This is a genomic window from Flaviflexus equikiangi (genome assembly GCF_014069875.1).
Taxonomy (GTDB): Bacteria; Actinomycetota; Actinomycetes; order Actinomycetales; family Actinomycetaceae; genus Flaviflexus; species Flaviflexus equikiangi.
The window spans coordinates 2,120,673-2,236,015 of sequence record NZ_CP059676.1; the positions used below are offsets into that span (position 1 = coordinate 2,120,673).

Annotated in this window: 94 protein-coding genes, 1 tRNA gene and 1 riboswitch (1 of these 96 only partly in view); of the genes, 45 read left to right on the forward strand and 50 right to left on the reverse strand. The window is 63.8% G+C overall.

The features are described 5' to 3' along the window. Positions 1-333 precede the first annotated feature (333 nt). A complete protein-coding gene (locus H2O75_RS10945) occupies positions 334-483 on the forward strand; it encodes a hypothetical protein (protein ID WP_259365249.1) in 150 nt (49 codons plus the stop codon). Between the two features lie 95 nt (positions 484-578). Here the strand turns inward: H2O75_RS10945 and clpB are convergent, their stop codons facing one another. Both clpB and H2O75_RS09765 read right to left on the reverse strand, forming a co-directional pair. Beyond that, positions 579-3,188: an ATP-dependent chaperone ClpB gene (gene clpB, locus H2O75_RS09760; protein WP_182171448.1), complete on the reverse strand. Its 2,610-nt coding sequence runs from the start codon at positions 3,186-3,188 to the stop codon at positions 579-581. A 208-nt stretch (positions 3,189-3,396) separates the two neighbouring features. Beyond that, complete coding sequence (locus H2O75_RS09765; protein ID WP_182171451.1) at positions 3,397-4,836, reverse strand: amidase; 1,440 nt, start codon at positions 4,834-4,836, stop codon at positions 3,397-3,399. 160 nt (positions 4,837-4,996) lie between these two features. Here H2O75_RS09765 and moaA point away from each other — a divergent pair, with 160 nt between their 5' ends. The 7 genes from moaA to H2O75_RS09800 all read left to right on the forward strand — a co-directional run bounded on the left by moaA (position 4,997) and on the right by H2O75_RS09800 (position 16,476). Continuing rightward, complete coding sequence (gene moaA, locus H2O75_RS09770; RefSeq protein ID WP_182171454.1) at positions 4,997-6,085, forward strand: GTP 3',8-cyclase MoaA; 1,089 nt, start codon at positions 4,997-4,999, stop codon at positions 6,083-6,085. Then, complete coding sequence (locus H2O75_RS09775) at positions 6,086-6,331, forward strand: MoaD/ThiS family protein (protein ID WP_182171457.1); 246 nt, start codon at positions 6,086-6,088, stop codon at positions 6,329-6,331. A 365-nt stretch (positions 6,332-6,696) separates the two neighbouring features. Beyond that, positions 6,697-9,114, forward strand: a complete 2,418-nt coding sequence (locus H2O75_RS09780; protein ID WP_182171460.1) for a DMSO/selenate family reductase complex A subunit — start codon at positions 6,697-6,699, stop codon at positions 9,112-9,114. Between the two features lie 298 nt (positions 9,115-9,412). Further along, on the forward strand, positions 9,413-11,866 hold the full coding sequence (locus H2O75_RS09785; RefSeq protein ID WP_182171463.1) for a DMSO/selenate family reductase complex A subunit: 2,454 nt from the start codon (positions 9,413-9,415) through the stop codon (positions 11,864-11,866). A gap of 381 nt (positions 11,867-12,247) precedes the next feature. Beyond that, a complete protein-coding gene (locus H2O75_RS09790; protein ID WP_182171466.1) occupies positions 12,248-14,812 on the forward strand; it encodes a DMSO/selenate family reductase complex A subunit in 2,565 nt (854 codons plus the stop codon). 15 nt (positions 14,813-14,827) lie between these two features. Continuing rightward, positions 14,828-15,466, forward strand: a complete 639-nt coding sequence (locus H2O75_RS09795; RefSeq protein WP_182171469.1) for a DMSO/selenate family reductase complex B subunit — start codon at positions 14,828-14,830, stop codon at positions 15,464-15,466. Further along, complete coding sequence (locus H2O75_RS09800) at positions 15,466-16,476, forward strand: dimethyl sulfoxide reductase anchor subunit family protein (protein ID WP_182171472.1); 1,011 nt, start codon at positions 15,466-15,468, stop codon at positions 16,474-16,476. The genes H2O75_RS09795 and H2O75_RS09800 overlap by 1 nt, the downstream gene beginning before the upstream one ends. A 56-nt stretch (positions 16,477-16,532) precedes the next feature. Here the strand turns inward: H2O75_RS09800 and H2O75_RS09805 are convergent, their stop codons facing one another. After that, complete coding sequence (locus H2O75_RS09805; RefSeq protein WP_182171475.1) at positions 16,533-16,802, reverse strand: DUF6457 domain-containing protein; 270 nt, start codon at positions 16,800-16,802, stop codon at positions 16,533-16,535. 81 nt (positions 16,803-16,883) lie between these two features. Here H2O75_RS09805 and H2O75_RS09810 point away from each other — a divergent pair, with 81 nt between their 5' ends. Beyond that, positions 16,884-17,519 (forward strand): TorD/DmsD family molecular chaperone, encoded by a 636-nt coding sequence (locus H2O75_RS09810; RefSeq protein ID WP_182171478.1) that lies wholly within the window; start codon positions 16,884-16,886, stop codon positions 17,517-17,519. Beyond that, positions 17,516-18,388, forward strand: coding sequence for a 4Fe-4S dicluster domain-containing protein (locus H2O75_RS09815; RefSeq protein ID WP_182171481.1), 873 nt, complete (start codon positions 17,516-17,518; stop codon positions 18,386-18,388). The genes H2O75_RS09810 and H2O75_RS09815 overlap by 4 nt, the downstream gene beginning before the upstream one ends. Before the next feature lie 69 nt (positions 18,389-18,457). Here H2O75_RS09815 and H2O75_RS09820 read toward each other — a convergent pair whose 3' ends face one another. Then, positions 18,458-19,507, reverse strand: a complete 1,050-nt coding sequence (locus H2O75_RS09820; protein WP_204736356.1) for a molybdenum cofactor biosynthesis protein MoaE — start codon at positions 19,505-19,507, stop codon at positions 18,458-18,460. A gap of 85 nt (positions 19,508-19,592) precedes the next feature. On the opposite strand from H2O75_RS09820, the gene H2O75_RS09825 reads away from it, so the two are divergent. Genes H2O75_RS09825 through mobA form a run of 4 tightly spaced genes read left to right on the forward strand, consistent with a single transcriptional unit; the run spans position 19,593 to position 22,982 of the window. Then, on the forward strand, positions 19,593-20,744 hold the full coding sequence (locus tag H2O75_RS09825; RefSeq protein ID WP_182171485.1) for a ThiF family adenylyltransferase: 1,152 nt from the start codon (positions 19,593-19,595) through the stop codon (positions 20,742-20,744). Then, positions 20,741-21,958 carry a molybdopterin molybdotransferase MoeA gene (locus tag H2O75_RS09830; protein WP_259365250.1) on the forward strand — a complete coding sequence of 406 codons (1,218 nt, stop codon included), beginning with the start codon at positions 20,741-20,743 and terminating at the stop codon, positions 21,956-21,958. Before H2O75_RS09825 ends, H2O75_RS09830 begins: the two co-directional genes overlap by 4 nt. Beyond that, positions 21,955-22,422: a cyclic pyranopterin monophosphate synthase MoaC gene (gene moaC, locus H2O75_RS09835; protein ID WP_182171491.1), complete on the forward strand. Its 468-nt coding sequence runs from the start codon at positions 21,955-21,957 to the stop codon at positions 22,420-22,422. The genes H2O75_RS09830 and moaC overlap by 4 nt, the downstream gene beginning before the upstream one ends. Continuing rightward, a complete protein-coding gene (mobA, locus tag H2O75_RS09840) occupies positions 22,419-22,982 on the forward strand; it encodes a molybdenum cofactor guanylyltransferase (protein WP_182171494.1) in 564 nt (187 codons plus the stop codon). The genes moaC and mobA overlap by 4 nt, the downstream gene beginning before the upstream one ends. Before the next feature lie 50 nt (positions 22,983-23,032). Here mobA and H2O75_RS09845 read toward each other — a convergent pair whose 3' ends face one another. The 4 genes from H2O75_RS09845 to H2O75_RS09860 are packed head-to-tail and all read right to left on the reverse strand — an operon-like array spanning position 23,033 to position 25,633. Then, the gene (locus tag H2O75_RS09845) at positions 23,033-23,728 is read right to left on the reverse strand and encodes an ATP-binding cassette domain-containing protein (protein ID WP_182171497.1); all 696 of its coding nucleotides are present in this window, start codon (positions 23,726-23,728) and stop codon (positions 23,033-23,035) included. Next, positions 23,725-24,513, reverse strand: coding sequence for an ABC transporter permease (locus H2O75_RS09850; RefSeq protein WP_182171500.1), 789 nt, complete (start codon positions 24,511-24,513; stop codon positions 23,725-23,727). Before H2O75_RS09850 ends, H2O75_RS09845 begins: the two co-directional genes overlap by 4 nt. Then, a complete protein-coding gene (gene modA / locus H2O75_RS09855) occupies positions 24,513-25,241 on the reverse strand; it encodes a molybdate ABC transporter substrate-binding protein (RefSeq protein WP_182171503.1) in 729 nt (242 codons plus the stop codon). The genes H2O75_RS09850 and modA overlap by 1 nt, the downstream gene beginning before the upstream one ends. Further along, positions 25,238-25,633 (reverse strand): helix-turn-helix domain-containing protein, encoded by a 396-nt coding sequence (locus tag H2O75_RS09860; RefSeq protein WP_182171506.1) that lies wholly within the window; start codon positions 25,631-25,633, stop codon positions 25,238-25,240. Before H2O75_RS09860 ends, modA begins: the two co-directional genes overlap by 4 nt. Positions 25,634-25,804: 171 nt before the next feature. Here H2O75_RS09860 and H2O75_RS09865 point away from each other — a divergent pair, with 171 nt between their 5' ends. Next, positions 25,805-25,978 carry an Rv0909 family putative TA system antitoxin gene (locus H2O75_RS09865; protein ID WP_182171509.1) on the forward strand — a complete coding sequence of 58 codons (174 nt, stop codon included), beginning with the start codon at positions 25,805-25,807 and terminating at the stop codon, positions 25,976-25,978. A gap of 76 nt (positions 25,979-26,054) precedes the next feature. Then, the gene (locus tag H2O75_RS09870) at positions 26,055-28,076 is read left to right on the forward strand and encodes a prolyl oligopeptidase family serine peptidase (protein ID WP_182171512.1); all 2,022 of its coding nucleotides are present in this window, start codon (positions 26,055-26,057) and stop codon (positions 28,074-28,076) included. A gap of 37 nt (positions 28,077-28,113) precedes the next feature. Here H2O75_RS09870 and H2O75_RS09875 read toward each other — a convergent pair whose 3' ends face one another. Next, positions 28,114-28,278 (reverse strand): hypothetical protein, encoded by a 165-nt coding sequence (locus H2O75_RS09875; RefSeq protein ID WP_182171515.1) that lies wholly within the window; start codon positions 28,276-28,278, stop codon positions 28,114-28,116. 290 nt (positions 28,279-28,568) lie between these two features. Between H2O75_RS09875 and H2O75_RS09880 the strand changes: the two genes are divergently transcribed. Beyond that, a complete protein-coding gene (locus tag H2O75_RS09880) occupies positions 28,569-29,600 on the forward strand; it encodes an NAD(P)-dependent alcohol dehydrogenase (RefSeq protein WP_182171518.1) in 1,032 nt (343 codons plus the stop codon). Between the two features lie 100 nt (positions 29,601-29,700). On the opposite strand, the gene gluQRS is transcribed toward H2O75_RS09880, so the two are convergent. The 13 genes from gluQRS to dnaK all read right to left on the reverse strand — a co-directional run bounded on the left by gluQRS (position 29,701) and on the right by dnaK (position 45,833). Next, the gene (gluQRS, locus tag H2O75_RS09885; RefSeq protein ID WP_374971573.1) at positions 29,701-30,627 is read right to left on the reverse strand and encodes a tRNA glutamyl-Q(34) synthetase GluQRS; all 927 of its coding nucleotides are present in this window, start codon (positions 30,625-30,627) and stop codon (positions 29,701-29,703) included. A 275-nt stretch (positions 30,628-30,902) separates the two neighbouring features. Next, the gene (locus H2O75_RS09890; RefSeq protein WP_182171524.1) at positions 30,903-35,198 is read right to left on the reverse strand and encodes a phosphodiester glycosidase family protein; all 4,296 of its coding nucleotides are present in this window, start codon (positions 35,196-35,198) and stop codon (positions 30,903-30,905) included. A 276-nt stretch (positions 35,199-35,474) separates the two neighbouring features. Then, positions 35,475-36,020 carry a YagU family protein gene (locus H2O75_RS09895; RefSeq protein ID WP_220462730.1) on the reverse strand — a complete coding sequence of 182 codons (546 nt, stop codon included), beginning with the start codon at positions 36,018-36,020 and terminating at the stop codon, positions 35,475-35,477. 252 nt (positions 36,021-36,272) lie between these two features. Beyond that, a complete protein-coding gene (locus H2O75_RS09900) occupies positions 36,273-36,839 on the reverse strand; it encodes a hypothetical protein (RefSeq protein ID WP_182171527.1) in 567 nt (188 codons plus the stop codon). 174 nt (positions 36,840-37,013) lie between these two features. After that, complete coding sequence (gene istB / locus H2O75_RS09905) at positions 37,014-37,718, reverse strand: IS21-like element helper ATPase IstB (RefSeq protein WP_182169460.1); 705 nt, start codon at positions 37,716-37,718, stop codon at positions 37,014-37,016. An 84-nt stretch (positions 37,719-37,802) separates the two neighbouring features. Next, positions 37,803-39,113 (reverse strand): IS21 family transposase, encoded by a 1,311-nt coding sequence (gene istA, locus H2O75_RS09910; protein WP_220462701.1) that lies wholly within the window; start codon positions 39,111-39,113, stop codon positions 37,803-37,805. Between the two features lie 154 nt (positions 39,114-39,267). Further along, complete coding sequence (locus tag H2O75_RS09915; protein WP_182171530.1) at positions 39,268-39,966, reverse strand: ABC transporter ATP-binding protein; 699 nt, start codon at positions 39,964-39,966, stop codon at positions 39,268-39,270. Next, positions 39,963-40,916 (reverse strand): hypothetical protein, encoded by a 954-nt coding sequence (locus tag H2O75_RS09920; protein ID WP_182171533.1) that lies wholly within the window; start codon positions 40,914-40,916, stop codon positions 39,963-39,965. The genes H2O75_RS09915 and H2O75_RS09920 overlap by 4 nt, the downstream gene beginning before the upstream one ends. 363 nt (positions 40,917-41,279) lie before the next feature. Then, the gene (locus H2O75_RS09925; protein ID WP_182171536.1) at positions 41,280-41,588 is read right to left on the reverse strand and encodes a hypothetical protein; all 309 of its coding nucleotides are present in this window, start codon (positions 41,586-41,588) and stop codon (positions 41,280-41,282) included. A gap of 305 nt (positions 41,589-41,893) precedes the next feature. Continuing rightward, a complete protein-coding gene (locus H2O75_RS09930; protein ID WP_182171539.1) occupies positions 41,894-42,343 on the reverse strand; it encodes a heat shock protein transcriptional repressor HspR in 450 nt (149 codons plus the stop codon). Further along, positions 42,340-43,326, reverse strand: a complete 987-nt coding sequence (locus tag H2O75_RS09935) for a DnaJ C-terminal domain-containing protein (protein ID WP_182171542.1) — start codon at positions 43,324-43,326, stop codon at positions 42,340-42,342. Before H2O75_RS09935 ends, H2O75_RS09930 begins: the two co-directional genes overlap by 4 nt. A 57-nt stretch (positions 43,327-43,383) precedes the next feature. Continuing rightward, positions 43,384-43,983, reverse strand: coding sequence for a nucleotide exchange factor GrpE (locus H2O75_RS09940; protein WP_259365251.1), 600 nt, complete (start codon positions 43,981-43,983; stop codon positions 43,384-43,386). Next, the gene (gene dnaK, locus H2O75_RS09945) at positions 43,980-45,833 is read right to left on the reverse strand and encodes a molecular chaperone DnaK (protein WP_182171545.1); all 1,854 of its coding nucleotides are present in this window, start codon (positions 45,831-45,833) and stop codon (positions 43,980-43,982) included. Before dnaK ends, H2O75_RS09940 begins: the two co-directional genes overlap by 4 nt. A gap of 346 nt (positions 45,834-46,179) precedes the next feature. Between dnaK and H2O75_RS09950 the strand changes: the two genes are divergently transcribed. Further along, complete coding sequence (locus H2O75_RS09950) at positions 46,180-46,803, forward strand: SRPBCC domain-containing protein (protein ID WP_182171548.1); 624 nt, start codon at positions 46,180-46,182, stop codon at positions 46,801-46,803. Positions 46,804-46,837: 34 nt separating this feature from the next. Here the strand turns inward: H2O75_RS09950 and H2O75_RS09955 are convergent, their stop codons facing one another. Further along, complete coding sequence (locus tag H2O75_RS09955; RefSeq protein ID WP_182171551.1) at positions 46,838-47,746, reverse strand: LysR family transcriptional regulator; 909 nt, start codon at positions 47,744-47,746, stop codon at positions 46,838-46,840. A 57-nt stretch (positions 47,747-47,803) separates the two neighbouring features. Between H2O75_RS09955 and H2O75_RS09960 the strand changes: the two genes are divergently transcribed. Both H2O75_RS09960 and H2O75_RS09965 read left to right on the forward strand, forming a co-directional pair. Then, positions 47,804-49,033 (forward strand): MFS transporter, encoded by a 1,230-nt coding sequence (locus H2O75_RS09960; RefSeq protein ID WP_220462731.1) that lies wholly within the window; start codon positions 47,804-47,806, stop codon positions 49,031-49,033. A 155-nt stretch (positions 49,034-49,188) separates the two neighbouring features. Further along, positions 49,189-49,905, forward strand: coding sequence for a MarR family winged helix-turn-helix transcriptional regulator (locus H2O75_RS09965; protein ID WP_182171554.1), 717 nt, complete (start codon positions 49,189-49,191; stop codon positions 49,903-49,905). 47 nt (positions 49,906-49,952) lie between these two features. Here the strand turns inward: H2O75_RS09965 and H2O75_RS09970 are convergent, their stop codons facing one another. Continuing rightward, positions 49,953-50,363, reverse strand: coding sequence for a hypothetical protein (locus H2O75_RS09970; protein WP_182171557.1), 411 nt, complete (start codon positions 50,361-50,363; stop codon positions 49,953-49,955). Between the two features lie 319 nt (positions 50,364-50,682). Between H2O75_RS09970 and H2O75_RS09975 the strand changes: the two genes are divergently transcribed. Continuing rightward, entirely contained in the window at positions 50,683-52,176 is a 1,494-nt protein-coding gene (locus tag H2O75_RS09975; RefSeq protein WP_182171560.1) for a LasA N-terminal domain-containing protein, read from the forward strand. Here the strand turns inward: H2O75_RS09975 and H2O75_RS09980 are convergent, their stop codons facing one another. The 8 genes from H2O75_RS09980 to H2O75_RS10015 form a co-directional block, all read right to left on the reverse strand. Then, the gene (locus tag H2O75_RS09980) at positions 52,177-52,542 is read right to left on the reverse strand and encodes an Rv1352/Rv1906c domain-containing protein (RefSeq protein ID WP_182171563.1); all 366 of its coding nucleotides are present in this window, start codon (positions 52,540-52,542) and stop codon (positions 52,177-52,179) included. It abuts the gene before it with no gap. A gap of 9 nt (positions 52,543-52,551) precedes the next feature. Continuing rightward, on the reverse strand, positions 52,552-52,914 hold the full coding sequence (locus H2O75_RS09985) for a hypothetical protein (protein ID WP_182171566.1): 363 nt from the start codon (positions 52,912-52,914) through the stop codon (positions 52,552-52,554). Positions 52,915-53,024: 110 nt separating this feature from the next. Further along, entirely contained in the window at positions 53,025-53,243 is a 219-nt protein-coding gene (locus H2O75_RS09990; protein WP_182171569.1) for a type 2 periplasmic-binding domain-containing protein, read from the reverse strand. 370 nt (positions 53,244-53,613) lie between these two features. Then, positions 53,614-54,375, reverse strand: a complete 762-nt coding sequence (gene narI, locus H2O75_RS09995) for a respiratory nitrate reductase subunit gamma (protein WP_182171572.1) — start codon at positions 54,373-54,375, stop codon at positions 53,614-53,616. Next, positions 54,362-55,063, reverse strand: a complete 702-nt coding sequence (narJ, locus tag H2O75_RS10000) for a nitrate reductase molybdenum cofactor assembly chaperone (protein ID WP_182171574.1) — start codon at positions 55,061-55,063, stop codon at positions 54,362-54,364. Before narJ ends, narI begins: the two co-directional genes overlap by 14 nt. Further along, positions 55,063-56,718 carry a nitrate reductase subunit beta gene (gene narH / locus H2O75_RS10005; protein ID WP_182171576.1) on the reverse strand — a complete coding sequence of 552 codons (1,656 nt, stop codon included), beginning with the start codon at positions 56,716-56,718 and terminating at the stop codon, positions 55,063-55,065. Before narH ends, narJ begins: the two co-directional genes overlap by 1 nt. Beyond that, positions 56,718-60,440 carry a nitrate reductase subunit alpha gene (locus tag H2O75_RS10010; protein ID WP_182171578.1) on the reverse strand — a complete coding sequence of 1,241 codons (3,723 nt, stop codon included), beginning with the start codon at positions 60,438-60,440 and terminating at the stop codon, positions 56,718-56,720. Before H2O75_RS10010 ends, narH begins: the two co-directional genes overlap by 1 nt. Before the next feature lie 13 nt (positions 60,441-60,453). Beyond that, positions 60,454-61,788 (reverse strand): nitrate/nitrite transporter, encoded by a 1,335-nt coding sequence (locus H2O75_RS10015; RefSeq protein ID WP_204736358.1) that lies wholly within the window; start codon positions 61,786-61,788, stop codon positions 60,454-60,456. Between the two features lie 215 nt (positions 61,789-62,003). Between H2O75_RS10015 and H2O75_RS10020 the strand changes: the two genes are divergently transcribed. The 8 genes from H2O75_RS10020 to H2O75_RS10055 all read left to right on the forward strand — a co-directional run bounded on the left by H2O75_RS10020 (position 62,004) and on the right by H2O75_RS10055 (position 79,867). Next, positions 62,004-62,573: a TetR/AcrR family transcriptional regulator gene (locus H2O75_RS10020; RefSeq protein WP_182171580.1), complete on the forward strand. Its 570-nt coding sequence runs from the start codon at positions 62,004-62,006 to the stop codon at positions 62,571-62,573. 98 nt (positions 62,574-62,671) lie between these two features. Next, on the forward strand, positions 62,672-63,889 hold the full coding sequence (locus tag H2O75_RS10025) for an MFS transporter (RefSeq protein ID WP_182171582.1): 1,218 nt from the start codon (positions 62,672-62,674) through the stop codon (positions 63,887-63,889). Between the two features lie 226 nt (positions 63,890-64,115). Continuing rightward, on the forward strand, positions 64,116-64,835 hold the full coding sequence (locus H2O75_RS10030; protein ID WP_182171584.1) for a biotin--[acetyl-CoA-carboxylase] ligase: 720 nt from the start codon (positions 64,116-64,118) through the stop codon (positions 64,833-64,835). 11 nt (positions 64,836-64,846) lie between these two features. Next, positions 64,847-66,616, forward strand: coding sequence for an acetyl/propionyl/methylcrotonyl-CoA carboxylase subunit alpha (locus tag H2O75_RS10035; protein WP_182171586.1), 1,770 nt, complete (start codon positions 64,847-64,849; stop codon positions 66,614-66,616). Positions 66,617-66,651: 35 nt separating this feature from the next. Continuing rightward, positions 66,652-68,217 (forward strand): acyl-CoA carboxylase subunit beta, encoded by a 1,566-nt coding sequence (locus tag H2O75_RS10040; protein ID WP_182175197.1) that lies wholly within the window; start codon positions 66,652-66,654, stop codon positions 68,215-68,217. 12 nt (positions 68,218-68,229) lie between these two features. Next, positions 68,230-77,232, forward strand: coding sequence for a type I polyketide synthase (locus H2O75_RS10045; RefSeq protein ID WP_182171588.1), 9,003 nt, complete (start codon positions 68,230-68,232; stop codon positions 77,230-77,232). Next, positions 77,229-77,708: a holo-ACP synthase AcpS gene (acpS, locus tag H2O75_RS10050; RefSeq protein ID WP_204736359.1), complete on the forward strand. Its 480-nt coding sequence runs from the start codon at positions 77,229-77,231 to the stop codon at positions 77,706-77,708. Before H2O75_RS10045 ends, acpS begins: the two co-directional genes overlap by 4 nt. Before the next feature lie 464 nt (positions 77,709-78,172). After that, entirely contained in the window at positions 78,173-79,867 is a 1,695-nt protein-coding gene (locus tag H2O75_RS10055; protein ID WP_182171590.1) for a dihydroxyacetone kinase family protein, read from the forward strand. A gap of 109 nt (positions 79,868-79,976) precedes the next feature. On the opposite strand, the gene H2O75_RS10060 is transcribed toward H2O75_RS10055, so the two are convergent. Continuing rightward, positions 79,977-80,609 (reverse strand): NUDIX hydrolase, encoded by a 633-nt coding sequence (locus H2O75_RS10060; RefSeq protein ID WP_182171592.1) that lies wholly within the window; start codon positions 80,607-80,609, stop codon positions 79,977-79,979. 91 nt (positions 80,610-80,700) lie between these two features. On the opposite strand from H2O75_RS10060, the gene H2O75_RS10065 reads away from it, so the two are divergent. The 3 genes from H2O75_RS10065 to H2O75_RS10075 are packed head-to-tail and all read left to right on the forward strand — an operon-like array spanning position 80,701 to position 83,142. Then, the gene (locus H2O75_RS10065; RefSeq protein ID WP_182171594.1) at positions 80,701-81,660 is read left to right on the forward strand and encodes an L-lactate dehydrogenase; all 960 of its coding nucleotides are present in this window, start codon (positions 80,701-80,703) and stop codon (positions 81,658-81,660) included. A gap of 6 nt (positions 81,661-81,666) precedes the next feature. Continuing rightward, positions 81,667-82,173 (forward strand): hypothetical protein, encoded by a 507-nt coding sequence (locus H2O75_RS10070; RefSeq protein ID WP_182171596.1) that lies wholly within the window; start codon positions 81,667-81,669, stop codon positions 82,171-82,173. Positions 82,174-82,191: 18 nt separating this feature from the next. After that, positions 82,192-83,142, forward strand: a complete 951-nt coding sequence (locus tag H2O75_RS10075; protein ID WP_182171598.1) for an ROK family glucokinase — start codon at positions 82,192-82,194, stop codon at positions 83,140-83,142. Between the two features lie 75 nt (positions 83,143-83,217). Here the strand turns inward: H2O75_RS10075 and H2O75_RS10080 are convergent, their stop codons facing one another. Both H2O75_RS10080 and H2O75_RS10085 read right to left on the reverse strand, forming a co-directional pair. Beyond that, positions 83,218-84,687: an alanine/glycine:cation symporter family protein gene (locus H2O75_RS10080; protein ID WP_220462732.1), complete on the reverse strand. Its 1,470-nt coding sequence runs from the start codon at positions 84,685-84,687 to the stop codon at positions 83,218-83,220. Between the two features lie 139 nt (positions 84,688-84,826). Next, a complete protein-coding gene (locus H2O75_RS10085) occupies positions 84,827-86,017 on the reverse strand; it encodes an MFS transporter (protein WP_220462733.1) in 1,191 nt (396 codons plus the stop codon). A 55-nt stretch (positions 86,018-86,072) separates the two neighbouring features. Here H2O75_RS10085 and H2O75_RS10090 point away from each other — a divergent pair, with 55 nt between their 5' ends. From H2O75_RS10090 to H2O75_RS10105, 4 genes are all read left to right on the forward strand, one after another. Then, complete coding sequence (locus H2O75_RS10090) at positions 86,073-87,239, forward strand: alanine racemase (RefSeq protein WP_182171600.1); 1,167 nt, start codon at positions 86,073-86,075, stop codon at positions 87,237-87,239. Further along, positions 87,236-88,546, forward strand: coding sequence for a D-arabinono-1,4-lactone oxidase (locus H2O75_RS10095; RefSeq protein WP_182171602.1), 1,311 nt, complete (start codon positions 87,236-87,238; stop codon positions 88,544-88,546). The genes H2O75_RS10090 and H2O75_RS10095 overlap by 4 nt, the downstream gene beginning before the upstream one ends. A 39-nt stretch (positions 88,547-88,585) precedes the next feature. After that, positions 88,586-89,080 (forward strand): general stress protein, encoded by a 495-nt coding sequence (locus tag H2O75_RS10100; protein ID WP_182171604.1) that lies wholly within the window; start codon positions 88,586-88,588, stop codon positions 89,078-89,080. Positions 89,081-89,168: 88 nt separating this feature from the next. Then, positions 89,169-90,500, forward strand: a complete 1,332-nt coding sequence (locus H2O75_RS10105; protein ID WP_182171606.1) for a DUF4921 family protein — start codon at positions 89,169-89,171, stop codon at positions 90,498-90,500. 79 nt (positions 90,501-90,579) lie between these two features. Here the strand turns inward: H2O75_RS10105 and H2O75_RS10110 are convergent, their stop codons facing one another. Beyond that, entirely contained in the window at positions 90,580-91,242 is a 663-nt protein-coding gene (locus tag H2O75_RS10110) for a hypothetical protein (RefSeq protein ID WP_182171609.1), read from the reverse strand. An 83-nt stretch (positions 91,243-91,325) separates the two neighbouring features. Here H2O75_RS10110 and H2O75_RS10115 point away from each other — a divergent pair, with 83 nt between their 5' ends. Continuing rightward, the gene (locus H2O75_RS10115) at positions 91,326-92,108 is read left to right on the forward strand and encodes a glycerophosphodiester phosphodiesterase family protein (RefSeq protein WP_182171612.1); all 783 of its coding nucleotides are present in this window, start codon (positions 91,326-91,328) and stop codon (positions 92,106-92,108) included. Here H2O75_RS10115 and H2O75_RS10120 read toward each other — a convergent pair. The 10 genes from H2O75_RS10120 to H2O75_RS10165 form a co-directional block, all read right to left on the reverse strand. After that, positions 92,092-92,916, reverse strand: a complete 825-nt coding sequence (locus H2O75_RS10120) for an ABC transporter ATP-binding protein (RefSeq protein WP_182171615.1) — start codon at positions 92,914-92,916, stop codon at positions 92,092-92,094. The two genes, H2O75_RS10115 and H2O75_RS10120, sit on opposite strands and share 17 nt — an antisense overlap. Continuing rightward, positions 92,913-94,535 (reverse strand): ABC transporter permease, encoded by a 1,623-nt coding sequence (locus tag H2O75_RS10125; protein WP_182171618.1) that lies wholly within the window; start codon positions 94,533-94,535, stop codon positions 92,913-92,915. Before H2O75_RS10125 ends, H2O75_RS10120 begins: the two co-directional genes overlap by 4 nt. Beyond that, positions 94,532-95,506, reverse strand: coding sequence for a thiamine ABC transporter substrate-binding protein (locus H2O75_RS10130; RefSeq protein WP_182171621.1), 975 nt, complete (start codon positions 95,504-95,506; stop codon positions 94,532-94,534). The genes H2O75_RS10125 and H2O75_RS10130 overlap by 4 nt, the downstream gene beginning before the upstream one ends. 50 nt (positions 95,507-95,556) lie before the next feature. Continuing rightward, a riboswitch (TPP riboswitch) is annotated at positions 95,557-95,660 on the reverse strand. A 21-nt stretch (positions 95,661-95,681) separates the two neighbouring features. After that, a complete protein-coding gene (locus H2O75_RS10135; RefSeq protein WP_182171624.1) occupies positions 95,682-95,936 on the reverse strand; it encodes a DUF4235 domain-containing protein in 255 nt (84 codons plus the stop codon). 23 nt (positions 95,937-95,959) lie between these two features. Continuing rightward, on the reverse strand, positions 95,960-96,346 hold the full coding sequence (mnhG, locus tag H2O75_RS10140; protein ID WP_182171627.1) for a monovalent cation/H(+) antiporter subunit G: 387 nt from the start codon (positions 96,344-96,346) through the stop codon (positions 95,960-95,962). After that, complete coding sequence (locus H2O75_RS10145) at positions 96,336-96,725, reverse strand: MrpF/PhaF family protein (RefSeq protein ID WP_182171630.1); 390 nt, start codon at positions 96,723-96,725, stop codon at positions 96,336-96,338. Before H2O75_RS10145 ends, mnhG begins: the two co-directional genes overlap by 11 nt. Beyond that, positions 96,722-97,357 (reverse strand): Na+/H+ antiporter subunit E, encoded by a 636-nt coding sequence (locus tag H2O75_RS10150; protein ID WP_259365252.1) that lies wholly within the window; start codon positions 97,355-97,357, stop codon positions 96,722-96,724. Before H2O75_RS10150 ends, H2O75_RS10145 begins: the two co-directional genes overlap by 4 nt. Then, entirely contained in the window at positions 97,354-98,940 is a 1,587-nt protein-coding gene (locus H2O75_RS10155; RefSeq protein WP_182171633.1) for a Na+/H+ antiporter subunit D, read from the reverse strand. The genes H2O75_RS10150 and H2O75_RS10155 overlap by 4 nt, the downstream gene beginning before the upstream one ends. Continuing rightward, positions 98,937-99,419, reverse strand: coding sequence for a Na(+)/H(+) antiporter subunit C (locus tag H2O75_RS10160; RefSeq protein ID WP_240161868.1), 483 nt, complete (start codon positions 99,417-99,419; stop codon positions 98,937-98,939). The genes H2O75_RS10155 and H2O75_RS10160 overlap by 4 nt, the downstream gene beginning before the upstream one ends. After that, entirely contained in the window at positions 99,416-102,430 is a 3,015-nt protein-coding gene (locus H2O75_RS10165) for a Na+/H+ antiporter subunit A (protein WP_182171636.1), read from the reverse strand. The genes H2O75_RS10160 and H2O75_RS10165 overlap by 4 nt, the downstream gene beginning before the upstream one ends. Positions 102,431-102,567: 137 nt before the next feature. Between H2O75_RS10165 and H2O75_RS10170 the strand changes: the two genes are divergently transcribed. Further along, positions 102,568-104,763: a (Fe-S)-binding protein gene (locus H2O75_RS10170; protein WP_259365253.1), complete on the forward strand. Its 2,196-nt coding sequence runs from the start codon at positions 102,568-102,570 to the stop codon at positions 104,761-104,763. A gap of 15 nt (positions 104,764-104,778) precedes the next feature. On the opposite strand, the gene H2O75_RS10175 is transcribed toward H2O75_RS10170, so the two are convergent. After that, positions 104,779-105,798: a hypothetical protein gene (locus H2O75_RS10175; protein ID WP_182175295.1), complete on the reverse strand. Its 1,020-nt coding sequence runs from the start codon at positions 105,796-105,798 to the stop codon at positions 104,779-104,781. Positions 105,799-105,937: 139 nt separating this feature from the next. Continuing rightward, positions 105,938-107,008, reverse strand: coding sequence for a flagellar basal body-associated FliL family protein (locus H2O75_RS10180; RefSeq protein ID WP_182171639.1), 1,071 nt, complete (start codon positions 107,006-107,008; stop codon positions 105,938-105,940). 198 nt (positions 107,009-107,206) lie between these two features. Here H2O75_RS10180 and H2O75_RS10185 point away from each other — a divergent pair, with 198 nt between their 5' ends. From H2O75_RS10185 to H2O75_RS10205, 5 genes are all read left to right on the forward strand, one after another. Further along, entirely contained in the window at positions 107,207-108,199 is a 993-nt protein-coding gene (locus H2O75_RS10185; protein ID WP_220462734.1) for an AEC family transporter, read from the forward strand. A 10-nt stretch (positions 108,200-108,209) separates the two neighbouring features. Next, positions 108,210-108,719: a GNAT family N-acetyltransferase gene (locus tag H2O75_RS10190; protein ID WP_182171645.1), complete on the forward strand. Its 510-nt coding sequence runs from the start codon at positions 108,210-108,212 to the stop codon at positions 108,717-108,719. A 205-nt stretch (positions 108,720-108,924) separates the two neighbouring features. After that, the gene (locus H2O75_RS10195) at positions 108,925-110,286 is read left to right on the forward strand and encodes an ABC transporter substrate-binding protein (protein WP_220462735.1); all 1,362 of its coding nucleotides are present in this window, start codon (positions 108,925-108,927) and stop codon (positions 110,284-110,286) included. 59 nt (positions 110,287-110,345) lie between these two features. Next, positions 110,346-111,698 (forward strand): carbohydrate ABC transporter permease, encoded by a 1,353-nt coding sequence (locus tag H2O75_RS10200; protein WP_182171648.1) that lies wholly within the window; start codon positions 110,346-110,348, stop codon positions 111,696-111,698. Beyond that, positions 111,695-112,621 carry a carbohydrate ABC transporter permease gene (locus H2O75_RS10205; protein WP_220462736.1) on the forward strand — a complete coding sequence of 309 codons (927 nt, stop codon included), beginning with the start codon at positions 111,695-111,697 and terminating at the stop codon, positions 112,619-112,621. Before H2O75_RS10200 ends, H2O75_RS10205 begins: the two co-directional genes overlap by 4 nt. 53 nt (positions 112,622-112,674) lie before the next feature. On the opposite strand, the gene H2O75_RS10210 is transcribed toward H2O75_RS10205, so the two are convergent. Both H2O75_RS10210 and dcd read right to left on the reverse strand, forming a co-directional pair. Continuing rightward, positions 112,675-113,745 (reverse strand): DUF2804 domain-containing protein, encoded by a 1,071-nt coding sequence (locus H2O75_RS10210; RefSeq protein WP_182171651.1) that lies wholly within the window; start codon positions 113,743-113,745, stop codon positions 112,675-112,677. A gap of 19 nt (positions 113,746-113,764) precedes the next feature. Beyond that, complete coding sequence (gene dcd / locus H2O75_RS10215) at positions 113,765-114,340, reverse strand: dCTP deaminase (RefSeq protein ID WP_182171654.1); 576 nt, start codon at positions 114,338-114,340, stop codon at positions 113,765-113,767. Positions 114,341-114,471: 131 nt separating this feature from the next. Here dcd and H2O75_RS10220 point away from each other — a divergent pair. Both H2O75_RS10220 and H2O75_RS10225 read left to right on the forward strand, forming a co-directional pair. Further along, a tRNA-Gly gene (locus H2O75_RS10220) sits at positions 114,472-114,545 on the forward strand. 66 nt (positions 114,546-114,611) lie between these two features. Then, on the forward strand, positions 114,612-115,343 hold the 5' portion of the coding sequence (locus H2O75_RS10225) for an aldo/keto reductase (protein WP_182171657.1). Its footprint extends 195 nt past the window's final position; only the first 732 of its 927 coding nucleotides appear in the window; it begins with the start codon at positions 114,612-114,614; its stop codon lies off the right edge, out of view.

Sequence of the window (115,343 nt, forward strand, 5' to 3'; positions counted from 1 at the left end):
AACGCCTTGGAGTATCGAAACTCCTACAAGATGCATGACGATCCATATTCATCGATAGACTGTCATCATCCCTGTAGCGGATACTATCGCCCATCTAAGCAATTTACACACTGAATGTCAGCAAATGGGCAATGATGGTCGAATATTATATGCAGTAACGTCCCCATCTAGGGCTAAGGTCCTTTGGTTGCGAAGGGCGCGTGTCAGCCGAAGGTTGCTTCGCCACCAATGGCCATGCGCCGAATCGGAGGTCGAGAAAGACGTCGCTGGCGTTCTCTTCCGATCTACTTCAGGCCATAGCGTCCAGCAAGCGATGGTCCCTGCTGCGCCAGAGTGCCGTTCGCCGAGAGTTCCATCCACGAACTCAACTCGCTGCTCGGCCTCGCATTCGCTTCAGTCGATCCGCAACGCCTGTGGGTCAACCCGGATTGTGGGCTGAAGACTCGCGGCTATCGACGATCGCCTCGATCCGCAATCTCGTGACCGCCGCGAAAACCCTTCGAGAGTCGATCTCCGCGCGGTAGGCATCCTGGATAGCAGTACCGCCCCCGCGCGGGGGGCGATACTGGGGATCTCCCTTAGTGGGTCTCGACTGTCAGCGTCATGCCGCGGCTGCCGACCTCGGTCGGCGCATCAACCGTGACGGTGTCTCCATCGGTGACGGCCCCGGCAAGGATGAGCTTGGCAAGCTCGTCTCCGATCTCGCGCTGGATCAGCCTGCGGAGCGGACGCGCCCCGTAGGCCGGGTCGTACCCTTCGACAGCCAGGTAGTCTCGCGCCGCTGGGGTGACGTTGAGCGAGATCCTCCTGCTCTCCAGGCGCTGGGCGAGGTGGCCGACCTGGAGTTCGACGATGGCGGCGATGTCTCTCATGCCGAGTGGGTCGAAGTGGACGATGTCGTCGAGCCGGTTGAGGAACTCGGGTTTGAAGGCGGCCTGGACTGTCCGGTCGACATTCGCCTTCTTCTCCTCGTCGCTCAGGAGGGGATCCGCGAGGAACTGGGATCCGAGGTTCGAGGTGAGAATGAGGATGACGTTGCGGAAGTCCACTGTCCTCCCCTGGCCGTCCGTCAGTCGCCCGTCGTCGAGGACCTGGAGAAGAATATCGAACACTTCGGGGTGCGCTTTCTCCACCTCGTCGAGAAGGACAACAGCGTAGGGCCGGCGCCGGACGGCCTCCGTGAGCTGACCGCCCTCTTCGTAGCCCACGTACCCGGGAGGGGCACCGACAAGACGGGCAACGGAATGCTTCTCCGAATACTCGGACATGTCGATGCGGACCATGGCCCGCTCATCATCGAAGAGGAAGTCCGCCAGCGACTTGGCGAGCTCCGTCTTGCCCACACCGGTGGGGCCGAGGAAGAGGAAGGAGCCGGTGGGCCGATTTGGATCTGCCACTCCTGCTCGGGTGCGCCGGACAGCATCGGACACGGAGGCCACCGCCGACTTCTGGCCGATCAGACGCTGGCCGATCACATCCTCCATGTGCAGCAGCTTCTCCGTCTCGGTTGCCAGGAGCCTGCCGACAGGAATCCCCGTCCAGGCCGCGACAACCTGGGCGATCTCATCGGCATCCACCTGCTCCGCGATCATCGGATCAACGCCGTCGAACGGGCTGTCTTCCGCTTCCCCCTCGGCGATCTTCCGCTCCACCTCAGGGATCTCCCCGTTCTGGATGCGCCCAGCATCCTCATACCGTCCGTCGCGGATGGCACGCTCCAGCTCGGTCCGCAGCTCGTCGAGCTTCACCTTGAGGTCGCCGACACGGTTGCGTCCCGCCTTCTCGTTCTCCCACCTGGCGTTGAGAGCGGCAAGCTCCTCCGACTTGTCGGCGAGTTCGCCGCGAATCTTCTCGAGGCGTTCCGCGCCAGCATCGTCGTTGTCGTCCCCGAGAGTATCCACAAGGTAGGACTCCTCCATGGTCAGCCTGTCCACCTGCCGCTGGAGAGTGTCGATCTCCTCCGGCGATGAGTCCAGCTCCATGCGCAGGCGCGAGGCCGCCTCGTCGACAAGGTCGATGGCCTTGTCCGGCAGCTGCCTGCCGGAAATGTAGCGGTCTGAGAGTTCAGCCGCCGCGACGAGCGCACCATCGGAGATGGTGACCTTGTGGTGCGCTTCGTATTTGGGTGCAATGCCGCGCAGGATCGCGACCGTATCCTCGACGGAGGGCTCTCCGACGAAGATCTGCTGGAAGCGCCGTTCGAGGGCAGGATCCTTTTCGATGTTCTCCCGATATTCGTCGAGAGTCGTTGCGCCGACGAGCCGGAGTTCGCCGCGGGCGAGCATGGGCTTGAGCATGTTCCCCGCATCCATCGCACCGTCCGAGCCTCGTCCGGCACCGACAACGGTGTGGAGCTCGTCGATGAAGGTGACGATCTCTCCGTCGGATTCCTTGATCTCGTGGAGGACGGCCTTGAGGCGCTCCTCGAACTCGCCCCGATATTTCGCTCCTGCCACCATCGCCGAGATGTCGAGCGAGATGAGGCGCTTGCCGCGGAGGGACTCGGGAACGTCCCCGTCGACGATGCGCTGGGCGAGACCCTCCACGACGGCGGTCTTGCCGACGCCAGGTTCACCGATGAGAACGGGGTTGTTCTTCGTCCGACGTGACAGCACCTGGACGACGCGACGGATCTCGGCATCGCGGCCGATCACCGGGTCGAGCTTGCCATCGCGGGCGATCTGGGTCAGATCTTGACCGTACTTCTCGAGGGCTTCGAAGGTTCCCTCTGGGTCTGGGTTATCGACCTTGCGGTTCCCGCGGACCTGTCCGAGAACTCCCTGCAGCTGGTCGCGGGATGCTCCCGCCGAGCGCAGAATATCGCCGGCGCTGGATTGGGATGCGGAGAGGCCCATGAGCAGGTGCTCGGTTGAGACGTAGGCGTCTCCCATCGCCGTCGCTTCCTTCCCCGCATCCGACAGCACGAGGCTGAGCGGACGTGACGGGGACGGCTGAGCCACGGACGCCCCCTGGGCGCCCGGCAGGGCCGTCAGTGCGGCCTGGGCGCGCCCGCTGAGGGCGGCCCGGTCGACGCCGATGGCGTTGAGCATGGCCACGGCGACGCCATCGCCCTGGCCGAGCAGTGCGGCGAGCAGATGGATGGGTTCGAGCTGGGGATTCCCCGCCCGCACCGCCATCTCCAGCGCCGCAGAAATAGCTTCCTGTGACTTCGTTGTGAACTTATCCATGACACTCCTCAATGTCGTTCTGATCTACACAATAGAACGCAAATAAACTTGAGTCTAGTCCACTCAAGAAATGAGTGTGTCACAGATCTCGACTGACAGCCCGTAGCTCCCCCTGAACCGGCCTGATCCCCGGACCCTGGACCCTGGGCCGCAATGATTCAGGGCCGATCGGGACAGCGTCCGCACCAGACAGGACCGGGCCGCCGCTCTAGCCCGCGCTCGCCATAGGCTCCCGGATGCTTGGCCACGGGTCCGCCTTCTCGACATCGGATGCGAGCGAGAGCAGCAGCGCGTCGCCGCCGGGCTTGACCGCTCCGAGCATTGCCCCGAACGGAAGCTCGACACCATCGACGACGGCACGGTGGACGGGGAGGCTGATCGAGGCGTTTCCGGTCAGATTCCATGTACTGGCCCACGGGGTGAAACGCTTCTGCGCCTCGAAGTCCTCTCCACCATCCGGGAGCTTGAGCTCTCCGGGGAAGGCAGGGGGCCCGGAGAGAGTGGGGCTGAGGATGACGTCAACGTCCGCCCATCCGAGCGCCGCCTTCCGCGTGAGAGCCTGCACGGCGTTGACGGCGGATCCGAGATCCGTCGCAGACAATCTCTTCCCCTGCTCTCGCAGCCACCTGGTGAGTTCCGTGACGTTCCCTTCATCCTCAGCCGTCAGCGGGATCGCGGCGGCAGCCGACGTCCACAGCGGCATGAAAGCCTCCCAATCGCGGGGAGTGAAGGGCCGGTGAACCGTACGTACCGAATGTCCGAGAGACTCGAGCGTTCCCGCGAGGCGCAGGGCGGCCTCTTCGGCCTCTGGATGAAGGTCGACATCGCCCACGTTGAGCGGATCGAGCAGCAGGCCGACCTTCAGCAGCCCCGTGCTCTGCCTGCTTGCCGCGAGATAGCTTCCTGCCCGCTCGAGGACAGCATCCCGGGGCGGATGGTAGGTCTCCCCGGGCCAGGGATGTGCGAGAACATCGAGGAGCGCAGCCGAATCCTCGACGGTGCGGGTGATCACCCCGTGGGTTGTCAGCCCGGAACCGCTCACCCCGCGGGGCCCGGGAGAGACGACGCCCCGCGATGCTTTGAAGCCCACCGTGCCACAGCAGGCGGAGGGGATGCGGAGGGAACCCCCACCATCTGAGCCGTGTGCGGCGGGAACGATACCGGCGGCGACGGCGGCCGCCGCTCCGCCGGAGGAGCCCCCAGCCGTTCGTCGAACATCCCACGGCGTGCGGGCGGGCGGGCCGATCTCCGGTTCCGTATAGGCCGGGAAGCTGAACTCAGGGGCTGTCGTCTTTCCCACCATGACGCTGCCGGCTTCGGCCAGGAGCGTCACCACGCCCTCGTCCTCCTCGGCAACGTTGCCGACGAGGATCGCGGCGCCCTGTTCCCAGGGCTCGCCGGCCACGGCTGTTGCGTCCTTGATCGGGAGCGGCACACCATCGAACGGGAGTGGGGCACCCTCCTCGACGCGCTGGTCGGCCGCCCTTGCCTCCCTATCCGCACGATCGGCTGTGACGTGGGCGAACGCTCCCACCTCGGGGCAGGCATCGATCCGGCTGCGGGTGTGGGCGAGGACCTCTGCCGCACTGACCTCCCCGGAGGCGATCGCGCGGGCAAGGTCGAGTGCGCTCAGTTCGTGAATGATCATGCCACCATCTTTCCATGCAGGGTAGGTCACACGACCATCTCTCCCGATCGAGACTGAAGTCCCAGCAAAACGTCGCCGCCATATTGTGGCGTGTCGCGACTGACACCCTTTTCCACCAGCAAATCTGGAGAAAATAGACATACTGCAATATGTTGGAGGAATGAATGGAAGCGTCGCCCTTGGAATCCCGTCCGTGCGCTCGGACGAGCCGGATGTATCGGGTCGGCCGAACACACCCCTGCTCGGTGACCGCTATGGTCGGGTTGGGCGGGACCTGAGGGTCTCGCTGACCGATAAGTGCAATCTGCGGTGCCAGTACTGCATGCCCGAGGAAGGTATTGACCCGCTTCCGAACGATCGCCTTCTCACGGACGATGAGATCGTCCGCCTCATCGCCATCGCTCTCGACAAGCTCGGTATCGAGGAGATCCGCTTCACCGGCGGTGAGCCGCTGCTCCGCAAGGGTCTGGAGAGCATTGTCGGGCAGGCCGCCGCGATGACGAACCATCTCGGGCTCAAGCCGGAGCTGTCGCTGACCACGAATGCTCTCGGGCTTTCGAGGAGGGCCGCCCGCCTCAAGGAAGCCGGCCTTGATCGTGTCAATATCTCGATCGACTCTGTAGACCGCGACATCTATGCGAAACTCACGCGGCGAGACCGCCTTCATGACGCGGTCGAGGGGGCACGTGTCGCCCAGGAGGTTGGGCTCACCCCCGTCAAGGTCAACGCCGTCCTCATGCCAGGGGTGAATGACGATCAGGCTTCCCCTCTCCTCGCGTTCTGCCTCGATCACGGCTATCAGCTACGTTTCATCGAATACATGCCGCTCGGACCGCGCGGGTCCTGGAAGCGCGGCGACATGATCACGGCTGGCGACATTCTCGAGATGCTGGAGAAGGATTTCACCCTGACCCCGCTGGGAGACACCGTGCGCGGCACGTCCCCCGCCGAGCTGTGGCGGGCCGAAAGCCCCCACCACCCCGCGGGCAATGTGGGCATCATTGCCTCTGTCACGAGACCGTTCTGCGGGAACTGCGACAGGACGCGCCTCACGGCAGACGGTAAGATTCGCAACTGCCTTTTCGGTGATTCAGAGGTCGACCTCATGGGCCTCATGAGATCCGGGGCGAGCGATGATGAGATCGCGGACCGCTGGCGCGGCGCGATGTGGATCAAGAAGGCCGGACACGGCATCGACGACGAGGGCTTCCTGCAACCGGACCGCCCCATGAGTGCAATAGGTGGATAGATGGTCGAGATACGTTACTTCGCTTCCGTTGCTGAGGCTGCGGGAACACCCAGAGAGAAGGTTGCCCTCCCGGAGGGCATGACCGCGGGTGAGCTCCGCTCACACCTGGCGCAGTCGAGGCCCGGGGAGTTCTCTCGCCTCGTCGGCATCTCAGCTCTCCTCGTCAACGGCGTCAGTGCCGATGACGTGTCGGTCCTGCCCTCGGCCGCCACAGTCGACGTCCTCCCGCCGTTCGCAGGCGGATGATCCGTTAACAGCGAAGGGGGACGATCTGTGATCGTCCCCCTTTGCTGTTTCCGCCACCGCAGCCGGCGTGCCGGGATTCCTGGGGCCGCGTTGAGCTTTTGTGGATATCGGCTGGTCGGAAGCATCGTCGTTGCGCCCGCACCTCTGCTCCTCCCCATTTCGGCAAGTCTCACCTGCTCTAAAGACGTCCAGGTTCACCGTACTCGTCGAGGGCCAGGGGGGCGCCCTGCGCTGACCTGGAGGATCGCCGTCAGCGGCTGGATCCGGGTCAGTCCGACGGCTCTCCCACCCGGGACGTTCTTCCCACCCTGAGCTTCTTGCCTCTCGGATCCTTGATGGGAGTCACACGTCAAAGGAGCCACATCATGTCCCCCGTCACCGACCACAGGGTCTCCCGCCGAACATTCGTCACATGGTCCGGCGTTGCCGGCGGTTCAGCCGCCCTCGTCGCCACCGCCGCCCACCTGGGCATGCCCTCTCGGGCAACGGCCTCTCCCGCGGGCAGGGAGGTGGATAAGACTGTCTGGAACTCGTGTCTCGTCAACTGCGGTTCGCGCTGCGTCCTGCGCTTCGAGGTCAAGGACGGCACGATTGTCCGGGAGCTTCCCGACAGCTCCGGAACGAACGAGATCGTCGATCCCCAGCTGCGTCCCTGCGTCCGCGGGCGTTCCCTGCGCCGCCGCGTCTACGATCCCAACCGCATCAAGAAGCCGATGCGGCGCAAGCCCGGCACCCTGCGGGGCGCGGGCGAGTGGGAGGAGATCTCATGGGATGAGGCGATGGAGACGATCGCCAGCGAATACAAGCGCATCGTCAGCACCTATGGCCAGGAATCGATCTACAACCAGTACGCCTCGGGCGTGACCGGGGGCAACATCATCCTCGGCTCCTGGTCTCGGCTGCTCTCGCAGATGGGAGGGTACGTCGGCTGGTACGGCTCCTACTCCACCTCCCAGATCACCCGCTCCATGCCCTTCATGTACGGCAAGCGTTTCGAATCGAACTCGATCGCGGATTCGAAGCACTCCAAGCTCGTCATCTACTGGGGCAACAACCCTGTCGAGACTCGCATGTCAGGCGGAAACAACATGTGGAGCGCCCAGAAGACGCGGGCCGATCACGGGGTGCGCACGATCGTCATCGACCCCCGCTACTCCGATACTGCGGTCACGATCGCCGACGAGTGGATTCCGATCGCTCCCGGGACGGATGCTGCCCTCGTCGCCGCACTCGCGTACGTCATGATCACGGAGGATCTCCACGATCAGCAGTTCCTCGACACGTACTGCGTCGGTTTCGACGAAGACCATATGCCAGACGGTGCTCCCGCCCATGCCTCCTACCGTTCCTACGTCGAAGGCCTCGGCCCCGACGGGACCGTCAAGACACCGGAGTGGGCCTCGGAGATCACCGGGATCCCCGCCGACCGTATTCGTTCGCTGGCACGTGAGATTGCCGAAGCGAAGCCCTGCTCGATCCTCCAGGGCTGGGGCATCCAGCGTCAGGCGAACGGCGAATACAGCTGCCGCGCGATCATGATCCTGCCCCTCTTGACCGGCAATGTCGGCATCAACGGCGGCGGCAACGGCTCCCGAGAGGGCACGATCCCCTTCCCGCTGGCCAGGTTCGGGGGAGAGAACCCGATCCTCACGAAGATCCCGTCGTTCAAGTGGAGCGAGGCGATCGATCACGGCACGGAGCTGACGGCCACCAAGGACGGCATCCAGGGACGCGATGCTCTGGAGACCAACTTCAAGATGATGTTCAACATCGCCGGCAATATCACGATGAACCAGCATTCGGATCTCAATGCGACGCGGGAGATCCTGCTCGACGAGACCAAGTGCGAACTGATCGTCACGGTCGATACGCACATGTGCGCGTCTGCTCAGTACTCCGACATCGTGCTGCCCTCGACGACGAACGCGGAAGAAGTCGACTTCATCGGATCGGAGTATGCGGGCGATACGGCGTACGCGATCTATGTCGATCAGGCCATCGCCCCGCTGCACGACACGAAGTCGCACTACGACATGTGCACTCTCCTCGCGGAGAAGATGGGGATGAAGGACGAGTTCACGGAGGGGCGCACGCAGGAGGAATGGCGTTCCCATCTGATCGAGGAGACTCGTGCGGCCGTTCCCGATCTGTGGTCGGAAGAGGAGTTCAGGGAGAAGGGCGTGTTCCGGATCAACAACCCGGAGGGCACGTTCGTCGCCAACCGCGACTTCCGCGAAGATCCCGCAGCGAACCCGCTGGAGACCCCGTCGGGGCTTATCGAGATCTACTCCCAGCAGCTGGCTGAGATGGCGGAGGAATGGGAATTCCCCAACCCGCTGCCGGGCGATGTTCTCATCCCGCTTCCTGAGTACGTTCCCACGTGGGAGGGCGTGGAAGAGGCGCGCACGAACGAGACGTATCCCCTCCAGTGCATCGGGCACCACTTCAAGGGCCGCACCCACTCCTCCTATGCGACGATCGACTGGACCGTCGAGGCGCATCCGCAGCGGATCTGGATCAGCACGGAGGACGCCGCCGCCCGCGGCATCGCCAACGGAGACCTCATCGAGGTGTTCAACGATCGCGGCCGCATCTCCTCCCCCGCGCTCGTCACCCCTCGTATCGTTCCCGGTGTCATCTCCGTTCCCCAAGGCGCATGGTACGACCTCAAGGACGGTATCGATCAGGGTGGCTGCATCAATACGCTGACGAAGATCCACGCCTCTCCCCTCTCGAAGGGCAACCCGCAGCACACCAACCTCGTCCAGGTGGTCAAGGCATAGCGGCCGGCTGACCCGACTCGGCCACGAGCACACATAACGGACATACCGGGGCATAGCGCCCCGGTATTCCATTTACCCAAGGGTGGACTGACCATATTCCTGGGAGTTCGCCGAAAACTGCCCTCGGGACGCCGCTACGGACGGGCACGATGACTTTGTCTCGACTAAACCGTGGAAATCCGCCGTTTCAACGCCCCATTACTCCCCGTTGGCACGATTTGTCGTGGGACCTTTAGCCCGGTAGCAGGTTGTGTATTTGTCAGATTCTTGGGTGAAGCCACACAAAGAAGGAGCCACGATGACTTCCCCTGTTATTGACCGCGAGGTCTCTCGCCGTTCGTTCATGAAATGGTCGAGCATTGCCGGCGGTTCAGCCGCCCTGGTCGCCACGGCCGCCCACCTGGGCATGCCGGGCACGATGTCCGCGGCCGCCGCGGATGGCATGGAAGGGGTTGACGGCACTTTCTGGAACGCTTGCCTGGCGAACTGTCAGTCCCGATGCCCGCTGCGCCTCCAGGTCAAGGACGGCACCGTCGTGCGCGTCCTCCCGGACAACACGGGCTCGGATGAGCTGGGCGATCTTCAGATCCGCGCCTGTGTGCGCGGACTCAACCAGCGCGAGCGCATCTACTCCCCCGACCGGATCAAGAAGCCGATGAAGCGCACGGGCAAGCGCGGCGAGGGCAAGTGGGAGGAGATTTCCTGGGAGGAAGCCTTCGACACGATCGCCTCCAACATGAAGAGGGTGAAGGACACCTACGGCAACGAGGCGATCTGGTACCACTACGGTTCCGGCTCGACGGGCGGCAACATCACGAAGCGCGGCACGTGGCCGCGCCTGCTCAACAGCTATGGCGGCTACCTCGGCTACTACGGCGACTACTCGACCGCCCAGATCACGGCAGCGTTCCCGTACCAGTACGGCGGCTGGATGGCATCGAACTCCCTCGAGGACGCACAGAACTCCAAGCTTCAGGTCATGTTCGGCAACAACCCGCTCGAGACCCGCATGTCAGGCGGCGGCGAGCTCGGTGTCGTCCAGAAGATTCGCCGCGAGCACGGCGTGCGCACCATCATCGTTGACCCGCGCTACTCGGAAACGGCCGTTGACGTCGGGGACGAGTGGGTTCCCATCCGCCCCGGCACGGACGCCGCCCTCGTGGCCGGCCTCATCTACGTCATGGTGGAAGAGAACCTCCAGGATCAGGACTTCCTCGACAAGTACTGCGTCGGCTTCGACGAGAAGACCCTCCCCGAGGGCGCCCCGAAGAACTCCTCCTACCGCGCCTACCTTGAGGGCAAGGGCGAGGACGGCATCGAGAAGACCCCCGAGTGGGCCGCCGATATCACCGGTTACCCCGCGGCGAAGATTCGCAGGCTTGCCCGTGAGATCGCCACGGCCAAGCCGTGTGCAGTCACCCAGGGCTGGGGCGTGCAGCGCCACGCCAACGGCGAGAACAATGCTCGTGCGATCTTCACACTCGCCGCGGCGATTGGCCAGATCGGCATCCCGGGCGGCGGCAACGGCGCCCGGGAGGGCAACTTCTCGATCCCCGTCAAGGCATTCCCCCTCTTCGACGGGGAGGCCCCGCCTGTCGCGACCCAGATCTCCTGCTTCAACTGGATCGACGCCATCGACCATGGGCCGGAGATGACGGACGTGCGCGATGGTGTGCGCGGCAAGGAGAAGCTTGATGTCGGCATCAAGCTCATGGTCGTCAACGCCTCGAACACTCTTATCAACCAGCACAACGATGTTCACGTCACGCAGGAGACCCTGGCGGATGACACGAAGTGCGAGTTCATCGTCGTCATCGACCATCAGTGGACTCCGAGCTGCGACTGGGGCGATATCGTCCTCCCCTCAACCACGAACTTCGAGGAGAACGACCTCATTCCCGGGGCGTCCTGCTCCGATACTGGCTGGTCGATCTGGGGAGCCAAGGCCATCGAACCCCTCTATGACACGAAGACCGGGTACGACATGTGCACGGAGATTGCGAAGCGTCTCGGCATCGAAGAGGAGTTCACGCAGGGCCGGACCCAGGAGGAATGGCGCACGTGGCTCTTCGAAGAGACCAAGGCCGGGTTCCCGGACTTCCCCTCGGAGAAGGAGCTTGAGGAGATGGGAGTCTTCCGCTTCCGCAACCCGAACGGCCACTTCATCGGCATGAAGGACTTCCGTGAGGATCCCGAGGCGAACCCGCTCATGACACCGTCCGGGAAGATCGAGATCTACTCGGCACCGCTGGCGGAGATGGCGGAGACGTGGGTGTTCGAGGGCATCACCGAGGGCGACAAGCTGACAGCGCTCCCCGAGCACATCGATACGTGGGAGGGCGCTCTCGAGGCCCGCACGAACAAGGACTACCCGCTCCAGTGCATCGCCCACCACTACAAGGGCCGCACGCACTCGTCGTATGCGAACCTCGCGAAGAACCTCGAGGCACACCCGCAGATGGTGTGGATCAACCCTGACGATGCGGAGGAGCGCGATATCCGCAACGGCGACATCGTCGACGTGTTCTCCTCGCGCGGCAGGATCCGCACCGAGGCCCGCGTCACCCCGCGTATCGCACCCGGCGTCGTCTCGATTCCCCAGGGCGCCTGGTACACCCCGGACAAGGACGGCGTCGACGTCGGCGGCAACGTCAACACGGTCATGAAGTACCACCCCTCGCCGCTCGCGAAGGGCAACCCGGGGCACACCTCGCTCGTCCAGGTCGAGCTCTACGAGCGCTACACGAAGTAGAGGAAGAACCCTGACAGGGGCGGACGCGGCACACGCCGCCTCCGCCCCTTCGGCGTCCCGGCCGACATCCGCACGAGGTGCTCTGGCGCGATCGCCAATGAGAAAAACCATTTAAGCAAGGAAAAGTGGGCTTAATTCGTTGCTTCTTCTTCCGTGAGCGAGAGGCCACAATGCTGGCGATAGTTTCTTTGGCAACTTTCTTTTCCGTGCATTTGCGCAGGTAAACGCCTTATCTCAACATCGAGAGAGTTTTCGGCTGGGCCGAAACTTTCTAGATTCTGCGGCGCAGACGAAAGTCCCATGCGCACCAATTTCTTGCGGTAAAACTTCAATTAAACACGTTAAAAATATCCACCAACCCTTGGGAAGAGAAGGTTGACAATGACAATTATGGAGAACGAGGTGAAGCGCGGATTATCGCGCCGCTCCTTCATGAAGTGGTCCGGTGTCGCCGGCGGCTCTGCCGCACTCGTCGCCACCGCCGCTCATCTCGGCATGCCGGGCACCGCACCGGCCGCCGCTGCAGACGGCATGGAGGGCGTCGACAAGACGGTCTGGTCCGCCTGCACAGTGAACTGCGGTTCGCGATGCCCGCTGCGCCTTCAGGTGAAGGACGGCACTGTTGTCCGCGTCCTGGCCGATAACACGGGCACTGACGAGCTCGGCAGCCAGCAGGTTCGCGCCTGCGTCCGCGGCCGCTCGCAGCGCCACCGCATCTACTCCCCCGACCGTCTCAAGAAGCCCATGAAGCGCAAGGAAGGCACCAAGCGCGGCGAAGAGCAGTGGGAAGAGATCTCGTGGGATCAGGCTCTCAACGAGATCGCCGACAAGATGATCGACATCAAGAACCGCTACGGCAACGAAGCGTTCTACATCCAGTACGGAACCGGCGTTCTCGGCTCCATCATGGCCTGCTCCTGGCCGCCGGACGCCACGCCTCTCGCCCGCCTTCTCAACACCTTCGGCGGCTACCTCGACCACTACTCGGACTACTCGACGACCGAGATCACCCAGGCCTACCCGTACCACTACGGCTCGTGGGTCAACGGCAACTCCTTCGATGACGTGAAGAACTCCAAGCTTCAGGTCATGTTCGGCAACAACCCGCTCGAGACCCGCATGTCAGGCGGTGGGCAGCTGTTCGTCACCCAGGACATCAAGAAGCGCTACGGCGTCAAGACGATCGTCATCGATCCCCGCTACTCGGAGACCGCAGCGATTCTCGCCGACGAGTGGATCGCCCTCCGTCCCGGCACGGACGCCGCTCTTATCGCCGGCATGATTCACGTCATGATCCAGGAAGACCTCCAGGATCAGGACTTCCTCGACAAGTACTGCGTCGGCTTCGACGAGAAGACCCTCCCCGAGGGCGCCCCGAAGAACTCCTCCTACCGCGCCTACCTTGAGGGCAAGGGCGAGGACGGCATCGAGAAGACGGCCGAATGGGCCGCCGATATCACCGGTGTCTCGGCAAAGAAGATCCGTCAGCTCGCTCGTGAGATCGCCACGGCCAAGCCCGCCGCGATCACCCAGGGCTGGGGCCCGCAGCGCCACGCCAACGGCGAGAACAGCGCACGCTCGATCTTCATGCTCGCGGCAGTGACCGGCAACGTCGGCATCCCCGGCGGCGGCACCGGCGCCCGCGAGGGCGCACAGGGCCTGCCCCTGTCGAACTCCTTCAACACGGAGATCATCAACCCGACAGAGAAGATCATCTCCGTGTTCTCCTGGCTCGACGCCATCGAGCACGGCCCGGAGATGAACACGTTCAACTCGGGCGTGTACGAGAAGGTCGCCCCGGGCGTCCGGGACCACAAGGTTCCCGTCGACGACAACGGCGTTCCCACGAACGTCAGCCTCGAGGTTCCGATCAAGGCTGTCTTCCAGTACGGCTCGAACTCACTCGTCAACCAGACAGGTGACAACAACAAGTCCGTCGAGATCCTCCAGGACGAGTCGAAGGCCGAACTCATCGTCACATGCGATATTGCCTACACCGTCTCGGCACGCTACTCGGACTACATCCTGCCCGGCACGTCGACCGCAGAAGAGTCGGATATCCACCCCGGCTCCAACGGCGGCCCCATGGCATACGGCATCATCTCCTCGCAGGCCATCGATCCGCTCTACGAGTGCAAGTCGATCTTCGACATCTGCACCGAGCTCGCTGATCGTCTCGGCACGAAGGACGAGTTCACCGGCGGGAAGACCCGTGAAGAGTGGCTCGAGCAGATGATTTCGGAGAGCCGCGAGGCCGAGCCGGCACTGCCCTCCTACGAGGAGTGGAAGGAGATGGGCATCTACCGCATCGATAAGGGCCCGGCGGTTGCGCTGGCAGACTTCCGCGAGGATCCCGAAGCGAACCCCCTCCCCACCCCGTCGGGCAAGATCGAGATCTACTCCGACCGCTTGGCTGCGATGGCCGAGAAGTGGGAGTTCGGTGTGTTCCGCCCCGAGCTGGCCGGCGACAAGCTGACCGCTCTGCCGGAATTCGTCGAGACCTGGGAAGGTGCACTCGAAGCTCGCGCTTCCGAGGAGTACCCGCTCCAGGTGATCGGGCACCACTTCAAGGCACGCACCCACTCCAGCTACGGCAACGTGGACTGGCTGAAGGAAGCCCACATCCAGACCGTGTGGATCAACCCGGTCGACGCTGCCGCCCGCGGCATCAAGAACGATGACGAGGTCTTCGTCTACAACGATCGCGGCACCGTCAAGCTCCCCGCGAGGGTGACGGAACGCATCGTTCCGGGCACGCTCTCCATCCCCCAGGGTGCATGGTTCGATCCGAAGCCCGCTTCCGAGGTCAAGCCCCCGAAGGAAGCAAACCAGGACATGCCGGTCGACATCGCCGGTTCGGTCAACACACTCACGTCGCACCACCCGTCGCCGCTGGCAAAGGGTAACGCCGTCCACACCACTATTGCCAACGTCGTCAAGGCTTGAAAGAGGTAAAGAATCATGGCCACCGCTGAGATAACAGCAGGAGCAAACTACGGCTTCTTCTTCGACCAGACTCTGTGCACAGGCTGCAAGGCCTGCCAGATCGCCTGTAAGGATAAGCACGACCTTCCGGTCGGCATCAACTGGCGCCGCGTCGTCGAATACTCGGGCGGGTCCTGGCAGCAGTCAGGGAACACCTTCACCCCGAACATTTTCACGTACTACACGTCGATCGCCTGCAACCACTGCGAAGATGCGATCTGCATGGAGGTCTGCCCCACGACGGCGATGAGCCGCCGGGAAGACGGCACCGTCTACGTCGATTCCGACAAGTGCGTCGGCTGCCGCTACTGCGAGTGGGCATGCTCCTACTCCGCACCGCAGTTCAATGCAGACACGGGCCAGATGACCAAGTGCGACCTCTGCTACGACTACCGGTCGACCGGTCAGGATCCGGCCTGTGTGGCGGCATGCCCGTCGCGCGCACTCGACTGGGGTCCGATCGATGAACTCCGCGAAGAATACGGCACGACGAACAACATTGCTCCGCTGCCCGACCCGTCGCTCACCCAGCCGCGCCTTGTGATCAACCCGCACCGCGATGCCCAGACGTGGGACTCCAGCACCGGCGCCATTGCGAACCCGAAGGAAATCTAATGAATCTCCATGAACTGCCAATGATCATCTTCACGGTCCTGGCGCAACTCAGCGTCGGCGCTTTCGTCGCCCTCGGCGTCATCAACTTGTTCGGTATTCCCCGGTTCGGTCGTGACACGATCGAACGCGTCACGGATCCCGCGATCTACGCGATCGGTCCGACACTCGTGTTCGGCCTCATCGCCTCCATGTTCCACATGAATGACGTGACGAACGTTCTCAACGTGGTTCGCAACTGGGATACATCCTGGCTGTCCCGCGAGATCATCTTCGGTGTCGGCTTCGCCGGACTCGGCTTCCTCTTCGCCATCATGCAGTGGTTCAAGATCGGCACCCACGCGGTCCGCCAGATCATCGCAGGCGCCGCGGCAGTCGTCGGCCTTGCCCTCGTCTACTCGATGTCGATGATCTACGCGACACTCGTGACGGTTCCCGCATGGAACACGTGGGCTGTCCCGTTCCAGTTCTTCGCCACAACCTTCCTGCTGGGCGCCCTGGCTGTCGGTGCCGCGATCCTCATCCACATGTCGCTCCGCTTCAAGGCGACGGATGCTCCGGTTGATACCCCGGCTCCGTCCGGCGGCTCTGTCGGCCTTCTTGAGAAGACCCGCACCCAGGCCGCGACAATGGCACGGACGCCCCTCAAGGCAACCTCGAAGGATGCTCAGGCTGGCGTGACGATCGTCCGCTGGGTCTCGGTCGCATCGGTCGTCATCGGTGTCGCCATCTTCATCGGCTACATCTTCCACGTCCTCAACCTCGCCAACGGCGTGGCTGAAGCGCAGCTTGCCGCTCAGGAATACGAGTCCGGGTTCTTCCTCGTCCGCCTCGCCCTCCTCGGCATCGCCGCCATCCTCCTCTCCGTGTTCACGTTCAAGACCGCGAACCAGGAGTTCAAGAGCCCCAACACGATGATGATCCTCATGGTCTCGGCTCTCGCACTCGCAACGGTCTCCGAGTTCATGGGCCGCTCCATCCACTACGACACGCTCTTCCGCGTGGGCATGTAGTCCTGTCACGATGAAGGGCGGCACCGATCGGTGCCGCCCTTCATGCTTGCTCAGCCTCAGCCCTGCTGATACTCCGCGACGAGTGTCTTGATCTGGGCGACGAGATCGGTTGCCCGACCATCGCCGCGCCCCGCGGCGAGGCCGATGAGGAACGCGGTGAGCGGCGCTCCCGGACGGGACGGGCCGTGCGCGATCTGGCCGATAAGGCCAAGGAGCGGGCTCTCCACCTCGGCCATGACCTCCGGTGCGATGTTGAGCTCTTCCGCAACGGCTCCGAGCCAGTTCCGCATCGCCTCCATCTTCTCCGGATTATCAGTATTTGCCATTATTCCTACCTTTCATGGGCGTCATGCCCTCATTCTTCCACGACGCTAGACTTAACGCAGAACCCCCTTCTAAGGAGAAACGTGAACCCTTCACTACCATCGCCCGAATCGCTCGACCGTCTCGCTGCAGCGTTCGCGACGCTCGGTCGACTCCACCTGCAGTCCCCCGATCAGGAGACCCTCGATCAGCTCAACGAGCTCCTCGACGAGTGGCCGCTCGAGGCGACGGGTGACACCCAGTTCGGCCTCGACCAGATTCGGGCCTCGTTCGAGAAGGGCGAGACCGTTGCGGAGATCCGCCGCGACCACAACCTTCTGTACGGCGTGACGGCCGGCGCGAAGGTTCCCCCCTACGAGTCCGTGCACCGCAACCAGGACCGCCTCGTCTTCGACACGGAAACACTCGAGGTCCGTGCCGAGTACCGGAAGCTCGGCCTGCAGGCGCCCAAGCTCAACCAGGAGCCCGATGATCACATCGGCCTCGAGTTCAACTTCATCGCCCAGTCCTGCCTGCGGAGCCTCGATGCTCTCGACCAGGGATCGACGACAGACGCGTCCCGCTACTACGGCATCGGTGCCGTCTTCATGACGCAGCACATCATGGAGTGGGCGCCGCAGATGCTCGAGACGGCCGCCGAGGCCGCTGATACGAGCTTCTACTCCGGCATCATGTATCTCTCGCTCGGGGCGATCACCGCCTACTCCGAGGCCCAATGACCACACTCCGCCTCCTTCACTCCTGGCTCCGAGCCAACGAGCCCGGCCCGATCGCTCTCATCGATCAGGGTGTGGAACCGCTCGTGGCGGAGAAGACGATCCCAGCGATCATGCTTGCCGGGCCCCTGGCGGAGGTGCCCACCCACGAGATCCTCGAATCGCTCGAACTCGGTGCCACGATCATCTACCTCCACGGGGATCCCGGCCCCCTGACGGGGCTGATGGCAACGCTCGCGGCCGCGAGTATCGACCGCGTGCGCCTCGGGGTGTGCGCGGTGAAGCCCCGCGAATCGTTCGGCTCGGACGATGTGCCGCACTCGCGCCGCGATCTCTTCGGCCTCGGCCGATCAGAGAAGCCGCTGCCGGACGAGGGAATGCTTGCCCCCGATCGGGAACGGCTGGCACTCAAGCAGCTGCTGACCGCGGAGGGTGTGGACAGTGCCGCCCTTGCGGACATTCCCGGGCCTGGACTGCTCCTGCATGTGAGCGGATGTACCGCGTGCGGGGTGTGCGTGAAGACCTGCCCGACTGACGCTCTTGAGCTCAGCCACCTCGAGACGGGACCGGATCGCCGGATCACGACGCTGGCGATGGACGACGGGAAGTGCGTGGGCTGTGGGGACTGCATCGAGCTGTGTCCCGCGGATGCTTTCTCCAACGATGGCACCCTGTCGTGGCAGACGAGGCTCGGGGGCCGATCCCGCCGTCCGCTCGAAACGGTGCCCACCGTTCGCTGCGAACGGTGCAAGACGTTCTTCCCGCTCCGTCAGGGCGGAACGCTCTGCACGACGTGCGCGGCAACCCGCGACAACCCGTTCGGCGTGCGATGGCCCGAGGGCGTACCCAAGCCCCCCGGGGCACGCTTCTAGACTGATCCCCACCCTCAGGGTGGGGATCAGTTCGTTCAGAATCCGGATAGGTGCTTCAAGGGACTGTGGTTAGGCGGAGCCTGTCCACTCGTGGGTGCCGTCTGGGAACTGCTGCTTCTTCCACACGGGAAGCTGGAGCTTCACCTGTTCGACAACCTCGTTGAGAGCGGCAAAGGCCTCCACTCGGTGGGCGGCCGAGACGGCCGCACCCAGGGCCAGATCGCCCACGTCGAGGTGCCCGGAGCGATGGACGACGGCGATCGCGAGACAGCCGGAGGCTTCCGCTACCTGGTGGGCGACACGGGCGACAACCTTGTCAGCATCCGGGTGCGCCTCGTAGTCGATGGAGTTGACCGACCTGCCGGCGTCGTGGTTGCGGACGATCCCCGTGAATGTCAGGACCGCTCCAGCCTCGGGACGCTCGACGAGTGCGACGAGACGATCCATGTCGATCGGCTGATCCGTGACGGTCGCATAGACGACGTCAGCATCGTGATCGGGATGCTCTGCGGCATGCTGCGCTTCCCACGTCGCACGAGCATGCGCTGTGGGGGTCACCTTCGCTCCATGATGGTGCGCGGCGGGCACCTCCAGGGCCGATACGTGGCCGCCGTGATCGTGGGAGACGTGCGGAACCGGGTGATCGCCTCCCTCGAGCTGATCGACGATGTGGTCGAGAAGGGGGCCGATGACATTGATCGTGTCGGTGACACCGCCGCGCGATCCGGGCGCGTTGACGACGAACGCGTCGACACCATCGACGGTGACGATGCCGGCAAGGGCACGGGACAGCGGGGCCGCGGGGGCGTTCTTCGCGGCCTGCCTGATGAGGGACTCGATCCCGTCGAGGCGTTTCGACATGAGGGGGAGTGTTCCCTCCGGCGTCTCGTCGCGGGGCGAGATCCCGGTCCCGCCGGTGGTCACGATGACGCGGGCTCCGGCCCGGACCGATTCCTCGATCGCGGTGCGGACGGAATCCGCGCCGTCGGGGATGATCCGAGTGTCGGTCACGTCGACGGACCACCCGCCGAGGAGGGCGGTGGCCAGGGGGCCGGACAGGTCTTCTCTATCACCGCTGGAGCATCGGTCCGAGACGGTGAGGACATGGGCGCTAATCACCCGCTCATCCTACCCTCCCGCGGAAAGATACAATACGACGGTAGTCCCACAAATCGGACACGACGGGACGAGTAGAATCACCTTTATGCTTCCTCTCGTCGAACCCGGCCCCGTGCTGACCCCGGAACAGACCGTCCGATACTCCCGCCACCTCATGCTCCCCGAGATCGGGGACATCGGGCAGCGCAGGCTGAAGAATGCGAAGGTTCTCGCCATCGGTGCGGGCGGACTCGGTTCACCCTCCCTCCTTTATCTCGCGGCGGCGGGCGTGGGAACGCTCGGCGTCATCGACGATGATCGCGTTGATCGCTCCAATCTGCACAGGCAGGTCCTCCATACGGACGCTGGCGTCGGCACCCCCAAGGCCCAGTCCGCGGCCGATGCTCTGACTGCGCTCAACCCTGACGTCCAGGTGATCCAACACCAGTGCCGTCTCACCGACGAGAACATTGACGAGATCTTCTCCGAGTATGACGTTGTCATGGATGGGACAGACAACTTCCAGACGCGCTACCTGGTCGAAGCGGCCTGCACGCGTCTCGGCATGCCCGAAGTGTGGGGGTCGATCCTCCAGTTCAACGGTCAGGTCTCTGTCTTCTGGACGGGTGAACGAGCCGTCGCGGCAGGCGCACCCGGCCCCGACGGGGTGAGCCTGCGGGACCTGTTCCCCTCCCCGCCCCCGCCCGGGGATGTGCCCTCCTGCGGCGACGTCGGGGTCCTTGGCGCCCTGCCCGGCCAGATCGGCACGATCATGGCAACGGAGGCAGTCAAGCTGATCTGCGGGATCGGCACGCCCCTGATCGGCCGCGTCATGGTGGTCGACACGCTCAAGGCGGAGATCTATACGGTTCCGTTCTCCCCGCGCCCGCTGCCTCGGCCCGAGCCGATCTCCGCCCAGGATCTCCTCCCCTACTGCTCGGCCCCCAAGGTGCCCGAGGTCGACATCGTCGAGTTCAGGAAGCTCCGAGAGGACGGCGTCCGCATCCTCGACGTTCGCGAGAACGAGGAGCGCGAGGCGGCCTACCTGCCCGGCACGGAGCACATCGTGCTGTCCGAGCTTCTCGCACATCCCGAGCTCGCCGCGGGCGAGCAGCCCGTCTACGTGCACTGCAAGGCAGGTGCCCGCAGCGCCCGCGCCGTCGAGGCCCTCGCGCGTGTCGGGATCAGGGGCATTAATGTTAGTGGTGGCCTGGACGCATGGCAGGCCGCTGGTTTTCAGGTGGAAGGCGCACAGTGATTAGTTTCGACGAGTACCGGGAGCATGTTCTGTCCCTCGGTTCGCCCGTGTCGACGGAGACTCTCCCGTTGCACGCCGCAGACGGCATGGTGACGGCGGAGCCGATCTTTGCCCGCTTCGCTGTCCCGCCCTTCGACAACTCGGCCATGGACGGGTTCGCGGTGCGCGCGGATGACGTGGCCGACCTTCCCGTGACGCTGCGGGTGAGCGCCGATATCCCGGCCGGTCGGACCGATGTCCCCGAGCTGGAGCCTGGCACCGCGATGAGGATCATGACGGGCGCCCCCCTGCCCTCAGGCGCAGATACCGTCATCCAGGTTGAAAAGACGGAGAATGCTGGCCAGAACATGGCCTCGGAAGCTCCCGAGGAGGTCACCTTCCTCGAGACCGCATCCACAGGTGCGAACGTGCGCATGGCAGGGGAAGACATCGCTGCGGGCGAGCTGGCCCTCGAGGCCGGGGTTCGGCTGGGTCCCACCCAGCTCTCCGCCCTCGCATCGATCGGGCACGGCTATGTCTGCGTCCACCGGAAGCCCGTCATCGGGATCCTGTCGACGGGCTCGGAGCTGCGCAGGCCCGGGGAGAGCCTCTTGCCGGGACAGATCCCCGACTCGAACTCCACGCTTGTCCGCCTCATGGTGCGTGCCGCGGGCGGGAAAGACGTTGTTCTCTCCACGTCCTCGGACGATCCCGCCCACCTCGCAGCCACCCTCGAGAAGCACGGCGCCTACCTTGACGGCCTCATCACGACCGGCGGCGTCTCCGCGGGAGCCTTCGACGTCGTCAAAGAGCACCTTCGCAGCCGCGGCGTCGACTTCGTGTCAGTGGCCCAGCAGCCCGGCAAACCACAGGGCTCCGGCCTTGTCGCTCTCGCAGGCCGCCAGATCCCCATCGTCTGCCTTCCCGGCAACCCCGTCTCCGTGTTCGTCTCCATGAAAGTCTATGGGGAGGCCATGATCGCCACCCTGGCGGGCATGCGCGACACGACGATTCCCTGGCAGACATGGCAGACGGGCACATCCTGGAGAACCCCGGAGGGCAGGGCTCAGTTCATGCCCGTCGTGGCCGAGAACGGTTTCGTGGTACCTGCCGCGTCGGGCGGGTCCGGATCCCACCTCGTGTACTCCCTCATGAAGACTCGCGGACTCGCATACGTTCCCGCGGATGTTGACGAGATCGCCGAAGGCGACGCTGTGAAAGTGTGGTGGCTGTGAAATTTACTCACCTGACGTCGAGCGGTGACGCTCACATGGTCGATGTGTCCGGAAAGACGCCGTCTGTGCGGGAGGCAACCGCGGTCGGCACCGTCACCTGCTCCCCCGATGTCATCGCAGCCCTCCGGGACGGCACCGTGCCCAAGGGGGATGTTCTCGCCGTCGCACGGATCGCCGGGATTGCGGGCGCCAAGCGGGTACCGGACCTGCTGCCCCTCGCACACCCGATCGCACTCCATGCGGCAACGGTCGACCTCTCCATCGAGGACCATGGCGTCGACATCTCGGTCACGGTCCGCACGGCCGATATCACCGGGGTTGAGATGGAGGCACTGACGGGCGTCACCATCGCGGCTCTCGCCATCGTCGACATGATCAAGGGCGTGGACCGGTCGGCTGAGATCACCAGCTGCCGCATCATCGCCAAATCGGGGGGCCGATCAGGCACGTGGACTCGCCCATGATCGGCGCGATCGTCCTCGCTGGCGGCAGGGCAACCCGCCTCGGCGGTGCCTCCAAGGGAGACGTCACGGTCGGGGCCGACACGATGCTCACGCATGTCACGAATGCCTGCCAGGAGGTGGGCGTCCCCAGAGACAACATCGTTGTCGTCGGGCATGCTCAAACAGACCTGAAGAGAACGGTTGAGGATCCCCCGCACTCCGGGCCTGCCGCGGGGATCGGTGCCGGCTTGGCTCACGTGACCGGCGATCGCCTCTTCATCCTCTCCTGCGACATTCCTTTCATCGCCAGCGGATTACCGGTTCTCATCGATTCGTTCGAGGGTGATGGCGTGTGCTTCGGCGGGGTACGCACCCAATACTTAGCAGGTCTCTATTCCACATCTGCGGTACGCGCAAGAGTGGCCGAACTGCAGAATGAGGGTGGGCTCGTGAACCTGCCCGTCCGCGCTGTTCTCGGCGCCCTCACGGTGACAGTTCTCGGGCCCAACCCGGCAGCGAACGACGTCGACACGTGGGATGAGGTGGAGTGCGCGAGGGAGGCCGCCGCACCATCCGATTAGCCTGCTGCCCCTAGACTCACGCGAACGCTTGTCACTGACGGGCGGATTCGTCAGTAGCCGAGGAAGTAGCGGCGCAGGAGCGAATTCTCGTCGCCCATGCGCTCATCAACCGAACCATAGTCACCGACCCGGCCGTCTGCGAGCACGGCCACATCGTCCGCGAAGGCACGAATGTCGCCGATGTCGTGCGTGACGACGACTCCCGTACGCCCCTCCAGGGCCTGCCTGATGAGAACACGGAGCTCGACCGCTGCCCCCACGTCCATGGCGGCCAGCGGCTCATCGAGCAGGAGGATCGAGGGCTCTACGGCGATGGCGCGGGCGAGAGCAACCCTCTGCTGCTGACCACCCGAGAGCTGATGCGGCAACCGGTCGCACAGGTGCCCGATACTGACTCCGTCGAGGCCCACCCGGGCACGCTCCCGCGCTTCGCTCTTCGCCATGCCAGCCGCCCGCAGTCCGAAAGCCACATTGTCGAGTGCCGACATGTGAGGGAAGAGCGTCGGATCCTGGGAGAGCAGGGTGATGGGGCGGCGGTGCGGGGGCACCCACTGGGGCCCCGCCACCGTCACACCGTCAAGGACAAGGGTGCCGCCCGGATCAGGGACGAGAAGTCCCGCGAGCAGCCCGATAAGGGAGGACTTTCCTGACCCGTTGCGGCCGATGATGGCCAGGGTCCGGCCCTGGCCGTGATCAAGATCGAAGGTCAGGCCTCGCTGGGCCACGGAGGCATGGAGGGAGATCATCGTGCCACCTTCCGCCCGCGGGCTGTCACGGAGACGACGAGGACGGCGAGGACGAGGAGCACGAGGGCGAGCGCCAGGGCCGTGTCCGGGTCGACTTCGCGCTGCAGATAGATCGCGAGAGGAATCGTTCTCGTCGTCCCTTCGAGGGATCCCGCGAACGTCAAGGTTGCCCCGAACTCGCCGAGACAGCGGGCCGCCGCCAGAGCTGTCCCGGACACGAGTGCCGGCATCATCATCGGAAACGTGACGTGGAACAGCACGTAGCTGGGAGAGGCACCGAGAGTGGCGGCGATCTGCGCGTGGGAGGACCTGTTCGAGCGGAGGGAGGCTTCGAGAGAGGTGACAAGGAACGGCATGGCAACGAAAACCTGGGCCATCACCACCGCGGTAGCAGTGAAGGCGATATCGATGCCGAGAAGAGAGAGCTGCTCGCCGAGAAGCTTGCGCTTTCCGAACGTGGACAGCAGGGCGAGACCCGCAACCACCGGGGGCAGCACCATGGGGATTGTCACGGCCACACGCAGAACCTCTCCCCACCTGCTCGTCGTCCGGGACATGAGGAGTGCAAGGGGGACGCCGAGCACCACGCAGATGATCGTGGAGACAGCGACCGTGCGCAGGGAAACACCCAAAGCAGCCAGCGCCACGTCGGAGCTGAGGATCCTCGGCACATCTGCCCAGGGCATGTCGATCAGCATCCCGGCGATCGGGAGGCAGAGGGCCAGAACGGCGAGAACCGCCCCGATCATGATCCATCGGGGCGGTGCACCAGCAGTCTTCCACATCACGGTGTCGTGAACCCGCTATCGATCATCCGCTGCCTGCCGGCACCCGTTGTGAAGGCGTCGATCCACGCCTGCTCAGCATCATCCGCCGAGTCCGAGTCGATGACGAGCAGGGGATACGTGTTGGGGACTTCGCCTGCGCCGGGAATATCGATGATCTCGACAGCATCGCCCGCGCTGTTCGCGTCCGTGCGATAGACGAGGCCAGCATCGCCCTGTCCCGACACGATCTTGCCGAGTACGTCGGTCACGGACTGCTCCTCGGACACCGGGGTCAGCGTGAGGCCGTTGAGCTCGGCGAGCTGCGACGACACATCGCCGCACGGCACCTGCGGAGCGCACACGACGAGATCGGACGCATTCATCGACTCGTCGAAACCGGTCACACCCGCAGGGTTGCCCGCGGGGACGACGAGAACGAGCTCGTTCGCGGCGATGACATCGAGCTGCGTGCCGCGTCCTGCGTCGATGATCTGATCTGCCGTCTTCTGGTTCGCGGTCACGAGGATATCGGCAGCGGCGCCCGCCTCGATCTGGGCGACAAGATCGGCGGACCCTGAACAGACAGTCGTCACGCCCGACATCTCTCCCGCCACGGTTTCGGCGAGATCGCACATGGAGGCGGCGACCATGACGGTGGTGTCACGCTCCCCCTCGGTGCTGTCTCCCGCACTGGAGCATGCTGTGAGCGTGAGCCCCGCCAGGAGGAGGATGCTGAGTTTTTTCATGAGAGGGTCTCCGACTTGATCGATACGTTGGTTGCTTTGATCAGGGCGGTTGCCGGGGAGCCGACCTCGATGTTCATCTCCCGCACCGCCTCGGCGGAGATGAGGGAGACAACCCGGTAGATCCCGCATTGGAGATCAACCTGCGCCATCACCCCGTCCATCTGGATTCGTGTCACGATCCCGGCAAGCTCGTTCCGTGTCGACACCTCGTGGTCACCAGCCGCCTTGCCCTCTGCAAGAGCAAGAGCGAGAGCAGCGACAGAGGTGCCGGCAATGCGAATCCGATTTCCGTCTTTCCGCGCTTGGAGGGAGCCATCGTCGACCCAGCGACGCACCGTATCGTCCGAGACGCCGAGAAGACGCGCCACATCTTTCACCCGATATTCTGACATAGCCGCTAGCTTACACGGCATATGCGGTCACTCTGGAACCAAAGTCCCGCATATGCGCCTATAAAGATGTGGTTTGCGAAAGGACTGTTTCACTGGCAGTGGGCGCGTCTGCGGAGTACATTGTCATCAATGCTGATCACTCGGTCGGCAGCCCCGACGGAAGGAGGCCTAGTGAGTATTTTTGACAAGGCAAAGGAAGCGTTGAACTCTGAGAAGGCCGAGCAGGTCTCTGATCAGGCCCTGGATCGCGCTGAGGCTCTCGCTAAGTCGAAGGCTGGCGCCGAGCATCACGACAAGATTTCAGGAGTCCGGGATTCGATCGACAAGCAGGTCGGTACCGAGTAACCGTTGACTTTGCCCACTGTGCCCGGCCTCATGGCCGGGCACAGTGCATAGGGGAAGATTCCCTTAGACTGGCGTCATGATGGATCCGCGGATATGGCTGGAAGATTCGACTGAAACGACCTTCGAGTGGGTGATGGCGAGGACTGATCGGACGCTCGAATCCTATGGTGGGAGCGGCTTCGACACCGCGAAGTCGGAACTGTTCGACATCCTCTCCGCGAAAGACAAGCTCGATCTGGGCACCCTCCGCGGCGGCTATATCTACAACTTCCACACGGATGGCAACAACCCCCGAGGGCTGTGGCGCCGCACGACCCTCGAGGACTACCTGTCCGAGCCCGTCTGGGACGTCCTCCTCGACATTGATGCGCTGGGGGCGGCCGAGGGAGAGTCATGGGTGTTCGGCGGCGCGAACCTTCGCCGGCCCAACTTCGACAGGGCACTCATCACCCTCAAACCCGGCGGCTCTGATGCGAATGTGGTGCGGGAGTTCGACCTCGAGACACGCTCTTTCCTCGACGACGGATACTCGGCACCCGCCTCGAAGGGTTCCATGTCGTGGACCGAGAACGATTCCGTCCTCGTGGCACGCGACTTCGGGGCCGGTTCCCTCACCGACTCGGGATATCCGCGATCGGTTCGACTATGGAAACGCGGCACGAGCATCGCCGACGCTCCCACTATTCTCGAAGGCGAGCGGGAAGATATCGTCGTCTCCGCATCGCACGACTTCACCCCCGGCTACGAGAGGACCTTTGCCGCACGGGCGACAGACTTCCGCAACACGATCCTCTACGAAGTGGATGAGGAGACTCTCGAGCTGACCGAGATCCTCCTGCCGCACAGCGCGGGCGTCGGCATGGTGAAAGACTGGGCGATCCTCGAGCTGCGATACGACTGGCACCTCGACGGCACAACCTTCGCGGCCGGCTCGCTCCTTGCCCTGCCCTATGCGGATGCTCTCACGGGCCCGGTGGCCGACCGTGTCGTGACGATCTTCGCTCCCACTCCGCACGCTTCCCTGGCGGGCTTGACCGAGCTCCAATCGGGGATCGTCTTCACCACGCTCGACAACGTTCGCAGCCGCGTCTACTTCGCCGCCATCGACACCTGGGAGGTGACAGAGCTCCATCCCGACCTGGGCGAGTTCGATTCGATCGGCGTGAGCGCTGTCGACCGCGAGCGCGGCGACGACGTGTGGGTGACGACGACGGGGTTCCTCACTTCCACGACACTGCTCTATGGTTCCGCGTCGAAGGACGGACTCGATATTGCGCAGGTGCGTTCGACACCGGAACGTTTCGACGCGAGCGGAATGGTCGTACGTCAGCGGTGGGCAGTATCTGCTGACGGAACACGGGTTCCCTACTTCCTTGTCGGCGCGCGGGAGGCGATTGACGGCGGGGCGCCTGCCCGCTGCCTCCTGGACGGATATGGGGGTTTCGAGATCTCCCGCACGCCCGGCTACGCGGGCACCTACGGCAAGGGCTGGCTTGAGAAGGGGGGCGTGTATGCCGTTGCGAACATTCGCGGCGGCGGGGAGTTCGGCCCGTCATGGCATCAGGCCGCTCTCAAGGAGGGGCGTCATCGCGCCTATGCCGATTTCGCGGCCGTTGCGGCTGATCTCGTGGCGACTGGGGTGACGACGGTGGACCGCCTGGCCGCGATCGGCGGTTCGAACGGCGGCCTGCTCATGGGCAACATGTATACGACGTATCCGGAGCTGTTCGGTGCGATTGTGTGCCGGGTTCCGCTGCTCGACATGAAGAGGTTCTCGCATCTCCTTGCGGGGGCGTCCTGGATGGATGAGTACGGCAATCCGGATACTGACGATTGGGAGTTCCTCCAGGCCTATTCCCCGTATCACAACGTATCGGCGGGCGGATCGTATCCCCCGATCCTTGTCATGACGTCGACGAAGGATGATCGCGTCCATCCCGGTCACGCCAGAAAGTTCGTTGCCCTGCTCGAGGAGTGCGGGCACGACGTGGAGTATTACGAGAACATCGAAGGCGGCCATGCCGGTGCTGCGGATGCTGAACAGAGCGCTCTCAGCCTCGCGTTGATCTTCCAGTTCCTCGAACGCCGGCTGGCATGAGAACGGACCGGCTCATGCCGGTCCGGGGGTGATGGTCTCAGATGAGGAAGGCTGAGAAGCCGACGAGTCCGACGATGAGAAGAACTGCGACGAGAGCCTGCCATTTGGGGCGGGGGCGGGGCGTGTAATCGGCTCCGGGGACGTAGCCACCGAAGTCGTAGCCACCGGAATTCCGGCGATCATGACCTTTGGACGAGGACATCGACCACTCCTTTGCGAGAGTCCGAGACGTAGTGGAACCAACACTAGCCTGTTGCGAATCGGCACGATACTGCCAAAGTGACACAAACATCTGACAAATCCTCCAGGACGTTCCGACAGAGGAGTGAGATCTTGCGCACACATGCGCGCGGTTTTCCGAGCGCGTGCCCACACGCCTCTGCACACCACAGCACTCCACCGAGGCGTCACTGCAGGTCAGACCCCTTGTGTCGTGGATCATACGGACGTAGTCTCAACGGACACATACTCCTCCAATGACGAAGGATTGTTATGAAAGCAGTACGAATCCACAAATACCATGAGATGCCTCACCTTGATGACGTTCCGGAACCGGTGATCACCGGTCCGTGGGATGTCATCGTCAAGGTCGGGGCGGCTGGCCTGTGCCGCACCGACCTGCACATTATCGAAGGGCAGTGGGATCCGATCCAGAACCCTACCCTGCCCTATATCCTCGGCCACGAAAACGCTGGCTGGGTCCACGCTGTCGGTTCCGCCGTCTCGAACGTCGAGGTCGGCGACACGGTCATCATGCACCCGCTCGTCACGTGCGGGCTCTGCCCCGAATGTCGGCGTGGCAACGACTCCCACTGTTCACACTCATCTTTCCCCGGGCTCAACGCCGAGGGCGGGATGGCGGAGTATATGCTGACGAATGCTCGTGCGGTTGTGAAGCTTGACCCGAAGCTCCAGCCTCGCGACATTGCGGCACTGGCCGATGCTGGCCTCACCGCATACCACGCTGTTCGGAAGACTATTCCGGCGCTGCATCCCGGCACTCACGCGGTCGTCATGGGAGCGGGAGGCCTCGGCCACATCGGCATCCAGTCCCTCCTGGCACTCACCCCCGCCCAGATCACTGTCATCGACAAGTCTGAGGCGGCCCTGGAACTGGCCAGCAGTCTCGGCGCTCATCACACCGTCCTCGCAACGGATGATACGGAAGCGATCATCAAGCAGGTGCATGAGATCACCGGTGGAGGCGCACACGTCGTCCTCGACTTCATCGCGGAGATGGGAATGGAGCTTCTCGGCCCGAACCTTATCCGCAACCAGGGAGACTATTACGTCATCGGCTACGGCGGAATGGTCAAGATCGAGACCCTCTCGATCATCTCCCGGGAGATCAATGTGATCGGCAACCTCGTGGGAACCTACGACGATCTCGTCCAGCTCATGACATTGACGGCAGAGGGCAAGATCTCGCTCCACACGTCAGTGTACGAGCTCGGCGCATATGCGGATGCGATCAACGACCTCGACAACGGTCGACTGGTCGGTCGCGGAATCCTCGTTCCCTAGACCAGCGCTGTCGGCACCGGGGGCTCTGCGGGCCGTCCGGTGCCCACAGCCCTTTCCACCCACCGGCAATTCCTCCACATGCGGTCAACGGGCGAGACTCTCACTCTTCAGACCTGGACTTCCGCGCCAGCGGATCAAAGATCCAGGGCTCACGGCCGATCAGGTCGAGCGAGAACTGCTCAAGGAACTCTGCACTGGTGCCGCTGTGGATACCGAGGGATTGTGAGATGAGGGAGAAGACTTCCCCCGTGCTCCAACCTTCCCGGTGAAGTTCGTCAAGGGTGACCGCACCATCCCTTTTCGCGAGTCTTTTCCCTGCCGAGTTGAGGACGAGCGGCACGTGAATATACTCCGGGGTCTCGTATCCGAGAAGCTGCTGCAGGTAGACCTGTCGCGGGGTCGAATCGAGCAGATCATCGCCGCGAACGATCTGGGACACGCCCTGATGGTGATCATCGACAACGGCCACCAGATTGTAGGCGTACGCCCCATCCCCCCGTTGGACGACGAAATCATCGACGTAACCGGTGAATTCGCCGCACAACCTGTCAGTCACCGTGAGCGTTGCGACGTCTGTCTTGAGCCTCAGGGCGGGGCCGCGCCGCATGGTGGAGAGCTTGTCCCTGCCGTGCCGGCGTTCTGTTTCGCTGAGGTGCCGGCATGTTCCCGGGTAGGATCCGGGCGGGGCGTGCGGCGCCCGCGGAGCATCTTTCATGTCTGCCCGCGTGCAGTAGCACTCGTAGAGCAGGTCACGCTCGCGCAGCCTCGAGACGACCTCCCCATAGGCATCAACCCGATCGCTCTGGAACAGGACATGACCGTCCCAGTCGATGCCGATCTCGGAAAGGTCCCTCAGCTGCGTCTCGACATGCTCGAGTCGGCATCTCTCATCAAGATCCTCCATCCTCATGACAAACCCCAGGCCTGCCTTCCTCGCACAGGCCCACGCGATCAGTCCGGTCCGGAGGTTGCCGAGATGGAGGTCGCCTGATGGTGACGGCGCATAGCGCCCTCTTCCGCGTTCCACCGATGTCATCGTTGCCTCCCATGGCAAGCGTAGCGAAATCACCCCCTCCGCATCATCGAGGCCCGCCCGCCACATGCCAGCGTGCGGCACTCCTCGTGCGATACGTGTGGAGGCCAGAGAGTCTCTTCCCCCAGCACGTCCCAGCCTGAATCACCGCACTGAGACGCAGACGCAAGGCCCATAGGTGCGGGACTCGAGGAGTCCCGCACCCGTTCAGCACATTCTAGTCGGCCCGCCTCGGGCCGCTCCTATCTGATATCGAGAGGAGCAGCGGCTTAGCGGCTGACGTGCTGGTTCATGACAGGAGTATCGACCCCATCACCGTCCCAGTCACCGACAAAGACCGCACCATCAGCGAAGTCGATAGCCTCGTCCGCGGGCCCTCCGGACAGAACATTCTTGAGGAAGATGGTCTCGCCTCGGCGAAGCGCAATCGTGTCGTTTCCATCCCCGTCGAAGTCCCCGGGAAGCGCCTCATCAGCATTCCTGCCGTAGGCGAAGGACGTCTCCGCGTTGCCGCCCTGAAGAGCATTCGATACGAAGAACACGCGCCCGCGGCGGACGAGTATCGTGTCCGACGAGTTGCCGTCCCAGTCACCGACCAGAACCTCATCGCTCTCGCGTCCGTAATGGAAAGTGATCTCAGCATCGCCTCCGACGAGCTCGTTCATGAGGAGGAACGTGTCGCCGCGGCGCACCCCGAGGGTATCGCTACCGTTACCGTCCCAGTCACCGACCAGAACCTCATCGCCCTCTCGACCGTAGCGGAAAGATGCGTCCGCTACACCGCCGACTAGCTCGTTGTCGAGGTAGAAGACCTTGCCGCGGCGAACGCCGATGGAGTCCTGACCATCCCCGTCCCAGTCTCCGACAATGACCTCATCGCCCTCTCGGCCGAACGCAATCGTCAAGCCGATATCTGTCGAATCCCAGGCATTCGGGAAGCGGAACAGATTTCCTGTTGTCGGGGCCGGAAGAGCAAATGACCATTCGGACCGCGCACCCTCGGAGAGGATGTAGCCCTCGGCGGCACGCGCGGTTACGGTCGTGTCCTTCTTGATCTCGATATTGCCGGTCACGACCTTATCCGCGATGAGGTAGTCGACGCCGTCGACCTCGGGGATCGAGATGACGTTGCCGGTGAAGCCTGGCTTTTCGGGGGTGACCGGCACGAGATCAGGGGCGATCGTGAAGTCTGCCGTGACGGACTCGGTGTTGACCGTGAGCGTCAGCGATCCTTCCCCTCCCGAGAGCGGGGTGAGGGTATTGGACTCGGGATCGAAGGCGGCAATGCTACCCTCGGCAGCCGACTCGACGTCACCGATATGGATGCTGTCGGATGACCAGGCGTAGCTCATGGGCCATGCCACCGGCATGGTGCGCACGCCGTCGTCCTGAGACATGGTCGGCGTCAGAGTGATCGCCTCACCGTTCGCCTCGAGAACGGTCGGGAACTCGCCGAGCGAGAGACCGTCGTCATCGACGCGGGTGTTGACCTCGAAGGAGATCCACTCACGAGGACTCGAGGAGGCGGCGGGATCGATGCCGATCATCGACCAACCCGTGAACGAACCGGAGCTTCCACCGGTCGGGCCTTTCCCTGCATTGCCGTTGATGAAGTACGGGATGCCATCGAGGGTCATGGCGTGGAAGATGCCGACACCTGCCGCGACATTCGCGATAGGTTTTCCGGTCTGAGACCTGAAGTCTTCGAGCCAGTCGCGGAGCATCTCAGCATCGAGGCGGTTCGACATCTGGCTCGCTTTCGTGGGAAGCGGGTCGTCGACCGGGTGGTGCTGGAACAGGACGACGCCGGTGATGTCATCGTTCGTCGCGGCGTCGTCGAGTGCGCGGCGAAGCATGGTCAGCTGCTCGAAATCGTGGCTGAGGCTGCCAGGGGCAGAGTTCACCCACACGAGGCGTGTCCCCTCAACATCAAGGTATCCGTTGGTGGCACCGAACGCGTCAACGAAGTTTCTGATGTCTCCGCCCATGATCTCGTGATTGCCCGGCACGTACACATAGGGGAAGTCCCCGAGCTCCTCATCGATGATGCGCTGTGCGAGCTCGAAGTCTTCCGGGGCCCCCTCGTCGACGAAATCGCCGTTGATGATGACAAGATCGGGGTCTTCGGCAAGGATCTCGCGGAACGACTCGCGTGCTCCTTGGACAGCCCCAGAATCGGGTTGGCGTGCCACGAACTGAGCGTCGGACACGACGGCAATCCGCAGGGGTGAATCGTCCGTGCCGCCTGCACGGACGATGACGGGGTCGGTCACGTCCTCGACGACCGGCAGGTCGACGCGGGTCGGGACGAGTGCCTGGATATCTGACACGACAACCGAGTCTGTGTATTGAGCCGCGGGGCGCGTCTCCATGAGCCGGAACATTTGGAAGGTGAGCGGATAGTCCACACCGGAGGGGACTGCGAAGGTGACGCGGCGCCAGCCCTCGAACGGTTCTGCCGAACCATCAAGCTGGGTGACTGTGCCATCGGCCTGGCGGACTTGGATGCGGGGCCATGCCCCGTGCGCGTTCCCATCCATCCACGCCGTGAGAGCTGTCGGCTGTCCCGGGATTTCGATGCCATCGCCGGGGGCAATCGCATAGGCGCCGCGCGTTCCCGTTGACTGGGTGAAGTCGAAGGAGATCGCGGCTCCGCCACGATCGTCCTGGCCGTCCGCCGGTGTGACCGTTACTCCCGGTGCACGAGCCTGACCTGCCGTCCACTGGTCAGCATCTTCGAAGTTAGCGACCGGCAGCGTATCCACGCCGACGCTCACGGCAGCCTCTGCAGAGATTCCATTGACATCGACGGTGAGAGGAGCGGACGCATTGTCGGCGTTCGCACTCACCGCGAAGGTACCGGTCGAGCCGGGTTCGATGGTGAACGCACCGCCCTCATTGCCCGCAATCGTGACGTCGCCGGCATCGATAGGAGCCCTGTAGCCGTCTTTGTCATAGCCGTAGACGGTGAAGGATGCGACGTCGTCAGAGCTGGAGAGCTGAACAACGGAGGGGCTGACTTCGATACGGGAGAGCTCCCCGAGGACCTCGATGTTGAGCGATCCGCTCGCATCGCCGTGCGATGCCACGACCGTGTCGGTCCCGGTTGCGATGCCAGTCAGGGTGGCCGTGTGATCACCATGCGATTCGACTGTGACAGCGCCGGTCGCCGACCAGGCGGGTACCGTGCCGGGCACGGCAGAACCTGTCTCGTCGTAGCCCTTGGCCTGGACGCGGCGCGTCAGCCCGGGGAACACGCGTGTTGCGTCCCCGATGTGGTGAAGGGGCGCGACGGAGTATCCGGACACCTCTCCCGATCCGCGGTCGACGACGAGTCCGATCCCGTTCGGAACGGGACGCTCCTGCCCATCAGACGGGTTGTGGGGAGTGTCGACGACAGTCTCCCCCGGCGCGACGGCACCCATGCTCGTCGAGCCGCCCCCATCGAGATTCGCGGCGTTGAACGCACCGAGTTCTTTCATGAGGACACCCAGGTCTGTCAGTGTGACGCCGGTGGATGAGGCCTGCCTCCCATCGACCACGAGAAGGTACATGAGCGAGCCGGTCTCGTTGAAGCCGATCGCTGTTCGCGGGTTGAGCGCGGTGTCCCGAGAGACGACGGGTTCGCCGTTTGAGACAAGCATGGCGTTGGCGCCGATGGCGGCGGAGATCTCTCCAGCCTCGGATGTCACGGCTATCTCGACGACGAGCTGGTCGCCGACCTCGACGGCGTCAAGAGCACGATCGGTGCCGGGTGCATCTCGCTCGACGAGGGAGATGACGCCCTCGGGCAGCTGGCCCGTGGCAGGGATGCCGACAGAGGTCACGATTCCATCTGGGCTGATGAGGATCTCGGTTCCCGTGCCCCCGTTGAGGGCCCGATCGCGCGTATAGTCACCCCACACGTGGTTGAACATGCCGATCTGGCCTTCACCCAGAAAGTACGAGTTGACTCCTGCGATGTCGAGGTCGAGCGGCTCGCCATTGTGCGTCACCTCTGCCGTGAGCGTGATCCCGGCAAAGGCGGCCAAGCCCTCCGGCGTGAAGACGACGGGAATGTGGCTCGACGTGATGGCGCCATTGCCGGTTCCCGCGGGGACCGTCACGATTCCTTCTTCTTCGGAGATGCCCACGCCGGAGGGTGCCTTTGAGGCGTTGATGTCGAAGAAGGAGCCGTTAACGCCCGCGATAGCGTCCGCATTCTCGATGAGATCTGAGACCGGTTCCGCGTCGGAGACTGTACCGGGATAGAGGTAGTCTGCTCTGACTGAGCCGGAGCCCAAGTCTGCGACGAGAACATCGAACTCGAGTCTGCCGCCCGGCTGAATCCGGTCGACGCTGACAAGCTCAACGCCTGGGGCAAGCATCTGCCTGTCATAGTTGGTGACGATAGCTGTGCCGCCACCGTCGATCGTCATTGCATCGACAGCAGCGATGACAGCATCGGACTGCACGAGCCCGTCTGACGCTATCGCCGGTATTGCTCCCATACCCATGCCGGCGACGAGGACACCGGCGACAAGCCGGCCCCCTGCCCGCGATCGGGAGTTGTGTCTTGAACCCATTGTCACTCCAGTCAACAATCCATGTCTGTTTTGCCCGTATCGGGCCAGGATCATGGTTGCCAACGCAGGTGAACTCGAGGCGACCCGTGGGGGACGGGAGGGAAAGCCTGCGTAAACAAAGCTGTATCCTCCTGCTGAACTCGAGTCATGATCAGCACAAACACCGCACTATCGGCACGAGTGAAGCACGTCACCTCCCTCAGGGCGCCGTGGGCACGCGAAAGCCCCGGATTGTGGAGGAGTGAAATCCTCCCATCCGGGGCTGAAGCGCGTTATCTACCTGGCCGCGACGGGCAGGGGAACCTCGGGATCGGGTTCACCGGTCATCCGGTTGCGAATGTCGCGGCGGACGATCTCGATCGACCACATCCAGATCACGTGGCCGAGAGCCTCCGAGAAATGCTCCTCCCAGGGCTGATCCCAGGGAGCCGGGACGGTGCCCAAGGCTGGCATGAGGAGGACATGGAAGAAGATCCACAGGAAGAGACCAGCAGCGGCGCCCTGCCACAGCTTGACCTTCGGGTACTTCTCGGCGACAACGCAGTAGAGGACACCGAAGAAGATCGCGAACCCGAAGTGGACGATAAAGGACGAGATCGGCAGATCCCAGCCGTTGAAGTTGATCGTGGCGCGAGAGACAGATTCGGGGATGCCGATCTGTTCGAGCATCGTCTGCGGAGGATTGACGAGGTTGCGCTCGGGGGTGCGCGGAGGGAACGGCACTTCCCATCCGAACTTGACGATTGCCGAGAAAGCTCCGGCGATCAGGCCGACAAGCACGGCGGTCGAGTAGCGGCGACGTTTCGGATCAGTCACGGTCACAATTGGACTCCTCGTGAATCATGCCCTGCACCATGCGGGGACAAGAAAGAGAATGTCCGATTAGTCCGAAAAAACCAGGACCTCTGTCCTCTGAGGTCTCTGGTCTCGTGTGGTCTCTGTCGCTCCGCCGAAGCCCTCTCCGGGGTATAAAGTCGTGGATTTCCGGCGGTGGACGAGGATGGAAGAGCGCCTGCTATCTTGCACGCGGGTGATCGAGTTAGCGCCGATGCATCCTCACTCGGCCCTCAATGTTTACCCTCCAAATCTGGGATTGGGAGCACTGGCAACAAATAAACCAACTCCATAAATAACGACCGCAACACTGACGAGAACACCGCTCGTGTTCATGACGAGATTCCACGAATGCACTGCGTATTCGTCTTTCCAGGAAAACCCTAAGAAGATGGCGAGAAGTCCTACCGGGATGATCCACATAATGGGTCCGGTGATGAGTCCGGCCGCAATAAACCCCACTCCGAGAAAGAAGACTGTGGAAGTGAGAAACACAGCCACGTGCTGCCACGGTAGGTCCAACCCCAGGCTTTCCCTCAAGAGTGTCGAGACGCCCAATATCAGCAAGCCCTGAAAAAACGTGGCTGTCAGCAGAAGCAGGGCCCTTGCTCGTGCCACCCTCCGCGTCGCGAGCACCTCCATCGCAGGAATGACGGGATGGACGAGTGTGGCAGTGAGCGACCCAAGTACGAAACCGATGAGGTAACTGAAGGGAGTGTCCCTGACGTTGTTGAAACCGGGAATGCCATATGCGGAAGGATGAAGGAGAAGCAGAGTGAATGTTGCGATGACAGAGAGGACCGCCACGCCCCAAGTACGCCGTGTTTTGAGGAAAACTCGCCAGACTCCTGGACCCGTCATCGGCGAGCTCTCATCAAATCCATGTAGATGCGCTCCAGCTCTTCAATCGAACGGTCCTGATGGCGCTCATTGGTTTTCCCCGGTTGTGCTCATTGAAATTCCCCAGGCCGCGGTCTCAGATTAGCGTATGTTGATGCCGGTGGTGGCTCGTCTGAGTTCGTCGGCTTGGTCGGTGTGGTGACGGAGGCGGTAGGACGGACCATCGAGAGTGATGACGACGGATCTGTGGAGGAGTCGGTCGAGCATTGCGGCTGCGACGGTAGTGTCGCCCAGGATCTCTCCCCACGCGCCGACGGGCCGGTTTGTTGTCAGGATGATCGAGGTTTTTAGGTAGCGTTGATTGATGACCTGGAAGAGCGCGGAGGCGGCTTCTGCGGGCAGTGGGAGGTAGCCGAGTTCATCGATGATGAGGAGTGAGGGGCCGGCGAAGAATCTCATCATTGTTGACCATTTACCCTCGATCGCGGCCCGGTGGCAGCGTGCTGCGAGGTCAGCGGCGGTGGTGAAGTAGACCCGGTACCCGGCCGTGACTGCCGCGTGCCCAAGGCCTGCAGCGATATGGGTTTTACCCGCTCCGGGCGGACCCACGAGTAAGACGTTGGTGGCATTGTGGATGAACCTGCACGTTCCGAGCTCGTGGAGGAGGTTGCGGTCGATGCCGGAAGCATAGTCGACATCGAACGCGTCCAGGGTGAGCCCGGAGGGGATGTTGGCAAACCGGAACCTGCCAGCTAATTGCCGTGCTTCTTGAGCGCTGAGTTCGATCGCGAAGAGCTTTTCCAGGGTCTGGGTCAGTGTCAGCTCTTGGGCTATGGCCTGGTCCATGGGGAAGAGCGTCAAGGGTGGCAGACAGTTTCAATGCCGATAGGTGTTGGCGTAATTGTTCGTAAACAATGTTGGCTTCGAGTGTCATGACAGGGTGTTCCTCCCTCGTGCGATCGCTTCATAGATTGATAGGTCAATGATCTGAGCCGGTTCAGCAGACCGTGTGGGGCCGGTGAGCTGGGCTGCTGCGGCACGAGAGCGTTCTCCGGGTGGGATGCGCTCTTTCTTCCGGTGAGCCCGCCCTGGAGGGGCAGAGGCTAAAGCGAGTGTCTCAAGAGCAGTCACGTGTTGGGATTGCCGCACCGTCATGCCCAGTCCGTCTTCGTGGACCGTGTGCTGAGCGATGGTGGCGCCTTGGGCAGTGGTGATCAGGATTGATTTCTTGCCCAGGCGTGCTGAGACATTCACAGTGCCGAAGACGAACTCCGGCGGGACAGAATACCTGTTGCCTCGCCACTCAATGAGTGCTTGACGAGAGACTTGACGCTGCTCGACAACCACAACAGGAAACATCGTCACCGGCACCGGCTGAAGCCGCTCGTGACAGAACAGGCTTGTGGGGGTGGACCATCCCGTCTGTGTTCGGCGTTGACGTGAGTCCTGAGATTCAGCGAAGGACGTCAACGATTGTTGGGCTTGCTCGAGAGTCAGATCATCGGGCAGGGTGCGCCACCAGCGTTGGGCCAGGGTGTGGTTGTTCTTCTCCACGACACCTTTACGGTTTCCTGACCGCGGCCGGCACGCAACGACTTGCACTGCGAAGTGTTTAGCAAAGGCCCCGAAGTTAGCGGTGACATCATTGCTGCCAGGTTTGATGACCTGAGTCATCCGGTCGAATCTCCACTGACGGCTCACCCCGCCAAGTTCAGTCACAACAACGGTGATCGCATGCATGAGATGAGCCTGATCAAGGGAAGGACAGATCACTGCTCGCCATTTCCCCGAAAAGGGCAGCGACCCCACCAGGACATACGCGGTCTTCCTGGGGAAAGCCCAACCGGTAGGTGGGTCAGGAAGTTCAACCCAGTCGAACTGAGTCTCCTCGCCCGGCGGGTGCTCGATGACAGCGTTCGCCCTTTTGGTGACGTGAGCACATGCCTGACAGGCTGGCCGTAAGCCACGGGCACGGACCTGGCGTGTGAGCGTTTGATACGAGCCAGGAAATCCCAGACCGAGCAGTTCATCAAACAAGGTCTGAGCGAACAGGTGGGGATCCTCGATCAATCTCGCAGATACGTATTCCACAAACGGCTCAAACGAGCTCTCGGGTTTCTTGCGTTTGCCAGGCTCTTGCTTACCGATCAGATATGACCGGATGGTCTTACGGTCTCTTCCAGTGATTCGGGCGATCTCACTGATAGAGATTCCCCGACGATGTAATGCGTGGATATCCACGGCTTCCTCCTGTGTCAACATAGAGACAGGGCCTTCCTCTAGCTCGTGCGTGGTCGAATACCACTAGCTTCGAGGAAGGCCCGCCCCTATGAACGGAAGCGGCCCCGGGTGGGGAAATTCAATGAGCAGAACTGGGGAATTTCAACGAGCGTCATCAGTCCCCTTCACGGAGAATGTCCGCTGACCCTGCGTACGCCAGACTTCCTTCAGCGATAACAATAAGAAAGTCAGCCAAGGATGCAACATCCACAATCAGATGCGTGGAGATTAGGACCAATCTCGAATCCACCGCTCTCAGCACTTCTCGAAACTGTGAACGCTGCTCGGGATCCAGGCCCGATGTCGGCTCATCGAGGATCAGCAGATCAGGATCACCTGCTGTCACTGCCGCTATTCCGGCCCGTTGACGCATTCCGCCCGACAGCTCCCCCAGCTTGACACGCTTAGCCTGCGAGAGCTGGACACGACCGATAGCCACTTGAGATGCCGTCCGAATATCGGCTTTCGAAAGACCGCGCATCCACAAGGAATACTCCACATACTCCTCCACCGTCAGCTTTTCATCGGCGCTAAAGTCCTGTGGCAGGTAGCCGAGGTTTCGTCGAACGAAATTTCGCCCTTGTCTGGTAGCGATGTCATGACCAAGGACAACGATGCTTCCAGCTTTCGGCTTCAACAGCGTTGCAATTGTCCGCATGAGCGTCGTCTTGCCCGCCCCGTTCGGACCAACCAGTGCCACAATCGAGCGATCAGGCACTTCCAGCGAGAAGTCCTTGAGAACTTCGCGGCGGCCGTATCCTTGCGTAAGGCCTGAGACCTTTATACCCACTCGCCCATTACCTTCGATCGTCATCGTTTAATCTCTCCCGAGAACTCGCAATACTCGTTGTAACGGGCCAGCTGCTCGCCGAGCCAGGCAACTCGATCCGCCTCCGACCATTCCTCAAGAATCTGTCCAACCCGGTGTCGCCACGCGTCCATGTCTGGACTCGACGTCGCCCACGAATCATCCGTCATATCACCCATGACATATGCCGTCATGAGGTCGGCGACTTGGAAGTGACGCTCAAAAGCTTCGCCCGAAGAGTTGCCGTCCACGCACTGCGGAAACCCCGTATGCGTATCCACCGCGGGCGCAACAAAGCCCTGCGCTGATCGAAGCGATGCGCTGCCCTCAACGGGAGCAACAGTCACCCCATCACTGCCGCGGCTCGCACCGTCATAACCAGGTTCAGCAAAAACAAGACCGGGACGTTCAATCCCCGCAGCCACTTCGAGTGCTTGAGCCCGTTCCAATTGGGCAACGAGCCCCGGAAGCAACGGCGCATCCTCGGGCCAGACACAGATCGAATCCGCTGCGACCGTGACGCACTGTGGATCCTCGGTTGGCACCCGAGGATAGTTGTAGACGTGAACCGAACCGCCCACGAAAACCACGGCGATAAAGCCAGCGAGGGTCAGACCACCAACTGCAGCAGATCGCCTTTCGCCGCCTGTGTACGCTAGGGCGAGGCCTGCGAAAAGCAAGATAATGAGAAGTACTGCCAAGATAAGTGCAGCTGGATCGAACGACGCCCATGTATCCGCATGAGCACTCGTCACAATCGTGTACATCCACGCGTAGGCGGCAAGCATAAAGGCGACGAGCGGTGCTATCACTCGACCGTCGAATACCCGGGCAGAGACCTTGCCGAGAAGAACCATTCCGGTTCCGAACAGAACAGCGTAGAGGGGGTATCCCCAATCGAGATAGCCATATCCGCCTGCCGCAACCGACGCATATGCGATGCCTGAAGCAGTCACCGACGGGATAATCGAGAGCGTCAGAACATCGGCGCCCCAGTGCAAGAGCACAATCCCGAATTGGGAGCGAAGCGTCGCTTCGGTGACCGGTCTCCTCTCGGACTTGATCCGATCTGACTCTCGCGATGCAGAAATCGCCGCTGCTACGGCGCCTACCAAGAGCGTAGAGATCCATACCGACGGACCTAGACCGTTGAATGTCGGCCACCATCTCCCGAGCAGCAGTAGAAGAACGGCCCCCTGGATAATGACAAGAAAAAGGGAGCCTCGAAGACGCTCCTTTATGCGAAGAAAACTCACGATGGCTATCCAAACTTACGGATGGCGGGCGCGACGAGAGGCCGCCGCACCCGCCGCCCTCGATCACTGATACTTGGTCTGTGCGTCATGCACGTTAAAAGTGCATCCCACTTCGGATATGCCGGTGACATTCGAATTGCGGGAAACTGATCTGAAGGCCCCCATTCGAGTCGGTTGTGCCGTGCACCAGGCCTTGGTCGCATACTCAAATGATCGTGTCGCCGGACGACAGTTCGTCCAGGCTTTCGAGCCGCTGATATAAGCCTGACAACCATAGACATTTGTCCCGCGATAGCCCTCTGCGGCAACAGCTGCACCGCCCATCCCCGTAACAAGCAAAAGTGTGGCCAAGAGTCCAATAGCCTTCTTCATAATTCCTCCAGAACCTGCATTCGCAGAAGGAACCATCCCCCCCCCTCGAAGCTGATCTTTGAGGGTTCGTGGCTATTGAAGTCTATCCTCAGATAAGTACGCCCGCTGAATAAAGCGAATAATCGACAACGTGCATGACAAGCCAAAAATTGGCGTCGAATGGTTACAAGTCCTTCGCCGATAAGAACGTTTCAGCGGGAACAACAAGCATATTGCTTCGCCTCACCTCCTGCCTTGCAGGGGTTCCAACGAACCCAGCATTGACGAGCCGCTCGACCGCAATACCCCAGGGCACAGACCGAGCTTTACGGCCGCCAGATCACGAGGGCGGAGCTGCGGCGGGAGGACCCCCCGGGCGGCCTTTCGCCACGGGATAGGGCGACGATGGAGCCGTCCTGCCCTGCCGCGAAAACGCGGCCTTCGGCAGCCTGCTTCTCAAGGAGAAGATTCTTGAGCCGAGCAAGGGCTGACTTCAACCTGCTGTTCTCGCGCTTGAGCTTCTTCACCTCGTTCTCGAGCTTGAGGATGCGTGAGATGCCGGCCAGGTTGATGCCCTCTTCCTGGGAAAGCTGCTGGATCTCCTGCAATGCCTCGATGTCGTTGAGAGAGTAGCGACGCCCGCCGCCCTTCGTCCGGGAGGCGACCACGAGCCCAAGACGGTCGTACTGGCGCACCGTCTGGGCATGCATCCCCGCCATCTGCGCCGCGATCGAGACGGAGAAGACGGGGTCGTTCCTGGACAGGGAGGGGCTCATGAAATCTTCGCCATCCTCGCAAGGTCGGCTCGCGGGTCAGCATCGCCCGTCGCGGCCTTGAAAGCCTCAACGGCTTCCTTCGCGTCTGTCGACAGCTTCTTCGGCACGACGATCTTGAGCGTGACGAGCATATCTCCCGGAGTGCCGGTGCCCTGGACTCCGCGCCCGCGCACCCGCAGTGTCGTACCGGACGAGGATCCGGCAGGGATCTTGACCGTCACGGTCTCGCCGCTGATCGTCGGCACATCGACATGGGCGCCAAGGGCGGCCTCCGCGAACGAGACGGGAAGCGTGATCTTGATGTTCTTGCCGGACAGCTCGAACACGGGATGCTTCTCCACGGACACCGTGATGATGAGGTCCCCGGGTTCACCGCCGTTCGTACCCGGCTGGCCCTTGCCGCGCAGACGAATCTTCTGACCATCGTGCACGCCGGCCGGGATTCGCGCGTTGAAGCGCTGACCGCGGTTCACCACCTGCACGGTTGCTCCAGAGACTGCTTGGGCGAGAGAGATCGATGCTGCGGCGGTCTCGTCCGCACCCTTCTGGGTTCTCCGACCAAAGCCGCCGAAGCCGCCCGCATTGCCGAAGGGGCCTGCCCCTCCGCCGAACATGCCGCCGAGAATGTCTTCGAAACCACCAGCGTTGCCGGTCCGATGGGTTGACGCGCCCCCGCCGAACATGGAGGAGAAGACGTCGTCGAAGCCGCCTCCGCCCGACCCTCCGGCCGAGAAGCGGGCACCGCCGCCCCCCATCGCACGGATCGCATCGTATTGCTTGCGATCCTCCGCGTCGGAGAGCACAGCGTATGCCTCACCGACGTCCTTGAACTTGCTCTCCGCCGCCTCATCACCCGGATTCTTATCCGGATGGTAGGTGCGCGCGAGCTTCCGATAAGCCTTCTTGATCTGGTCGTCGGTCGCGTCTTTCGGCACGCCGAGGACAGAGTAGAAGTCCTTGGTCAGCCAATCCTGACTAGCCATGGCGCATCACCTTCCTTCGAAGGTGTGCCGGGCACAAGGCCCGGCACACACACATCGTTACTGCGGAGAGACTACCCCGACCCGTGCGGGACGGAGGACTCGGTCTCCCATTTTGTAGCCGGGTTGGATGAGAGTGCCGATCTGCTCGGACTCCACATCCGATGGAGTGTTCATGAGTGCCTCGTGGATCTCCGGATCGAAGGGCTCTCCCACTGCCCCGAATCGGACGAGCTGATAGTTCGTCTGAAGCGTGTTCTCCACCTTCGTCGCGATCGCACCAGCGGGTCCGTTCAGGTCATCGTGCTGGCGGGCCAGCTCGATGTCGTCCAGGACAGAGAGGAGGGTCTCGAGGACCGCGACGATCCCCGCCTGCTTCTGGGCCGCACCATCGGCCTTGGAGCGGCGGACGTAGGCGTTGTACTCCTGCGAGACGTTGTAGACGTCCGCTCGGGAGCGCGCCAGCTGGTCCTCCAGGTCCGCGATCGTAGCCTGGGCAGCCGCGAGGGGATCCTCCTCGGCCGCCGAGTCCTCGACGTCAGCCTCCTCGGCGGGAGCCGTCTCGGTCTCCTCGACCGTCTCCTCCGCCGGATCTGGCTGAGCGTCGTCCACCCTGCCAGCGTCCTCCGAGGTCATCTCTTCGGGCGACTGGTTGTTCACTTGTTCGTACCGTCCTCATCGTCGACAACTTCGGCGTCGACGATATCCTCGTCGCCGTCAGCCGGGGCCGCGCCCTCAGCGGGAGCTTCCTCAGCTGCCGCCTGCGCGTAGATCGCTTCACCGATCTTCTGCGACTTCTCGGTCAGCGCCTGCTGGGCAGTCTTGATGGCCTCAACGTCCTCGCCCTCGAGCGCGGTCTTGAGTTCACCGACTGCACCCTGAACATCGGAGACGAGAGCATCGTCGAGCTTGTCCTTGTTCTCCTCGAGAAGCTTCTCGATGGAGTAGACCTGCTGCTCTGCCGTGTTGCGGAGCTCTGCCTCTTCCTTCCGCTTCGCGTCCTCAGCGGCGTGTGCTTCGGCTTCCTTGATCATGCGGTCGATCTCGTCCTTCGGGAGGGCCGATCCACCGGTGATGGTCATCGACTGCTCCTTGCCGGTGCCGCGATCCTTCGCGGACACGTGGACGATGCCGTTGGCATCGATGTCGAAGGTGACCTCGACCTGGGGAACGCCGCGCGGGGCGGGTGCGATGCCGGTGAGCTCGAAGGTGCCGAGCGGCTTGTTGTCCCGAGCGAACTCGCGCTCACCCTGGTAGACCTGGATGAGAACGGAGGGCTGGTTATCTTCCGCCGTGGAGAACACTTCGGAGCGCTTCGTCGGGATAGCGGTGTTGCGCTCGATGAGCTTCGTCATGACGCCGCCCTTGGTCTCGATGCCGAGCGACAGCGGGGTCACGTCGATGAGGAGGACGTCCTTGCGGTCACCGGTGATGACGCCGGCCTGGAGGGCGGCACCGACAGCGACAACCTCGTCCGGGTTGACGGACTTGTTCGGCTCCTTGCCGCCGGTCAGCTCCTTGACGACCTCGGTCACCATGGGCATACGCGTCGAGCCGCCGACGAGGACGACATGGTCGATCTCGGACAGCTTGATCCCGGCGTCCTTGATGACGTTGTTGAACGGAACCTTCGTGCGCTCGAGGAGGTCGCGGGTCATCTCTTCGAACTTGGCGCGCGTGAGCTTCTCATCGAGGTGCAGCGGGCCGTTCTCCGTCATCGACAGGTACTGCAAGGTGATGTTCGTCGAGGTGGCCGAGGAGAGTTCCTTCTTGGCCTGCTCCGCGGCCTCCTTGAGGCGCTGAAGAGCGATCTTGTCCTTGGACAGGTCGACCCCGTAGTTGTTCTTGGCCTGGCCGACCAGCCAGTCGACGATCTTCTGATCCCAGTCATCGCCGCCGAGACGGTTATCGCCGTTGGTTGCGCGAACCTGGATCGTCGAGAACTCGTCCTCATCCTTGCCGACTTCGAGGAGGGACACGTCGAAGGTGCCGCCACCGAGGTCGAAGACGAGGATGAGCTCGTCTTCCTTGCCCTTTTCCAGGCCGTAGGCGAGAGCCGCGGCCGTGGGCTCGTTGACGATGCGCTGGACGTTGAGGCCAGCGATCTGGCCGGCGTCCTTCGTCGCCTGACGCTCAGCGTCGTTGAAGTAGGCGGGAACGGTGATCACAGCATCCGTCACCTCTTCGCCGAGGTAGGCCTCGGCGTCATTCTTCAGCTTGGTGAGGATGAAAGCAGAGATCTGCTGCGGGGTGTACTTGGTGTCCTCGATGGAGACGGACCAGTCCGTTCCCATGTGGCGCTTCACGGATTGAACGGTGTGATCGACGTTGGTGACGGCCTGGCGCTTGGCGATCTCGCCGACCAGGACCTCTCCCGACTTCGAGAAGCCGACAACCGAGGGGGTGGTGCGGGCACCCTCGGCGTTGGCGATCACCGTGGGTTCGCCGCCCTCGAGGACAGCGACGCACGAGTTCGTGGTGCCAAGGTCAATACCTACTGCACGTGCCATAGCGAATAACTCCTTCCGGGCCGAAGCCCAACCGCCGAAGCGGCAAGTAAATGTTTCCTCCTCAAGTGTGAAGCACCGAGAAGGTTATGTCCAACTGACTAGCTCTTTCTTGAGTCCACTCTACTCAACTTTGCATAGGTGGGGAATATTCCCATCGGTCGCAACACCTTGAGATAGGCCACAGAACGAGCCCCGGGGGCTCCTGATCACCCGGAGCGAACGCGCCCCACGGCGCGCATGTCGTCAGCCCCGTGGGCACGCTATGCCCTCAGAGCCGGTCACGCCACCAGCGCGGGATAGGTAGGCTTGAGGCAGGGCGTCGACGGTCGGCGCCGGGGAGGAACCCATGAGCCTCAACACTCAGGTGCAGGCCGTTCAGCGAAAGACCTCACGGAACGGCAAGAAGCATCTTGTCGAGCTGGAGCAGAAGTTTGCCAGCGAGCCGGCAGAAGTCTGGGATGCTCTGACGAGCCCGGATGCCTTGGCGCAATGGTTCGAGGAGCCGCAGGGCAATCTCAAGGAGGGCGGCACGTACGTCCTGCCGCAGAGCCGCCACTCGGGCAAGATCCGCGACTGCATCCCCCACAAGAAGCTCAGCATCACGTGGGAGTACGAGAACAGTTTCTCCAGCCTCCGGATCAGCCTGTTCCCCAACGGCCGAGGCACCCGCCTCAAGGTTTCCCATGAGGTGCCGTCCGATGAGCACTGGGAGACATTCGGACCTGCCGCGACGGGGATCGGCTGGGATGGTGCGCTGTACGCCCTCTCCCTTTATCTCGAGGGAGATGCTCGGGCGAATCCTGAGGAGATGGCGGAGATCATGGCGAGCCCGGAGGGCCTGCAGTTTATCTCCGACCTTGCCGAGTCATGGAAGCGTGCCCACAACTATTCTGGAGCCAACCACAAGCTTGCCGAGCTCCAGGCCGCCCGAACGGCAGCCTTCTATCGCGGAGAGAAGCCGGTCGAATAGGGCTGGTCGCGACAGGCCGGCGGCTCATGGCGGCCTACAGTTCGCCGCGAAACTCGCTCGACACCTCGGCCACGAACGAGGCGACGACCGGTACGTCTTCTGCGCGCCACACGAGCGCGATCTCCCTCTTGTCGTTCGTTTCGAGCGGCAGGAAGACCGCCCCCGGAACGTGGAGAGAGGGATCATCGACGGGAAGCAGCGCAAGACCAATCCCCGACGACGCGAGCCCGGCATGGGTTGCGAGAGATTCGGACTCGAGGACGATACGGAGCTTCGTGCCGCGAGCAAGCCTGTCAAGGATGTTGCGGGTGGTATAGCCGGGAGGCGCCGCGACGAACGACTCCCCCACAACCTCCTCGAAGCGGACAGATGTCCGAGGCGCGAGGCGATGCCCTTCGGGGACAACGATCGCCATGGCTTGACGATGAACGGTATGGATCGTTAAACCGCCCAGCAGCTCGGGCACCACATCGGGCGCGCAGAGCGCAACATCGAGCTCTCCCGCGTGCAGCGCCATGACGAGCGCCTCGGCAGTTGCCTGGGAGAGGACGACATCGGCCTTGGGATGTCGGGAGAGAAAGCTGCGGATGACTCGCGGGGCAAGCCACGGGCCGAGTGACGGCAGGAAGCCGAATCTCACGCGTCCCGTCTCGGGATCGAGTAGGCGCCGCAGCTCCGCTTCTCCACGATCTAGGCTCTGCTGCGCGTCGCGGAATGCCGCCTCGATGACTCTCCCGCGATCGTTGAGGCGCAGGCGCCGCCCGCCACGATCGAAGAGTTCCGTCCCGAGACGCGACTCGAGCCTGGCCAGGCGCCTCGACAGCGTCGGCTGCGGCATGGCGAGCAGATCTGCCGCCTCCGACAGGTTCTGAACGCCGGCAAGGGTCAGGAACCACGTGTAATCCTCCGCGCGCACAACACCCCTCCCATGCATGATTTTCATGAAAACTGATCGATTCATGCATTTTACAAGATAGCTCGGGGCGGGGACCATGGTCCCATGATGAGGAATGAGGGAAAGACGGCTGACAAGCCCGCGAGCGCGGAACGGAGCGATGGCATCCGCCATGGCGACCCATCCTACCGGCGGGCCGTTCTCGCCCTCTTCGCCACAGGGCTCGCCTCCTTCAACGCCATCTACTGCACGCAGGCGCTCATGCCAGCCCTGTCCGAGTACTTCGATGCGACCCCCGCAACGGCCGCATGGACGGTCAGCGCCGCGACGGGAATGCTCGCACTAGCGATTCTTCCCGCCTCCATCCTCTCCGAGCGCTTCGGCCGCGGCCGCGTCATCGCGATCTCCACCCTCCTCGCCATCACCGTCGGCACGGCACTGCCGTTCGCCCCCACCATCGAATGGATCATTGCCGGGCGCGCCCTTCAGGGCCTGGCGATCGCCGGGGTTCCCGCGACGGCAATGGCATGGCTGGCGGACGAGATAAGCGGACTGGACCTGCCGAGGGCGATGGGACAGTACATTGCCGGGACGACGCTCGGGGGCCTGCTCTCGCGCCTCATTCCCGCGGGAGTGCTGGAGTTTGCGGACTGGCGGTGGGCGCTGGGCGCCAACATGATGTTTGCGGCCGCCTGCTCTGTCTTCGCGGTGCTCCTCCTCCCGGCCCAGCGGCGCTTCACACCGAAGAGACTGACGGTCAGGGGCGAATGGCGGGCCGTCACCAGTCACCTGCGCACGCCCGCACTCCTTGGACTCTTCCTCATCGCCTTCCTTCTCATGGGAGCTTTCGTCTCCCTCTACGACTACTTGGGCTACCGCCTGATCGAGGAGTTCGACTTCTCCCCCGGCCTGGCCGGCAGCATCTTCCTCCTCTACCTGGGGGGCACGTTCTCTTCGGGATGGGCGGGCCGCTCCGCGGCGAAGCATGGCCGCCCCCGCATCCTCCTCACCGGGGTTGGCGCCTGCCTGGCTTCGCTCCCCCTCATCGCCATCCCCACGATCGCCACGACGGTTCTCGGAACAGGGCTCTTCACGATGGGATTCTTCGCATCCCATTCCGTCGCCTCCGGATGGGTCGGCGCTCTTGCGAGTCGCGACCGCGCCGAGGCCACGGGAACATACCTCACGTCCTACTACCTCGGGTCGTCCGTGCTCGGCGTCGTCTCGGGAGTCATCATGCACGATCTGGGATGGGGGGCAATGATCGCGTTCCTGGGCATCCTCACCGCGGCGACGGGACTCATCGGCGCCGCGGTGGCTCGATCGACTGCGTAGAATTCACGTTTTCCCCAGTCTCCGCGAAGGGTTTTCGCACGATCGCACAACCCCACACGATCTCCAACAGGTCCCTGTTGCATTCTGCAGGCACCTGTTCTATAGTTTCAACAGGTACCTGACATACAGGTTCCAGTTGATTCTAGGAGGATCATATGACAAACGACGAACTCATGAAGAAGTTCCGATACGCCATGCATCTCATGAAGCCGCATGGTCGGGGACCCCGCGGTCCTCATCACCCCGCAGCCGACCCGACGCGCGGACAGGGCCGCATCCTGGCCGCACTCAAGCTCCAGGACAACATCCCCACGAAGGACCTGGCTTTTATCCTCGGCATGAGGGTCGCATCCCTCAACGAGCTGCTGGTCAAGCTCGAGGCCGCGGGCCTCGTGACACGGTCTCAGTCAGAGGAGGATCGCCGCATCGTCCTCATCTCCCTCACGGAAGATGGTCGAAGCATCGAACAGCTTCAACCCGAAACCCCCGATGCGTTCGCACCGCTGACGGACGAGCAGCGGGCCCAGCTCGACGAGATTCTCGATCGCATGATCGACCATCTCGAGTCTCTGACGGAGCAGTCCGAGAGCTCCGACCTGACATCATGGACCGAGCGCGCCCGAGAGCGCCTTGGAGAGGACCGCTTCGAAGCTTGGCTGAAGGATGCCGAGAAGCTCGGCCCGGACAGCCCCCTTCACCGCTTCGGCCGACGTCGCGGCATCCACGACATTGACGGCGGACATCACCACGGCAACCGCGAACACCGAGGCGGATGCGAGGGAAAGCGACAAGGAAAGGGTCGCCGCGGGGACTGCGAAGGTCACGGGCACGAAGGTCACGGGCACGAACGTCACCACGGCGACCACAGCTGAACCATGTGGCGGCCCAAGGCCGCCACATGCGATCGCACACCCTAGGGCTAATATCCCGTCGTCGCCTGGAGGACAAGGCCCTTGCCGCGCGCCTTGAGCACATGAATGCAGGCACCGCTGGCCTCGTTGACGAGATCGACGGAGAACCAGTCTTTCGAACTCGAGTCGATCATGTCAGTGAAGCCGAGGGGGCGCATGACATCGGCGACGATGTCGAGGACCCTCTCGACGTGGGCGTCGACGATGCCGAACGTCAACCCTCCGTGATGGAGCACGTATCGATTGCCCGACTTTTCGGACGCAGCGCCTCGATCGGCATCGTCAGTGGAGAGCCATTCCTGCTTCCCGAATTCGGCATCGATCCGTTCGCGCACCCGCTCGAAGGCTCGAGCGATGTCAACACGGACATCCCTCAGCAGGCTCGTTCCAGGTTCAGCCCGGTGGATGCCGTCAGACATGATCAGCCGATCTGTCGCAGGACAGGGGCCGCGGGGCGCGGGAAGCGCACGATAAGGGTGTGGCGATGGCATCTTCCATGGAATGTCCTCGGGGCAGTCGTGCCCGCATCGCGGGAGTGAACAGTGCCTACATGATAGCGGGAAAAAAGTGGTTTGTGACCTGCTCAACAGATTTTGGTGAATTCTGGTGCTATCGGCGCAATTGCGCCGCTTTGATGCCGCATGACATCACTTCACTATCGGACTGAACAGGGCCATGACCAGGAGACTCTCAGGGAATAGGATCGTGGGAGGACGAGCATCTTTCCGGAGGGACGCAATGTTTCGCATCACGATCACCATCGCGCTTGGGCTCTCGCTCGTGGCGGCTCTTCCAGCCCAGAGCGCGGAGAGTGACGACTTCAATCCGGGACATATCATCTCCGACGCAGAGTTCTATGACTCCGATTCGATGACTGCGGGCGATGTCCAAGCGTTCCTCGAGGACATCAATCCGGCCTGCACTCCAGGCCCTGACGGCACTCCCTGCCTGCAGGACTATCGGGAGGATACCCCGAACACCCCGGCCCGGAGCGGCTGTCTCGCCCACACGGGACGGGCGGGCGAACTGGCCTCGACCGTGATCGCCGATGTGGCGCGCGAGTGCGGCATCAACCCCAAGGTCTTCGTTGCCCTGCTCCAGAAGGAACAGGGCCTCGTGACCGCCTCCGGGAGCCTGCTGACCGCGCAGCGCTACGAGCGCGCAACCGGACTCTCCTGCCCGGACGGCCCCGATGGTGTGGCGATCTGCGATCCCGCGCACGGCGGCTTCTACAAGCAGGTGCGGGGAGCGGGGGAGAGATACAACGACTACCGTGACAAGCCCTCGGTCTACCGCCTGTACCGGCCTGGCCAATCATGGGACATCGCCTACAGCCCGGACCGGTCGTGCGGCACCGGCACGGTCTTCATCGAGAACATGGCCACGACCCTGCTCTACACGTACACCCCCTACCAGCCCAACCAGGCCGCACTCGACAACCTCTACGGCTCGGGTGACGCCTGCTCCACATACGGGAATCGGAATTTCTGGAGGAACTACTCCGATTGGTTCGGCACGCCCGCTTCCCAGACCTGCATTGATTCCGGCACGTGCCAGTTCTATCTCGTCAACGACTGGACAACGGCACATGCCACTCTCGGCCTGCGGATCACGAACGCACCGTCGGGCACACCCCTGGCGGGGACATGGCGGGCGGGGACGCCCGAGTCCGTCGGCGTGCAGAGCGGCACGACGCTCTACTTCCGCACGAGCCACGATTCCGGGCCTGCCGACATCTCCTTCCGCTACGGCAGGGCGGGGGACGATCTCTATATCGGCGATTGGGACGGGGACGGTGTCGACACCCCAGCCGTGAGGCGAGGCAATACGTGGTTCATGACGAACACGATGGGAGAGACGACGGCCGATATCACGTTCCGGTTCGGCCGCGCCGGCGATCAGGTTCTCATCGGCGACTGGGATGGTGATGGTCGAGACTCCCCGGCAGTGCGCCGCGGCAACAGGATGTACCAGACGAACCATTTCACTGGCGGCAACGCCGAGCACGAATACAACTACGGCAGGGCGACCGACGCTGTCATCGTGGGCGACTGGGATGGGAACGGCCTCGATACTCTCGGTGTGCGACGGTCGAACACGTACTACTTGAAGAACAGCACAACGGGCGGGCCGGCCGACATCGTCATGGGCTACGGTCGGGCGCTCGATGAGGTCGTCGTCGGCGACTGGGACGGCAGCGGCACCGACACGCTCGGCGTCTATCGCCCCTAGCTACATCTGCTCCCACGAGCCGCAGTCGCTCGTCTCGAAGTCCTGACCCTCTGCGAGAGTGACCTGCGGGCGCCCGCCCGTGGGGATCCCGTTGGTGACGATCTCCTGTTGGTTCGTTCCTGTTTCGTAGATGGCCCAGTAGTAGAAGCGATCGGGCCCGATCTCCTCGGCAAGGCGATACGTCCCCGGCTCAATGTCGAGGCCGACGCTCCACACGCCCTCATTGATGACATGGACGGGAGCCGGCTCGGCTGCGTCGATCGCGGTCTCTCGTTCGTCGAGCGCCCTCTCGCGCGCATCCAGCTCACCCTCCCTCGCCTCCAGCTCCGTCTCCTGGTCTGCGAGATCACCCGACTGTCTCTGCATCTCGCCGAGCTACTCCTCCAGGGCCGCAATGTCGGACTCGCGCGCCTCCACCTCCGCCTGGGAGTCGAGAACATTCTGGCGGAGGCAATCCCGCTCAGCAAGGACAGCCTCCTGCTCGGAGCTCGAATCGAAGAGTACATATCCCAGGCCCACGCCGCCCGCGAGGGCAGCGCTCGAGACCGCTGCTGCGAGAGCCAGCCCTCTGCGCGGCTTCGGGGGCTGATGTGGGTGCGGGGCATGCCATCCAGCATCATTCGCCGATGCGGCGCTTCGGCCTGGCTGTCCGTAGGGCGCAGGACCCACCCATCCGCCGCTCACGCCATAAGGCGCTTCCCCCTCGCGCCAGTGCGCTCCATTCGACATCGTGTCCACTCCCCGAGTATGCCACCTCCCCAAAGACGGGCGCACGACCAGCAGTTCTGTTCGAGACTCGAGAAGGCGGTTCCGTTCACGACCGCAGCGCACCTCGACAGCAGGTGCGGTTACTCAACGCCCCCGTATTCCTTCATCGCCTCCTCGATAAAGGAGGCAACGATGGGCACTTCGAGAGACGCCGGGCGCCAGACGATGGAGATCTCTCGCTTCTCCTCGGTGCGCAGTGGCAGGAACACCGTCCCCGGCACGTGGAGCGAGGGATCGTCATCCGGAAGGACAGCAATGCCGACTCCTGTGGAGGCAAGCCTCCTGCTCAGCCTCTTCATGATCGGCTTCCTCCTCACCGGCGCCTTCGTGTCGCTGTACAACTACCTCGGGTACCGGCTTTAGGGCACATTCGACTTCTCGCCGGGGCCGTCTTCGCGCTCTACATCTTCGGCACGTTCGGTTCCGGCTGGTCAGGGGCAGCCGCGGTCAGGCACGGGGCGCCCAAAGATCCTGCTCATCGGGCTCCCCCTCATCGCCGTCCCCCACCCATCGTCGGAGTGGGCGCTGGCCTTGTCTTCCATGGGGCGGGATGGACGGCGACGCTCGGCTTCCTCGCCGCCGCCATCCTCGCGTCGGGCGCATTCGCGCTCTGGGTTGTGCGCACAGCCCGCGCGGGGAAGCGCTCCTCTCGTTCGCCGGCCGGTCGGCCTACCTGCCCTTCGGCTTGCCGCCGCTGAAGTCGACCGGCTCCCATCCCCTCCGCGGACGCTGCGTCGAGATCGTCTTCTGCCGTGAGCGGTAGACGATGTCGGGCCGGGTCGTGTACCCGACGGGGGCGGAGAAGGCATGGACGAGCCTCGTGAATGGCCATATCGCAAACAGCAAGAATCCGGCGATGACGTGAAGCTGGAAGGACAGCGGAACGCCGATCATGAGCTCTGGATCGGGGTTCGCGATGAAGAGGTTGCGTAGCCAGGGCGAGATCGTCTCCCGATAGTCATAGCCGTGGCCGGAGGTGAAGACCTGGTTGATGAGGGTGGCGATGAGGCCGAGAAGAATCGGAACGGCGAGGAAGATGTACATGACCTTGTCGTTCCGGGTCGTCGCGCGGAAAACGTCGCCGTAGGTACGGCGGCGGATGATGAGGAGGACGAGGCCGACGATCGTCATGAGCCCCGCAATCGTTCCAGGGATCGTCGCGATCCAGTGGTAGACGGTGTCGGTAATCCCCACGGTCCGCGTCCACGTCTTCGGGATCATGAGTCCGAGGAAGTGCCCGAAGGCGACGAAGAGGATGCCGAAATGGAAGAGCGGGGAGGCGAGCCTCAGCCACACGGATTCGTAGGACTGTGACGATCGTGTCGTCCACCCGTACTGGTCGTAGCGCCACCGCCACATCATGCCGACGATGAATGTGAAGATCGTGACATACGGCAGGACAGCCCAGAGGACGATGTCAATGGCTTCCATTGGTCTCTCCAAACGTGAAGGGCTCGAGCGGGCCCATGGCGGTTGCGCCCACCATCTCCGCTGGCGGGCCATCGGTGATGAGCTTGAGGTATCGCTCCTTCGTCGCCCGATCGATTGCCGGGAGCGTCATGCAGATCGCGGCAACGAGCCCCGCATACGGACTCCCCGAGCTTTCGAGCGTTGTGCGGAGCAGCTCGATGCCCTCGCGGTGTGAGGAGAGCAGGTCGCCCGCGATCTGGGTGTCACCGACGGCGGAGAACTCGAGGACCATGGGGAGGTAGTCCGGCAGCTCGTCCCGGTCGACCTCACAGCCGCCCGCGCGATAGGCCTCAGTGAAGCGGACGAGCGCCGTGCCTCTCTTCCTCGTGTCCCCCGTCAGGTAGTACGACAGGTACATCGTCGCCCGCCTCTTGAGGTCGAAGATGCTGACGTAATGCTTCTCCAGCGACTGCAGATCGTCGAACTCGGGCGCCTCGAGGAAGCGCGACAGCGCCTGGGCGACCGGGGTGGGCAGCTTCGCTGCGGTGAGCTCGCTACGGATGAGGGGGAAATTCTCATACCGCTCGGGCGTTGGGTAGTCGAGGAGGATCGAGGCGGCCATGTGGATGAGCTGCCGCTGCTCGGCCGAAACACGGACCGACGCCGTCTCCGTTAGGTGGGAGACGGGGATGAAGGAGGTGGGCAGCATCAGTGACCATCCGATCCGGACGGCGGGAAGAGCCCGCCCGTCCCCTTCTTCGGGCTCCAGCCGAACAGATTGACCCGGCCCGGGGTCGACGGAGTCGTCGGATCGGTCTCGCGCTGCTTGGCGGAGACCGCCATCATCTGCCCCGCGTTCATGCCCAACCCCGCGCCGTCGGCGCCGATGCCGGGGCCCGTCATGCCCACCGAGTCCTCGAGCGAGCAGCCTGCCTGGAGGGCGATCTGGTCGAGTTCGCGGGCCGTCTCAGCGTGAGCCGTCGGGATGACATACCGCTCGTCATAGTCGGCGATCGCCATGAGCCGATACATGTCTTCCATGTCCTCACCCGTCATGCCGACCGCTGACGCGATCTCCTCATCGCCGTCGCGGCCGAGGTTGATGTCCCTCATGTAGGACCTCATGGCCGCGAGGCGCCGCAGCGACTTCTCGACCGGCTTCGTGTCGCCTGCCGTGAAGAGCTCCGCCAGGTATTCGAGCGGCGTCCTCATCTTCGACAGCGCCGTGAAAAGGATCTTGAAGTCCTCCGGATCGGAGGTCGTCTTCGAGACCTCGTCGACGATGGGGGTGAGTGGCGGGACGTACCAGACCATGGGCAGCGTCCGGTATTCGGGGTGGAGCGGGAGCGCCACCTCGTATCGGGAGATCAGCTGCCAGACCGGTGACTTCTGGGCGGCGATGATCCAGTCGTGGGGGATGCCCTGACGCTCAGCCTCGTCGACAATCTCCGGATCGAAGGGGTCGAGGAACGCCGCGCGCTGGGCGTGGAGGAGCTCGTGCTCGTCCTCCACCGACGCCGCCTCCGTCACCCTGTCCGCGTCGTAGAGGACGATGCCGAGGTAGCGCAGGCGACCCACGCACGTCTCGGAGCAGACGGTGGGCAGACCGACTTCGATGCGCGGGAAGCACATCGTGCACTTCTCCGCCTTGCCGGACTTGTGGTTGAAATAGACCTTCTTGTAGGGGCAGCCCGAGACGCACATCCGCCATCCCCTGCACTGGTCCTGGTCGACGAGGACGATGCCGTCCTCGACTCGCTTGTACATGGCGCCAGAGGGGCACGACGCGACGCAGGACGGGTTGAGGCAGTGCTCGCAGATCCTCGGGAGGTAGAACATGAAGGTCTTCTCGTATTCGAGCTGAACCTCCTCGTTCATTTTTGCGAGGATGGGGTCCTTCGCCGCGATCTCCTGAGAGCCGCCAAGGTCATCATCCCAGTTCGCCGACCAGGAGATCTGCATGTCCTCACCCGTGAGGAGGGACTTGGGCCGTGCCACGGGAACGTGCTGCGAGTTCGCCGGTGCGTTGAGGAGCATGTCGTAGTCGTACGTCCACGGCTCGTAGTAATCGCGGATTCCGGGCATGTCCGGGTTGTGGAAGATGTTGAGGAGCTTCTTCGCCCGTCCGCCCGCCTTGAGCTTGAGCTTGCCGTTCCGCTTGCGCTCCCAGCCTCCCTTCCACTTCTCCTGATCCTCGTAGGCCTTCGGATATCCGAGCCCGGGACGCGTCTCCACGTTGTTGAACCAGACGTACTCCATGCCCTCGCGGTTGGTCCACACCTGCTTACAGGTGACGGAGCACGTGTGACAGCCGATGCATTTGTCGAGGTTCATGACCATCGACATCTGAGCCATGATTCGCATTAGTACTCCACATCCTGAGAGCGACGGCGGATGACCGTCACCTCATCTCGCTGATTTCCGGTCGGCCCGACATAGTTGAACGCGTACGCATGCTGCGCGTATCCACCGATGAGATGGGTCGGCTTCATGAGGACACGGGTGAGGGCGTTGTGGATGCCGCCGCGCCGTCCTGTCAGCTCAGCCTTCGGGACATCGACCGTGCGCTCGGTGGCGTGATGAAGGTAGACGGTGCCCTCGGGCATGCGGTGCGAGACCACGGCGCGAGCGACGACAACGCCGTTGCGGTTATAGGCCTCCACCCACTCGTTGTCCTTCACACCGATCTTCGCCGCATCCTCCACACTCATCCACATCGCAGGACCACCCCGGCCGAGCGACAGCATGTAGAGATTGTCCTGGTACTCGGAGTGGATCGACCACTTGTTGTGGGGCGTGAGGTAGCGGACCGCGACCTCGGCGACCTGCTCATCGCCCGCATAGCCGGTTGTCTGCTCGCCGATCTTCGCGTCCCCATACAGCCTGTGCAGGTCGAGCGGGGGCTTGTAGGTCGGCAGGTTCTCTCCGAGGTCCGTCATCCAGTCATGGTCGAGGAAGAAGTGCTGACGCCCGGTCAGCGTATGCCAGGGCTTGTCGTGCTCGACATTGATGACGAACGCAGAGTAGCGGCGCCCGCCGGTCTCCGAGCCGGACCACTCCGGTGAGGTGACGACGGGGATCGGCGCCTCCCGGGTCTTCGCGAAGGTGATGAGTGTCGACTCGTTCTCCTCGGCGAGGGAGGCGAACTCCTTGCCGACACGCTTCTCCATCTCCTTGAAGCCCTGGAGGGCGAGGCGGCCGTTGGTGGCGCCCGCGAGGGTGAGGATCATGTCGGCGGCCTTGCGGTCCGTGTCGATGAGGGGGCGGCCCTTGGCGATCCCGGAGCGGGCGACGCCGTTGCGGCTGCGCAGCAGCTCCATCTCCTTGTCCGGCCGGAAGGTCACACCCTTCGTCGTCATCCCGACCTTCTCGGGGAGCGGTCCGATGGCGTTCCACTTCTCGGAGATCTTCGTGTAGTCCCGCTCGATGGTGATGAGCTTCGGCATGGTCACGCCCGGGATCATGTCCGTCGACTCGTACGGCTGGATCTGCCCCTTCGGCATCGCAAGCGCATCGGGCGTGTCGTGTCCAAGCGGGGCGGCGACGACGTCCCTGCGCACCCCGAGATGCTTCTCTGCCATGGCGGAGAAGTCCTTTGCCAGGGTCTGGAAGATCTCGAAGTCCGTGCGGGCCTGCCACGGCGGATCGATCGCCGCGTTGAAGGAATTGACGAACGGGTGCATGTCCGTCGTCGAGATGTCGTACTTCTCGTACCACGTGGCCGCCGGAAGGACGACGTCGGAATGGAGGGTCGTCGACGTCATCCGGAAGTCGGCCGTCATGAACAGGTCGACCTTGCCTTCGGCAGCCTCGTCGCGCCACACGATCGACTCCGGTCGGCTCTCCGGTCCATTCTCAGCCCCGCGCACCGAGTGCCCGCAGCCGAGCAGATGCTTGTAGAAGTACTCGGCGCCTTTCGCCGATGAGCCGAGGACATTGGTTCGCCAGTTGAAGACGACGCGCGGGAAGTTCTCCGGAGCATCGGGATCGGTGCACGCCCACTCGAGCTCGCCCTTCTTCAGCTGGTCGACAACGTAGGCCGGAACCTCCATGCCCGCCTCGCTCGCCCCGTCAGCAATGTCGAGCGGATTCCGGTTGAACGTCGGATAGGACGGCATCCAGCCTCGCTTCGACGCCTCGACGAGGGTGTCAGCGGTCGTGCGGCCCTTCATCGATTCACCGGCGAGCGGGGAGGCGAGCGCCTCGACCGGGAGCCCGTCGTAGCGCCACTGATCGGTGGCGAGGTACCAGTAGGCGGTCGTGATCATCTGCCGCGTCGGCCGTTGCCAGTCGAGGCCGAAGGCGTACTGGGCGAACCCGGTGATGGGGCGGACCTTTTCCTGGCCCACGTAGTGCGCCCATCCGCCCCCGTTAACGCCCTGGCATCCGCACATCATCGTCAGCGCGATCATCGTGCGGTAGATCGTGTCCGAATGGAAGTAGTGATTAGTGCCCGCACCCATGATGATCATGGACCGACCCTTTGACTCCTCCGCGTTCTGCGCGAACTCGCGGGCGACGCGTTCAATGGCCTCGACCTGCACACCGGTGATTGACGCCGCCCATGCGGGCGTGCCGACAGCCGTCACGTCGCCCGGACCCTCGGGCCACGTGCCCGGCAAGCCGTCCCTCTCCACCCCGTACTGGGCGAGCATGAGGTCGAAGACCGTCGTGACGATGCGGCCCGCGACGCGTGTCGTGGGCACGCCCCTGCGGTAAACCTCGGCGGAGCCGAGGTGCTTCTCGCCCTCGCTCGCCTCCGCGCCGACTTCCGTGTCGAAGCGGGTGAGGAGAACCTCGGCCGTGTCGTGGGAAGGCAGGTCATGCACGGTCATGAGCGGGTCGCGACCCTCGAGATCGAGGTTCCACTTGCCCATGCCGGACTCGGTGAAGCGGTCCCCGAGGCTCCCGTTCGGGACGAACGGCTGTCCGTTCGAGTCGAGCATGACGGTTTTGAATGCGGGCTGATCTCCCGCGTCTCCCCACGCCCCGGCCTCTTGGAGATCAGATGCAGTGAGGAACTTGTGCGGCATGAATGCCCCATCTCGCTCCGTCAGCTCAACGAGGAACGCGGAGTCCGTGTACTTCTTCATGTATTCCATGAAGTGCGGGGTCCGCTTTTTCACGTGGAAGTCACGAAGGATGACGTGCCCCATGGCGAGACCGAGGGCGCCATCGGTACCGGGATGGACCCGAAGCCATTCATCGGCGAACTTCGTCGCATCAGAGAAGTCCGGCGACACGGACACGACCTTCGTGCCCTTGTAGCGGACCTCCGTCATGAAGTGAGCATCCGGCGTGCGCGTGACCGGCGGGTTCGAGCCCCACATCATGAGGTACGACGAGTTGTACCAGTCGGCCGATTCGGGAACGTCCGTCTGGTCGCCGAAGACCTGCGGGGATGCCATGGGCAGGTCCGCATACCAGTCGTAAAACGACAGGATGGTGCCGCCGATCATCGAGTAGAAGCGGGTGCCGGCGCCGTAGGAGACCTGGGACATGGCGGGGATGACGGTGAAGCCTGCCGTGCGGTCGGGGCCGTAGCGCTTGACCGTGTAGACGTGCGCCGCGGCGACAAGCTCATTGACCTCGCGCCACGAGCACCGCACGAGCCCTCCGCGGCCACGCTGCGCCTTGTACGAGCGGGATTTCTCGGGATCCTCGACAATGGACTCCCAGGCGTCGACGGGATCATCGAACTCTGCCCTGGCGCCGCGCCAGAGGTTGATGAGCTGGGCCCGCACATAGGGGTAGCGGACTCGGGTCGGCGAGTACGTGTACCAGGAGAATGCCGCACCGCGCGGGCATCCTCTCGGCTCATACCCCGGAGTGTCGGCGCCGATCGACGGATAGTCGGTCTGCTGTTCCTCCCAGGTGATGATGCCGTCCTTGACGTACACCTTCCACGAGCAGGATCCCGTGCAGTTGACGCCGTGCGTCGAGCGGACGACCTTGTCGTGGCTCCAGCGGTCGCGATAGAACGCCTCGCCGGCGCGCGGTGAGGAGAGGAACAGCTGCCTCAGATCCTCCGATGCTTCGCCTCGGCGCAGAAGAGTGCCCAGCTTGAGAATGGGTGATGTTGACATGGTGACCTTCCAATCATCCAGGGTGGGGCGCACCCGGGCGCGCGTAGCGGATCCAGCAGATGACGGCGCAGACGATGCCGTAGACGACACAGATCATGTACCAGGTGTAGGGAGTCATCGCGGTGAGGGCGATGCCAACGAAGAAGGGCCCGAAGGCTGCGATCGCCGCGGTGAAGCCGATCGCTCCGCCCGCCTGCCGGGCTGGCATGATCATCGGCATCTGCTTGAACGTTCCGGCGTTACCGATTCCGGAGAAGACGAACACGGCGATCATCGTCCAGAGGAATCCGGTGAACTCATCGGGGCTGTCGGGCCGGAGGTAGAAGGTGCAGGCGAAAAGCGAGACCGTCATGCCGACGACCGAGACAAACGTCCACACCGCGCCGCCGAATCTGTCGCACAGGGGCCCCCAGAGGATGCGGACGGCGGAGGAGATGAGGGGCCCGAGGAAGGCGTAGCTCACCGCCATCGGCAGCCCCTCCATTCCCGCGAACTGCGAAGCATCGCCGTAATTGTTCTTGATGAGGAGGCCGAACTGCGCCGCAAACCCCGAGAACAGGCCGAACGTCATGACGTACATCGCTGTCATGTACCACGTGTCCGGGTTCGAGAAGATGTCGAGCTGCTGGCGGATGTTCGCCGTGACGGGAACATCCTTGAGGAGCGTGAAGGCGAGGATGGCCGCGACGGCGGCCCACGGAACGAAGACGATTGCCGCGTTGTAGACGAACACGGCCTCGCCGGAGGACGTGCGCTGGGGAGACATCGCACCGAGGCCCAGGAGGCCAAATCCCATGAGCCACGGCCCGACGAGCTGGATGATCGACATGCCGAAGTTGCCGACCCCGGCCTGGATGCCGAGAGCGGTTCCGGACTTCGCCTTCGGAAAGAAGTACCCGGTCGACGGCATGTAGCCTGAGAAGGAGCCGCCGCCGATGCCGCAGAGGAAAGAGAGGACGAGGAGCCACCAGTAGGGCGTGTTCGCATCCTGCACCGCGAAGAACCATCCGAGCATGGGGATGATGAAGAGGAGCGAGGAGTACCCGACGAGGCGACGGGTTCCGAGGATCGGGGGAAGCACCATGTAGACGAGGCGCAGCAGGCCGCCCGAGAGGCCCGGGAGTGCCGTGAGCCAGTACAGTTGCGCCGTTGTGAGGTCGAATCCGATCTCATTGAGCTTGGGGGCGATCGCACTGACGAGAAACCAGACGCAGAACGCGATGATCATCGAATACGTCGACACCGTCAGTGTGAGCCAGGCGCGCCGCGAGCTCCATCGAGCCGGGTCCTCTTTGTCCCAGTTCGAGAGGTCTGGCTTGAGCTCAGTCCCTTCGAGGGCCTTCTCCATCGTGCCTCCATCGCCCAACATCAACGTTGGAACTACCATAAACCCGCAATGCACGGGATTTATCGTTATAAACAAATCTGCCAGCAGTTTGTCGTCTCGATTTTGAGCACGAGTACATTTTTTAAATTGCGTGGCGGGTCACTGCGAGGGGGGGTGGCGGGAATGTGCGCCCCTGATTCTCGCCGCGGCAGCGACGAACCTGACACTATGGACCCATGGCGGGCAAGAGAGAAGCGAAGCGGCGGGACAAGACCGAGAGGGTTCTGCGCGCAGCCGAGGAGATCTTCTCAACGGTGCCCTTCGATTCCGTGACAACGGCTCAGCTCGCCGAGCGAGCAGGCCTGACGACAGGAACCTTCTTCCGGTACGCGACATCGAAGGCCGAGCTGTTCATCCACACCTACTCGACCGTGCTCGAGCAGTGCCTCACCCGATCCCGCGCCCTTCCTGAGTCCGCCTCCGCCCGTCAGAAGATCCTCGCTCTCGTCGAGCCGATGATCGAGGCGACGGAGAAGCACCCCGGCAATGTGAGCGCCTTCCAGCGCGAAGTGCTCTTCGGCGCCGGCACCGGGCCGCAGCGGGAACGTGCGGTCGAGCTCGTCATCAGCCTCGAGCGGGAGATCAAGACGATCCTCGGCGGGGACAGACAGTTGGCTCACGCCGTCTATGCGACGCTGTACATGGCGATCGTGCGAGTCGCTGTCGGCACGCTCGCGCCCGAGAGCCTGCGCTCGAACATCGAGGCACGGGTGGATTTCCTGCTCGACGCTCACGCAGAACGCTAAGGCCGCAGGATCGAGGCGGCTCGGTCGGCCGTGTCCGAATAGGATTTGCAGGGAGTTTTCTGTGCGAATCGGCGTCGTTCTCGGGCTAGGCTCGACGGGTGACTATTCTCTTGGCGATTGTGTACGCCGCTTTCATCTCTCTCGGACTGCCCGACGCTGTCGTCGGTGCCGCCTGGCCATCCATGTACTCACAGATCGGCGCGGATGAGGCGGCTGCCGCGATCGTGACGACGGTGGCCGTTCTCGCCACGATCGTCATGTCGTTCGCGTCCGGCTGGCTCGTGGCACGGTTCGGCACCTTCGCCGTGAGTGCCGGCTCGGTGCTCCTCACGGCGCTGGCCCTCTTCGGATATGCGTACGCTCCGAGCTTCGTGTGGCTGCTCGTCTTCACCGTTCCTCTCGGCCTGGGGGCGGGCGCCATCGATACGGCGCTCAACGCTTTCGTGGCTGTCAACTATTCGTCGCGCCACATGAACTTCCTCCATGCCTCGTGGGGGATCGGGGCAGCGCTCGGCCCGCTGATCGCCGGCTTCTGGCTCAATGCGCGGGGCGAATGGCGGCCTGCCTACTTCACTCTCGCCCTCCTTCAAATCACTCTGCTGCTGATCTTCCTCGGCTCACGGCGGCTGTGGTCTGAGAGCGCGGCAGGATCCAGCACCGTAGCCTCGACCAGGTGGGAGGGTGCGGAGCTGACTGGCCGGAGATGGTATGCCATGCCCAACCTCCCCATCATCCTCACGGGCTTCTTCGCGTACTCTGCTGCGGAGCTGACTCTCGGCCTCTGGGGTGCAACCTATTTCGTTACGAGGTTCGGCCTCAGCGCCGATGTGGCGGCCGCTGGTGCCGCAGCGTTCTACCTCGGGATCACGGCCGGCCGTGCCGTCGCAGGTATCGTCTCCGGCCGCATGTCGAACCAGGCGCTGCTCCAGGTGGGGACGGCCCTGCTCCTTGCCGGTGCCGCCCTCCTCTTTGTTCCCATGCCGGCGGTCAGCCTTGTCGGCTTCGCCCTTGCCGGCTTCGGCTGCGGCCCGATCTTCCCCATGATGCTCCAGGAGACGACACGCCGCTACGGTTCGCTCAACACGGAGCGGATGATGGGAGTGCAGATGGGATTGGCATATACCGGCATGCTCGTCGGGCCCCCTCTCACCGGTTGGCTCATCACCCGCGTCACTCCCCTCTCCCTGCCTGCCATCGCCGTCGTTCTCGCCCTCTGCATCGCATCCAGCGTCTTTCTCGTGGACCGCAGGCTCGCGGCTCGCCTCACCACCTCCTCGCCCATCACGCACGTTCCGGGTCGAGACACTCCGCGTTAGCGACACGTCTCCCAGGTTCATCCCAGGCGGGCACGCACGCCCGCACCTCTCGAGGAATCGTTGCAATAGCAGGGAGAAGTCTCTGACCGAAGGGCGGGTGCGACTGAGAGATGACGCACATTACCTTTCGGTAGGTTACGATTTAGTAGGCTTGGACGAGCAAAGTAGCTAAACTCCAAAACAGAGCGCACTCCGTTTTACGTGCGCACTGGATACGAGGAGTTGGATGCTGAGAACCGTGGAGTCGATCGACTCGACCAATGCTGAGCTCGCACGCCAATGGGATGCTGGGGCGGCTGTGGATGGTGACGCGCTGCGCGCCCATCACCAGAGCTCGGGCCGCGGGCGGCTTGGTCGCTCTTTCATCGACACCCCCGGGGACGCTCTCCTCGTCTCCGTGCTCCGCATCCTCCCAGCCCGGGAGGACCTGAAGGTCGGCTGGCTGACATTGGGAACCGGCCTGGCCATGGTCAGCGCACTGCGCCCCCTCACGGGGGATCGTGTCGCCCTCAAGTGGCCGAACGACATTCTTCTGGACGGGAAGAAGCTCGGCGGCGTCCTGGGCGAACTCCTCGACGGGGACGACATGCCCGTCGTGCTCGGGTGCGGAATCAATACGACCGCGACATCCCTCCCAGTCCCCCACGCGATCTCTCTCGCCTCAGCCGGCCTGGCATGCGATGACGAGACTGTCGCCGAGATCCTCGACCGCTTCCGCGCCGAACTCGATATCCGCGTCGACATGGTGATCGACAACAGGATCGCTGAACTCCACGAGGAGCTCACCCGCGTGTGCGTCACGCCCGGCAGGTCGGTCCGAGTGACAACCGTCGACGGCACCGTCACCGAGGGCACCGCGGCCGAGATCGACATCGACGGAGCCCTCCTCGTCCACACCGGCACCGAGACTGTCCGGGTTGCCGGCGCCGACGCTGACCTCATCTAAGAAGGAAATCAATGCTATCGACCATTCTTGTCGCCAATCGCGGTGAAATCGCGGCCCGCATCATCCGCACCATCCATGACATGGGCTTGAGGGCTGTCGCGGTATATGCGGATCAGGACCTTGATTCTCCGGCCGTGGCGCTTGCCGACGAGGCGTATGCACTCGGCGGGACGACGCTGGCGGACACCTACCTGAACGGCGATCGGATCCTCGAGATCGCGCAGAGGGCCGGCGTGGACGGCATCCACCCCGGTTACGGGTTCCTGTCTGAGGTTCCCGAGTTCGCTGACGCCGTCGCGGCCTCCGGGATCGCCTGGATCGGCCCCTCGGGAGCCACCATCACCCAGCTGGGCGACAAGATCGGCGCCCGCCGCACCGCTGTCGCGGCCGGGGTATCCCCCGTGCCGGGAACGAACGACCCCGTCGAATCGATCGCCGAGATCCGTGCCTTTGCCGATTCCCACGGTTTCCCGATCGTGGCGAAGCGGAGCGATGGTGGAGGGGGACGCGGCATCGTCATCCTTCGCACCAGCGACGACATCACCGAGTTCGAGGCCCGTCACGCCGGTCTCGGCGGGGATCTGGGAGCCTACTTCCTCGAGAAGTTCGTCGAGTCGGCCCGGCACATCGAAACCCAATGCATGGCGGATGCTCACGGCAACTTCGCTGTCGTCACAACCCGCGACTGCTCCGTCCAGCGCCGCAACCAGAAGCTCATCGAGGAAGCCCCCGCACCCTACCTGCCCGATGGTGTGGCCGAGACGGTGGCACAGTGGTCGGAGGCCCTGTTCCGCCAGACCGATTACGTCGGTCTGGGAACGTGCGAGTTCCTTCTCGACAATGATGGCTCCGTCTACTTCCTCGAAGTCAACCCCCGCCTGCAGGTCGAACACACCGTCTCCGAGGAGGTGACGGGCCTCGACCTCGTCGCCGAGCAGCTCCGCATAGCCTCCGGCGAGACGTTCACTCCCGTCCCGCCGGTGCGCGGGCATTCGATCGAGCTCCGCATCACCTCCGAGGATCCGGGAGCCGATCTCGTCCCCACGGCCGGGACGATCACGAGCCTGGAATGGCCGACGGGGCACGGCGTCCGCGTCGAGACCGGAGTCCGCGTCGGCGATACTGTCTCTCCCGACTTCGATTCGATGATCGCGAAGCTCATCATCACCGGGCCCGATCGCGCGACGACAATCGCACGCTCCTTGCGCGCCCTCCGGGAGCTCACCATCGGCGGCATCGCGACGCCGAAGGAACTCCTGGCCGACATTCTGCGCCACCGCGATTTCGCCGACGAGTTCACCGTGGGAACACGGTGGATGGAGACGGTCTACCTGCCGAACGCCGCACTGCCGGCACCGTTCGCCGCGGTGTCGCCCGTCGATGATGGTGGGTCTCGCCGCTGCTTCATCGCAGAGATCGACGGACGGCGCCACGAGATCAGCCTGCCGGCCGAGTTCTTCGCACCCGCCGGCAACGGGACGGGCGTCGTTCGCCCCCAGCAGCCCCGCCGCACATCCGGCCGTTCCGTCTCCGCCCCCGGCGCGGCAAGCGTCGCCGCCGACGGCGTTCTCTCCGCCCCCATCCAGGGCACGATCGTGCGCGTCTCCGTCGAGGTCGGCCAGCAGGTCAAGAAGGGCGATGTTCTGCTCGTCCTCGAGGCGATGAAGATGGAGAAGTACGTCCACGCCCCTGCCGATGGCACGGTGGCGGAGATCTATGTCGCTCCCTCTCAGAACGTTCCAGCACATACAGCACTCATCAAACTGGAGGAGGACAGGTGAGCATTTCATCCCTCAGAGGGATCGTCTCCCGCGTCATGCCGGCACGGCGGCCACAGGCCCCCGTGATCAAGGCGGCCCGGATCGACTATTCGGCTATCGCCGTCGCGGCGGAGGAGAAGGCCGCCGCCTTCCAGCACAGCAAGGGCAAGAACACGGCACGGGAACGCCTGCATCAGCTGCTCGATGCGGATTCGTTCGTCGAGATCGGACAGTTCGCCGGCGGGAACCCGAACGATGGTTTCCTGGGCGCGGCGGTTGTCACGGGCTTCGGCGAGATCGCCGGACGCCAGGTCGCTGTCTATGCCCAAGATTTCTCGGTGCGCGGCGGCACGCTGGGCCGTGCGGAGGGCCAGAAGATCCTCGCCCTCATGGACAAAGCCCTGGCGATGAAGATCCCGATCATCTCGATGCTGGATTCGGGCGGTGCCCGCATCCAAGAAGGAGTGGTCGCCCTCGGCCAGTACGGCCGGATCTTCAAGAAGACGTGCGAAGCTTCGGGCCTCATCCCCCAGATCTCGATCATTCTCGGCCCGTGTGCGGGCGGGGCTGTCTATGCTCCGGCATTGACTGATTTCATCGTCATGACAAAAGAGAACTCTCACATGTTCGTGACGGGCCCCGAGGTCGTCAAGGCCGTGACGGGTGAGAGCGTGTCGATGAACGACCTGGGCGGCGGGCACCTGCACAGCATCGAATCCGGCGTGGCCCACTACCTGGCCGATGATGAGACGGACGCGATCGACTACGTGCGCTCCCTCCTGTCCTACCTGCCCTCGAACGCCTCCGAGCCTGCCCCGCACTACGACTACACGCCGTCGGTGGAGGATGAGAAGGCGGCGGCCGAGGTGCGCAGCCTCGTCCCGGAGGAATCCCGCCAGCCCTACGACATCATCGAGGTCATCGAACATCTCGTCGACTATGGCGAGTTCGTCGAGGTCCAGCAGGGCTTCGCGGCCTCGATCGTCATCGGCTTCGCCTGCATCAACGGCTCCGCCGTCGGAATCGTGGCCGATCAGCCCAATCACAACGCGGGAACGCTCGATGTCGACGCATCGGAGAAGGCGGCACGATTCGTGCGATGCTGCGATGCGTACAACATTCCCATCGTCACCCTCGTCGACGTGCCCGGATACCGTCCCGGCACGGAGCAGGAACAGTCCGGCATCATCCGCCGCGGCGCGAAGCTGATCTTCGCCTACGCGAACGCCACCACACCGATGGTGACCGTGATCCTCCGCAAGGCCTACGGCGGCGCCTACATCGTCATGGGCTCGAAATCGATCGGTGCCGACTTCACGTTCGCGTGGCCGGATGCGGAGATCGCGGTCATGGGCGCCGAAGGCGCCGTCAACATCCTCAAGCGCCGCGAGATCAAGGCCGCAGGCCCCGGCGAGAAGGATATGGCGGAGGCTCGCGCCCGTCTCGCCGCCGAATATCAAGCCAACCACATCAACCCCAGCCTCTCGGTCGAGACCGGCGAGCTCGATGGGATCATCGACCCCATGCTCACCCGCCAGACCATTGCAGAATCACTCGAAATCTTGCGGACGAAGGATCGTTCGTACCCCGGACCCAAGCGCCACTCCAACGGCCCGCTCTAAGAAGAAGGACACATGGCTTCCAGCTTTATCTCACGTCTCGCATCCGGCGAACCCTACGTTCTCCTGTTTGCAGGACAAGCCACTCCCTGGCGGGAGAATCTCGCCGAGATCGGCGAGGACTCGAACCTCGCACACGCGATCCGTTCCCTCATCGCCGACTCGGATGCTCTCCTCGCACCGATCGCCGCTCCCCTGGCCGCCGCCGGTGCGGGCGCACTGACGCTCGAGAACCTCGGCTCGTCGAACGATCCCGCACTGTCAGTCCCCGGCATCACCGCAGCCCAGTACGCGCTGCTCCACGCCCTCTCCTCGGCAGGCCTCGACATCGGCGTGTCAGCCCCGGTCGATACCCTCGGCCACTCCCAGGGCATCCTCGGTGCCGAGCTTGCCAAGGCATGGGTGACGAAGGATGAGAAGGAGCTTGCCCGGATCTTCGCGATCGCCCGCCTCATCGGCGCCGCCACATCCCGCACCTGCCGCGCTGAAGGCATCACCCATTCGACCCGCAGCCCCATGCTGTCCGTCCGGGACGTCTCGCGCGGCCAGCTTGACGCCATGGTGGAGGGGACGGGTGCGACCGTTTCGATCGTGAACTCGCGCCGCCGCTTCATCGTCTCCGGGCATCCCACCGATCTTGAGCGTGTCGAGCTCGCGGCGGATGCTGCCGCGAAGGCCGACCGGGCGGAGCTTGCCGCGAAGACACGCGGCGGCATGCCGCTCACTCCCGTCCTCGAATACTTGACGGTGGAAGCCCCCTTCCATCACGAACTCCTGCGTCCCGCCTACGAGCAGGTGCTCGCATGGTCGGAGGCCTGCGGCATTGCCGGCGCTGACGAGCTGGCGCGGGCTGTCCTCCTCGATCCTGTCGACTGGGCCTCCCAGGTGCGTGCCGCTCAGGCACGCGGCGTTTCCTGGTTCGTCGACCTGGGCCCCGGAAACGTCGTCGGCCGGATCACGACCGACGTCCTCGAGGGCACCGGCGCCGGCATCGTGTCCGCCGGGACGCTCTCCGACATCGACGCCCTGGCCGTGCCGGGTGAGGAGCCTGCACGGACCGCCGACTGGTCCACGCATGCTCCCCGCCTCCTCGACCTGCCGTCCGGCACGGCCGTCGAGACAGCATTCTCGCGCCTGACCGGCAACTCCCCCATCCTCCTGGCGGGCATGACCCCGACAACGGTCGATCCGGAGATCGTGGCGGCTGCCGCGAACGCGGGCTTCTGGGTGGAAATGGGTGGCGGCGGCCAGGTGACCGCCGAGGTGTTCGCCAGCAACCTGGCGGGCCTGCAGGCTCAGCTCAACGACGGCAGGACCGCCCAGTTCAATGCCATGTTCATGGACCGCTACCTGTGGAACCTCCAGTTCGGCGGCCAGCGGGTCGTGTCGAAGGCCCGCGAATCCGGTGCACCCCTCGATGGTGTCGTCGTCTCCGCCGGCATCCCCGAACTCGATGAGGCTCCCGAGCTTATCGCAACCCTCCAGTCCGAGGGCTTCAAGTACATTGCGTTCAAGCCGGGCACGGTCGCTCAGATCAGGCACTCGCTCCAGATCGCCAAGAGCGTCGACACGACGATCATCCTTCATGTCGAGGATGGTCACGCGGGCGGGCACCATTCGTGGGAGAACCTCGACGATCTCCTGCGGTCCACGTATGCGGAGATCCGCCGCGAAGAGAACGTGATCCTCTGTGTCGGCGGCGGCATCGGCACCCCCGAGAGGGCGGCCGACTATATTTCGGGCCAGTGGGCTCTCGCCTACGATCTGCCGCTCATGCCCGTCGATGGTGTCCTCATCGGCACGGCTGCGATGACGGCGAAGGAAGCGAAGACGCAGGATTCCGTCAAGGAGCTCCTCGTCAAGACGAGCGGCGTCCCCGCGTCCGAGGGCGGCTGGGTCGGTTCCGGCCAGTCGAAGGGCGGCATGACGTCCGGCCTGTCGCACCTGCGCGCCGACATGTACGAGATCGACAACGATGCCGCCGCCTGTGCGCGCCTTGTCGCCGAGGTGGAGGGGAAGCCCGAGCTGCTCCGGACCCGCCGCGACGAGATCATCGCGGCCCTCAACAAGACATCGAAGCCGTACTTCGGCGACCTGGGCGAGATGACCTACGCGGAGGTTGCGACGCGCTTCGCCGAACTATCGCACCCGTGGGTCGACCCGTCGTGGCTCACCCGCTACCACGAGCTGCTCCAGCGTTTCGAAGCACGCCTGTCCCCCGCCGATCACGGCCCCGTCACGACCCTGTTCCCCACGGAAGCGGATGTGACAGACGGACTGCCCGCGGCAGAGCGCCTCATCGGCGCCTACCCGCTTTCGCAGGAGCTCACCCTCACTCCGCTCGACTCGGCATGGTTCATCGCACTGTGCCGAAAGTACCCGAAGCCGATGGGCTTCGTCCCCACCATCGATGATGATCTGCTCCGCTGGTGGGGCCAGGATTCGCTGTGGCAGGCCCAGGACGATCGGTATGATGCGAACGCGGTCCGGATCATTCCCGGCCCCGTCTCCGTTGCCGGTATCACCACCGTCAACGAGCCGATCGCGTCGATCCTGTCCCGGTTCGAGGATGCGACGATCGCACGCCTCGAGGGTTCGGCCGAGAGGCTGACCGCGTTCTCGAAGCTCGCGAACGCGAAGGATGCTGCCGAGTATGTTCGCGCCGTCCCGTTCATCTCCTGGACCGGTCATCTCATCGACAACCCTGCCCACATTCTCGACGCTTCCGCCTACGATCTCGAGATCGACGGCGAGAAGGCGACGATCACGGTCAAGCTCGATACGTTCTGGGATGGGAGCACCGCCTCCGTCCATGCCGTCCGCGAGCTCGTCGTCCCCCTCGTCCTCCCTCCCTCCGTCCAGGACGGTGGGGTGCCGGTCGTCGACGAGGAGCGCCTGCCCGAGTCGATGTACAACCTGCTGTCCGGCACTGCCGGTGTCGGCAACACGGCCGTCCAGGGGGACTACATCGAGGCCCTGCCGACGATGGTCGAGTCCGCTCGGTCAGAGTTCGGCGAAGCCCACTACTCCTTCACCCTGCCTGCGACTCTCGGCGCCGACCACACGGGCGTCACAGGCAGCGCGCTCGGCTTGGACACGGCAACGATCGTGCCCGATGCTCTGCTCGGCACCTGCTGGCCTGCCATCTATGCCGCTCTCGGCTCGGCCATGGTCAACGGCTACCCGGTGATCGAGGGCCTGCTCAACGCCGTCCACCTCGATCACACGATCTCGTTCGACCGTCCCGTCTCTGAGCTGCCGCTCGGCGCGATCGACGTGATCTCCTGGGCGGACTCGATCCAAGAGTCCTCCTCCGGCCGGATCGTCGAAGTCGACCTCGACCTGTTCATCGACGGCGTCAAGGTGGGGCACATGGAGGAGCGCTTCGCGATCCGTGGCCGCGCCTACGGCTCGAACCTTCCCGCGGAACCGCCCTTCGCGGGCGGAACAACGGCTGAGGTTGTCGATACGCCCCGGTCGACGCTCCGCAAGGTCACGGTCACCGCACCCTCGGACATGACTCCGTTCGCCTGGGTGTCGGGTGACTTCAACCCGATCCACACCTCGACCCACGCGGCCCGCGTGGCGGGTCTCGAGGCTCCCCTCGTGCACGGCATGTGGCTCTCTGCCACCGCTCAGCATGCCGCCTCGGTCGCGGACGACAAGGGCCGCGCCCTCAAGCTGACGGGTTGGACGTACAGGATGTTCGGTCTCGTCGACTTGAACGACGAGGTCGATATCACGGTCGAGCGGATCGGCCGGCTCAAGGGCGGGGGCCTCGTCCTCGAGGTCACCTGCAAGGTCGGCAGCGAGCTCGTCTCGACCGGCACGGCCACGACTGCCGCTCCCGCCACCGCCTACGTCTACCCCGGCCAGGGCATCCAGTCCCAGGGCATGGGGTTGAACGAGAGAGCATCGTCGAAGGCCACGGCAGACGTGTGGGAGCGTGCCGACATCCACACCCGCAAGGTTCTCGGCTTCTCCATTCTCGCTCTCGTCCGCGACAACCCGACAGTCCTCACGGCGAAGGGTGTCACCTACCGTCATCCCGAAGGCGTCCTCAACCTCACCCAGTTCACGCAGGTTGCCCTCGCAACGCTCGCCTTCGCCCAGACGGCTCGCCTGCGCGAGGCGGGGGCCGTCGTCGACGGCGCCTACTTCGCCGGTCATTCCCTCGGCGAATACAACGCTCTCTCGGCCTACGCCGGCACGATCGATCTCGAGACTGTTCTCGAGCTCGTCTTCCACCGCGGCGCCACCATGCACAACCTTGTGCCCCGCGACGATCAGGGCCGGTCGAACTATCAGATGGGAGCGCTGCGCCCCAACCAATTCGGTGTCAGCCATGACCAGGTCAAGGACTACATCGATGGTGTCGCGAAGGCGAGCGGTGAGTTCCTGGAGATCGTCAACTACAACCTGGCAGGCCAGCAGTATGCGGTGGCGGGGACGATCGCCGGTTTGCGGGCCCTCGCGGCCGACGCCGGGGAGCGTGCCCGCAAGGCAGGCGGCAAGGGTCCGTTCATGCTCGTTCCCGGCATCGATGTGCCCTTCCACTCCGCGATCCTCCACGACGGTGTGCCCGAGTTCCGTGAGCGCCTCACAGAACTCCTGCCCCACGAGATCGACTATCGCGGCCTGGAGAACAAGTACATCCCGAACCTTGTCGCGAAGCCGTTCGAACTGACACAGGACTTCGTTCGCGAGATCCTCTCCGTCGTCCCCTCGGTCGAACTCGACGCTGTCCTTGCGAACTGGGATGACGAGATCCAGGACAAGACGAAGCTGGCTCGTACGATCCTCATCGAGCTGCTGTGCTGGCAGTTCGCGTCGCCCGTGCGCTGGATCGAGACGCAGGACCTGCTGTTCTCGACCTCGAAGCTCGACATCAACGAGATCGTCGAAATCGGTCTCGGTGCCGCCCCGACGCTCGCGAACCTCGCGTCGAAGACGCTTGCCCTGCCCGAATACACGGACGCGTCCGTGACCGTGCGCAACGTCCAGCGTGACGAGGCCTTCGTCTACCACGAAGACGTCAACACGATCGACGATGATGAGCCGGTCGAGATCCCGGACACTCCCGTGGCCCAGGCCGCGACACCGACACCCGCACCCGAAGCACCCGCGGCCCCCGTCGCGCCGGCAGGGTCCGTCGAACGTCCCGCCGACCTGCCCTACCGAGCATCCGACGCGATCAAGACCCTGCTCGCCTTCGCGAACAAGGTCCGCCCCGAACAGATCGGCGCAGCCGATACGACCGGGACGCTGACCAACGGCGTGTCCTCGCGCCTCAACCAGCTCCTCATGGACTTCTCGGCAGAACTCGGCCTGGCCAGCGTGGAGGGCGCCGCGGAAGCGGATGTCGTCACCCTGTCCGCCACGGTGGACCGCGCGGCACACAATTACAAGCCGTTCGGGCCCGTCCTCGGGGAAGCGATCAAGGATCGCATCCGCAAACTGTTCGGCGCCGCCGGCCAGAAGCAGTCCGCCATCGCGGAGCGTGTCACCGGCGTGTGGCAGCTCGGAGACGGCTGGGTTGCGCACACGACAGCGGCGATCCTCCTCGGCACACGCCCTGGAGCATCCACCCGCGGAGGCGATCTCGCCTCCCTTCCGACGGAAGCATCATCGACGGCGGATGTCACCGCGATCATCGACGCGGCTGTTGCGGAGGTGGGTGCCGCCCACGGCATCCCCGTCGCGATTCCCACCGCCGGAGGCGGTGGCGGCGCAACCGTCGACTCTGCCGCTCTCGACGAATTCGCCTCCTCGATCACGGGTGACCGCGGTGTTCTCGCGAACACGGCACGCCACCTGCTGAACGCACTCGGCCTCGACGAAGCCACCCCAGCATCGTTCGATCATTCCGAAGCGGAGGAGACACAGGCCGTCCTCGACGCTGTCGAGGCTGAGCTCGGCGCCGGCTGGGTCTCCCTCGTCACGCCCTCGTTCGATCCGCGCAAGGCCGTCCTCCTCGACGACCGCTGGGCTTCGGCCCGCGAAGACCTGGCTCGCCTGTGGGCAGGCCAGGAGCTGGCAGACACGGTGTCGTTCCGCGGGGCCGGTCAGGCTGTTGCCGACCAGGCTTCCTGGTGGGCACAGCAGTCCTCCGGCGAGAAGGCACGCCGTTTCGAGCAGATCGCACAGTCGGCTCTCGATACGGCACCGGGAGAATACTCGGGTCAGATCGCGATCGTGACCGGCATGGCTCCCAACTCGATCGCCGGCGGCGTCGTGGCAGGGCTGCTCGCCGGCGGTGCCACCGTCGTCGCCACGGCGTCGCGCCTCAACGCGGCGCGGTTGGCCTACGCGAAGACGCTCTACCGCGAGAACGCGTCGGCCGATGCTGCGCTGTGGCTGGTTCCCGCGAACCTGTCCTCCTACCGCGATGTCGATGCTCTCGTCGAGTGGATCGGTACGGAACAGTCCGAGACCGTGGGCTCTGACCTCAAGGTCACGAAGCCCGCTCTCGTCCCGGACCTGTACTTCCCGTTCGCTGCGCCGCCCGTCTCGGGCACCGCTGAGGATGCTGGCCCTGCCACGGAGACGCAGGCCCGCCTGCTCCTGTGGTCGGTTGAGCGCTCCATGACGGCACTGTCGAAGATCGGTGCGGACACGAACGTCGAACATCGCCTGCACGTCGTCCTGCCTGGCTCCCCCAACAGGGGAACCTTCGGCGGGGATGGTGCTTACGGCGAGGTGAAGGCCGCATTCGATGCGATCGTCAACAAATGGCAGGTCGAGCCGTGGGCTGAGCGTGTCACCATCGCGCACCCGAGGATCGGCTGGGTTGCCGGTACGGGCCTCATGGGCGGCAACGATCCTCTCGTCGCCGCAGCAGAGAAGTCCGGCATCCGCGTATGGACGCCGTCGGAGATCTCGAGCGAACTGCTCGCCCTGTGCTCTGCCGAGGCGAAAGCCCGTGCAGGCGAGGCACCGATCGAGGCGGACCTGACTGGCGGCATGGACAAGATCTCGATCTCTGCGCTGCGCGCAGAGGCAGAGGTCCTGACCCCCGAGACGGTCTCGACGGTGGAAGCAACCCTTCAGGCGCTGCCCTCCCCTGTCCGCTCTGCTCAGCCCACCGCTGACTGGGGCACGGTCGCCGCGTCCCTCGAGGACATGGTCGTCATCGTCGGCCTCGGAGAGGTCAGCCCGTGGGGTTCGGGACGCACCCGCTTCGAAGCCGAGTACGGCATCCAGTCCGATGGCAGTGTCGAGCTGACCGCCGCCGGCGTGCTCGAACTGGCGTGGATGACAGGCCTGCTCCGCTGGCGCGATACTCCCGTGGCCGGCTGGTATGACACGGACGACAAGATTGTCGACGAGGCAGATATCTTCGACCGGTATCGGGATGAAGTGGTGGCACGCTCCGGCGTCCGCACCTTCGTCGACTCGATCGCCATCGAAGACCTGACGAGCCCCGAGGGCGTGGAGATGTTCCTCGACACGGACGTCACGTTCACGGTGGATTCCGAAGAGGCCGCGAAATCGTATGTCGATGCCGATCCTGCGTTCACTGTCGCGACAGAGAACGATGGGGAATGGCAGGTCACCCGCAAGCAGGGTGCCCGCAGCCGCATGCCGCGCCGCGCCGCCATGGCACGCAAGGTCGGCGGACAGTTCCCGACCGACTTCGATCCGACCCGCTGGGGCATCCCCGCATCCATGGTCGAGTCCATCGACCGGATTGCTGTCTGGAACCTCGTCTCCGCTGTCGACGCCTACCTGTCTGCCGGATTCTCCCCCGCGGAGATCCTCCAGGCCGTCCACCCGTCCGATGTGGCGATGACGCAGGGCACCGGCTTCGGCGGGATGACGTCGATGAGGAAGCTGTTCCTCGACCGTTTCCTGGCCGAAGACATCCCCTCCGACATCCTCCAGGAGACCCTCCCCAACGTTGTCGCGGCGCACACGATGCAGTCGTACATCGGCGGCTACGGGTCGATGATCCACCCGATCGGCGCCTGCGCCACCGCGGCCGTCTCGGTCGAGGAGGGCGTCGACAAGATCGCCTGCGGCAAGGCAGACTTCGTCGTCGCCGGCGCGATCGATGACATCTCGGTCGAGTCGATTGCCGGCTTCGCCTCCATGAACGCCACGGCGGACTCGGATGCGATGGCGGCGAAGGGCATCAGCGAACGCTTCTACTCCCGTGCCAACGACCGCAGGAGGGCTGGCTTCGTCGAGGCTCAAGGCGGCGGAACGATCCTGCTGGCTCGCGGCTCTGTCGCGGCCCAGATGGGTCTGCCCGTCTACGGAGTGGTCGCTTTCGCCCAGTCCTACGCGGATGGTGCACACACCTCGATCCCGGCCCCCGGGCTCGGTGCTCTCGCTGCGGGACGCGGCAGGAAGTCCTCCAGGCTCGTCCGCAACCTCGCCGATCTCGGTGTCTCGGTCGATGAGATCTCCGTGATCTCCAAGCACGACACGTCGACGAATGCGAACGACCCGAACGAGTCGAACCTGCACACCCGCCTCGCGGAGGCGATGGGACGCTCGAACGGGAACCCCATGTTCGTCGTGTCGCAGAAGACGCTGACAGGTCACGCGAAGGGCGGTGCCGCCGTCTTCCAGACTGCCGGCCTGGCCGATATCTTCCGGACCGGACGGATCCCCGCGAACCGTGCGCTCGACTGTGTCGATCCTGAGCTCCAGAGCTCCCCGGGGCTCGTCTGGCTCCGGGAACCGCTCGAGCTGCCGACCACCGTCAAGGCTGGCCTGCTCACCTCGCTCGGCTTCGGCCACGTGTCAGCGCTCGTCGCACTCGTCCACCCGGCCGCGTTCGAGCAGGCCCTGCGCCAGGAGCTCGGACACGCCGCGGCAGAGGCTTGGCTGGAGACGGCAACGGCACGCCTGCGTGCCGGTGTGCGCCGCCGCGAGGCTGGCATGCTCGGCCACGAGCCGCTGTTCACCCCGATCGAGGATCGCCGCTTCATCGGTGAGCCGAAGGAGATCGAGGCAGCCATGCTGCTCGACCCGGAGGCGCGCCTCGCACAGAGCGGCTTCTTCGAGTGATCATCGGCGTGGGCGTGGACCTTGTCGACGTTGAGTCCTTTGCACTGCAGCTGGACTCACCCGGCACGGTCTACGCCCGCGCCTTCACGGGCCAGGAGCGCCGCACCGCGAAGAACAGGGCCACCGTGTCCGGTTCTCCCGCGGCGCACCTGGCCGCCCGGTGGGCGGCGAAAGAGGCCTTCATCAAAGCCTGGTCCGCCGCCCTAATCGGCACCCCGCCCCCACTCGCTCAGGAGGAGCTCGTCTGGTCACAGATCGAGGTCATCGCGGATCGGTGGGGCAGGCCCGCGCTCACCATCCATCCACCACTTGCTGACACTGTTGAGAGTTCAATCGCGCAGATCCACGGACCGGGCACAGCCTCGTGGCACGTGTCGATGAGCCACGACGGTGGGATGGCAATGGCGACGGTGATTGCCGCGTCCCACCTCGCGATCGGCCCTCAGTCAAACGCTGACTCCCACCCGACGGGATAGCCTGGCGCGGATCGCGCTCTGGTATCAGTTCTTCATAGCGTGCATTCTCTCGGATGCAGAAGTTACAAGCTGGCGCCCCAATCAGCCCCGCCGAGGACTGACGGGTCGACATCTCGGTCCGGCAGCGCCGCACGTAGCTGGCTGCACGACTGCGAAGACATGCCCAGCCATCATCTCGTGAGCGGGTATCATGACTTTCGCCTTCCCCTGACTTTCCGAATGTTGAGACCAACGCGAATTCACTGAAAGTTCACAAACACTTTCATTGGCGGACAAAATCATTGGGAATGGGACGATCCACGCCACTTCCCGCACTTTGCTGGTGAAATGCAGTCACGATTCCCGCTCAAGAATGAGAAAATGTCAGGCTTCTTCGTGATTCTATGTTGTGTGTCCCGTGCCATGTTCGTACAATCGGGGCGGACGACTTGTCAGTGGAGACAGGTCCAGATCAGGAGAATGCAATGACGCGTCTAGTAAATGTTCCCGAAGACTTCCCCGCGGAGTCCCTCCGTGGTTTTGTTCTCGCCAATAAGAGATACGTGAAGCCTGTCTACGGCGGCGTGGTCCGCTCGACGGCCACCCGTGACGGGAAGGTTGCAGTTGTTTACGGAGGCGGGTCGGGACACTACCCGGCGTTCGCGGGTTGGGTCGGCCAAGGATTTGCTGACGGTGCAGTATGCGGCAACATCTTCTCCTCTCCATCAGGTGCGCAGGCATATTCGGTGCTCAAGGCTGCTGACCGCGGGGCGGGCGTCCTCATGGGATTCGGCAACTATGCGGGCGATGTTCTGCACTTCGGCCAGGCCATCGAACGCCTGCGCGCTGAGGGTATTCAGGCCGACACTCTTGTCGTCACCGACGACATCGCCTCGGGTGCGAAGGATGAGGTGGAGAAGCGCCGCGGAATCGCCGGTGACTTCCCCACGTTCAAGATCGCTGCCGCCGCGGCTGAGGCCGGCAAGGATTTCGATGAGGTGAAGCGGATCTTCGAGAAGGCCAATGCCGCGACACGCTCTTTCGGCGTCGCTTTCTCGGGATGTACTCTCCCTGGCGCTGAGGCTCCTCTCTTCACCGTCCCGGAGGGGAAGATGGGGATCGGCCTCGGCATCCACGGAGAGCCCGGCATCGACGAAGCGCCGCTGGGAACTGCCGATGAGCTGGCCAAGACTCTTGTCGAGGGGCTCCTCGAGGAGCGCCCCGAGGGCGCGAATCGCGTGGTTGCGATCATCAACGGCCTCGGCGACACGAAGTATGAAGAGCTGTTCACCGTGGCGGGCACCGTCCACGATCTCCTTGAAGAAGCGGGGATCGAGGTGGCCGATCTCGAGTCCGGTGAGTTCGTGACATCGCTCGACATGGCAGGCATTTCTCTCACCCTCACGTGGGTCGACGACGAGCTCGAGGAGTACTGGAACGCACCGTGCGACGCCCCCGCCTACCGCAAGGGTTCGGTCGGAACAGTCGAGCGTGACGATGCGGCTCTCAACAACGAGGCCGCGAAGGTGACAGTCACCGAGAAGGGCTCCGAGCAGTCCCAAGCGGCAGCGCAGAAGGCGGCCGAGCTCCTCGGCGAGATCGCGGCCATGCTCGAGAGCAAGAAGGACGAGCTCGGCGAGCTCGACTCCGTCGCTGGCGACGGAGACCACGGCATCGGCATGGAGAACGGATCCCGTGCAGCCGCGAAAGCGGCGAAGGCGCTTGTCGCAGACGGTGCGGGCCTCTCAACCACACTCGCTGCCGCGGGTGATGCCTGGTCGGATCGTGCGGGAGGCACCTCGGGCGCTCTGTGGGGAGCGATCCTCACGTCCTTCGGTGCAACGTTCGGAGATCAGGATTCTCCCACTGAGGAGAAGTTTGTCGCCGCGGTGATAGCCGCACTCGATGCTGTTCAGCGTCTTGGCGGAGCCGAGGTGGGAGACAAGACGCTGGTCGACTCCCTCGCTCCTCTCGCGAAGGCCTTTGCATCGACCGATGGCGATCTGAGGGCGAAGGGCGAAGCGGGCCTGGCAGCCGCAGAGAAGGGCGCCCAGTCGACGGTTGATCTCGTCGCGAAGCTGGGCCGTGCGCGTCCCCTCGGCAAGAAGTCTGTCGGCACGGCTGACCCGGGAGCCGTGTCCCTCGTCGAGGTCGCACGCGTCCTCGTCGCCGCACTCTAGCAATGGGGGCCTGATCGCAGCGGTGATCAGGCCCCCAGTGGCATCGAGGCACGGCAGACGCTGATATCTGCCAGCGCACCGCTCTCGTACCGCTCGTCTCGTCCGACTGCTATGTCGTCCTGCGGGCGCGGTCACGCCGGAAGTCGGCGGGCACCTCGATGATCTTTGACTGGTTCCACGGCCTTTCCCACCCGCCGACTGTGAGAAGACCATCGATGAGGTGCGCGGTGAACCCCCACACGAAGATCTCATCGAGATCGAAGGCGGGCCCCGTGTAGGGGGCTCCCGGCAATGTGGCCGTCACGCGAACATCGGGGTCTGCGAGGCGATCGAGGGATGGCAGGTGGACTGACTCGACCTCCCTCTCGTCCACGACGCGCGGGTTCTCGCCGGAGGCGATGATGCCGATGATCGGAGTGATCGCATTCTTCGACACGGCAAGAGACAGGTCGGGTAGCTCCCCGAGGATCGAGACCGTGTCGGGATGAAGTCCGACTTCCTCGTGGGCTTCCCGCAGCGCGGCCTCGACGACAGTCTCTCCCGGATCGAGACTCCCGCCCGGAAAAGACACTTGGCCGGGATGGAAGCGGAGGGTCATGGCGCGCCGGGTGAGAACAATCCTCGTGTCGTCCTCGTCGGTCAGCGCCATGAGAACGGCCGCCGATCGTTCACCGTCCGCGGCCCGTGAGAGGGGAATGGGGAGGTGACCAAACTTGTCGACCAGGTCGTGGAAGCGGCTCATTGCTCCATTATGGCGCAGCGACCTGGGGAAGAAGGTCTCTTGCTCCGTGGGTTCTCTTGGCCTAAGCCTCGCCGTCAGCGAGAATGAGGGTATGACTGATTCAGCCAGCACCACCAAGCTTTCCATCGTCGGCGCAGGCTCCGTGGGCTCCTCGCTCGCGTACGCCTCCCTTATCCGCGGCTCCGCCAACACCATCGCTCTCTACGACGTCAACACGGCCAAGGTTGACGCCGAGGTCCTCGACCTCGGACACGGCAGCCAGTACATGAGAGAATCCCAGATCATCGGCGGCAGCGACATCAGCTGTGTGGCGGGTTCCGACATCGTCATCATCACCGCTGGTGCACGGCAGAAGCCCGGCCAGTCCCGCCTCGACCTGGCGGGAACGAATGTCGACATTCTCGGCTCACTCATGCCCCAGCTGCTCGAGCAGGCTCCGAATGCGATCTTCATGCTTGTCACGAACCCGTGCGACGTTCTGACCACGGCCGCTCTGAAGATCTCGGGCCTGCCGAGGAACCGCGTCCTCTCGTCCGGGACGGTTCTCGACACGTCGCGGCTGCGATGGCTTGTGGGCCGCAAGATCGGCATCTCGCCGCGCTCCGTCCACGCCATGATGGTGGGAGAGCACGGCGATACCGAGTTCGCGCTGTGGTCCTCGGCCACGATCGGACAGGCACCGCTGCAGGAGTGGACGGACGAGTCCGGCATCAGCGTCTTCGACCAGGCCGTCCTGGATGCTCTCGAAGAGGAAGTGATGACCTCCGCATATAAGGTCATCCAGGGCAAGGGTGCCACGAACTACGCGATCGGTGTTGCCGGCGCCCGCATCGTCGAAGCCATTCTCGGCGACCAGAAGGCTGTCCTGCCGGTCTCGACACTCCTCAACGACTACCATGGCATCTCCGATATCGCGCTCTCCGTCCCTTCGGTCGTCGGCCGCCAGGGTGTGGAGCGCACGCTGGACTTCCCCATGAACGAGATCGAAGAGGCGAAGCTCCACAAGTCGGCTGACGCCCTTCTCGCAGTCCAGACATCCCTGGGGATCTGACACTCAATGCTGTTCCGACGGAGAAGGGCGGAGCTTCCGCCTGTCACCGATCCCGCTATCGATGCTCACATCCACTGGCTCGGGATGAGGGGGCTTGTCGCTCGCGACGGCCTCACGAGGGAGGAGTGGATCGCGGCTGCCGGGGATCCCTCGGATCCGATGTCGCTTGCCGATGCCCTCACATCCGGCAGGCCCTGCGCCGTTCCCATCGGAGTGACCGTCACCGGAACTGATCTCGTCCGCGATATTGAGCTCCTCGCGGACGGGCTCGGCCTCCCGATCGACGACGTCACGCTCACCGATTCCACACTCCTCATCCGGTCGGGGACGACCCGCAGCGCTCTCGACGCGTCCGGTCCGAACGTCCTCTCCCAGGTCGCGTCGATGTTCGTCGATGCCGTCCACGTTCTGCTCGTCGAGGGGAGGACGTTCGCCGTTGTCCACGGCGATGTCGCGGAGCAGGCGGAGCGGGCACTGCGGCAGGGCGAGTACACGTCGCCGCACGCGCCCTGATCGTGGGACGATAGTGGTATGAGTCTTTCGATAGGCATTGATGTCGGTGGTACGAAGATAGCGGCGGGCGTGGTCGATGAGGCGGGCACGATGATCACCAAGATCCGCAGGCCCTCTCTCGCTTCCGACGCCGCATCAATCGCACGCACCGTTGTCGACATTGCGCAGGAACTGGCGTCCGAGTATGCCGCGGCATCGATCGGGGTCGGTGCCGCCGGTTTCGTCGACAAGTCCCGCCGCACCATCTCCTTCGCCCCGAACCTTGCCTGGAGGGACGAGCCCCTCGCCGACCGCCTCGAGGACGCGACGGGCCTTCCCACCGTGATCGAGAATGATGCGAACGCCGCGGCCTGGGGCGAGTTCACTTTCGGGGTGGCAAGCCATGCCTCCTCGATCGTCTTCGTCACTCTCGGCACGGGTGTCGGCGGGGGCCTCATCATCGACGGTCAGCTCCTCCGTGGCACCCACGGTTTCGCGGGCGAGATCGGACACGTCAATCTTGTTCCCGATGGTCTGCAATGCGGATGTGGGGGGCGCGGATGCTGGGAACAGTACAGTTCGGGCACGGCTCTCGTCCGCATGGCACGCGACGCGGCAGCGACCTCCCCTGATCTCGCCGCAACGCTTCTGCGTCTTGTCGATGGTGACCCGAGCAGGATCACGGGATATACGGTGATGGAGGCGGCCCGGCGGGGATGTACGGCCGCCATCCGGTGCTTCAACGAGGCGGGACGGTACGTCGGCATCGCCCTCGCCGATCTCGTCTCCGTTCTCGACCCGGACATGTTCGTTCTCGCGGGAGGAGTCTCGGAAGCGGGCTCCCTCATCCGCGTGCCGGCAGAGGAGTCCTTCCGGGACCAGCAGATCGGCGGAGACTACCGGCCCACCATCCCCATCGTCACGGCCGCGCTCGGCAATGATGCCGGGATCATCGGGGCCGCTGACCTGGGACGCAGGCCAGCCGCATAGGATAGGGGGCAGTTCAGAACGAACTGCCCCCTGAGGTTCTTCTCTTCCTTCTATCGCCCGGACTTCTCGTAACTACTATCGACCGGTCTTCTCGTAGGTGTCGATGCCGCCGTCGTGGCCTTCCATGAACGCATCGACTTCAGCCTTTGTCGCGCGAAGGTTCGGATCGTTCTTCAGATAGTGGCGGGTCTCGCGGGCGATCAGGCCCGACATGACGATGAGTCCGATGAGGTTCGGCAGCGCCATGAGGCCGTTCATGACGTCCGCGAAGCTCCATACGAGAGACAGGGACGTCGTGGCACCCACGTAGACGATGAGGCAGAAGATGACACGGTAGGGCATGACGCCGCGCCGTCCCACGAGACGCTCGACGCATCGCTCACCGTAGTAGCACCAGCCGAGCAGGGTTGAGAACGCGAACAGTGCGAGAGCGATCGTCACGATCCAGTGGCCCCACTCGCCCGGCAGCCCGGTCGAGAAACCCTCACCGGTCGCATAGGCGGCATCATCCTCGCTGACAGCCCACGCCCCCGTCGTGATGAGGACAAGAGCCGTGCAGGTGACGACGATGATCGTGTCGATGAAGGTCTGAGTCATCGAGACCAGTCCCTGACGGACAGGGTGGGTGGTCTTCGCGGCGGCCGCCGCGATCGCGGCCGACCCCATGCCGGATTCGTTGGAGAAGATACCGCGGGCCATGCCGAACCGGATCGCCTGCGCGATCGTCGCCCCGATGAAGCCGCCGGTCGCGGCTGTTCCCGTGAACGCATCCGTGAAGATCAGGCCGAAGGCGGACGGCAGGTTGCCGATGTTGACGATGAGGATCCAGATCGATGCGACGACGTAGAGCAGAATCATGATCGGGACGAGAGCGGACGTCACTTTGCCGATGGACTTGATGCCGCCGATGAGGACGGCGAAGGCTCCGAGCATGAGGACGAGGCCGATGATCCACGTGTCGATTCCCCACGAGGAGCCGACATTGCGGGCGATCGCGTTGGCCTGCGTCATGTTGCCGATACCGAAGGACGCGATGACGGCGAACACGGCGAAGGAGATGGCCAGGACTTTGCCGATCGAGATGCCGCCGACTTTGATGGTGATGCCGCGCTCGAGATAGTACTGGGGTCCGCCGGACACCTCCCCAGCATCATCCTTCGTCCGGTACCTGACAGCGAGGAAGGCTTCCGAATACTTCGATGCCATGCCGAGAATGCCGGTCACCCACATCCAGAACACGGCACCTGGACCGCCGAGGGCGATAGCGGTCGCGACGCCCACAATGTTGCCGGTGCCCACCGTGGCCGCGAGCGCGGTCGTCAACGCCTGGAACTGGGAGACATCGCCGTCATCCGCATCCGCATCCTTGCGGTCCTTGAGCCCGAGACGGAGGGCTGGCCCGAGCTTCGTGAACTGGATGCCTCGCAGGCGCACGGTCAGAAGCAGGCCCGTGATCGCGAGAAGGGGAATGAGGACGAAGGGTCCCCAGATGATTCCGCCTATCGTGTCGAGGAATGATGCGATCGATTCTTCCAGTTCTTTCATTGCACGCTCCTAGGGTCGGCCGCCAGAACTCACCGTTTTCCGGAGCCCACGAGGCCTCCGCGAGTTCTATAGTGTGACACGGTACATGAGACCTAAGTCGCATAAGAGCATTTCTGGGAATTTGCTCGAAAGTCTGCGATCAGTCGCGCCGATAGCCCCGATAGCTGTCCGTGCGGGCCGGGATCCAGGCGATAACGGCAAGGATGAGGATAGCGCCCGAGAGGGCGAAGGCATACGAGTAGCCGAGCCGGTCGGCGATGAAACCGGCGAGGAGGGGGCCGATGATCTGACCCAGATCCCCCGCCATCTGGAACGTCGACACGACCTTGCCGCCCGCCCTGCCATCGAGGACGTCCGCAACGGCGCCCTGTTCGCCGGGCTGGATGAGGCCCGCCCCCAGGCCCGTCACGAACGCGACCGCCACGAGGATGGCCGGATTGTCGAGATTCCCGAAGATCATCGTCGTCGCGCCAGACAGGACAAGACCGGGCACGATGACCCTCATGCGGCCGTAGCGATCCGACCAGCTGCCGGCCACGAGAAGGGCGAGCGCCGTCCCCAGGGCACCTGCCGTCAGTGCGGCACCGGACACCCACTCGCCATACCCCATCGCAACACCCGTCGCGAGAGGAATCATGGTCAGCCGCACACCCATGTTCGTCCACGCGTGCGAGAAGCCCGTGACAAGGACAGCCCGGTACGTCGGTGAGGAGACCGCTTCCCGCACCGTCATCGGCTCCGCCGCCACATCGTCAGCATCGTGAGTCCTGTCGGGTTCGGGGAGCCAGATGAGGATGACGACGAAGGAGACCATGAGGGTGCCCGCATAGATGAAGAACGGCAGCCTCATGCCCCACACGGCAAGCAGCGATCCGAGAGAGGGGCCGAGAATATTCCCCAGCAGGAACGCGGAGCCGTAGAGCGACGAGGCCCGCCCGCGCTGCCCGGGAGGCGACAGCTTGATGATGAGAGACATGGCGGACACAGAGAAGACGATGGAGCCGATGCCGCCGATGCCGCGAAGGACAAGGAGCTGGCTGTAGCTCTGCGCGAAGCCGCTCGCGGCGGACGACAGGGCAACGATCAGAAGCCCCGTCATGTACATCTTCCGCTCCCCGAACATGTCGATGAGCTTGCCGCCGGGCGTTGCGAACACCAGCCTCATCCCCGCGAAGACTGACGTGAGCGCACTCGCGGCCATGACCGACACGTCGAAGGAGCGCGCGAACTGGGGGATGATGGGGGCAACGATGCCGTAGCCGAGGGCTACCGCGAGTGCGGCGGCGACGAGCACCCAGATCTCTCTCGGCATCTCACCCGTTCTTTTCACGTATCCTCCGCTCAGTCCGGCCACATTCTACGGCCTATGCCGATACACTCCCACCATGGTGACCCCTCACACACGTGCCGCTCTTGCGGGCCGTTCCGGTCCGCTTGCCGTTCTCGACCTCGATGCCGCGGACCGCAATGCGGCAGCCCTCGTGGAGCGTGCCTCGGGCCTGCCGCTCCGTGTCGCGTCGAAGTCGATCCGCGTCCCCGCTCTGCTCCGCAGGCTCCTGGACACACCTGGCTATCGGGGGATACTCGCCTATTCCCTGCCTGAGGCTCTCAACCTGGTAGTAGAGGGCTTCACCGACATTGTTGTCGCCTACCCGACGGCAGACCGCGCCGCCCTTGAGACGCTGGCCCGCTCTCGAGCGGCACTCGAGCAGGTCACTCTCATGGTCGACTCGGCGGAGCATGTCACGGCTCTCGGCTCGCTCTCCCCGCGCCAGCCCTTCCGCATCTGCCTCGACATCGACGCCTCCCTGCGCCTGCCCGGCGGCATTCATATCGGGCCGAGGCGCTCCCCCATCCACACCGTCGAGGACGCTGTCCGCGTGACAACGAGTATCCTTGCCCTCCCCACGGTCCGCCTGGCCGGGCTCATGTGTTACGAGGGGCATGTTGCCGGGGTGGGGAATGCGTCCCGGTCGCTGCGGGGCATGCTGGTGCGGTGGATGCAGGGGATGGCGGTGCGGGATCTGCGCGAGAGGCGCACCGCTATCGTTGCCGCTGTCGGGGAGCTGGCTGAGCTGGAGTTCGTCAACGGGGGCGGGACCGGTTCCCTCGAAACCTCTGCCGCTGAGGGCTCTCTCACCGAGATCGCCGCCGGGTCCGGCATCTACTCCCCCGCACTGTTCGATCACTACCGTCACTTCTGCCACGAGCCGGCCCTCTTCCTTGCCTCCCCTGTCGTCCGCCATCCAGCACCGGGATGGGCAACGGTCTTCACGGGCGGCTGGATCGCGTCAGGCCCGGCAGGTGCAGACCGACTGCCCGTCGTCGACTGGCCACACGGCCTCGCCTACTCCCCCACGGAGGGACCGGGGGAGGTCCAGACACCCCTGCGCGGGAGTGCCGCAGACCAGCTCGCCCTGGGAGACCTCGTGTTCTTCCGTCCCGCCAAGGCAGGGGAACCTCTCGACCACTTCCCCTCGATCGCCGTCGTGTCCGACGGTGTCCTCATCGACGAGTGGGACACCTACCGGGGACTGGGGTGGGCGGCATGAGAACGAACTGGGCCCGCACCGTCCGCTTCTCACCCACAGCATTCAGACAGCCGCTTAGCATCGCGCAGGTGCAGGAGATCCTCGATCAGCCGGGAAAGGTCCGGGTCATCGGCGCCGGCCACTCGTTCACACCCGTCGCGGCAACGGACGGAACCCTGATCAACCTCGACCGTCTCAGCGGCCTCGTCCGCGTTGACAGGGTCTCGCACCGGGCCAGGTTCCTCGGTGGCACCCGGCTGCGAGATATCCCAGCCCTTCTCGCCCCGTACGGTCTCGCCCTCCCCAACCAGGGTGACGTCAATCCGCAGTCCATTGCCGGAGCGATATCAACCGGCACCCACGGCACGGGCCTCGGCTTCACCGGGTTCTCCGGCATGGTCACCGGCGTGAGCGTGCTGGGCGCTGACGGTCGCCTCCGCACCGTCGACGACACTGATCCCGACATGGGCTTCCACCGGCTGCATCTCGGTCTTCTTGGGATCATCGTCGAGGTGGAGCTCCAATGCGTGCCCGCGTTCGATCTCATCGCCCAAGAAGAATCCCTGGCCTGGGATGATGCCGTCGAGACGATCATCGACCGTGCCGGGAAACACGATCACGTCGAGTTCTACTGGTTTCCCCACACCTCGGCCGTCCTCCTGAAGACGAACACGCGTGTCCCGCTCGGGGAGGCCACTCCCGAGGAGCTTGCCACCATCGGCCCCCGCAACCGGCTCGAGCATGTGCTGACCGAGGAGGTGCTGGACAACGGGGCGCTCTGGTTGGCGTGCGAGATCGGTTCGCGCTTCCCCTCGGCCGTTCCGGCGATCAACAGGGCGGCAACCCGCCTCGCATCGGGCCGCAGCTATCGCGCCCCCGCCCACGAGGTCTTCGTGTCCCCGCGCCGGGTCCGGTTCCGGGAGATGGAGTACGGAGTTCCCCTCGAGGAGGGGCCGAGGGTTCTGCGGAACATCCGCTCCCTCATCGACCGCAGCGGGTGGCGAGTATCGTTCCCCCTCGAGGTGCGGATATCGGCGGGAGACGACGTGCCGCTCTCGACCGCGTACGGCAGGCCGACCATGTATATCGCCGTCCACCGCTATATCGCAGACCCGTACCGGGACTATTTCGCGGGGGTCGAAGAGATTGTGGCGGGCGCGGGCGGGCGGCCCCACTGGGGCAAGCTGCACCGGCTCTCCTACCGAGATCTTGCCTCCCGATATGATCGGTTCGACGAGTTCGCGGTCGCCGTCCGCGAAGCAGATCCGCAGCGGCGCTTCACCAACCCCTACCTCGACCGCCTGCTGTCAGATAACTCCCAGGCTTAGGTAACTCGATCCACAGGCAACGCTCGTACTGTGACGGACATGGAGAGCAACGAGCACGGCCCAGCAACCGACACACCCGGTGAACTGCACTCGTCCACCATCAACTACCGCGTCCTCACGTCGGTGCGATCGTATTCCGAAGCACAGCATCACGTGGACACGCTGTCCGATGCTGGCTTCCCCGTGGAGAACATTCGCATCGTCGGCATCGGCCTCGAGATGGTGGAGCAGGTGACGGGACGCCGCACCACCTGGACATCCGCCTGGCAGGGCGCCGTGTCCGGAGCGTGGATGGGTATCTTCTTCGGGCTCCTCTTCTCACTCTTCGCGCCTGTCATCCCCTGGCAGGTCATCCTCACCGCCATCGCCCTCGGCCTCGTCTTCGGCGCCGTCTCAGGAGCATTCGTGCACGTCCTCCAGGGCGGCAAGCGAGACTTCTCCTCGGTGGCCACGACCCGAGCCTCACACTACGAAATCCACGTAGTCGCGGGACTGATGGAGGATGCGTCCCGCATCCTCCGTCTCCCCTCATAGCCGGCCCTGACCAGCGGCCGAGGCGGTCGGTGTCCGGGTTTTGTGCCTCCTTCCCGGACACCGGCCGCCAACCGTATACGCTTAGACCATGGCACAGCCGCATTTCTCTCAGCCCGCGCCCCTCACGAAGATGGCGGACGGGACGATCAAGCAGATCAATCCTTTCTCGGGGACAGAGGTGTGGACCGTACCGGGGCGCGCCAACCGGCCCCTCACTCTCGCCAACCCACATCCTCAGCCGATCAACCAGGACGATCACGGGCACCATTGCGCATTCTGCACGCAGCGGGTTCTCGACAGTCCGCCCGAGAAGTCCCGCATCGTCGCCACCGAGAACGGCGCGAAGATCGTCGAGTCGAGCTCGGTCGATGACTTGGCCACGCCGTGGGAGTTCCGCCGGATTCCGAACCTGTTCGAGATCGTCTCCTTCGACTATTGGACGAAGAACTACGGATATTCGCTGCCGCAGGATGCTGCGCTTCGCCGCGACAAATACCTGTCCGATCCTGCCGGGAAATCCCATATCCTCAACGTTCTCCAGGCGAAGGCACTCGCCTCCGGCATGACTCGCGAGGAGTGGATCCGGATTCCCGAAAGCGAACGCCTCGAGGGTGCGAACGCGTTCTTCGGCGGCGGGCACGATGTCATCGTGGCGAAACGCCACTTCGTGGAGGGTGCAACGATGGACAACCAGCTCGCGTCCTCCGGGACGCTGACGCCGGCAGAACACGAGTGGTACATGCGGCTGACGATCGACGCGATGAGGGACCTGTATGCCTCCAACAGGTACGTGCGCTACGTGCAGGCGTTCCAGAACTGGCTGAAGCCCGCCGGTGCATCGTTCGATCACCTGCACAAACAGCTTGTCGCCATCGACCAGCGGTCGGTGAATGCGGAGATGGAGGTGGCGAAAGTACGCTCCAATCCGAACATGTACAACGAGCTCGGGGTGGATTATGCAGGGTTCCAGAACCTCGTCATCGCCGAGAACCGCCATGCTGTCGCCTTTGCCGGATTCGGCCACCGCTACCCCACCCTCGAGGTGTATTCGAAGTCTGCAGAACCGCTGCCGTGGGAGCAGTCGCACGATGAGCAGCGCGGCATGTCCGACCTCCTCCACGCCCTGCACGTGGCCACCGGGGCACAGGTCGCCACGAACGAGGAATGGCATCACAAGCCCATCGATGTCGACATGCCGATGCCGTGGCGGATCCTCCTCAAATGGCGGGTATCCACCTTGGCCGGTTTCGAAGGCGGCACGAAGATCTACGTCAACACGATCGATCCGTGGACGCTGCGAGACAGGATCGTGCCGCGCCTGCTCGAGGCTCGAGCCCAGGGCGAGATCGCATCGACCATCCAGATCGCAACCGAATGCGCATGCAAGGTCAACTCTCTGCGCTACAACCCCTACCTATAAGACGTTTCCCGACGATGATCGTCCGGGAGTCCGGTGCTGGCTGAGACCGCCGTGATCCGCTGCGGTCTCGAGACTGGCTCTACTGGCGGTAGTCCTGCCACAGGAACGGTGTGATGCGGTCGCAGAATCCCGTGAGGGCGGGCAGGAGAACATCCACATCGGCCGCTTCGAGCCTGCCGTCCGCATAGACCGTGATCCAGCCGGGCTTGAGCAGGTAGCTGACCCGGATCGGCATCAGCCATTCCTGCATGGTGGGCGTCAGCACGGCGGACACGAAGCGGGGATCCTCCCCTGTCACGATCCAGGCCCGATTGAACTCTTCCCACTCCGTTTTCAGGTCACGGTTGAAGATGTTCTTGAGGAATCCTTCGCGCTCGAGTCTCATCCGGGGGGCGGAGAGCGGAATCGGCATGGTGACAACCTTGCGGCGCACCGTCTCGGAGCTCTGGTTCTCGCCGCTGCCGTGGTGTTCGGTCCATTGGGCCGTGCCAGCATAGAACACGCCCCGATCAGTCGTGCCCTCGAAGACACCGACGAAGGCCCGGCCGGACCTTTCGCCGCCCACGTCGGAGACGACCTGGCGTGCCATCCCCGGCATCTTCGCCTGATACGACCATCCGCGTTCGGCCGCCAGTGCCCTGTTCCGCTCATGCCTCTTCCTATTGAAGACTCCGGTCGTCACCGCGACGGCGACGATGATGAGCAGGACAAGGCCGAAAGGCCAGAAGAAATCGATCGTCATGACACCGTCCTCGCGCGGATGGGCACCGCTCCGACCAGGATAGGCAGAAGATCGCCGGTCTCGCCACCGTCTAGACTGGTGCCGTGACACCAGATCGCCCACCACTCCAGGCTTCGTTCCCCAGCCCCCATGTCATCGCCCACCGTGGCGGGGCCGGGCTCGGGCCAGAGAACACGCTCGTTGCGTTCGAACGTGGGGCGAGAGTGTCCCACATGCTCGAGACGGACGTGCAGATCACTGCCGATGGCGTGGCTGTGGCCTTCCACGATGACACGCTCGATCGGGTGACCACGCTCTCGGGCGAGATCCGCTCCTACACGTACGCGGAGCTGCGCACCGCTCACGTCCGCGGGCCCGACGACATCGGATACATTCCCACGATCGCCGAGGTTCTCGATGCTTTCCCCGATGCCTCGTGGGCGATCGATGTCAAACATGCCGATTCGATCGAGCCGCTGGCCGAGAGCATCCGCCGAACGAACAGTGCGGGGCGCGTGTGTGTCGCGCACGCATGGGAACCATGGCTGGAGAGGATCCGTGACCTGACGGGCCCGGACCTGCAGCGGAGCACGGGGTGGCGGGAACTCGCGGCGCTCGTCTCCGCCGCACGGGCGGGATCCCGCCCTCCCACATGGATCCCGACCGGCACCTGGGTCCATGTCGGTTGGCGCCCCGGCGGGATCCCCCTCATGGAGTCCCCGATCCTGGCAGAGCGTCTCATCGCCATGAGTCACGATCTGGGGCTCGGCGTGCGGGTATGGACCATCAACGATCCTCAACACATGGTGCGGCTGTGGGATGAGGGAGCGGACGGGATCTTCACGGACCGCCCCGATCTGGCCTCCGCTCTCATCCAAGGGGAGTGAATCGCAGCCGCACGCTCTCGCCGCTCGCTTCGCCGGGGATCAGCACCTCGGCAGGCAGCGACAGTCTCGTCCCCTCCGCAGTGGACGAGAGGACGGGAGCATCGAGGATGGTGGCGGACCCGAGGAACTCTGTCACGCGGGGCGTGACCGGACGATGGATGAGCTCCTCTGGCACACCGACCTGAAGGAGCCTCCCCCGATCCATGATTCCCACCCTGTCGGCCACGGTGAACGCCTCATCGTGGTCGTGGGTGACGTAGATGGCTGTCGCGCCGGCCGCCTTGAGGATCCTCCGGAGGTCTCGGGAGAGGCGTTCTCGCAGGACACGGTCGAGGGCTGACAGCGGCTCGTCCAACAGGAGGACGCGGGGTTTGGGGGCGAGTGAGCGTGCCAGCGCGACGCGCTGCGCCTGCCCGCCGGAGAGCGTTGTCACCGGCCGCTGCGCCATGCCCGCCAAACCGACCAGGTCGAGCATGTCCTCGACCCTGGCAGAGATCTCCGCCTTCGGCTGTCCTTTCAGGCCGTAGGCGATGTTCCCGCCCACCGTCGTGTGGGTGAAGAGCTGAGCATCCTGGAAGACCATCCCGATCGCCCGCTCATGGACCGGCACCCCCGCCATGTTCACGCCATCGACCATGATCTGCCCCGAGGCGGGCTCGAGGCCGACGATGCCGCGCAGGAGGGACGATTTCCCGCATCCAGACGGGCCCAAGAGGGCGATGATCTCCCCGGCGGCAACATCCAGGTCCACCCCATCGACCGCCCGGAGCGGGCCATAGCTGATCGACAGGTCCTTCAATGTCATCATCGGGTGTCCTTCCGTGCAGCCTCAGCGGCCGCCATGATCGATGCGGCGAGGAGTGCGAGCACAACCGCCCCCGCCATCGCCATCCCATAGTTGCTTTCGCCCGGCCGTCCGAGAAGCCGGACGATCATGACGGGCAGGGTCTGATTGTCCGGTCGAGCCAGGAATGATGTCGCCCCGAACTCCCCCAGTGACGTCGCATAGGCGAAGCCGACGGCCACGCCCAGCCCCCTCAACAGGAACGGACCGTCGATCGTGGCCAGCACCCGCCACGGGGACGCTCCGAGAGTGGCGGCCGCTTCCCTGCGGCCGGGTGCTATCGCGGACAGTGTCGGAGTGAGGGAGCGGACGACGAGTGGCAGTGCGACGACAGCCTGGGCGATGGGAACGAGGAGCGGCGAGTTTCGCAGGTCGAGCGGGGGCGAGTCGAGGGCGATGGAGAAGCCGAAGCCGACGGTGACGGCACTGACGCCGAGCGGCAGCAGGATCGCCCCCGCCAGGACCGACTGCCCTGCCGCTGCCGGGCCGCGCACGGAGCGGGACAGGACAAGGGCGAGCGGTATGCCGATGATGAGGGAGAGAACGGTGGCGATCAGTCCGATTCTCAGCGAGTTCCCGATCGCTTCCACGACGGTCGCCCCACCGGCGAAACCCGTGCCGGATGTTCGGAGCAGACGATAGTTCTCCAGCCCCCACCCGTCTCCCACACGGAAGGAGCGGGCGATGAGGGAGAGGAGCGGGGCGGCGATGAGGGTGAGGATTGTCAGGGCCGTGATCCCTGCCGGAATGACGTCCCCTTTCGTGAGCGGGGTCGTGTGATGGTTGCGGAGATTGAGCCTGCCGACCCTGCTGCTCAGACGCTCGCTCACGAGCAGCGTGGCGATGACGATGACGATCTGCAGGAGCGAGAGGATTGCGGCCGTCCGATTGTCGAGCAGGCTCGTCGACTGCCGCCAGATCTCCGTCTCGAGCGTCCCGTAACCGGGAGAGCCGAGCGTCCGCACCAAGCCGTAGCTCGTCGAGCAGAACAGGAAGACGATTGCCCCGGAGGAGGCGATTGCGGGAGCAAGCTGGGGAAGGGTGACAGTGAGGAAGGCCCGCCGGGGGGATGCGCCGAGCGTGCGGGCGGCCTGCACGGCCTGCGGATCGAGAGACTGCCACATGCTTCCCACGGTTCGCACCACGACCGCATAGTTGAAGAAGACGAGGGCGAGAATCACGGCGGTGATCGTCTGGTCGAGGCCGAGAAACTCGAGGGTTCCGCCCCTGCCGAGGAGGGACCGGAAGGCCACGCCGACAACGACGGTGGGGAGCACGAACGGGATCGTGGCAAGCGCGCGGGCCGCCTTCTGGAAGGGGAAGGAGCAGCGGTAGAGAATGTAGGCGCCCGGCACGCCGACGAGGATCGCCCCGATCGTTCCGAGGGCGGCCTGGACGAGTGTCTGTCCCGTGACGAGCCACGTCCGCCGGCTTGTCATCACCTCGACCATTCCCTCGAGGTCGAACCCGCCGTCCCAGATCCCCCGCCACAGCATCGTCCCCGTGGGGTAGAGGAAGAAGACGGCAAGGAACGCCACGGGCAGGATAACCGCGGCGGTCCATGCCGTCCTCCAGGCTGTCATCGCAGCTGCGCGAACCGCTCGAGAAGATCGCGCCGATCGAGCTGGCTCGGATCGACCCTGATCGCCGCATCGGACAGCTCCGCAACCTGCTGCCAAGCATCCGGCAGCTCCACCTCGTCGTTCACGGGATACATGTACATGTTCTCCGGAATGGTCGACTGCACGTCATCGCTCAGCATGAAGTCGATAAAAGCTTGGGCACCCTCGGGATTGGCCGCGTTCTCGACAACCCCCGCGTATTCGACCTGGCGGACACACGTATCGGGCAGGTAGCTCGTGCCTTCGGCCGCGGCCGGGCTTGAGGAATAGGACAGGACGAGCGGGTAGGGTCCATTGCCGTCAGCTCCGGAGAAGTCCGCATAGTACGCATCGGACCAGCCGCTCGAGACGCGGGCCCCGCCCTCGAGGAGCCCAGCCCAATACTCCTCCCACTCATCGCCGTACGCGGTGGCGGTGGCCGCGAGGAACGCGTACCCGGGGGAGGACGTCTCCGGGTCGATGACGGCAAGAAGCGACGCATATTCCGTCAGATCGTCGAGCGTGACGGGCGGGGTCATCCCCTCGTCCTCGAACCAGGCCGTGTCGATGTTGATGCAGACGTCACCCTGGTCGATGGGTGTCAGGCTCTCATCGACGACGAGGTCCGCCGCGGATTCGGGCAGCAGGGGCGACGTGTAGGGCGCGAGGAGGCCCTCGTCGAGGACGGTGCGGACAATAAAGGTATCGATGCCGAACACGCCGTCTGCCTGCGGGTTGTCTCGGTTGAGGATGAGCTGGTTGACGAGCACACCACCATCGCCGGGTGCGATCGTGCGGAGCGTGTACCCGCTCTCCTCTTCGAATGCTGCGATCTGGTCCTCGCTCAACACGAACGAGTCGTGCGTGAGGATCGTGACGGTCTGTTCTTCGTCGGCGCTCCCGCAGGCCCCGAGAAAGGCCACCACAGCAAGGCTTACCGTCAGCTTCTTCATGAAACCTCCATGTCTGGAGGGGAAAGACCCCTGCCCATGTGGGCAGGGGTCTGAGAGATGTCCCGACTTCCTTCGCCGGTGCTAACCGGAGCAGGTTCGAGGGTCTGCATGTTCATGCACTCTCAGCGTTGTCAACGCTCCCCTGTCGTAGAACCCATCCTAGCCGAAGGTCGGTCTACCTTTCGACTGACTTCGCGGCGCGGCCGTACACGTCGCTCGCCTTCTTCATCACAAGGTTCCTGATGATCGTGTTCGTGGCGGCGGCGACAACCGAGAAGACGACCGCTTCGACGAGGTTCGATTCGAAGTCGTCCTCATCGGGAGCGTTGTGGCCGGTTGCGAACTGCCAGCCGTATTCGACGATCTTCTTCGCCGCAAGACCGGCGACAAGACCTCCGCCCGTGCTGATGATCTTCCATCCAATGTCCATGCCTCGTCCTTTCGGGTTGTTGGCTACGTGGATTGTGTTGTGCCAGGTCCCAGTTTCCCACCGACTCGCGTCGAGTCAAGGTCTTCGCCCAGCTCGTCGACAACAAGATCGGACGGAACGATCCCGCCCGTGCGGTATCCCGCCCGGCCGATCATGTGCGCAGAGATGGGTGCGGTGATGAGCTGGAAGGCCACGACAAGGCCCGCGGTCCACACGAGCGTCGCGTCGCGGACGATGAGGGACATCCCCACCATCGCCAAGATGAGCCCCAAAACTTGGGGTTTCGTCGCAGCATGCTGGCGTGACAGAAGGTCCGTGAAGCGCAGGACGGCAATCGCGGCGATCAGTGTCAGCCCACATCCCGCGATCAGGAACGCCCCGCCGAGAACGGTCAAGATGCTATCCAGCATGGTCCACCTCCCCAGCATCGTCCCGATCAGGGTCGTGCACGGCATCATCGTCATCGTTGCGGATCCGTTCATCCGCCAGGATCTTCGCAACCTCCTCCTTCGTGAGGATGCGCTTGTCGGCCGTCGGTTCGTGCGCCACGAAGCGCGCGATCGTCGTCGAACCGATGAAGCCGACGATCGCGAGGACGACGAGGACGGGGAGGAGATCGGTGCGTCCGGTGAGGGCCGAGATCACGGCGACGGCTCCGAGGATGACGGACGTGAGGAGATCGACGCCGACCATGCGGTCGAGCATCGAGGGTCCCTTGGAGACGCGGATGATGACGGCGATAGCGGAGAGGAACAGGAGCAGTCCGCACACCCAGGCAACGATCGTCATGACTGGTCTCCCGCCGCTGGAGCATAGGGGACGGGAAGCCGCTCTCCCATGCGCCACCCGGGCACGAACCCAGCATCGATCAGCTGGTCCTGGGACGCGAAGGCGCGCAGAATGCGCTCTTCCTGTTTGAGCACGGCCTCGTGGGCGGCTTCCAGTCCACCCGCAAGGTCGATATCGAACACGTGAATGTAGAGCGTGCCGCTGGCGGAATGAGCGTCGACGATGACGGAGCCGGGGACGAGGGACGTGAGGCCCGCGGTCGTTGTCAGGAACACGTCCGAGTGCGCTCTCGTCTGGACACGGATCACCGCTCCCCGGGGGTGCTTCTTCCTCAGCGCATAGGACGCGATCTGCACCGATGCCTTGAGGACATCGAAGAGGAAGACGAACACGAGCCGGGCGAGAGCGATGGGACGGAAACGACCATCGAACGTCGCTGTCGGCAGGGGCGTGATCGTGGTGAGGAGAAGTGCGAGCAGGAAGCCGGCGACAATGTTGCCGGTCGTCACGTCGCCCCACAGCAGCACCCACACGATCGTGAGCCAGATCAGCATCCCGGCGGAGGCATGCGGGAAACGCCCCGGCCGGAACGTTGCCCGGCGGATCGAGAGTCTTGCATTCGATTCAGTCACTCGTCAACCTCCTCTGCCGGTACTGTCGTGACGTCTTCCAACTCGTCCGCCACGTCCGGATCCGTCTCATCCTCGGACGTGCCCGTGCCCCGGTTGCCGTCGGGAAGGACGGCGACGATGTAGGGGCCGCGCCGCTCGAGATCAATGGCGGCCCTTTCAGCATACGAGTAGATCGGGCCCGCGAAGAGCGCAATTCCGAGCGACATGACCACGAGGGAACCGGCCGCGCCATACATCCCGACCGGGATCGACGTGTACTCGAGCTCTTCCTCCGGCTCCTGCCAGAATGCCAGGTTCCAGGCCCGCAGCACCGCGTACAGGGTGAGGAGGGAGGTGACGAGACCCGCGCCGATCATCCACCAGTCGATCGCCTGCCCGGACTGGGCGGAGGCAGAGATCAGTCCGACCTTGCCGAGGAAGCCGGTCATGGGTGGGATTCCCGCCAGGCCGAGAGCAGGAATGAGATAGAGGGCCGCGATCACGGGAGCCGACTTCGCGAGGGAGCCCAGCTTCTGCAGGGATGTCGACCCGCCGTGCCGCTCGATGAGGCCGGCCACGAGGAACAGGGCTGTCTGGACCGTGATGTGGTGGATCACGTAGAAGATCGTGGCCGCAAGGCCGACCTCCGTGGAGACGGAGATGCCCCAGATCATGAACCCGATGTGGGAGACGAGCGTGAAGGACAGCATACGTTTGATATCGCGCTGCGTGACGGCACCGAGAATGCCGACCACCATCGTCAAGATCGCCGCCACGCTCAACACATCATCGAGCCTGCCCTGCGGGAAGAGCAGAACCTGGGTGCGGATGATCGCATAGACGCCGACCTTCGTCAGGAGGCCTGCGAACACGGCTGTCACGGGGGCCGGTGCCGTCGGGTACGAGTCCGGCAGCCAGGCGTGAAGCGGGAACAGTGCGGCCTTGATCCCGAAGGCGACGAGGAGCATCGCCTGCAGGGCGAGGCTCACGCCCGGATCGATCTCCTGCAGCCGAGTCGCGAGCTGGGCGAAGTTCAGCGTTCCCGTCGCCGCATACGTCATGACGATGGCGATGAGGAAGACGATCGAGGACAGCATCGATACGACGACATAGACGGTGCCGGAGCGGATACGGGCCCTCGTGCCGCCCATGGTGATGAGGACGAAGGACGCGGCGAGAAGGATCTCGAAGCCGACGAACAGATTGAACAGGTCGCCCGTCAGGAACGCATTCGACACGCCCGCGGACAGGATGAGATAGGCGGGGTGATAGACAGCCGTGGGGGCGGCCTCCTCACCGTCCTCCACGCCCTGGGCGAGCGAATAGATGAGAACGGCAAGGGTGACGGCGACAGAGACGAGGAGCATGAGTGCGGAGAGCCTGTCGGCCACGAGGGTGATGCCGACAGGGGCCGCCCATTCGCCCACATCGAAGACCAGAGGGCCGCTGTTGACGATAAAGACGAGGGCCGTCGCAACCGCGAGAGAGATCGACAGGATCGTCACCGAGATCAGCCACTGCACCCTCCGGAAGTTCGAGAAGGCAAGGGTGACGCCGGCGCCGAGGAGCGGCAGGACGACGGGAATAGCGACAAGCCAGCTCACTTCACATCACCCTCGGGGAAGGAATCAAATTCGTCCTCAGTCTCGTCGAACGTTTCCGCGACAGCGTCATCGATCTGGTTCTGCTCATCCCTGACAAGACGCTCATCGCGTTCAGCCATAACCGCCAGCCTCTTATCCTCAAGGTCGTCCTGGACCTCATCGTTGCCATCCAACTGCCACGACCGGTAGGCGAGAGCCAACATGAAGGCCGTCGTTCCCATCGTGATGACGATCGCGGTCAGCATCATCGCCTGCGTGAGAGGATCCGACATCTCGTTCGGATCGGCCTGCCCCACGATCGGCGGGGCACCCGCCCGCCCGCCCGCGATGAGGAAGGCGATGTTGACGCCGTTGGCGAGACAGGAGAAGCCGAGGACGATGCGGGAGAGGGATCGTTCCAGGACGAGATAGACGCCGACGGCGACGAGCACGGCACAGAGGACGACGAGAGCGAGTGACGGGGACGTATCGATCATCATGAGAGGGACTCCCTTGCCTCGCGAGATGTCACAGCTTCCTTTCGACGGTCCGCTTGGGGCGTGGGGGTGACGGAACCATCATCATCGAGACCCTCGACCTCGCCGTGGCGATCAACCTCCGCGCCCAGGGACCGCAGGATCTCGAGCACGAGCCCGAAGACGACGAGGTAGACGCCGATATCGAAGACGATGACGGTCGTGAACTTGACCTCCCCGAACACGGGCAGCAGGAACTCGAACTTTGCGCTCTGCAGGGTGGATCCGCCCAGCACGATCGGGAACAGGCCCGACACTGTCGCGGTCGTCAGCCCCGCACCCATGAGCACACCGGGATGGACGGGCATGGCAGCCCCGAGCTCGTACCGTCCGCCCGCGAGATAGCGCAGGGTGAGGGCGATGCCGGCAAGGAGACCGCCAGCGAAACCGCCTCCCGGCAGGTTGTGGCCCGAGAACAAGAGGAAGAGGGAACCGATGAGCATCGTGTGATAGACGAGCCTCGTGCCCACCTCGAAGATGACGGACCGGCGTTGAGGCGCCAGCGTGCTCGCACCCGGCAGCCACCGCTGGTTCCTTCCCGGTGCACGCACCTGGTAATCGCCCAGATGGTTGGCGCCCCGCTGGACGAGAACGCGGCCCCTCTCGTCATCCTCTCCCCTGCGCCACACCCGGTACTTCGTGTTCGGCTTGGCAATGTTGCGGAGCGGATCGATCCTGCCCTTGCGATCTCGAATGAAGAGGAGGGACGCGACGCCGATCGCGCAGGAGACGACGACGGAGATCTCGCCGAGAGTATCCCAGGCGCGAATATCGACGAGCGTCACGTTGACGATGTTCTGGCCGTACCCGAAGTCGTAGGCTTCGCTCGCGAAGTCGGCAGAGACGGGGACGTGGATGCGGGCATTGGCGGAGAAGAACGCGAACGCACCGACGCACAGGCCGACGACCACGCCGAGACCCGCCCTGAACCACCGCGACGTCGCCATCGGCCGGTTGGAGAAGTAGGAGGGAAGGCGTCGGAGGACGAGCACGAACACGACAAGGGTGATCGTCTCGACAAGGACCTGGGTGAGAGCCAAATCCGGGGCGCCGTGCAGTTCGTAGATGAGAGCCACGCAGTAGCCGGAGATGCTGAGAAGAAGGACCGCCTTGAGGCGCCGGCGCGCACGAGCGGCAAGGATTGCGGCCCCGCAGGCGATGATGACGACGGGGATCTGGGCCACGGAGTCATACCAGCGGTAGTTCATCTCGACCGCTGTGCCGCCGAAGACAAGAGAAAGAGTGCCGGCGAGCGCTGCCGTGGACAGAATGGCTGTCAAGTACATGGGCTGGGAACCGGTCTGGGCACGTGCCGTCACGTCGCTCGCCACGTTCTCGAGCCCCACGATCATGCGGCGGTATGTTCCCTCCGCGGAGAACGGTATCGACAGCTTCCGCTGGGCGGCCTCGAACGGCACGCGGGCGATAAAGAGCAGGACACCGGCAACGATGATGAGGATCGTCATGACGACCGGCAGACCGAATCCTGCCCAGAGGGTCAGATGTCCCGGCTCGCCGGGGCTCAAGTCCGCATGCCCGCGAAGGAGGGACTCCCACCAGGAGGGGACGAGGCCGAGCAGGAGGGAGGCTCCCGCCAAGAGCACGGGGGGCGTGAGGATGATGCCGGAACGATTCTTCAGCTCTGTCGGTTCAACGCCGGGCTTGCTTGCGAAGCAGCCCCACCAGAACCGCAGGCCGTAGGCGAGAGTGAGGACCGAGCCGAGGACGATCACCCAGGCGACAACCATGTCCATTCCATCGCCGTAGGTGAGCGCATGGAGGGCGGCTTCCTTCGCGACGAACCCTGCAAAGGGTGGGATGCCGGCCATGGAGAGGACGGCGATGCCGGCGGCGGTGGCTAGGATGGGGCGGCGGCGTCCCACCCCGCTCAGTTCACGCAGGTCACGCGTGCCGGTCATCCAGTCGACTATGCCGACACAGAGGAACAGGCAGGACTTGAACAGTGCGTGGGAGGTGAGAACGGCAAGACCTGCCAGGGCAACGCCCGCGTTGCCGTACCCGACGAGCACCATCATGAAGCCCAGCTGGGAGACCGTGCCGTAGGCGAGGACGAGTTTCGTGTCGTTCTGGCGCAGTGCCCGGTAGCCTCCCAACACCATGGTGAACAGCCCGGCGGGAATGATCGTCCACTGCCAGGCCGTGATGTCGGCGAACCCGGGGGCGAGACGGGCAACAAGATAGATGCCGGCCTTCACCATCGCCGCCGCGTGAAGATAGGCCGAGGTCGGTGTCGGTGCCGCCATCGCCGCCGGCAGCCAGAAGTGGAAGGGGAAGATCGCGGACTTCGAGAGCGCACCGAGGAGGATGAGAACGATCGCCGTTCCCACATAGCCGGTGCTCGCGCCCTCAGTCAGTCCGGACGAGCCTGCCTCGACGAGCTGGGTGAGGGAATAGGATCCGCCCGGCCGTTCACCGAGGAGAATGATGCCGCCCAGCATGGCCAGGCCGCCCGCTGTCGTGACGATGATGGCTTCCATGGCGGCACGGCGCGATGCTCGACGGTCGCGATAGTGGCCGATGAGGAGGAAGGAGAAGACCGTTGTCAGCTCCCACATCGTGTACATGATGAGAGTGTTGTCGGTCGTCACGAGGCCGAACATGGCGCCGGCGAAGGCCACGAAGAAGGCCGCGAATCGGCCGAGGCCGCTCGCCTTGCGAGAGAAGTAGCGTGTCGAATAGATGAGGACGAGTGCGCCGATGCCGGTGACGAGCAGCGCCATGATCCACGACAGCGTGTCGAGGCGGAAATCTCCCGCCAAGCCGAGTTCCGGAACCCACGTCAACGTCTGCTGCGGGTACTCCCCGTTCAGCACGTCCGGGCCCTGGGCGGCTGTCCACACGAAGCCAGCGAGAGGGACGAGAGCGGCGACAAAGAAGCCCTGCCGACCCAGCCACCTCATCACTACAGGCATTGCAAGAGCAACCACCACGAAAGCAATGAGTAACTGAATCATTCACACTCCCCCTGATAGTCCACCTACAACTTTAACCGACCGCTCACCTCAGCCGTAGCCAGACCTTCACACTTCTTTAACAACGGGAGCGATTCAGGCTAATTTGGGAGGAGACGATTTCTCTCCGAAAGGCCGCCGTGCTTCCCTCCTGGTCACTCCCTCTCGCCGGTCTGATCTCCCTTGCCTGCGCCGCCGTCTTCACGAACGGCCTGTGGCGGATCATCACAGTCGCCCGCATGGGAACCCCCGCGCCCGGTCGCCTCCGCCCGGTCGGCCCGCGCCTTCGCCGCGTCGTGACAGAGATCCTCAATCACGAGAATTTTCAGCACAGGCCCTGGATCCGCGTCGCACACTGGTGCGTCATGATCTCCTTCCCCATCCTGGCGTTCACCCTGGTCACGGCGTTCTTCCAGTTGACGGACCCGGGGTGGGCGATGCCGGGACTGGGCTCGTTCGCGCCCTGGAACTGGCTCGTCGAGTTCTTCGCATGGGCGGGACTGATCGGCGGCATCTTCCTCACGGCGGTGCGCACATCGACCGGCCGTTCAGCCGGCTCCCGCACCACCCTCGAATCGGGCGATGAGTTCCCGGCAACATCACGCTTCTTCGGCTCCGTGCACTGGCAGGCACGCTACGTCGAGTTCACGATCATCGGAGTCGTGGCCTGCGTCCTCATCATCCGGGGCGCCGAATATGCGTATTTGGCTGACAGCGAACCAGCATCCTGGGTGCAGTTTCCGACGACGGCCTGGATAGGCGCGCTCCTCGGCGGCCTGTCCCAAGACACACTCGGGTGGATCATCACCGGCTCCGCCATCGTCAAGCTGGCACTCTCCCTCTCCTGGCTCGTCGTCATCGGGCTCGTGCCATCCATGGGCGTGGCCTGGCATCGTTTCCTCGCGATCGTCAACGTCTATGCGCAGACGAATCCGGATGGCAGGCCCGCACTCGGCCCCCTGCCTGAGCTGTACGTCGATGGTCGGCCGCTGCGCATGGACACCGTCGAGGACCTCGACGAGGACGCCACACTCGGCTATGGGACAGTCTCCGATATCTCCTGGAAGGGCCTCCTCGACACGGCAACATGCACGGAGTGCGGACGGTGCCAAGATCTCTGCCCTGCCTGGAACTCGAACAAGCCGCTCTCTCCGAAACTCCTTGTCACGACACTGCGCGATCACGCCTTCGCATCAGCACCCTTCGCGAAGGCTGCGGCAAGCATGGAAGACGTCCACAGCGGAGACGTTCTCGGGGCACTCCTCGAGGCGGGCGCTCTCGGCGACAATCCAGACCGCGGCCCGGATGCCCCGCTGATGCCGAACGTCATCACTCCCGACGTCCTGTGGGCATGCACCATGTGTGGCGCGTGCGTGGACCAGTGCCCGGTCGATATCGAACAGATCGATCTCGTCATCGGGCTCCGCAGGCATCAGGTCCTCATGGAATCCGCCTTCCCCTCAGAGCTGGGCAAGATGTTCACGGGACTGGAGAACAAGGGAAACCCGTGGGGGCTCAATCCTCGCAAGCGTCTCGACTGGGCGAAAAACCTCGACTTCGACGTGCCCCAGGTGGGCGTTGACATGGAATCAGCGGCCGACGTCGACTACCTCTTCTGGGTCGGCTGCGCCGGAGCATACGACGATCGCGCGAAGAAGACTTCCGCTGCGGTCGCCGAACTCCTCCACACCGCCGGCGTCTCTTTCGCTGTGCTCGGGGATGGGGAATCCTGCACGGGCGATCCCGCCCGGCGGGCAGGGAACGAAGTACTCTTCCAGATGTTGGCGGAACAGAACATCGACACTCTCAACGAGGTGGGAGCGACGAATATCGTGGTGTCCTGCGCGCACTGCTTCAACACGATCGCGAAGGAATACCCCGATCTTGGGGGGCACTACACCGTCGTTCACCACACTCAGCTCCTCAACCGTCTCGTCCGGGACGGCAGGCTGACACCGGTGGCACCCTCCCCCGAGGAGCGGAAGACCATCACCTTCCACGATCCGTGCTTCCTCGGCCGGCACAACAACATCTACAGCCCGCCCCGTGAACTCCTCGGAGACGTGCGGGAGATGGAGCTGAACCGCGAGCGCGCCATGTGCTGCGGCGCGGGGGGCGCTCACGCCTTCTTCGAGGACAAGAACGGCACATCGATCTCTGGAATGAGGACACGGCAAGCGGTGGCGACAGGTGCGGACGTCATCGCCACCGCATGTCCGTTCTGCACGACGATGCTGACCGATGGTGCCCGGAGCGAGAATGCGGACATCGAGGTCAAGGATGTGTCACTCCTGCTCCTCGAGGGCGTCAAGCGCGGCCAGCGGGGTCAGGACTAAGCAGCGACCGGCTCCTCAGAACCTCTCCGATTGGGCGAGGCAGGAACCTGCTTGCCCCTCGCTGCGGCCCCCGCAGGTCGCCGCGAGCGCCTCATAGTCAGAATCTATCTGAGCCCGCCACCACACGCGGTCGCATTCGACAAAGTTCCCGGCCTCGCACGATTCGAGGAAAGCGTCGAGCATGAGGCTGTCTCCGGGGCCGAATGGATAGTCCTCCGGCTCTTCGCTCTGGCATGTGCCGAATGCTTCCATTCCCGATCCGCCGCACGAGCTCCCGACCTCCTCGTAGAAGGAGCCGAGAGGGGAACCGCGATAGAGATCATCGCAGGCCAGCATGTCTCCGTTCTCGCACCAGAAGACGAACATGTCGAGCATCTCGCTGTCTCCCGCGTTCATCGCCCCCGACTGCAGTCCCTCGCAGAATCCGTAGCCATCGATTCCGATATCGCCGCACGTACCGCCGAACTCTTCATATCCCGAGTATTCTCCGGATGCCCAATAGAGGTCATCGCATGCGGCGTAGTCTCCTGCCGCGCACGCATCCCACAAAGCGTCGAGCACCGCATTGTCGCCGTAGCCGAAGACAACCTCTGGCGTCGTCGGCTCGTCCGTCGGTTCCACCGTCGGAGGAACCGTCGGTTCCTCTGTCGGTTCCTCCGACGCGTCAGTGGTCTCGACAGTGGGCTCAGGTTCAACGACCTCGGTGGTTTCGTCCGTCTCCACATCGTCGTCGCCTCCCAGTATTCCCAGGGCGAAGAGAACTCCGATCGTGACTCCGGCAGCGACAAGGAGCCCGAGTATCACCCACACGAAGGCGGGGATACCCTTCTTGGGGGGCTGACCGTAGGGCGGATAACCCCCTGGCGGATAGTCACCAGTAGGCGGATAACCCCCTGGCGGATAGTCACCAGCTGGCGGGTAACCACCACCGGGTGGATAGTTGCCGGTTGGCGGGTAGGCCTGAGGAAAAGAACCAGGCTGGTCGTGGAACTGGGAGTTGTTCGTGCCCCCAGGAGCACCATTGTTGTCCGACATTGCGTACCTCCTTGAGATGGACTGCGAATGCCCCATCGCATCCGCCGTCATAGTCCATTATCCCACGCGTGGCACGCTGTCAACGATCAAAGGTCACGTTAACGGCGTTAACATGACCTTCGATCGCTATTCGTGAGGTTTAAAAATCTCCGCTCTCGGACCTCATCTCACATGTACCGGCAGCACCCTCGGTGCGGCCGCCGCAGGATTCCGCGAACGTTTCATATTCGGAACCGATGGGGGAGCTCCACCACAGTTCGTCACAGTCGGCGAAGCCGCCCGCCTCGCACGAGTCCCACAGAGCATCCAGGTCGGCATCATCGCCATAGGAGAGCGCCGACTCATCAGACTCGGAGCTGCACGTGCCGTAGGCGGCGTCGGTTGTTCCGCCGCAGGTGTTGCCAAACTCTTCGTACTCCGTGTCGAATCCAGAGACGTAGTAGAGCTCGTCGCAGTCGGCGAGACTGCCCGCCTCGCACGAGTCCCACAGAGCATCGAGCTCAGCACTGTCGCCGTAGCGTGCCGGTTCTCCGGGCGCGGGTACAGGATCATCGGACTCGTCTGATGGCTCGACCGACTGCTCGACAGCCGTGCTCGAGGGCTCTTGTTCATCGGAGGAACTCAACACGCCTGTCGCGAAGAGGATTCCGACAACGATGGCGATGAGCAGGATGACGCCGAGGACGATCCACGCGATGAGCGGTCCCTTGCCCTTGCTGGGGGGCTGACCATAGCCTCCGCCGTACGGCGGGTAACCTCCGCCGTTCTCGTAGCCTCCATAGGATGGTGGGTAGCCTCCCGGGGCACCGTCCTGCGGGTAGGCGCCCTGGCCGTAGGCCGGCTGCCCATACTGTTGGCCGTACTGCTGGCCGTAGCCCTCCTGGCCATACGCCGGCTGACCGTACTGCTGGGGATATCCGCCCTGCACGTAGCCGCCCTGCGGATATGTCTGCCCATCAGCCGCATAGCCGGGCTGGTACGCACTCGTCTCCTGTGCCGACCACGCGCCCGGCTGCTGGTAGCCGAACGGTCCCGTCTGCTGGCCCTGCCACTGCGCTGTCTGCTGATAGTCAGCCTGCTGATAGTCGGGGTTGGCCGGTTGGGCATTCCACCCGTGCTCGCCGGCGGCCTGTTCTGGAGACACACCGGATTGCTCGGGCGGAACGCCGTTCTCGCCCTCGGGGCGCCGTCCTTCGTTGTTCTCTGACATGTAACCACTTCCTTCATGCGGGCACTGTGGGCGCCAACATCTGCCACTTGACTGCCAGGATACATGTCGGGCACACGAGAAACCGCACCTCAGAGCCAATGGCGGGACTCTCGGGGAGACCTTCCCACATCGGGAGACTCTGAGCAGACACACCGAATCTCGCGGTTGAACCTGCCTGCTCGGGCATACTGGCCTCACGTGCCGTTCACCGGTGCGGGTGTCGAACCGGAGGCTCAGTCTGTGAACGTTGTCATCGTCAGCGCACCCCTCTTCACCCTGATCCTCCTCGGCTATCTCGCCACACGGCTGCGCCTCCTCCCCACGTCCGCCCTGCCCGGGCTCAACACGTATGTTCTCTATTTCGCCATCACAGCCATGCTGTTCCAGTTCGGCTCGCAGACGCCCCTGTCGAATCTCGTCAACCCCTGGACCGCCATCGTCTGGCTCGCGGCCACCACCATCATCCTGTGCCTCGGCATCTTCCCGGGGCTTCGGGCAGGGCTGGGCTGGCGGGATGCGTCTTTTGCGGGACTGTCGACAGCCTCCCCGAACATGGGGTTCATGGGCATCCTCCTCATCGTCACCCTCCTCGGCCCCGCGGCCGTTGGCCCGCTCATGCCGATCATGATCGTCGACATTCTCGCCGTCCAATCCATCGTGATCGCTCTCGCCCACCGCGGTTCCCGCGGCTCCCCCACCCTCGCACTGGCACTGCGCGGAGTTCTCGCCAATCCGATGCTGTGGGCGATCGTGCTCGGAGTCGCCTGGGGCGCTGGAGGGATCAACATGCCGGGGGTGATCGCCGAGACGATCAGCCTCCTGGCGGATTCCGCGACACCGGTTGCACTCGTCACGATCGGGGCAGTCCTCGCCCGCGAACAGCAACGTGCACGAACGGGCCAGCAGTCCGTCACGAGGTCCTCTATTGCCTGGCTGACGGCCGTGAAGCTCGTCGCTCTCCCCGCCGCGGTGTGGTTGATCGGAGCGGGCGCGATGGCGGCGGGCGCTCCGCTTGGTGGGGACGAGCTGACCGTCCTCACCATTATCGCAGCACTGCCCACGGCCGCCAACACGTCGATCTTGGCGGAGCGATTCGGTGCCAATAATGCGATTGTCGCCTCCGTGATCCTAGCCTCGACAGTCCTCGGCTTCATCACCTTCAACACGATTGCGGCCATGACACTCGCCTAGAATCGCCGTCATGGAGTGGTACTCGAGAGAACTCACGGAAGCGGACGCCGTCTGGATCCTCGACGCTTTCCGCGGGGAGGACATGGCACGCCAGGGGACGGTGGTCGACATGGCGACAGCGGCCGAGTACATTGCCGCCGTCACGCGCCCCGCCACGCGCCACAGGGTGGCGGCCGAGCGCGAAACCGATCGGGTTCTGGCTTTCGTGGGCGCTTCTATCGATGGCGACAATCGAAGCGCATGGATCTACTACTGGTCGATACCCTCCGTCCGCGGCGCCCACATCACCTCGACGCTTGTCCGAGACTTCTCGAGCGATCTGCTGCGCGGCGGACTGGATCGCCTCGAGCTCGGCTTTCGCACCAACAATCCAGCTTCGCGGCGGGTTGCGGAACGCGCGGGTTTCGTCATCGAAGGCCTCGAGCGGGAGAAGTTTCTCATCGATGGGACGCGAGTCGATGTGGTGACATGCGGGAGGCTTCCCAGCGACCCCTGGCCCGCCGAAAGCGCCCTCCGTTAAGGTTCCACATTCCATCTATCGAGAGTCTCTCGGGGCCTCGACCAGCGCAAACGATAAGCGCCTGCCGTCGACCGTGCGCGTGAGCGCGCGGGCCGCAAAAGCACGAAAGGGTTTCAATCGCGGTTGAAACGGTCTACCCTGGGGAGGCAATCCTGTGTGCACTAACTCACATCACCGATGTGTTGGAGGAACTATGCAACGACGCATGAAGACAATCGCCGCCGTCATGGCGGCATCCGCTTTCCTGGCCGCATGTGGCAGCGACGAGGCCGACGACGAGACAACAACTCCCGACGCCACCGATGAGACATCGGAGGAAACCTCGGACGACAGCACGGATGAATCGACGGGCGGCACTATCGACTACCCCGATCTCTCCGGCGAGACGATCGATGTCGCATCGGACTGGTCCGGTGCGGAGCAGGCGAACTTCGAGGCCGTCCTCGACTACTTCGAGGAGCAGACAGGAGCTTCGGTCACCTACCAGTCGCTCGGCAACAACGTAGCCACTGCTCTCGGTACGCAGATCGAGGGAGGGGGCGCCCCGGATATTGCTCTCGTGCCTCAGCCCGGCCTGGTCGATCAGCTCGTCGATTCGGGAGACATCGTGCCCGTCACCGAGAACGTTGTCGCCCAGGTCGACGCGAACTATGCGGAGACGTGGCGGGACCTGTCCACGTACGACGGCGAGCTCTATGGCGTCTGGTTCAAGGCCGCCAACAAGTCGACCATGTGGTACAACGTCGGCGTCTACGATGATGCTGGCGCTGAGATCCCCGAGACGTGGGATGACTTCATGTCAACGCTGCAGCTCGTCTCCGATTCGGGCGTTCCCGGCCTTGTCGTCGGCGCGGATGTTGGGTGGCCGCTGACGGACTGGTTCGAGAACGTGTACCTGCGGACCGCGGGTGCTGACATGTACGACCAGCTCGCAGCGCACGAGATCCCCTGGACCGATGAGTCCGTCGTCGAGGCGCTCGAGATCCTGGGCGAACTGTGGGGCGATGAGACGCTTGTCCTGCCGGGCGGCGCACAGCGCTCCTTCCCCGATTCGGTGACGGCTGCCTTCACGGACCCGCCCGAGGCTGGAACGGTCTTCGAGGGTGACTTCGTTGCCGGGAACATCGCGGACCAGACGGATGCCGTGGTGGGTGAGGACGCCAACTTCTACCCGTTCCCCTCGATCAACGGCTCGGAGCCGGCCGTCATGGGAGCCGGAAACGTCGCTATCGCATTCAACGATGACGAGGCGACCATGGCACTCATGGAATACCTGGCATCCCCGGATGCTGCGAATATCTGGATCGAACTCGGCGGCTTCACGTCCCCGAACCAGAACGCGGACACGAGCCTCTACCCTGACGAGGTGTCTCTCGCGATTGCCGAACAGCTGACATCCGCCGAGACGTTCCGCTTCGACATGTCTGACCTCACGCCGTCAGCTTTCGGCGGCACCGAGGGCGCTGGCATGTGGTCGATCCTCATCGACTTCTACCAGAACACGGATGATGTCGAGGGCACTGCTCAGGCCCTTGAGGATGCTGCCGTTGCAGCCTATGGCGAATAAGTAGTGTGGCGGGGCGTACGAGAGTGCGCCCCGCCTTTCCACGCTCGAGCGAGGTACTCATGTCTGACACCACAACAGGGGTGAAAGCGCCCCGGCAGAAGGCCCGCCGAGGCAAGGCCCCGATATCAACCCAAAACAGATGGCTGCTGGGCGTCCTGCTCGGCCCCGCCATCTTCTTCCTCACCGTCTTTGTCGTCTACCCCATCGGATATTCCGTTGTCCGTTCCACGTTCTCCCGCAACGGCGAGAGCTTCGTCGGCTTCGGCAACTACGTCAAGATCTTCACAGATCCGCAGACATTCACGGCCTTCAAGAACAACCTCATCTGGGTTCTTGTCGCGCCTCTCGTCTGCACGGTCCTCGGCCTCATCTTTGCCGTCCTCATGGAGAAGATTGCGTGGGCAACGGCGTTCAAGCTCATCATCTTCATGCCGATGGCGATCTCGATGCTGGCCGCCGGCATCATCTTCCGCACCGCTTTCCAGCAGAACCCCGACATCGGCATTGCCAACGCGGTCACTGTCGCTGTCAAGAACGTGTTCAGCTCGGGGGCGCACTATCCGGATGCTCGACTGCGGGCAGGGGAAGAGTTCTCCGGCTTCGAACAGCAGGGCGGGCCAGGGTCCGAGATCCTCTCCCTCGGGGAGTTCGAGCCCGGCGATGTTGCCCTGATTCCCCTGATCGGGATCGCACCCGAGTACATCGGGTCGACACCGGCGGTCGAGGCGCAGTCCGAGGACGGGACCATCACTGGCACGGTTTGGCTCGACTTCGTGCGCGGCGGCGGCGGTGAGTCAGGCCAGGTCGATGCCGACAAGCCCGGACTCGGCGGCATCACCGTCGAGGGAGTGAACTCTGTCGGCGACGTCTGGGAGACCACGACAGAGGATGATGGGACATTCACTCTCGAGGTTGATGAGCCGCTGACGATAAGGGTCCCTGCCTCGAACTTCTCGGCCGGCCCCTCCGGTATCAACTGGCTCGGCCCTGACCTCATCACGCCCGTCATGATTCTCGCGTACGTGTGGATCTGGGCAGGTTTCGCCATGGTCATGATCGCATCCGGGCTGTCCGCCGTGGACAGGTCACTCATGGAGGCGGCGCGGACCGACGGCGCGTCCGAATGGCAGGTGTTCCGGCACATCACCGTCCCGCAGCTCAGCTCGGTTCTCACGGTCGTCATCGTCACGCTCATGATCAACGTGCTGAAGATCTTCGACCTCGTCTATGTCATACCCCCGGGATCGTCGAAGAATGCTGCGGATGTGCTCGCGACCCGCATGTGGACCGTGTCGTTCGGAGGCGGCAGCGATCAGGGCCTCGGGTCTGCCCTCGCGATCGTCCTCCTGATCCTCGTCATCCCGTTCATGCTCCTCAACATTCGCAACTTCCGGCAGGGAGGAAGGCAATGAGTACAGTGACAGAACCAGAGACGGAGGCGCGCCGGGGGAAGCCCCGCGGGTCGAAGATGGCGGGGGAACGCCCCACCACTCTCGGCGGCCGCATCGTCGCACTCTTCTCGAACTCGATCGTCAACGTCATTCTCGCCCTTGTCGCCGTCATGTGGCTCGTCCCGACAATCGGGCTCTTCTTCGCATCGCTGCGAACCTCCCAGGCGAACTCCACGTCAGGCTGGTGGACGGTCTTCGCCAACACCCACCAGCTGACGATCGAGAACTACCAGGCGCTCCTCGGCAATGACGCGATGATGCAGTCCCTTCTCAACACCGTCATCATCGTCGTGCCCTCCACCCTGCTCGTGGTCGCGATCGGAGCCATGGCGGGGTATGCGCTGGCCTGGATCGAGTTCCCGGGGCGCGACTGGGTGCTTATCGGTGTTGTGGCACTCATGGCGGTACCACTCCAGGTTGCCTTCATTCCCCTCGCCCGCCTCTTCGGCAGCATCGGAATATTCGGCACCTACGCGGCCGTCATCATCTTCCACGTCTCCTTCGGACTGCCGTTCGCCGTGTTCCTCCTGCGGAACTACTTCACGAACATCAGTGCCGAACTTCTGGAGGCCGCCCGTATCGACGGCGCGTCGGAGATGAGGATCTTCCTGAGGATCGCACTCCCCCTGGCGATGCCGGCCGTCGCATCGCTGGCGATCTTCCAGTTCCTGTGGTCCTGGAACGATATGCTCGTCGCCCTCATCTTTGCCGGGCCAGGATCCCAGCCGATCACGGTCGAGATCCAATCCCAGCTTCGACAGTTCTCGTCGAACATGGACATCCTGTCCACCGGGGCCTTCATCTCGATGGTGGTTCCGCTGTTCGTCTACTTCGCATTCCAACGCTACTTCGTGTCCGCACTCATGGCGGGATCGACGAAGTAGACCACGGACCGCCCCCTCGGGGGCGGTCCTTCTTATCTATGGTTGCGGACGCCCTACCAGCGGTTGCGGACGTCCTCCGCGAAGCCCAGCATCCGGTCGATCTGGATGACATGACCATCCACCGTGACGGTGCCGTGGAAGAACCCAAAGATCTGATGCGCTTTCATCGCAAGAACCCCCAGGTCGGTCACCGCATCGTGATCCCATAAGGGTTCGAGCCACAGGTCAACCGAGGGGGACTTGAGATGCCAGGGCTGATCCCATGCGCCGGGCACATAATCCCAGGCGATGTCCTCGTGGAGGGGATAGAGGCGCCCGTCCACTGTGATCGCATTCTCCCGCGACCCGGTTCCGTCCGTCCATCGGCCCCCGAACTGCAGACCAATCGCACGTGAACCGACCATGCCGCTGGCTGCCGCCCAGTTCCATTCCATCGCATACGGCCACCGGCCGCGGCCATGGTCGAGTATCGCCCAGGATTCCCCCGCTGGCAGGTCGAACCGTTCCCCGTCCACCTCGAGCCAGCCCGTCGCGGGCAGTGCCGTCTCCTTCACCGTGTACTGGAAGCGCGATTGCGACCATGGCACGACAACACCGAGACTCTCATGCTCGGGTGCACGGTGAGCGGTGACGTCGAACAGCAGACGAGATGGTCGAACGTCGCCTCGGGCCTGCCCTTCCCCACGCAGACGGGTACCCTGCGGAAGCGGATCGATCATGGCTCTCATCCGACCAGGGCCCGGCGGCAGGACGCGCCCGAAACGCATGGAGCCTCCCCTCGCAGGGCCGTCACCGAGACTCGGCGGGAGGACAGCGCCCCGAGCGAAGGGCACGATCGCCGTCACGTCGAGGCGCCTCTCGCCCTCCATGTCATACACCCACACCGTATGGGAGGCGACATAGTCGATGTCGCTGACTGTCAGCGATATGAGGTGGCGCGGGGTGGTGATCAACCAGTATTCCCACCTTTTGTTGCGCCCCCACACGGCCCTGCGGGGACCGTTGGCGATGCTGGAGGTGTCGTGCATCGGGTGTCTTGTCCACCCGACCGCATCCGGATTGAGCCCGCCTGTGGGCGCGACGAGAGGAACGGGTTGGGTCAGTTCACGCTCACCATCGCTCATGACCCGATCCTACGTGCGCTCAGATGATGGTGCGATGGAAATCGACCCACGAGCGGGATGCTGTGGGGCCCCGCTGGCCCTGATAGCGGGAGCCGTGGGCGCCGCTGCCGTAGGGTGCGATGGCGGGGGATGAGAGCTGGAAGAAGCACAGCTGCCCCACTTTCATCCCCGGATAGAGCTTGATGGGCATGGTCGCCGTATTGGACAGCTCGAGTGTGATGTGCCCTGTGAAGCCGGGATCGATGAATCCTGCGGTTGAGTGGGTGAGCAGGCCGAGACGCCCCAGGGAGGACTTCCCCTCGAGTCGTGCCGCGATATCGTCGGGCAGTGTCACCTGTTCGTAGGTTGCCCCGAGGACGAACTCTCCCGGGTGGAGGACGAAGGGCTCGTCCGATCCGACGTCGACAAGCCGGGTCAGATCCTGCTGTTCCGCGGCGGGATCGATCACCGGGTAACGGTGGTTGTCGAACATTCGGAAGAACTTATCGAGGCGAACATCGAGGGAGGAGGGCTGCACGAAAGCCTCGTCCCACGGATCGACCTTGATACGGCCAGCATCGACCTGGGCAAGAATATCTCTGTCTGAAAGGAGCACGCCTCGAGTCTGCCAGAAAAACAGCCCGGCGCGCTCCCTTGTACGCGTTCCGACTCTCCCCTGCCCCATTCCAGCTCGGCGCCGAGCCGCTTTGGTGTCGGGTCAAGGGAAGGGCTACAATAGGTCAGTACGCGGGTGTAGTTCAATGGTAGAACTCCAGCTTCCCAAGCTGGTAGCGCGGGTTCGATTCCCGTCACCCGCTCCACGTGACGCGACAGTATTCGTGTCAGCAGCCTGCGACTATTGTTTTCGGCCCCGCTAGGGTGGCCCTATGAAGCGCCTAACAATTCCCGCAGCAGGGCTCGATGCTCCCTCCGTCATCCTCGGGATGATGAGAATCGCGAACATGTCCGATGCTGAGATCAGAGCCCTCGTGCGCACAGCCCGCGACAGCGGCATCGACTACGTCGATCACGCCGATATCTACGGGAGGCGCCTCCATGAATGCGAGGAACGGTTCGCTGCCGCGATGCAGCTCGGCAGTGCGGAGCGCGAGGCTTTCACCATCCAGACCAAGGTTGGCATCGCAGACGGCTACTATGACAGCTCCTACGAGCACATAGTCCACCAGGTCAACGGTTCCCTCCGCGCACTCAGGACGGACGTGATCGACGTGCTCCTGCTGCACCGTCCCGACGCGCTCGTCGAACCCGAGGAGGTGGCCCGCGCCGTCTCCGATCTCGTGTCCGCCGGCAAGGTCAGGCATGTGGGAGTGTCGAATCATAGAGCCGGACAGATCGAGCTTCTTCAGGCCGCCCTCGACCAGCAGATTGCCATCAACCAGGTCCAGCTCTCCATCGTCCATTCCCCCATCATCACGCAGGGCATGGCCGCGAACATGGTGGGGCTGGATCAGGCTGTGGTCCGCGATGGTGGGGGTCTCCTCGACTACTGCCGCATCAACAACATCGCGATCCAAGCCTGGTCTCCGTTCCAGGGGGATCACTCGGTTTCACTGTTCGATCGCTCCCGCTACCGCGAGCTCAACGAGATGATGGATGGT

What these genes read in the sequence shown, in the direction of transcription:
- H2O75_RS10065 (WP_182171594.1), top strand. Translation starts at nt 80,701, where the DNA reads ATGACTGATTCAGCCAGCACCACCAAGCTTTCCATCGTCGGCGCAGGC.
- H2O75_RS10095 (WP_182171602.1), top strand. Translation starts at nt 87,236, where the DNA reads ATGAGAACGAACTGGGCCCGCACCGTCCGCTTCTCACCCACAGCATTC.
- H2O75_RS09785 (WP_182171463.1), top strand. Translation starts at nt 9,413, where the DNA reads ATGACTTCCCCTGTTATTGACCGCGAGGTCTCTCGCCGTTCGTTCATG.
- H2O75_RS09805 (WP_182171475.1), bottom strand. Translation starts at nt 16,802, where the DNA reads ATGGCAAATACTGATAATCCGGAGAAGATGGAGGCGATGCGGAACTGG.
- H2O75_RS10190 (WP_182171645.1), top strand. Translation starts at nt 108,210, where the DNA reads ATGGAGTGGTACTCGAGAGAACTCACGGAAGCGGACGCCGTCTGGATC.
- H2O75_RS10175 (WP_182175295.1), bottom strand. Translation starts at nt 105,798, where the DNA reads ATGTCGGACAACAATGGTGCTCCTGGGGGCACGAACAACTCCCAGTTC.
- H2O75_RS10040 (WP_182175197.1), top strand. Translation starts at nt 66,652, where the DNA reads ATGCCGGCACGGCGGCCACAGGCCCCCGTGATCAAGGCGGCCCGGATC.
- H2O75_RS10130 (WP_182171621.1), bottom strand. Translation starts at nt 95,506, where the DNA reads ATGAAGAAGCTGACGGTAAGCCTTGCTGTGGTGGCCTTTCTCGGGGCC.
- H2O75_RS10160 (WP_240161868.1), bottom strand. Translation starts at nt 99,419, where the DNA reads ATGATGATCGATACGTCCCCGTCACTCGCTCTCGTCGTCCTCTGTGCC.
- dnaK (WP_182171545.1), bottom strand. Translation starts at nt 45,833, where the DNA reads ATGGCACGTGCAGTAGGTATTGACCTTGGCACCACGAACTCGTGCGTC.
- moaA (WP_182171454.1), top strand. Translation starts at nt 4,997, where the DNA reads ATGAATGGAAGCGTCGCCCTTGGAATCCCGTCCGTGCGCTCGGACGAG.
- H2O75_RS09815 (WP_182171481.1), top strand. Translation starts at nt 17,516, where the DNA reads ATGACCACACTCCGCCTCCTTCACTCCTGGCTCCGAGCCAACGAGCCC.
- H2O75_RS09765 (WP_182171451.1), bottom strand. Translation starts at nt 4,836, where the DNA reads ATGATCATTCACGAACTGAGCGCACTCGACCTTGCCCGCGCGATCGCC.
- H2O75_RS10125 (WP_182171618.1), bottom strand. Translation starts at nt 94,535, where the DNA reads ATGACAGCCTGGAGGACGGCATGGACCGCCGCGGTTATCCTGCCCGTG.
- H2O75_RS10105 (WP_182171606.1), top strand. Translation starts at nt 89,169, where the DNA reads ATGGCACAGCCGCATTTCTCTCAGCCCGCGCCCCTCACGAAGATGGCG.
- H2O75_RS09790 (WP_182171466.1), top strand. Translation starts at nt 12,248, where the DNA reads ATGACAATTATGGAGAACGAGGTGAAGCGCGGATTATCGCGCCGCTCC.
- H2O75_RS09925 (WP_182171536.1), bottom strand. Translation starts at nt 41,588, where the DNA reads ATGAAGAAGGCTATTGGACTCTTGGCCACACTTTTGCTTGTTACGGGG.
- narJ (WP_182171574.1), bottom strand. Translation starts at nt 55,063, where the DNA reads ATGCTGCCCACCTCCTTCATCCCCGTCTCCCACCTAACGGAGACGGCG.
- H2O75_RS09915 (WP_182171530.1), bottom strand. Translation starts at nt 39,966, where the DNA reads ATGACGATCGAAGGTAATGGGCGAGTGGGTATAAAGGTCTCAGGCCTT.
- mobA (WP_182171494.1), top strand. Translation starts at nt 22,419, where the DNA reads ATGATCGGCGCGATCGTCCTCGCTGGCGGCAGGGCAACCCGCCTCGGC.
- H2O75_RS10055 (WP_182171590.1), top strand. Translation starts at nt 78,173, where the DNA reads ATGACGCGTCTAGTAAATGTTCCCGAAGACTTCCCCGCGGAGTCCCTC.
- H2O75_RS10205 (WP_220462736.1), top strand. Translation starts at nt 111,695, where the DNA reads ATGAGTACAGTGACAGAACCAGAGACGGAGGCGCGCCGGGGGAAGCCC.
- narH (WP_182171576.1), bottom strand. Translation starts at nt 56,718, where the DNA reads ATGCGAATCATGGCTCAGATGTCGATGGTCATGAACCTCGACAAATGC.
- H2O75_RS10135 (WP_182171624.1), bottom strand. Translation starts at nt 95,936, where the DNA reads ATGGACATTGGATGGAAGATCATCAGCACGGGCGGAGGTCTTGTCGCC.
- clpB (WP_182171448.1), bottom strand. Translation starts at nt 3,188, where the DNA reads ATGGATAAGTTCACAACGAAGTCACAGGAAGCTATTTCTGCGGCGCTG.
- H2O75_RS10090 (WP_182171600.1), top strand. Translation starts at nt 86,073, where the DNA reads ATGGTGACCCCTCACACACGTGCCGCTCTTGCGGGCCGTTCCGGTCCG.
- H2O75_RS10035 (WP_182171586.1), top strand. Translation starts at nt 64,847, where the DNA reads ATGCTATCGACCATTCTTGTCGCCAATCGCGGTGAAATCGCGGCCCGC.
- H2O75_RS09850 (WP_182171500.1), bottom strand. Translation starts at nt 24,513, where the DNA reads ATGTGGAAGACTGCTGGTGCACCGCCCCGATGGATCATGATCGGGGCG.
- H2O75_RS09990 (WP_182171569.1), bottom strand. Translation starts at nt 53,243, where the DNA reads ATGAAGAGGCTGAGCAGGAGGCTTGCCTCCACAGGAGTCGGCATTGCT.
- H2O75_RS10080 (WP_220462732.1), bottom strand. Translation starts at nt 84,687, where the DNA reads ATGAAAGAACTGGAAGAATCGATCGCATCATTCCTCGACACGATAGGC.
- istB (WP_182169460.1), bottom strand. Translation starts at nt 37,718, where the DNA reads ATGGACCAGGCCATAGCCCAAGAGCTGACACTGACCCAGACCCTGGAA.
- H2O75_RS09870 (WP_182171512.1), top strand. Translation starts at nt 26,055, where the DNA reads ATGATGGATCCGCGGATATGGCTGGAAGATTCGACTGAAACGACCTTC.
- H2O75_RS10075 (WP_182171598.1), top strand. Translation starts at nt 82,192, where the DNA reads ATGAGTCTTTCGATAGGCATTGATGTCGGTGGTACGAAGATAGCGGCG.
- H2O75_RS09960 (WP_220462731.1), top strand. Translation starts at nt 47,804, where the DNA reads ATGATGAGGAATGAGGGAAAGACGGCTGACAAGCCCGCGAGCGCGGAA.
- H2O75_RS10015 (WP_204736358.1), bottom strand. Translation starts at nt 61,788, where the DNA reads ATGGAGAAGGCCCTCGAAGGGACTGAGCTCAAGCCAGACCTCTCGAAC.
- H2O75_RS10210 (WP_182171651.1), bottom strand. Translation starts at nt 113,745, where the DNA reads ATGAGCGATGGTGAGCGTGAACTGACCCAACCCGTTCCTCTCGTCGCG.
- H2O75_RS10165 (WP_182171636.1), bottom strand. Translation starts at nt 102,430, where the DNA reads ATGATTCAGTTACTCATTGCTTTCGTGGTGGTTGCTCTTGCAATGCCT.
- H2O75_RS09775 (WP_182171457.1), top strand. Translation starts at nt 6,086, where the DNA reads ATGGTCGAGATACGTTACTTCGCTTCCGTTGCTGAGGCTGCGGGAACA.
- H2O75_RS09860 (WP_182171506.1), bottom strand. Translation starts at nt 25,633, where the DNA reads ATGTCAGAATATCGGGTGAAAGATGTGGCGCGTCTTCTCGGCGTCTCG.
- modA (WP_182171503.1), bottom strand. Translation starts at nt 25,241, where the DNA reads ATGAAAAAACTCAGCATCCTCCTCCTGGCGGGGCTCACGCTCACAGCA.
- H2O75_RS10195 (WP_220462735.1), top strand. Translation starts at nt 108,925, where the DNA reads ATGAAGACAATCGCCGCCGTCATGGCGGCATCCGCTTTCCTGGCCGCA.
- H2O75_RS10180 (WP_182171639.1), bottom strand. Translation starts at nt 107,008, where the DNA reads ATGTCAGAGAACAACGAAGGACGGCGCCCCGAGGGCGAGAACGGCGTT.
- H2O75_RS09970 (WP_182171557.1), bottom strand. Translation starts at nt 50,363, where the DNA reads ATGTCTGACGGCATCCACCGGGCTGAACCTGGAACGAGCCTGCTGAGG.
- H2O75_RS09825 (WP_182171485.1), top strand. Translation starts at nt 19,593, where the DNA reads ATGCTTCCTCTCGTCGAACCCGGCCCCGTGCTGACCCCGGAACAGACC.
- H2O75_RS09875 (WP_182171515.1), bottom strand. Translation starts at nt 28,278, where the DNA reads ATGTCCTCGTCCAAAGGTCATGATCGCCGGAATTCCGGTGGCTACGAC.
- H2O75_RS09955 (WP_182171551.1), bottom strand. Translation starts at nt 47,746, where the DNA reads ATGAAAATCATGCATGGGAGGGGTGTTGTGCGCGCGGAGGATTACACG.
- H2O75_RS10060 (WP_182171592.1), bottom strand. Translation starts at nt 80,609, where the DNA reads ATGAGCCGCTTCCACGACCTGGTCGACAAGTTTGGTCACCTCCCCATT.
- narI (WP_182171572.1), bottom strand. Translation starts at nt 54,375, where the DNA reads ATGGAAGCCATTGACATCGTCCTCTGGGCTGTCCTGCCGTATGTCACG.
- H2O75_RS10110 (WP_182171609.1), bottom strand. Translation starts at nt 91,242, where the DNA reads ATGACGATCGATTTCTTCTGGCCTTTCGGCCTTGTCCTGCTCATCATC.
- H2O75_RS09965 (WP_182171554.1), top strand. Translation starts at nt 49,189, where the DNA reads ATGACAAACGACGAACTCATGAAGAAGTTCCGATACGCCATGCATCTC.
- H2O75_RS09930 (WP_182171539.1), bottom strand. Translation starts at nt 42,343, where the DNA reads ATGAGCCCCTCCCTGTCCAGGAACGACCCCGTCTTCTCCGTCTCGATC.
- H2O75_RS10010 (WP_182171578.1), bottom strand. Translation starts at nt 60,440, where the DNA reads ATGTCAACATCACCCATTCTCAAGCTGGGCACTCTTCTGCGCCGAGGC.
- H2O75_RS10200 (WP_182171648.1), top strand. Translation starts at nt 110,346, where the DNA reads ATGTCTGACACCACAACAGGGGTGAAAGCGCCCCGGCAGAAGGCCCGC.
- mnhG (WP_182171627.1), bottom strand. Translation starts at nt 96,346, where the DNA reads ATGCTGGATAGCATCTTGACCGTTCTCGGCGGGGCGTTCCTGATCGCG.
- H2O75_RS09980 (WP_182171563.1), bottom strand. Translation starts at nt 52,542, where the DNA reads ATGCAGAGACAGTCGGGTGATCTCGCAGACCAGGAGACGGAGCTGGAG.
- H2O75_RS09845 (WP_182171497.1), bottom strand. Translation starts at nt 23,728, where the DNA reads ATGATCTCCCTCCATGCCTCCGTGGCCCAGCGAGGCCTGACCTTCGAT.
- H2O75_RS09890 (WP_182171524.1), bottom strand. Translation starts at nt 35,198, where the DNA reads ATGGGTTCAAGACACAACTCCCGATCGCGGGCAGGGGGCCGGCTTGTC.
- H2O75_RS10045 (WP_182171588.1), top strand. Translation starts at nt 68,230, where the DNA reads ATGGCTTCCAGCTTTATCTCACGTCTCGCATCCGGCGAACCCTACGTT.
- H2O75_RS09800 (WP_182171472.1), top strand. Translation starts at nt 15,466, where the DNA reads ATGAATCTCCATGAACTGCCAATGATCATCTTCACGGTCCTGGCGCAA.
- H2O75_RS09975 (WP_182171560.1), top strand. Translation starts at nt 50,683, where the DNA reads ATGTTTCGCATCACGATCACCATCGCGCTTGGGCTCTCGCTCGTGGCG.
- H2O75_RS10120 (WP_182171615.1), bottom strand. Translation starts at nt 92,916, where the DNA reads ATGATGACATTGAAGGACCTGTCGATCAGCTATGGCCCGCTCCGGGCG.
- H2O75_RS09795 (WP_182171469.1), top strand. Translation starts at nt 14,828, where the DNA reads ATGGCCACCGCTGAGATAACAGCAGGAGCAAACTACGGCTTCTTCTTC.
- H2O75_RS10070 (WP_182171596.1), top strand. Translation starts at nt 81,667, where the DNA reads ATGCTGTTCCGACGGAGAAGGGCGGAGCTTCCGCCTGTCACCGATCCC.
- H2O75_RS10145 (WP_182171630.1), bottom strand. Translation starts at nt 96,725, where the DNA reads ATGACGATCGTTGCCTGGGTGTGCGGACTGCTCCTGTTCCTCTCCGCT.
- H2O75_RS09935 (WP_182171542.1), bottom strand. Translation starts at nt 43,326, where the DNA reads ATGGCTAGTCAGGATTGGCTGACCAAGGACTTCTACTCTGTCCTCGGC.
- H2O75_RS10020 (WP_182171580.1), top strand. Translation starts at nt 62,004, where the DNA reads ATGGCGGGCAAGAGAGAAGCGAAGCGGCGGGACAAGACCGAGAGGGTT.
- H2O75_RS10030 (WP_182171584.1), top strand. Translation starts at nt 64,116, where the DNA reads ATGCTGAGAACCGTGGAGTCGATCGACTCGACCAATGCTGAGCTCGCA.
- H2O75_RS09880 (WP_182171518.1), top strand. Translation starts at nt 28,569, where the DNA reads ATGAAAGCAGTACGAATCCACAAATACCATGAGATGCCTCACCTTGAT.
- H2O75_RS09780 (WP_182171460.1), top strand. Translation starts at nt 6,697, where the DNA reads ATGTCCCCCGTCACCGACCACAGGGTCTCCCGCCGAACATTCGTCACA.
- H2O75_RS10100 (WP_182171604.1), top strand. Translation starts at nt 88,586, where the DNA reads ATGGAGAGCAACGAGCACGGCCCAGCAACCGACACACCCGGTGAACTG.
- H2O75_RS09950 (WP_182171548.1), top strand. Translation starts at nt 46,180, where the DNA reads ATGAGCCTCAACACTCAGGTGCAGGCCGTTCAGCGAAAGACCTCACGG.